This window comes from Pseudooceanicola sediminis (assembly GCF_003575965.1).
Taxonomy (GTDB): domain Bacteria; phylum Pseudomonadota; class Alphaproteobacteria; order Rhodobacterales; family Rhodobacteraceae; genus Pseudooceanicola; species Pseudooceanicola sediminis.
Genome location: NZ_QWJJ01000007.1, coordinates 130268 through 241481, shown reverse-complemented (window position 1 = coordinate 241481; position 111214 = coordinate 130268). Strand labels below are relative to the sequence as shown.

The 111214-nt window shown below is 62.8% G+C and carries 119 protein-coding genes, 1 tRNA gene and 2 pseudogenes (2 of these 122 cut by a window edge); 90 read left to right on the top strand and 32 right to left on the bottom strand.

Annotated elements, in window-relative coordinates; genetic code table 11:
- From DL237_RS10155 to DL237_RS10130, 6 genes are all read right to left on the bottom strand, one after another.
- Positions 1 to 24: the 5' portion of an aldehyde dehydrogenase family protein gene (locus tag DL237_RS10155; protein WP_119398938.1), read on the bottom strand. 1353 nt of this gene lie to the left of the window's left edge; 24 of the gene's 1377 nt are visible here — the first part of the coding sequence; its start codon is at positions 22 to 24; its stop codon lies beyond the left edge, outside the window.
- Between the two features lie 2 nt (positions 25 to 26).
- Positions 27 to 1388: a glutamine synthetase family protein gene (locus tag DL237_RS10150; RefSeq protein WP_119398937.1), complete on the bottom strand. Its 1362-nt coding sequence runs from the start codon at positions 1386 to 1388 to the stop codon at positions 27 to 29.
- A 93-nt stretch (positions 1389 to 1481) separates the two neighbouring features.
- Entirely contained in the window at positions 1482 to 2528 is a 1047-nt protein-coding gene (locus DL237_RS10145) for a TRAP transporter substrate-binding protein (protein WP_119398936.1), read from the bottom strand.
- Positions 2529 to 2585: 57 nt separating this feature from the next.
- Positions 2586 to 3911: a TRAP transporter large permease gene (locus DL237_RS10140; protein WP_119398935.1), complete on the bottom strand. Its 1326-nt coding sequence runs from the start codon at positions 3909 to 3911 to the stop codon at positions 2586 to 2588.
- 1 nt (position 3912) lies between these two features.
- Positions 3913 to 4506: a TRAP transporter small permease subunit gene (locus DL237_RS10135; protein ID WP_119398934.1), complete on the bottom strand. Its 594-nt coding sequence runs from the start codon at positions 4504 to 4506 to the stop codon at positions 3913 to 3915.
- Positions 4503 to 5300 carry an N-formylglutamate amidohydrolase gene (locus tag DL237_RS10130; RefSeq protein WP_119398933.1) on the bottom strand — a complete coding sequence of 266 codons (798 nt, stop codon included), beginning with the start codon at positions 5298 to 5300 and terminating at the stop codon, positions 4503 to 4505. The genes DL237_RS10135 and DL237_RS10130 overlap by 4 nt, the downstream gene beginning before the upstream one ends.
- A 105-nt stretch (positions 5301 to 5405) precedes the next feature.
- On the opposite strand from DL237_RS10130, the gene DL237_RS10125 reads away from it, so the two are divergent.
- The gene (locus DL237_RS10125) at positions 5406 to 6284 is read left to right on the top strand and encodes a MurR/RpiR family transcriptional regulator (protein WP_233544939.1); all 879 of its coding nucleotides are present in this window, start codon (positions 5406 to 5408) and stop codon (positions 6282 to 6284) included.
- A 36-nt stretch (positions 6285 to 6320) separates the two neighbouring features.
- On the opposite strand, the gene aroQ is transcribed toward DL237_RS10125, so the two are convergent.
- The 8 genes from aroQ to DL237_RS10085 all read right to left on the bottom strand — a co-directional run bounded on the left by aroQ (position 6321) and on the right by DL237_RS10085 (position 14715).
- The gene (gene aroQ / locus DL237_RS10120; RefSeq protein WP_119398931.1) at positions 6321 to 6761 is read right to left on the bottom strand and encodes a type II 3-dehydroquinate dehydratase; all 441 of its coding nucleotides are present in this window, start codon (positions 6759 to 6761) and stop codon (positions 6321 to 6323) included.
- 112 nt (positions 6762 to 6873) lie between these two features.
- Positions 6874 to 8655, bottom strand: a complete 1782-nt coding sequence (locus tag DL237_RS10115) for a sulfotransferase (protein WP_233544938.1) — start codon at positions 8653 to 8655, stop codon at positions 6874 to 6876.
- A 476-nt stretch (positions 8656 to 9131) separates the two neighbouring features.
- The gene (locus DL237_RS10110) at positions 9132 to 10064 is read right to left on the bottom strand and encodes an AEC family transporter (RefSeq protein WP_119398930.1); all 933 of its coding nucleotides are present in this window, start codon (positions 10062 to 10064) and stop codon (positions 9132 to 9134) included.
- Positions 10065 to 10085: 21 nt separating this feature from the next.
- Entirely contained in the window at positions 10086 to 10883 is a 798-nt protein-coding gene (locus DL237_RS10105) for an MBL fold metallo-hydrolase (protein WP_119398929.1), read from the bottom strand.
- Positions 10883 to 11689, bottom strand: coding sequence for a TatD family hydrolase (locus DL237_RS10100; protein WP_119398928.1), 807 nt, complete (start codon positions 11687 to 11689; stop codon positions 10883 to 10885). The genes DL237_RS10105 and DL237_RS10100 overlap by 1 nt, the downstream gene beginning before the upstream one ends.
- A 49-nt stretch (positions 11690 to 11738) precedes the next feature.
- Positions 11739 to 12866 (bottom strand): DNA polymerase III subunit delta', encoded by a 1128-nt coding sequence (locus DL237_RS10095; RefSeq protein WP_119398927.1) that lies wholly within the window; start codon positions 12864 to 12866, stop codon positions 11739 to 11741.
- Positions 12863 to 13504 carry a dTMP kinase gene (tmk, locus tag DL237_RS10090; protein ID WP_119398926.1) on the bottom strand — a complete coding sequence of 214 codons (642 nt, stop codon included), beginning with the start codon at positions 13502 to 13504 and terminating at the stop codon, positions 12863 to 12865. The genes DL237_RS10095 and tmk overlap by 4 nt, the downstream gene beginning before the upstream one ends.
- A gap of 2 nt (positions 13505 to 13506) precedes the next feature.
- Positions 13507 to 14715, bottom strand: coding sequence for a D-alanyl-D-alanine carboxypeptidase family protein (locus DL237_RS10085; protein WP_119398925.1), 1209 nt, complete (start codon positions 14713 to 14715; stop codon positions 13507 to 13509).
- A 334-nt stretch (positions 14716 to 15049) separates the two neighbouring features.
- Between DL237_RS10085 and DL237_RS10080 the strand changes: the two genes are divergently transcribed.
- From DL237_RS10080 to DL237_RS10070, 4 genes and pseudogenes are all read left to right on the top strand, one after another.
- Positions 15050 to 15139, top strand: a tRNA-Ser gene (locus DL237_RS10080).
- A 167-nt stretch (positions 15140 to 15306) separates the two neighbouring features.
- Positions 15307 to 15471: pseudogene (locus DL237_RS21025) on the top strand (DUF6538 domain-containing protein); the annotation flags it as partial.
- Positions 15472 to 15573: 102 nt separating this feature from the next.
- Positions 15574 to 16560, top strand: coding sequence for a site-specific integrase (locus DL237_RS10075; RefSeq protein WP_325048632.1), 987 nt, complete (start codon positions 15574 to 15576; stop codon positions 16558 to 16560).
- A 512-nt stretch (positions 16561 to 17072) separates the two neighbouring features.
- Positions 17073 to 18662, top strand: coding sequence for an Eco57I restriction-modification methylase domain-containing protein (locus tag DL237_RS10070; RefSeq protein ID WP_119398924.1), 1590 nt, complete (start codon positions 17073 to 17075; stop codon positions 18660 to 18662).
- Here the strand turns inward: DL237_RS10070 and DL237_RS10065 are convergent.
- Positions 18659 to 19810 (bottom strand): phospholipase D family protein, encoded by a 1152-nt coding sequence (locus tag DL237_RS10065; RefSeq protein ID WP_119398923.1) that lies wholly within the window; start codon positions 19808 to 19810, stop codon positions 18659 to 18661. The two genes, DL237_RS10070 and DL237_RS10065, sit on opposite strands and share 4 nt — an antisense overlap.
- Positions 19811 to 20209: 399 nt before the next feature.
- Here DL237_RS10065 and DL237_RS10060 point away from each other — a divergent pair, with 399 nt between their 5' ends.
- Positions 20210 to 20827, top strand: a complete 618-nt coding sequence (locus DL237_RS10060; protein WP_147405334.1) for a hypothetical protein — start codon at positions 20210 to 20212, stop codon at positions 20825 to 20827.
- Between the two features lie 300 nt (positions 20828 to 21127).
- Here the strand turns inward: DL237_RS10060 and DL237_RS10055 are convergent, their stop codons facing one another.
- The 4 genes from DL237_RS10055 to DL237_RS21070 form a co-directional block, all read right to left on the bottom strand.
- The gene (locus tag DL237_RS10055) at positions 21128 to 21766 is read right to left on the bottom strand and encodes an SOS response-associated peptidase (RefSeq protein ID WP_119398921.1); all 639 of its coding nucleotides are present in this window, start codon (positions 21764 to 21766) and stop codon (positions 21128 to 21130) included.
- Positions 21767 to 22413: 647 nt separating this feature from the next.
- Entirely contained in the window at positions 22414 to 23169 is a 756-nt protein-coding gene (locus DL237_RS10045) for a hypothetical protein (protein ID WP_233544937.1), read from the bottom strand.
- Positions 23166 to 23486 (bottom strand): hypothetical protein, encoded by a 321-nt coding sequence (locus tag DL237_RS10040; protein ID WP_119398919.1) that lies wholly within the window; start codon positions 23484 to 23486, stop codon positions 23166 to 23168. The genes DL237_RS10045 and DL237_RS10040 overlap by 4 nt, the downstream gene beginning before the upstream one ends.
- A 269-nt stretch (positions 23487 to 23755) precedes the next feature.
- Complete coding sequence (locus DL237_RS21070) at positions 23756 to 24043, bottom strand: helix-turn-helix transcriptional regulator (protein ID WP_407691903.1); 288 nt, start codon at positions 24041 to 24043, stop codon at positions 23756 to 23758.
- Positions 24044 to 24432: 389 nt separating this feature from the next.
- Here DL237_RS21070 and DL237_RS10030 point away from each other — a divergent pair, with 389 nt between their 5' ends.
- The 33 genes from DL237_RS10030 to DL237_RS09865 all read left to right on the top strand — a co-directional run bounded on the left by DL237_RS10030 (position 24433) and on the right by DL237_RS09865 (position 49498).
- Complete coding sequence (locus DL237_RS10030; RefSeq protein WP_119398917.1) at positions 24433 to 24900, top strand: hypothetical protein; 468 nt, start codon at positions 24433 to 24435, stop codon at positions 24898 to 24900.
- A gap of 489 nt (positions 24901 to 25389) precedes the next feature.
- Entirely contained in the window at positions 25390 to 25773 is a 384-nt protein-coding gene (locus tag DL237_RS20850) for a hypothetical protein (RefSeq protein ID WP_233544935.1), read from the top strand.
- Positions 25773 to 26432 carry a hypothetical protein gene (locus DL237_RS10015; RefSeq protein ID WP_119398914.1) on the top strand — a complete coding sequence of 220 codons (660 nt, stop codon included), beginning with the start codon at positions 25773 to 25775 and terminating at the stop codon, positions 26430 to 26432. Before DL237_RS20850 ends, DL237_RS10015 begins: the two co-directional genes overlap by 1 nt.
- Before the next feature lie 189 nt (positions 26433 to 26621).
- A complete protein-coding gene (locus tag DL237_RS10010) occupies positions 26622 to 27212 on the top strand; it encodes a hypothetical protein (protein ID WP_119398913.1) in 591 nt (196 codons plus the stop codon).
- Positions 27209 to 28093, top strand: a complete 885-nt coding sequence (locus DL237_RS10005) for a hypothetical protein (protein WP_147405333.1) — start codon at positions 27209 to 27211, stop codon at positions 28091 to 28093. Before DL237_RS10010 ends, DL237_RS10005 begins: the two co-directional genes overlap by 4 nt.
- A gap of 105 nt (positions 28094 to 28198) precedes the next feature.
- Positions 28199 to 28576, top strand: coding sequence for an HNH endonuclease signature motif containing protein (locus DL237_RS10000; protein ID WP_119398911.1), 378 nt, complete (start codon positions 28199 to 28201; stop codon positions 28574 to 28576).
- Positions 28577 to 28686: 110 nt separating this feature from the next.
- Entirely contained in the window at positions 28687 to 29133 is a 447-nt protein-coding gene (locus tag DL237_RS09995; protein WP_119398910.1) for a P27 family phage terminase small subunit, read from the top strand.
- The gene (locus DL237_RS09990) at positions 29120 to 30787 is read left to right on the top strand and encodes a terminase large subunit (protein ID WP_119398909.1); all 1668 of its coding nucleotides are present in this window, start codon (positions 29120 to 29122) and stop codon (positions 30785 to 30787) included. Before DL237_RS09995 ends, DL237_RS09990 begins: the two co-directional genes overlap by 14 nt.
- Entirely contained in the window at positions 30784 to 32067 is a 1284-nt protein-coding gene (locus DL237_RS09985; RefSeq protein WP_119398908.1) for a phage portal protein, read from the top strand. Before DL237_RS09990 ends, DL237_RS09985 begins: the two co-directional genes overlap by 4 nt.
- Positions 32064 to 32984 (top strand): S49 family peptidase, encoded by a 921-nt coding sequence (locus DL237_RS09980; protein WP_119398907.1) that lies wholly within the window; start codon positions 32064 to 32066, stop codon positions 32982 to 32984. Before DL237_RS09985 ends, DL237_RS09980 begins: the two co-directional genes overlap by 4 nt.
- A gap of 208 nt (positions 32985 to 33192) precedes the next feature.
- Entirely contained in the window at positions 33193 to 33711 is a 519-nt protein-coding gene (locus DL237_RS09975; protein ID WP_119398906.1) for a DUF4760 domain-containing protein, read from the top strand.
- Between the two features lie 274 nt (positions 33712 to 33985).
- Positions 33986 to 35329 carry a phage major capsid protein gene (locus DL237_RS09970; RefSeq protein ID WP_119398905.1) on the top strand — a complete coding sequence of 448 codons (1344 nt, stop codon included), beginning with the start codon at positions 33986 to 33988 and terminating at the stop codon, positions 35327 to 35329.
- 101 nt (positions 35330 to 35430) lie between these two features.
- Positions 35431 to 35805, top strand: coding sequence for a hypothetical protein (locus DL237_RS09965; protein ID WP_119398904.1), 375 nt, complete (start codon positions 35431 to 35433; stop codon positions 35803 to 35805).
- A 9-nt stretch (positions 35806 to 35814) separates the two neighbouring features.
- A complete protein-coding gene (locus tag DL237_RS09960; protein ID WP_119398903.1) occupies positions 35815 to 36384 on the top strand; it encodes a hypothetical protein in 570 nt (189 codons plus the stop codon).
- Position 36385: 1 nt separating this feature from the next.
- On the top strand, positions 36386 to 36772 hold the full coding sequence (locus DL237_RS09955) for a phage head completion protein (RefSeq protein WP_119398902.1): 387 nt from the start codon (positions 36386 to 36388) through the stop codon (positions 36770 to 36772).
- On the top strand, positions 36769 to 37170 hold the full coding sequence (gp17, locus tag DL237_RS09950; RefSeq protein WP_119398901.1) for a tail completion protein gp17: 402 nt from the start codon (positions 36769 to 36771) through the stop codon (positions 37168 to 37170). The genes DL237_RS09955 and gp17 overlap by 4 nt, the downstream gene beginning before the upstream one ends.
- Positions 37167 to 37619: a hypothetical protein gene (locus tag DL237_RS09945; RefSeq protein ID WP_119398900.1), complete on the top strand. Its 453-nt coding sequence runs from the start codon at positions 37167 to 37169 to the stop codon at positions 37617 to 37619. Before gp17 ends, DL237_RS09945 begins: the two co-directional genes overlap by 4 nt.
- 35 nt (positions 37620 to 37654) lie before the next feature.
- The gene (locus tag DL237_RS09940; RefSeq protein ID WP_119398899.1) at positions 37655 to 38074 is read left to right on the top strand and encodes a phage tail protein; all 420 of its coding nucleotides are present in this window, start codon (positions 37655 to 37657) and stop codon (positions 38072 to 38074) included.
- Positions 38075 to 38139: 65 nt separating this feature from the next.
- Entirely contained in the window at positions 38140 to 38559 is a 420-nt protein-coding gene (locus tag DL237_RS09935) for a hypothetical protein (RefSeq protein WP_119398898.1), read from the top strand.
- Between the two features lie 53 nt (positions 38560 to 38612).
- Positions 38613 to 38861, top strand: a complete 249-nt coding sequence (locus DL237_RS09930; RefSeq protein WP_147405332.1) for a hypothetical protein — start codon at positions 38613 to 38615, stop codon at positions 38859 to 38861.
- Between the two features lie 3 nt (positions 38862 to 38864).
- Entirely contained in the window at positions 38865 to 42152 is a 3288-nt protein-coding gene (locus DL237_RS09925) for a phage tail length tape measure family protein (RefSeq protein WP_119398896.1), read from the top strand.
- A 3-nt stretch (positions 42153 to 42155) separates the two neighbouring features.
- Positions 42156 to 43109 (top strand): hypothetical protein, encoded by a 954-nt coding sequence (locus DL237_RS09920; RefSeq protein ID WP_119398895.1) that lies wholly within the window; start codon positions 42156 to 42158, stop codon positions 43107 to 43109.
- Positions 43109 to 43726 (top strand): hypothetical protein, encoded by a 618-nt coding sequence (locus DL237_RS09915; protein ID WP_119398894.1) that lies wholly within the window; start codon positions 43109 to 43111, stop codon positions 43724 to 43726. The genes DL237_RS09920 and DL237_RS09915 overlap by 1 nt, the downstream gene beginning before the upstream one ends.
- A 100-nt stretch (positions 43727 to 43826) precedes the next feature.
- Complete coding sequence (locus DL237_RS09910; RefSeq protein WP_119398893.1) at positions 43827 to 44084, top strand: spike base protein, RCAP_Rcc01079 family; 258 nt, start codon at positions 43827 to 43829, stop codon at positions 44082 to 44084.
- Entirely contained in the window at positions 44084 to 45319 is a 1236-nt protein-coding gene (locus DL237_RS09905) for a phage head spike fiber domain-containing protein (RefSeq protein ID WP_119398892.1), read from the top strand. Before DL237_RS09910 ends, DL237_RS09905 begins: the two co-directional genes overlap by 1 nt.
- Complete coding sequence (locus tag DL237_RS09900) at positions 45316 to 45741, top strand: hypothetical protein (protein ID WP_119398891.1); 426 nt, start codon at positions 45316 to 45318, stop codon at positions 45739 to 45741. Before DL237_RS09905 ends, DL237_RS09900 begins: the two co-directional genes overlap by 4 nt.
- Before the next feature lie 53 nt (positions 45742 to 45794).
- Positions 45795 to 46106 carry a hypothetical protein gene (locus tag DL237_RS09895; protein ID WP_147405331.1) on the top strand — a complete coding sequence of 104 codons (312 nt, stop codon included), beginning with the start codon at positions 45795 to 45797 and terminating at the stop codon, positions 46104 to 46106.
- Between the two features lie 74 nt (positions 46107 to 46180).
- Positions 46181 to 46843: a glycoside hydrolase family 108 protein gene (locus DL237_RS09890; RefSeq protein ID WP_119398889.1), complete on the top strand. Its 663-nt coding sequence runs from the start codon at positions 46181 to 46183 to the stop codon at positions 46841 to 46843.
- A 30-nt stretch (positions 46844 to 46873) separates the two neighbouring features.
- Positions 46874 to 47083, top strand: a complete 210-nt coding sequence (locus DL237_RS09885) for a hypothetical protein (RefSeq protein ID WP_119398888.1) — start codon at positions 46874 to 46876, stop codon at positions 47081 to 47083.
- Positions 47080 to 47307 (top strand): hypothetical protein, encoded by a 228-nt coding sequence (locus DL237_RS09880; protein ID WP_119398887.1) that lies wholly within the window; start codon positions 47080 to 47082, stop codon positions 47305 to 47307. The genes DL237_RS09885 and DL237_RS09880 overlap by 4 nt, the downstream gene beginning before the upstream one ends.
- Positions 47304 to 47486, top strand: a complete 183-nt coding sequence (locus DL237_RS09875) for a hypothetical protein (RefSeq protein ID WP_119398886.1) — start codon at positions 47304 to 47306, stop codon at positions 47484 to 47486. Before DL237_RS09880 ends, DL237_RS09875 begins: the two co-directional genes overlap by 4 nt.
- A gap of 564 nt (positions 47487 to 48050) precedes the next feature.
- Entirely contained in the window at positions 48051 to 48374 is a 324-nt protein-coding gene (locus tag DL237_RS09870; RefSeq protein WP_158585612.1) for a hypothetical protein, read from the top strand.
- Positions 48374 to 49498 (top strand): ImmA/IrrE family metallo-endopeptidase, encoded by a 1125-nt coding sequence (locus DL237_RS09865; protein WP_119398884.1) that lies wholly within the window; start codon positions 48374 to 48376, stop codon positions 49496 to 49498. Before DL237_RS09870 ends, DL237_RS09865 begins: the two co-directional genes overlap by 1 nt.
- Here DL237_RS09865 and DL237_RS20470 read toward each other — a convergent pair.
- The 3 genes from DL237_RS20470 to DL237_RS09850 all read right to left on the bottom strand — a co-directional run bounded on the left by DL237_RS20470 (position 49477) and on the right by DL237_RS09850 (position 52918).
- Positions 49477 to 50415, bottom strand: coding sequence for an alpha-glutamyl/putrescinyl thymine pyrophosphorylase clade 3 protein (locus tag DL237_RS20470; protein WP_147405327.1), 939 nt, complete (start codon positions 50413 to 50415; stop codon positions 49477 to 49479). The genes DL237_RS09865 and DL237_RS20470 overlap by 22 nt on opposite strands.
- A gap of 10 nt (positions 50416 to 50425) precedes the next feature.
- Positions 50426 to 51466 carry a thymidylate synthase gene (locus DL237_RS09855; protein ID WP_158585611.1) on the bottom strand — a complete coding sequence of 347 codons (1041 nt, stop codon included), beginning with the start codon at positions 51464 to 51466 and terminating at the stop codon, positions 50426 to 50428.
- 750 nt (positions 51467 to 52216) lie between these two features.
- Complete coding sequence (locus tag DL237_RS09850) at positions 52217 to 52918, bottom strand: hypothetical protein (RefSeq protein ID WP_119398881.1); 702 nt, start codon at positions 52916 to 52918, stop codon at positions 52217 to 52219.
- 91 nt (positions 52919 to 53009) lie between these two features.
- Here DL237_RS09850 and DL237_RS09845 point away from each other — a divergent pair, with 91 nt between their 5' ends.
- From DL237_RS09845 to DL237_RS09825, 5 genes are read left to right on the top strand one after another with little or no spacing between them, the layout of a single operon-like run.
- Positions 53010 to 55403 carry an ATP-binding protein gene (locus DL237_RS09845; protein ID WP_119398880.1) on the top strand — a complete coding sequence of 798 codons (2394 nt, stop codon included), beginning with the start codon at positions 53010 to 53012 and terminating at the stop codon, positions 55401 to 55403.
- Positions 55400 to 57073, top strand: coding sequence for a DEAD/DEAH box helicase family protein (locus DL237_RS09840; protein ID WP_119398879.1), 1674 nt, complete (start codon positions 55400 to 55402; stop codon positions 57071 to 57073). Before DL237_RS09845 ends, DL237_RS09840 begins: the two co-directional genes overlap by 4 nt.
- Positions 57074 to 57081: 8 nt before the next feature.
- Complete coding sequence (locus DL237_RS09835) at positions 57082 to 57591, top strand: hypothetical protein (RefSeq protein ID WP_147405326.1); 510 nt, start codon at positions 57082 to 57084, stop codon at positions 57589 to 57591.
- Positions 57592 to 57646: 55 nt separating this feature from the next.
- The gene (locus DL237_RS09830) at positions 57647 to 58063 is read left to right on the top strand and encodes a very short patch repair endonuclease (protein ID WP_119398877.1); all 417 of its coding nucleotides are present in this window, start codon (positions 57647 to 57649) and stop codon (positions 58061 to 58063) included.
- Positions 58060 to 59223 carry a DNA cytosine methyltransferase gene (locus DL237_RS09825; protein WP_119398876.1) on the top strand — a complete coding sequence of 388 codons (1164 nt, stop codon included), beginning with the start codon at positions 58060 to 58062 and terminating at the stop codon, positions 59221 to 59223. Before DL237_RS09830 ends, DL237_RS09825 begins: the two co-directional genes overlap by 4 nt.
- On the opposite strand, the gene DL237_RS09820 is transcribed toward DL237_RS09825, so the two are convergent.
- The 4 genes from DL237_RS09820 to DL237_RS09805 all read right to left on the bottom strand — a co-directional run bounded on the left by DL237_RS09820 (position 59220) and on the right by DL237_RS09805 (position 62333).
- Positions 59220 to 59990: a GIY-YIG nuclease family protein gene (locus DL237_RS09820; protein ID WP_199672046.1), complete on the bottom strand. Its 771-nt coding sequence runs from the start codon at positions 59988 to 59990 to the stop codon at positions 59220 to 59222. The genes DL237_RS09825 and DL237_RS09820 overlap by 4 nt on opposite strands.
- A gap of 185 nt (positions 59991 to 60175) precedes the next feature.
- Positions 60176 to 60577 carry a hypothetical protein gene (locus DL237_RS09815; RefSeq protein ID WP_119398875.1) on the bottom strand — a complete coding sequence of 134 codons (402 nt, stop codon included), beginning with the start codon at positions 60575 to 60577 and terminating at the stop codon, positions 60176 to 60178.
- Entirely contained in the window at positions 60574 to 61884 is a 1311-nt protein-coding gene (locus tag DL237_RS09810; RefSeq protein WP_119398874.1) for a recombinase family protein, read from the bottom strand. Before DL237_RS09810 ends, DL237_RS09815 begins: the two co-directional genes overlap by 4 nt.
- On the bottom strand, positions 61881 to 62333 hold the full coding sequence (locus DL237_RS09805; RefSeq protein WP_119398873.1) for a DUF2924 domain-containing protein: 453 nt from the start codon (positions 62331 to 62333) through the stop codon (positions 61881 to 61883). The genes DL237_RS09810 and DL237_RS09805 overlap by 4 nt, the downstream gene beginning before the upstream one ends.
- 396 nt (positions 62334 to 62729) lie before the next feature.
- Between DL237_RS09805 and DL237_RS09795 the strand changes: the two genes are divergently transcribed.
- The 20 genes and pseudogenes from DL237_RS09795 to DL237_RS20460 all read left to right on the top strand — a co-directional run bounded on the left by DL237_RS09795 (position 62730) and on the right by DL237_RS20460 (position 79076).
- Positions 62730 to 64922 carry a hypothetical protein gene (locus DL237_RS09795; RefSeq protein WP_119398871.1) on the top strand — a complete coding sequence of 731 codons (2193 nt, stop codon included), beginning with the start codon at positions 62730 to 62732 and terminating at the stop codon, positions 64920 to 64922.
- A 454-nt stretch (positions 64923 to 65376) separates the two neighbouring features.
- A complete protein-coding gene (locus tag DL237_RS09790) occupies positions 65377 to 66096 on the top strand; it encodes an RNA polymerase sigma factor (RefSeq protein ID WP_119398870.1) in 720 nt (239 codons plus the stop codon).
- Positions 66097 to 66180: 84 nt separating this feature from the next.
- Positions 66181 to 66441 (top strand): hypothetical protein, encoded by a 261-nt coding sequence (locus DL237_RS09785; protein ID WP_199672044.1) that lies wholly within the window; start codon positions 66181 to 66183, stop codon positions 66439 to 66441.
- An 18-nt stretch (positions 66442 to 66459) separates the two neighbouring features.
- The gene (locus DL237_RS09780; RefSeq protein WP_199672042.1) at positions 66460 to 66813 is read left to right on the top strand and encodes a hypothetical protein; all 354 of its coding nucleotides are present in this window, start codon (positions 66460 to 66462) and stop codon (positions 66811 to 66813) included.
- Between the two features lie 44 nt (positions 66814 to 66857).
- Entirely contained in the window at positions 66858 to 67346 is a 489-nt protein-coding gene (locus DL237_RS09775; RefSeq protein WP_119398966.1) for a hypothetical protein, read from the top strand.
- Positions 67343 to 68218, top strand: coding sequence for an ATP-binding protein (locus DL237_RS09770; protein ID WP_119398869.1), 876 nt, complete (start codon positions 67343 to 67345; stop codon positions 68216 to 68218). Before DL237_RS09775 ends, DL237_RS09770 begins: the two co-directional genes overlap by 4 nt.
- A 19-nt stretch (positions 68219 to 68237) precedes the next feature.
- Positions 68238 to 68864 (top strand): hypothetical protein, encoded by a 627-nt coding sequence (locus tag DL237_RS09765; protein WP_119398868.1) that lies wholly within the window; start codon positions 68238 to 68240, stop codon positions 68862 to 68864.
- 12 nt (positions 68865 to 68876) lie between these two features.
- The gene (locus DL237_RS09760) at positions 68877 to 70559 is read left to right on the top strand and encodes a DEAD/DEAH box helicase (RefSeq protein ID WP_119398867.1); all 1683 of its coding nucleotides are present in this window, start codon (positions 68877 to 68879) and stop codon (positions 70557 to 70559) included.
- Positions 70556 to 70774, top strand: a complete 219-nt coding sequence (locus DL237_RS20465) for a hypothetical protein (protein WP_147405325.1) — start codon at positions 70556 to 70558, stop codon at positions 70772 to 70774. The genes DL237_RS09760 and DL237_RS20465 overlap by 4 nt, the downstream gene beginning before the upstream one ends.
- On the top strand, positions 70767 to 70973 hold the full coding sequence (locus tag DL237_RS09755) for a DUF6511 domain-containing protein (RefSeq protein WP_119398965.1): 207 nt from the start codon (positions 70767 to 70769) through the stop codon (positions 70971 to 70973). The genes DL237_RS20465 and DL237_RS09755 overlap by 8 nt, the downstream gene beginning before the upstream one ends.
- Positions 70970 to 71731 carry a hypothetical protein gene (locus DL237_RS09750; protein WP_119398866.1) on the top strand — a complete coding sequence of 254 codons (762 nt, stop codon included), beginning with the start codon at positions 70970 to 70972 and terminating at the stop codon, positions 71729 to 71731. The genes DL237_RS09755 and DL237_RS09750 overlap by 4 nt, the downstream gene beginning before the upstream one ends.
- 35 nt (positions 71732 to 71766) lie before the next feature.
- Complete coding sequence (locus tag DL237_RS09745) at positions 71767 to 74121, top strand: AAA family ATPase (RefSeq protein WP_233544934.1); 2355 nt, start codon at positions 71767 to 71769, stop codon at positions 74119 to 74121.
- Between the two features lie 275 nt (positions 74122 to 74396).
- Complete coding sequence (locus tag DL237_RS09740) at positions 74397 to 74915, top strand: hypothetical protein (protein WP_119398864.1); 519 nt, start codon at positions 74397 to 74399, stop codon at positions 74913 to 74915.
- The gene (locus tag DL237_RS09735; RefSeq protein WP_456107158.1) at positions 74912 to 75115 is read left to right on the top strand and encodes a hypothetical protein; all 204 of its coding nucleotides are present in this window, start codon (positions 74912 to 74914) and stop codon (positions 75113 to 75115) included. The genes DL237_RS09740 and DL237_RS09735 overlap by 4 nt, the downstream gene beginning before the upstream one ends.
- Positions 75108 to 75554 carry a DUF6362 family protein gene (locus tag DL237_RS09730; RefSeq protein WP_119398863.1) on the top strand — a complete coding sequence of 149 codons (447 nt, stop codon included), beginning with the start codon at positions 75108 to 75110 and terminating at the stop codon, positions 75552 to 75554. The genes DL237_RS09735 and DL237_RS09730 overlap by 8 nt, the downstream gene beginning before the upstream one ends.
- A 396-nt stretch (positions 75555 to 75950) precedes the next feature.
- On the top strand, positions 75951 to 77204 hold the full coding sequence (locus DL237_RS09725) for a site-specific DNA-methyltransferase (protein ID WP_119398862.1): 1254 nt from the start codon (positions 75951 to 75953) through the stop codon (positions 77202 to 77204).
- A gap of 4 nt (positions 77205 to 77208) precedes the next feature.
- Positions 77209 to 77709, top strand: a pseudogene (locus tag DL237_RS20845) (DNA cytosine methyltransferase); the annotation flags it as partial.
- Between the two features lie 205 nt (positions 77710 to 77914).
- A complete protein-coding gene (locus tag DL237_RS20840; RefSeq protein ID WP_233544946.1) occupies positions 77915 to 78397 on the top strand; it encodes a hypothetical protein in 483 nt (160 codons plus the stop codon).
- The gene (locus tag DL237_RS09715) at positions 78394 to 78612 is read left to right on the top strand and encodes a DUF7220 family protein (protein WP_119398860.1); all 219 of its coding nucleotides are present in this window, start codon (positions 78394 to 78396) and stop codon (positions 78610 to 78612) included. Before DL237_RS20840 ends, DL237_RS09715 begins: the two co-directional genes overlap by 4 nt.
- A gap of 74 nt (positions 78613 to 78686) precedes the next feature.
- A complete protein-coding gene (locus DL237_RS20460) occupies positions 78687 to 79076 on the top strand; it encodes a hypothetical protein (RefSeq protein ID WP_147405324.1) in 390 nt (129 codons plus the stop codon).
- 58 nt (positions 79077 to 79134) lie between these two features.
- Here DL237_RS20460 and DL237_RS09710 read toward each other — a convergent pair whose 3' ends face one another.
- The 3 genes from DL237_RS09710 to DL237_RS09700 form a co-directional block, all read right to left on the bottom strand.
- A complete protein-coding gene (locus tag DL237_RS09710) occupies positions 79135 to 79653 on the bottom strand; it encodes a DUF3489 domain-containing protein (protein WP_119398859.1) in 519 nt (172 codons plus the stop codon).
- A gap of 90 nt (positions 79654 to 79743) precedes the next feature.
- A complete protein-coding gene (locus DL237_RS09705; protein WP_119398858.1) occupies positions 79744 to 79932 on the bottom strand; it encodes a hypothetical protein in 189 nt (62 codons plus the stop codon).
- A gap of 5 nt (positions 79933 to 79937) precedes the next feature.
- Positions 79938 to 80207, bottom strand: coding sequence for a hypothetical protein (locus DL237_RS09700; RefSeq protein ID WP_119398857.1), 270 nt, complete (start codon positions 80205 to 80207; stop codon positions 79938 to 79940).
- Positions 80208 to 80318: 111 nt separating this feature from the next.
- Here DL237_RS09700 and DL237_RS09695 point away from each other — a divergent pair, with 111 nt between their 5' ends.
- From DL237_RS09695 to DL237_RS09585, 23 genes are all read left to right on the top strand, one after another.
- Positions 80319 to 80879, top strand: a complete 561-nt coding sequence (locus DL237_RS09695; RefSeq protein WP_119398856.1) for a hypothetical protein — start codon at positions 80319 to 80321, stop codon at positions 80877 to 80879.
- On the top strand, positions 80827 to 82821 hold the full coding sequence (locus tag DL237_RS09690) for a phage terminase large subunit family protein (RefSeq protein ID WP_119398855.1): 1995 nt from the start codon (positions 80827 to 80829) through the stop codon (positions 82819 to 82821). Before DL237_RS09695 ends, DL237_RS09690 begins: the two co-directional genes overlap by 53 nt.
- A gap of 2 nt (positions 82822 to 82823) precedes the next feature.
- A complete protein-coding gene (locus tag DL237_RS09685; RefSeq protein WP_119398854.1) occupies positions 82824 to 83033 on the top strand; it encodes a phage head-tail joining protein in 210 nt (69 codons plus the stop codon).
- Positions 83033 to 84574 (top strand): phage portal protein, encoded by a 1542-nt coding sequence (locus tag DL237_RS09680; RefSeq protein WP_119398853.1) that lies wholly within the window; start codon positions 83033 to 83035, stop codon positions 84572 to 84574. Before DL237_RS09685 ends, DL237_RS09680 begins: the two co-directional genes overlap by 1 nt.
- A gap of 5 nt (positions 84575 to 84579) precedes the next feature.
- Positions 84580 to 86601 (top strand): prohead protease/major capsid protein fusion protein, encoded by a 2022-nt coding sequence (locus tag DL237_RS09675; RefSeq protein ID WP_119398852.1) that lies wholly within the window; start codon positions 84580 to 84582, stop codon positions 86599 to 86601.
- Positions 86602 to 86676: 75 nt separating this feature from the next.
- Positions 86677 to 87012 carry a DUF2190 family protein gene (locus DL237_RS09670; protein WP_119398851.1) on the top strand — a complete coding sequence of 112 codons (336 nt, stop codon included), beginning with the start codon at positions 86677 to 86679 and terminating at the stop codon, positions 87010 to 87012.
- Positions 87012 to 87323, top strand: coding sequence for a head-tail joining protein (locus tag DL237_RS09665; RefSeq protein WP_119398850.1), 312 nt, complete (start codon positions 87012 to 87014; stop codon positions 87321 to 87323). Before DL237_RS09670 ends, DL237_RS09665 begins: the two co-directional genes overlap by 1 nt.
- The gene (locus DL237_RS09660; protein ID WP_119398849.1) at positions 87320 to 87952 is read left to right on the top strand and encodes a DUF6441 family protein; all 633 of its coding nucleotides are present in this window, start codon (positions 87320 to 87322) and stop codon (positions 87950 to 87952) included. The genes DL237_RS09665 and DL237_RS09660 overlap by 4 nt, the downstream gene beginning before the upstream one ends.
- A gap of 94 nt (positions 87953 to 88046) precedes the next feature.
- Complete coding sequence (locus tag DL237_RS09655) at positions 88047 to 88790, top strand: hypothetical protein (RefSeq protein ID WP_119398848.1); 744 nt, start codon at positions 88047 to 88049, stop codon at positions 88788 to 88790.
- A gap of 50 nt (positions 88791 to 88840) precedes the next feature.
- Complete coding sequence (locus tag DL237_RS09650; protein WP_119398847.1) at positions 88841 to 89260, top strand: acyl-CoA transferase; 420 nt, start codon at positions 88841 to 88843, stop codon at positions 89258 to 89260.
- Positions 89261 to 89284: 24 nt separating this feature from the next.
- A complete protein-coding gene (locus DL237_RS09645; RefSeq protein ID WP_119398846.1) occupies positions 89285 to 90223 on the top strand; it encodes a phage tail tube protein in 939 nt (312 codons plus the stop codon).
- Positions 90223 to 90660: a hypothetical protein gene (locus DL237_RS09640; RefSeq protein ID WP_119398845.1), complete on the top strand. Its 438-nt coding sequence runs from the start codon at positions 90223 to 90225 to the stop codon at positions 90658 to 90660. The genes DL237_RS09645 and DL237_RS09640 overlap by 1 nt, the downstream gene beginning before the upstream one ends.
- A gap of 98 nt (positions 90661 to 90758) precedes the next feature.
- Positions 90759 to 90887, top strand: a complete 129-nt coding sequence (locus tag DL237_RS20980; RefSeq protein WP_267897016.1) for a DUF7697 family protein — start codon at positions 90759 to 90761, stop codon at positions 90885 to 90887.
- Positions 90880 to 93273: a phage tail tape measure C-terminal domain-containing protein gene (locus DL237_RS09635; protein WP_119398844.1), complete on the top strand. Its 2394-nt coding sequence runs from the start codon at positions 90880 to 90882 to the stop codon at positions 93271 to 93273. The genes DL237_RS20980 and DL237_RS09635 overlap by 8 nt, the downstream gene beginning before the upstream one ends.
- Positions 93273 to 93899: a DUF2460 domain-containing protein gene (locus DL237_RS09630; protein ID WP_119398843.1), complete on the top strand. Its 627-nt coding sequence runs from the start codon at positions 93273 to 93275 to the stop codon at positions 93897 to 93899. The genes DL237_RS09635 and DL237_RS09630 overlap by 1 nt, the downstream gene beginning before the upstream one ends.
- On the top strand, positions 93896 to 94246 hold the full coding sequence (locus tag DL237_RS09625) for a hypothetical protein (protein WP_119398842.1): 351 nt from the start codon (positions 93896 to 93898) through the stop codon (positions 94244 to 94246). Before DL237_RS09630 ends, DL237_RS09625 begins: the two co-directional genes overlap by 4 nt.
- A 128-nt stretch (positions 94247 to 94374) precedes the next feature.
- Positions 94375 to 95022, top strand: a complete 648-nt coding sequence (locus tag DL237_RS09620; protein ID WP_119398841.1) for a lysozyme — start codon at positions 94375 to 94377, stop codon at positions 95020 to 95022.
- 56 nt (positions 95023 to 95078) lie between these two features.
- Positions 95079 to 95258 carry a hypothetical protein gene (locus DL237_RS09615; protein ID WP_147405323.1) on the top strand — a complete coding sequence of 60 codons (180 nt, stop codon included), beginning with the start codon at positions 95079 to 95081 and terminating at the stop codon, positions 95256 to 95258.
- A 204-nt stretch (positions 95259 to 95462) separates the two neighbouring features.
- Positions 95463 to 95705: a hypothetical protein gene (locus tag DL237_RS09605; RefSeq protein ID WP_119398838.1), complete on the top strand. Its 243-nt coding sequence runs from the start codon at positions 95463 to 95465 to the stop codon at positions 95703 to 95705.
- Positions 95702 to 96586, top strand: coding sequence for a DUF2163 domain-containing protein (locus DL237_RS09600; RefSeq protein WP_119398837.1), 885 nt, complete (start codon positions 95702 to 95704; stop codon positions 96584 to 96586). Before DL237_RS09605 ends, DL237_RS09600 begins: the two co-directional genes overlap by 4 nt.
- Positions 96583 to 97017 (top strand): NlpC/P60 family protein, encoded by a 435-nt coding sequence (locus tag DL237_RS09595; protein WP_119398836.1) that lies wholly within the window; start codon positions 96583 to 96585, stop codon positions 97015 to 97017. Before DL237_RS09600 ends, DL237_RS09595 begins: the two co-directional genes overlap by 4 nt.
- A 9-nt stretch (positions 97018 to 97026) precedes the next feature.
- Positions 97027 to 100992: a baseplate multidomain protein megatron gene (locus DL237_RS09590; protein ID WP_119398835.1), complete on the top strand. Its 3966-nt coding sequence runs from the start codon at positions 97027 to 97029 to the stop codon at positions 100990 to 100992.
- A 9-nt stretch (positions 100993 to 101001) separates the two neighbouring features.
- Entirely contained in the window at positions 101002 to 102078 is a 1077-nt protein-coding gene (locus DL237_RS09585; RefSeq protein ID WP_119398834.1) for a DUF2793 domain-containing protein, read from the top strand.
- 188 nt (positions 102079 to 102266) lie between these two features.
- On the opposite strand, the gene DL237_RS09580 is transcribed toward DL237_RS09585, so the two are convergent.
- The 3 genes from DL237_RS09580 to DL237_RS09570 all read right to left on the bottom strand — a co-directional run bounded on the left by DL237_RS09580 (position 102267) and on the right by DL237_RS09570 (position 105046).
- A complete protein-coding gene (locus tag DL237_RS09580) occupies positions 102267 to 103481 on the bottom strand; it encodes a hypothetical protein (RefSeq protein ID WP_233544933.1) in 1215 nt (404 codons plus the stop codon).
- A gap of 91 nt (positions 103482 to 103572) precedes the next feature.
- Complete coding sequence (locus DL237_RS09575) at positions 103573 to 104238, bottom strand: HEPN domain-containing protein (RefSeq protein WP_199672036.1); 666 nt, start codon at positions 104236 to 104238, stop codon at positions 103573 to 103575.
- A gap of 22 nt (positions 104239 to 104260) precedes the next feature.
- Positions 104261 to 105046: a helix-turn-helix transcriptional regulator gene (locus DL237_RS09570; RefSeq protein WP_233544943.1), complete on the bottom strand. Its 786-nt coding sequence runs from the start codon at positions 105044 to 105046 to the stop codon at positions 104261 to 104263.
- 303 nt (positions 105047 to 105349) lie between these two features.
- Here DL237_RS09570 and DL237_RS09565 point away from each other — a divergent pair, with 303 nt between their 5' ends.
- The 3 genes in view from DL237_RS09565 to DL237_RS09555 are tightly spaced (each overlapping or abutting the next) and all read left to right on the top strand, a layout consistent with a single transcriptional unit that may run on beyond the window.
- Positions 105350 to 108637 carry a TM0106 family RecB-like putative nuclease gene (locus DL237_RS09565; protein ID WP_119398832.1) on the top strand — a complete coding sequence of 1096 codons (3288 nt, stop codon included), beginning with the start codon at positions 105350 to 105352 and terminating at the stop codon, positions 108635 to 108637.
- The gene (locus DL237_RS09560; RefSeq protein ID WP_199672034.1) at positions 108634 to 111171 is read left to right on the top strand and encodes an AAA family ATPase; all 2538 of its coding nucleotides are present in this window, start codon (positions 108634 to 108636) and stop codon (positions 111169 to 111171) included. Before DL237_RS09565 ends, DL237_RS09560 begins: the two co-directional genes overlap by 4 nt.
- Positions 111171 to 111214 carry the beginning of an McrC family protein gene (locus DL237_RS09555; RefSeq protein WP_119398831.1) on the top strand. 1270 nt of this gene lie beyond the right edge of the window, so 44 of the gene's 1314 nt are visible here — the first part of the coding sequence; it begins with the start codon at positions 111171 to 111173; the stop codon falls past the right edge of the window. The genes DL237_RS09560 and DL237_RS09555 overlap by 1 nt, the downstream gene beginning before the upstream one ends.

Genomic DNA, 111214 nt, shown 5'->3' with positions numbered 1-111214 from the left:
GATGAGTTTAACGGTTTTGGGCATTCTCAGGCTCTTTCGAATCCGCGTTGCAGTTCCCAGTCGGTGACGACTGCGTCGTAGGCTTCCTGTTCCCAGTCGGCGGCGCGGGTGTAGTGGTCGACCACGTCATCGCCGAAGGTGTCGCGCAGGAAGGTGGAGTTGGTCAGGGTGTCACGGGCCGCGCGCAGGGTGGAGGGCACTTCGGGCATCGTGCCCTGTTCGTAGATGTCGCCGGTGATCGGCGCGTCAAGGGTGAGGCCGTCCTCGATCCCCTTGATGCCGGCGGCGATCTGCACGGCCATGGCGAGGTAGGGGTTCAGGTCCGAGCCGCCGATGCGGCATTCCATGCGCACGGACTTGGAATTCGCACCGCAGAGGCGGAACCCGGCAGTGCGGTTGTCGACCGACCAGACGGATTTGGTGGGGGCAAAGCTGCCTGCCTGAAAGCGTTTGTACGAGTTGATGTTGGGCGCGAGGAAGTAGGTGTAATCGGGCGCATACTTGATCAGGCCGGCGCAGTAGCTTTTCATCATCGCGGACATGCCGAGGTCGTCGGAGGCGTCGTAAAAGGCGTTCTTGCCATCGGCCCACATGGACTGGTGCACATGCGAGGAGCTGCCGACGCGGTCGCGGTGCCATTTCGGCAGGAACGACGCGGCGTGTCCCTTCATCAGCGCGATGTCCTTGATCGCGAGCTTGGCGATGGTGTGGTAATCGGCGCAGGCCAGCGCCTCGGCGTATTTGATGTTCAGCTCTTCCTGACCGGCCTCGGCCTCGCCCTTGGAATTCTCGATCGGGATGCCGGCGGCGTAGAGGGCATTGCGCACCGGGCGCATCACGACCTCGTCCCGCAGGGTCATCTGGATCGAGTAATCTTCGTTATAGGGGGCAAGGGTGTCGAGGGCGGTGAAGCCGGATTTGCGGATTTCATCAAAGGATTTCTCGAACAGGAAAAACTCAAGCTCGGTCGCCATCATCGGGGTCAGACCCATGTCGGTGAGGCGGGCGATCTGGCCTTTGAGCATGGCGCGCGGCGAATGCGGCACCGGCGCGTGATGGTGGTGGTCCAGCACATCGCAGAGCACCATCGCGGTCCCGTCGATCCAGGGCACGGGGCGCAGGGTCGAGAGGTCGGGACGCATGATGTAATCGCCATAGCCCGCTTGCCAGGAGGTCGATTTATAGCCCTCGACCGTGTACATTTCCAGGTCGGTGGCCAGCAGGTAGTTGCAGCAATGGCTTTCTTCCCAGGCGCTGTCGACGAAGTGGGCGGCATTGAAGCGTTTGCCCATCAGGCGGCCCTGCATGTCGACGATGCAGGCCAGAACCGTATCGACGGTGCCGTCCGCGACCTGTTGTTTCAAAGCGTCAAATGTCAGTTGTGCCATGGCGTCTTTCTTCCTGCCTTTCAGCATAGGGGCCTTTCAGCATAAGGGGGCGACCGAGTGGCCGCCCCGTACAGGTGTTTCGCGGCGAGCCTATCAGAAGGTGTAGGGCGGGCCAGCCTTGGATACGACGTCGTTGTAATCGCGGAAGATCTGCACGATCTTGGCCGCGGTTTCGCCTTCTTCTGCCATCTCGTCCCAGAACTTGACGGCGGCGTCTTCGACGGTCTTCCATTCGTCTGCCGGGATCGTGGTCAGCGCCAGCTTGTCGCCCTGCGCGCGCAGGCGTGCCTCGCCGCCCCAGTACCACTGGTTGCGGTAGGTGTGGCTGGCCTCGATCGCGGAGGAGACGATGGTTTTCAGATGCTCGGGCAGGTCGGCCCAGCGTTGCTGGTTGACGAAGAACGACCCGATCCATGCACCGGAGATGTTGTTGGTCAGGAAGTGGTTGGTCACATCCGCCCAGCCGACGGTGTAGTCTTCGGTGATGCCGGACCATGCCATGCCGTCAAGTTCGCCGGTCTGCACGGCGACCTGCGCGTCCTCATAAGGAATGTTCACCGGAACGACGCCGAACTGCGACAGGAAGCGGCCTGCGGTCGGGAAGGTGTACAGCTTCAGCCCGTCCATGTCGGCCAGCGAGTTGATCGGGTTGACGGTGTTGAAGTTGCAGGGGTCCTGGCCCGCGGCAGACAGCCATTTGACGCCGACCTTGGCGTATTCCTCTTCCCAGATCTCGGCCAGGCCGTACTGGTTGAACAGCACCGGCACGTCGAGCGAATGCTTGGTCGCGAGCGGGAAGTACCCGCCGAAGTTGCGCACCGGGGTGGGCGAGGCCATCGAGTCGTCGTCCGAGTGCACGCCATCGAGGGTGCCGCGTTGCAGGGCCTGAAACAACTCGCCGGTGGGGACGATCTGGTCGGCATAGTACAGTTCGATTTCCAGTTCGCCCTGCGCCGCGGCGTTGATCGCGTCGATGGCGGGTTTGGTGACTTCCTGCCCCAGGGCGGAGCCGGCGTAGGTCTGGAACCGCCATTTGATCGCCTCTTGTGCGCGGGCGATGCCGGGGGCGGCGAGGGCAGCGGGGGCGGCCATCGCGGCCCCCTTCAGAAAGGACCGTCTGTTGGTTGGTTTGGTGGTCATTGAGGTAACTCCCATGTTGCGGTTGTCGTTGCCCTGCTTGCGACAGGGTTCTCTTGGTTATTTCGCGTAGACCGTGTCTGGCAGCCATGTGGCGATGCCGGGAAACACCATGACGACGATCAGGGCCAGGATCATCACGGCGACGAAGGGAAAGATCGAGCCATAGATGTCGCGCAGGGTGATTTCCGGCGGCGCCATGGCGCGCATCAGGAACAGGTTGTAGCCGAAGGGCGGGGTCATGTAGGCGATCTGGCAGGTGATCGTATAGAGCACCCCGTACCACACCAGGTCGAAGCCGAGCGCACCGACCAGCGGCACGTAGAGCGGGGCGACGATGACCAGCATTGCCGTGTCATCGAGAAAGCTGCCCATGACGAGAAAACTGAGCTGCATGAGGATGAGGATCATCCATGGTGACAGGCCGAGCTTTTCGGTGAAGAGGTTTTCGATTGCCTTGACCGCGCCGAGGCCGTCGAACACCGCACCGAACGCCAGGGCGGCCAGGATGATCCACATGAACATGCAGGAAATGGCGAGGGTCTGGCGGGTGGCGGTTTCGAACACGCGCCAGCTCATCCGGCCTTTCAGCAGGGCGGCGGTGAAGGCGGCGAGGGCGCCGATGGCCGAAGCTTCGACCAGCGAGGTATAGCCCATGACGAAGGGCACCATCATCACCAGAAAGATACCCAGCGGCAGGGTGCCGGCCCACAGCAGGCGCAGTTTCTCGGCCATGGGAATGTCGCGATCCTCGGCGCTGAGGGCGGGGCCGAGCGCGGGGTTCAGGGCGCAGCGGATGACGATGTAGAGGATGAACATCCCCGCCATGAGAAAGCCCGGCCCGATGCCCGCCAGCCAGAGCTGGCCGACCGGCTGGCGCGCGATCATGGCATAAAGCACCAGAACGACGGAGGGCGGCACGAGGATGCCGAGGGAGGATCCGGCCTGAATGACGCCGGTGACCATCTTCTTGTCGTAGCCGCGTTTCAGCAGTTCGGGCAGCGCGATGGTTGAGCCGATGGCCATGCCCGCCACCGACAGACCGTTCATCGCCGAGACCAGCACCATCAACCCGATGGTGCCGATGGCGAGGCCGCCGCGAATGCCGCCCATCCAGACGTGGAACATGCGGTAGAGGTCGTCGGCAATCTTGCTCTCGGACAGGACGTAGCCCATGAAGACGAACATGGGCAGCGTCAGCATGGGGTACCATTTCATCAGCTTCATCAGCGCGCCGTAGCCGAGGTCGTATCCGCCCTTGTCGCCCCAGAGGCAGAGGGCCGCGACGACCGCGACAAAACCGATGGCGCCAAAGACGCGCTGGCCGGTCAGCAGCATCAGCATCATCGAGCTGAACATAAGCAGGGCGATCAGTTCATAAGACATATCAGACCGCTTCCCCGCGAATGCGCAGGATATCCTTGAAGAATTCCGACAGTACCTGCAACAGCATCAGAAACAGCCCGATGCAGGTGATCAGCTTGATCGGCCACATGACGGGCCGCCACGAGGAAGACGAGACCTCGATATAGCCCAGCACCTCGGAGGCCGCGTCGGGGCCGCCGGTGAAGAACGCGCCGATCAGCCTGCCGAAAAAGGCAAAGGGCGAGCCCATGAAATTGCCGAGCGAATAAGCCAGCGAGGCGAGGCCGCCCCAGATCAGCACCGCGAGGTAGAAGATCAGGCAGAACACCGTCAGCGCGTCGAGGCAGGCCTTCCGGTGGTCCGAAAGCTCGGCATAGAACAGGTCCATGCGGACGTTGCTGCCGAGCTGGATCGAATACGGCCCGCCGAGGATGTAATAGGCGACCATGACGAATTGCGCGGTTTCCAGTGTCCACATGGCCGGGGAATAGAAGACCTTGGAGACGGTGGACCAGAGCAGGATGCCCATCAGCCCGAACAGGCCGAACATCACCAGCCGCCCAAGGCCATAGTTGAACAGATCGACAAAGCGGATGTAGCCGCGCAGAACCTTCATGCCGCGCCACCTGTCGTCAGCTGTTTGCCGGTGCAGCGGGTGGCCAGTTGCGCCAGCGAGCGGCTGAGGGCACCACAGAGCTGTTCGGCAACCTCGGCCACGGCGGCGGCATCGGTCAGCAGGTCGTTGCGGACCTCGATCATCACGTTCAGGCGGCCGCGCGGGATGGCATGTTCGGCCAGCGTATGCGTGACGCCGTCGGTGGCGGAATAGGGGGCGTTCAGCTCGGCTTTCAAAGGGCCGCTCCAGTTTGTCATCATTGCGGTTGCGAGGCGGGCATCGCTGTCGTGCAGCAGGCCGATTTCGGTATCGCGCCGGGTGCCGTGCCAGAGGGGCGTAAACGAATGCACCGTGACCACCGCACCGCCGTGGCGTTCCAGCACGGCAGAGAGCGCGGCCTGGAAGGGGCGGTAGATCGCATCGGTACGGGCGGCGCGCTGGGCAGGGGTCAGCGCGGCATTGCCCGGAACGTCGATCGTTTCGCTGCGCACCGGCATGGCGCTGGGCACGTCGGGGGGGCGGTTGCAGTCGTAGACGAGGCGGGACACACGCCCGGCCACCAGAGGCGCATGCAGCCGTTCCGACATGGCCGTGGCCAGATCCAGCGCGCCGGGATCCCAGACCGCGTGGCTGAGCCGGTCGGCCTGCGACAGGCCCAGACCGCCGAGCGATGCCGGGATCGCCGCGCTGGCATGTTCGCACACCAGCACCACGGGGCCGGTGCCACCAGGGTTCGCCACCGCAACAGCGGGCTGTTCGCCGGGGGCGAGAATATGTGAGTCACTGGCTGTCATGGCCGCAGAAGAGAACGGCGGCGGGTGTGAAGTCAACGCATTTTTGTAGACATGACTACAGCCAGAGAATATTTTGTAGTCATTCTTACAAAGGGAGTGCAGATCGTGGCAGATGCAGGCGCAGACCAGGTCAAGGCGCTGATACATGCCGCCACGACACGCCTGACGGCCAGCGAAAAGCGTGTCGGAGAGGTGATCCTGAAGGACTATCCGATGGCGGGAATGCAGTCCGTCACCAAGCTGGCCGAACTGGCCGCCGTATCGACCCCGACCGTTATACGCATGGCCCGCAAGCTGGGGTTCGAGGGGTTCCCCGAATTGCAGACGGCGCTGCGCGGCGAGGTGGCGGACCGTATCAAGGCGCCATCGCTGAAGCGGGATGCCCGGGCGGCGGCGGGCGAGGGCACGGGGCACGTGCTGCATCGTTTCACCGAAGCGGTGATCCGCAATCTGAACGGATCGCTGGACCGGCTGGACCCGGTTGTCTTTGATCGTGTGGCCGACCTGCTGGCCGACACGGCCCGGCCTGCCTATTTCGTGGGCGGTCGGATCACCCGGTCGAACGCGAGCTATTTTCACAACCACATCCAGATCATCCGCGCCAATGTCACGCTGCTGAGCCAGACGCCGAACGTCTGGCCGCACTACCTGCTGGACATGAACGAACGGTCGGTCCTGATCGTGTTCGACATCCGCCGCTACGAAAAGGATCTGCAAAAGCTGGCCGAGCTGGCGCATGAACGGGGCGCGACCATCGTGCTGTTCACCGATCAATGGGGGTCGCCGATCGCCCAGGTGGCGGAAAACGTGTTCAACCTTCAGGTCGAGGCGCCGTCGAACTGGGACAGCACCATCGCGATCATGGCCGTGGTCGAGGCCCTGATCGCCGAGGTGCAGGCCAAACGCTGGGACGACACGCAGGGCCGCCTGCAAGAGCTGGAGTCGATGTTTTCAACCACGCGTGTCTTTCGCAACTTTACCTGATGGCGCGTCCCCGGGGCCGGCGGGCCGGCGTTGGGGTTATTTCGCCAGCAGCGTGCCGAGGCGACGCAGGGCAAGGGTATAGCCTTCGGTGCCGAAGCCCGCGATCACGCCATCGGCGCGCAACGAGACATAGGAATGGTGGCGAAAGCTTTCGCGTTTGTGCACGTTGGAGATATGCACCTCGAACACCAGCCCTTCGAACGCGTTCAGCGCATCCAGGATCGCGACCGATGTATGCGTGTAGGCGCCGGGGTTGATGACGATCCCGGCGGCGGTTTCACGCGCGGCATGGATGCAGTCGATGATGCCGCCTTCGTGGTTGGACTGGAAAAAGGCGCAGGACAACCCGAGCGGGCCGGCCATCGCGGTGCAGGCGGCGGCCACGTCATCAAGGGTTTCATGTCCGTAGATCGCTGGCTGCCGTTTGCCGAGCAGGTTCAGGTTGGGACCATTGATGATCTGGATCAGCTGCGTCATTGCGCCCTCCGCTTGCCATGAAAATGCGTGACCCGCGCGGGGTCATGCCCTGTCTAGTCGCCGCAAATGCGATTGACCACTGGCAGCGTCACGGGTGGCGTCACGGGCTGTATCATGGGCGGCGCAGGGCATCGTGGGCAAGGTCGGCGTCGAACGGCAGGCCGAGGGCGGCGCAGACGGCCTCCAGGTCGCGGAAATCGCCGTTCGCGATGGCGTCACTGTCGGCCTGAAGGACCTGCGCACCGGAATGGACGAGATCGTGCAGGCGCCCGTCATAGGCGGCGCAGAACGGTTGCCAGAATTCGGTGGTGGCCGGATGCCGCTGCATGAAGTGGGCCCGGGCGAGAGAACGCAGCACATCTTTGCGCGGCCGCCGCACGATCAGCCAGGTGGCATGGGGATAGGCGCGGGCGAACAGTGGCCAGAGCAGGGTGAGCTTGGGATCCTTGAACCCCCAGGGCTGCGTGCCGTCATGGCCCTGGTCGCGCAGGGTGGCGGCAATGCGGCGGGCGAGATCGGGGCAGGGCGGCAGCGCAGAGGTGCGTGGCAGCGGGGCGACGCCGCGCGGATCGGCACCAAGGTCGCTCAGGATGCCCTTTAGGTGCGTCTCTCGCAGGTCGCGGTTTTCGTAGAAGCCCTGGGGGTTGTCGGGGTTGCCGGGGATGGTGTGCCCCAGCCAGAGGCCCTGTGCGGCCAGCACGCGCATGACCATGGAGGTCCGTGCGCGCGGCAGGCCGCAGACGAACAGTGGCCGGAGCGATGCGGGCTGATGCAGGTTGGGCGCCGGCAGGGGGGCCGGGACGCGCCGCTGCCAGTCGTGTGTGCGGGCGGTGATCCAGTTGCGCAGCGTCTGTGGCGACAGGTCGGCCTTGGGCAGAGTCTGCGCATTGGCGAAAACCGTGGCCGCATCGGCGTTCGGCCCCCAGAACCAATGCGCGGTCCGGTTCATGATCGCCAGCAGGGGCACGCCGGAAAACCCTGCCATGTGCCAGTTCGCGCTGTCGACCGAGATCATGCCGGCCAGCGGGCGGATCATGTCGATGGTCTCGGCGGGGTTGCGGGTGATGTCGGTCAGTGGCACGGCGCAGCGCCCATCGGCGGTCAGTTGCGCGCGTTCGGCCGGGGTGATGTCGAATTGCAGGGCAAGGTAGCGGGCATTCTCGGGCAGCATGTCCAGCAGAAAGGGCAGGGCGATATGGCGTTCCTCGCGCCGGTTCTGCCCCGAGCCGCCACGCCAGCAGATGCCGAAAACGGGCCCGTCAAAGGCATGGCGGGTCGGTGTGTCCAGCGTCACGCCGGGGGAAAGGCCGTGGGTGGCGCCGTAGGTGCGGGCCAGGAAATCCGCCGCCAGATGCGCACGGGGCAGGGGCGTGGTGGCGGGCAGTCGGTCGGCGCGCAGAAAGGTCGCCTGCGGAAAATAGCGCCGGATCAGGGGGCCATACTTGGCCATGCCGGTAAAGATTGCGCGCTGGTGTGTCCCCTGGGCCTTGATGTGCGCGAGGTGGAACAGCACGTCGCCGAGGCCCTGTTCCAGGACGATCATGTCGGCATCGTCACCGGGGTCTGCGGGCAGGGGCACATGGGTGACGTTCGCGGGCAGCACGCGGGGAAAGTTGATCGCGGCGTGACGATGGGCATAGAGCGGAAAACCCTGGGCATAGCGGTGCGCCCAAAGCGCATGGAGTCCGGCAGAGGTGCGAAAATCGGCCAGTTCGCGCGGGCCATTGCCAGGAGCCTTGCGCAGGCGGCGTGCCGTGGCGGGGTCGCGCAGACGCAGCGACAACCGATAGCGCATCGGCGTCCAGAGCGTGACCGGCAGGGTCGCGTTGAGGTGGCGTGCGGCGGCCAGATCGCCCTGCTGGAACAGGGCGCAGCCCAGTTGCAGGTATTGCAACGCCTCGCGCCGGGGGCGTGGCAGGGCCGCAAGGTATGACGGCTGAAGCAGGGGGGCGATCCCCTGCCAGCAGGCCGATATCTGTCCGACGCTGAACTGTGTGCGGGCCGTGTCGATCCTGGCCGCAAGGGCCGTGTCCGGGGGGGGGCTGGTGCCGGGGAGGGTTGCGCGGAGGGGGAGGTTTCGGCGGGCGGGACGTTGGGCAGGCCGGGGGCGTGCGCGGTGCCCGTGACGCTGTCCCGGTCCGAAGTGGCGGCAGGGGGGGCGGCGCGCCTCATCGGCGGTTGGCCCGACTGGCGCGACGGGGCAAGGGGGCGGCGGGGCGGCAGGCAAGGCCGGTCTGCATATCGCGGTTCCCGTGACGGCGCAGTCATGAGCTGTGCAACTGCTTCAGGCCTACGCCCCAGGCCCCGATCGCGCAAGGCGTTGCCTAGACTTGTCGATACCTGGTCGCGCGGCGCCCGGGCAAAGGACAGCTAGGGCAGGACGCTGAGCCAGAACCACACGGTGAACAGGCACACCCCCGTCGCGATCAGCAGAGAGGAGGCGGCAGAGCGTTTGCCACGGTCATAGAGGTTGGCGAACACGTAGGTATTGATGCCCGGCGCGACCGAGGCGGTCAGGACCGCAGAGCGGAAGGCGTCACGATCAAGCCCGCCGAGGCTGCCGAAGACCCATGTCAGCGCGGGGTGCACAAGCAGGGTGATCAGGCAGATCATGCCGATCAGGCGCCAGTCGCCCTCAAGCTTGTATTGCACCAGCACGCCGCCGACGGCGAACAGCGCGCTTGGCAGGGCGGCGCGGGCGATCATGTCCAGCGCTTCGATCACCGGGCCGGGAATGGCCAGGTGGGTCAGGTTGACGACAAAGCCAAGGATCAGCGCGATGACCAGCGGATTGGACAGGATTTGCCGGACGATCCGCCGGATCAGCGCAAACACCGGCAGACCGGTGCCACCGGCGCGCACGTATTCCATCGCCACGATGCCGATGACATAGCAATAGGGCGCATGAACCGAAATGATGGCGAAGTTGGCGCCAAGGGCCCCGGGTCCGAAGGCGCGTTCGGTGATCGGCACGCCCAGCATCATCGAGTTGGAGAACAGGCAACAAAAGCCGATGACCACGCTGTCCTGCGCGTCGCGCCCCAGCAGGCGCGCGCCCACCAGCCCCAGCACGAAACAGATCGTTGCGGCGGCATAGAAGCTGAGCAGCAGGGGCGCGTGAAACTGTTCGCCGATGTCGAAGGTGCTGATGGCGCGAAACAGCAGGCAGGGAAAGGCGAAGTTCTGGGTGAAGGACAGCACGCCTTCGACCGCCGACATCCCGAGCAGGCGCATCCGGGTGGTGACGTAGCCGGCGCCGATGATCAGGAAGACCGGCAGGACGATGTTGAAAAGCGCGCTCATCCGCGACGGCCGCGACGCGGATCAGATGGCATAGGTGATCTGCATCCCGTCGAAGGCCGGGGTGATATGCGCCGGGGTTTCCGCCTCGAGCGTATCGTAGTCGAGATCGATGTGCATGTTGGTCAGCACGGCGCGTTCGGGCGCGGCACGTTCGATCCAGGCGAGCGATTGTTCAAGGTGCGAATGCGTCGGGTGCGGGGTGCGCCGCAGGGTGTCGAGGATCCAGCAGTCCAGACCCGAGCAGGCCTCCCATGCCTCATGGCTCATCTCGGCCACGTCGGGCAGGTAGGCGAGATCGCGCACCCGGAAGCCGAGCGCGTCGATCGAACCGTGATTGACGCGGAAGGGCAGCAGGGTGATCGAGCCGCCCGCGCCGTCGATGGTGAAGGCGCTGGTGATCGTCTTCATTTCGAGGATCGGCGGATAGGGCGAGCCTTCGGGTTGCACGAAGGCATAGCCAAAGCGGGAAAACAGCGCCTCTTGCGTGTCGCCGTCGGCCCAGACGGGCAGACGCTTGCGCGTGTTGAACACGATCTGGCGCAGGTCGTCGATGCCGTGGACGTGGTCGGCGTGGGAATGCGTGAAGGCGACGGCGTCAAGCTCGCCGATGCCGGCGTCGATCAGCTGGGCGCGCATGTCGGGCGAGGTGTCGACCAGCACGCGCGTTGTTCCGCCGTCGCGTTCCTGTTCGATCAGGATCGAGCAGCGGCGGCGCATGTTCTTTGGATTGGCCGGGTCGCAATCGCCCCAGTGTCCACCAAGGCGCGGCACACCGCCGGAGGAGCCGCAGCCCAGGATCGTGAAGCGCAGCGTGCCCATCATGCGGCCTCCTGCCACTGTGCCGCCTTGGCGAAGAGGCGGTCGAAGTTTTCCTGCGTGCGGGCGGCGAAATCGGCGTAGTCGAGGCCGAACACCTCGGCCCCGACGCGGGCGGTATGGGCGGTGAAGGCGGGTTCGTTGCGTTTGCCGCGGTGCGGCGGCGGCGCGAGGTAGGGGCTGTCGGTTTCCACCAGGATACGATCGATGGGGGCGGCGGCGAAGATGTCGCGCAGGTCTTTTGAGCGGGGGAAGGCCGCAATGCCCGACATCGACAGGTAAAAGCCGAGGTCGAGGGCCGCGCGGGCCAGTTCGGCGGAGGACGAAAAACAGTGCATGACGCAATCGAAGGCACCGTTTGCATGTTCCTCGGCCAGGATGCGGGCCATGTCGTCGTCGGCGTCGCGCGAATGGATGATCAGCGGCAGGCCGGTGGCATGGGCCGCGGCACAATGAATGCGCAGGCTGTCCTGCTGGGCCACGGCGGTTTCCGCAGTATAGTGGTAGTCCAGCCCGGTTTCCCCGATGCCGACGAATTTAGGGTGCTGTGCCAGCGCAACCAGCATGTCGAAGGTGAACATCGCCCCCTTGCCCACCGACATCGGATGCGTGGCAGCGGCATAGAAGACGGGGGCGTGCGCCTCGGCGATGGCGCGGACCTTGGCCTCGCCCTCGACCTTGGTGCAGATGGAAACCATCCGGGACACGCCCGCCTCGGTCGCGCGCGCGATCACCTGGTCCAGCTCACCGTCGAAATCGGGAAAGTCGAGGTGGCAATGGCTGTCGGTGATCTGCGGGGTATGGGTCATGTCGGTCCTGCTTGGCATTTCTTGCCGGACAGCACCTTACCTGTGGTGCCTAGCCTCCGGCAGCGGCCTTTTGTAGCCTGAAAACCGTATCTAGGATGAGTGCGGCAGGGTCAAGGTTGACCGCCAGCCCATGACGCAGACGCGCGCCGATCTCTTGTGCCTGTGCTGCCCAAAGTCGCGCAGCGTCGGGGCCGGGGGCCAGGCGCATCAGCACCTCGGCCTCGTCTCGGGCGGCTTGGGGGGCGGGGGGCTGGCCCGTGGCGCCGGTTTTTGCCAGACGGCCAAGCGCCTGATCGAGCAGGGCAACCATCAGCGCGCGGCGTTCCTCGGCACCGCGCATCGCGGCGGCTTCGGCCAGGGCCTGCGCGCGCGTGCGGTCGAGACGCGGCAGCGAGCCGAGGATGCCGATCCATTCAGCATAGAGGGCAAGGCCGTTCAGGTTTGCCAGGCGTACCGCCGCCCCGACCGAGCCCTCGGCAAGGGCGGCAAGTCGATCGGGCGCCTCGACCTGCACCCCGGCCTGATCCAGTGCCTGCTGCATCTGGTCCGGTTCCAGGGGTTTCAGCCGCAGCACCCGGCAGCGCGACCGGATCGTCGGCAGCAGCCCCGAGGGCTGGTGCGTGACCAGCAACAGCGTGGTGCGCGCCGGGGGTTCTTCGAGCAGCTTGAGCAGGGCATTTGCGGCAGAGGTGTTCAGCTCATCCGCGGCATCGACGATGACGACGCGGCGGCCGCCGTCGGCGGAGGAGAGCGAGAAGAACCCCTTGAGTTTGCGCGCCTCGTCGACCGTGATCTGATCCTTCAGACGCTTGGTCTTGTCGTTGTAGCCGCGCCGCAGCACGAACAGGCCCTGTTCAGAGCCGGCCGCCATGCGTCGCACCACCGGGTGATCCGGCGCAATGGCGAGGGTGTCGGCATGGACAGGGGCGCTGTCGCCGAACATGCCGCCGGTCTCGGGTAGCGGCGTGGCAAGCAGAAAACGCGCGATGGACCATGCCAGCGTCGCCTTGCCCGAGCCGCGCGGGCCGGTGATCATCCAGCCGTGGTGAAGGCGTTCGGAGTTGAAGGCCTCGAGAAACTCTTGTTGGGCGGCGTCCTGGCCGATCAGACGGGGGGTGTCGCGCGGATGCGGCGCACCGTCGACGCGGTCGGGTTCCGGAAGGGCGTCGTCGCTCATGCTGCCGTCGGCCCGGTGGTGAAGAGTTCGGGAAGGTCCGCTTGCAGCCGGGAAAACACCTCGTCCGTGGTGCCGGTGCCGTCAATGACGCGAAAACGATCAGGCGCGCCGGCGGCCAGCGCGAGGAACCCCTTGCGCATTGCCCGTTGAAGATCGGCGCCGAAGTCTTCGAAGCGTTCCTCGGCTCCCCGGCGTGACAGGGCCCGCGACAGCCCGATTTCGGGGTCCATGTCGATCAGGATCGTGATGTCCGGCTCGCGTCCGATCATCAGCGTGTGCAATTGGTCGACGGTGTCGCGCAGATCGCCGCGTGACAGGCCCTGGTAGACGCGCGTGCTGTCGGCAAAGCGGTCGCAGATCACCACCGCGCCGCGTTCCAGCGCGGGCTGGATCGTGCGTTCGAGGTGGTCGCGGCGTGCCGCGGTGAACAGCAGGATCTCGGTCTCGGCCGACCAGCGGTCAGGATCGCCCTGAAGCACCAGGGCGCGAATTTCCTCGGCCCCCGGTGAGCCGCCCGGCTCACGCGTCAGCACGACGTCACGGCCAAGCCCGCGCAGGGCATTTGCCAGCGTGCGTGCCTGGGTGGATTTGCCAGAGCCGTCGATACCCTCGAACGACAGGAACACTCCTCCGGTCATGCTCAGGAGGTCGCCTCGGGGGCGGTCTCTGGCGCGGCGGTATCCGTTGGGCCTTCGTTCATGCGGCGCATCAGATAGCGCGCGGCGCTTTGCACCTTGGCCATGAACCCGCCGTAGGAAACCGCCTCGGCGGCAACGAGGGGCACGCGCATCTCCGGCAGGCCTTCGGGTTTCATCAGCAGGTGCCCTACCTCCTGCCCGCGCGCGATCGGCGCGGCGAGGGGGCTGTCATAGACCACTTCGGAGGGGATGCCCTGCGACGACAGGAACGGCACCAGCGTCACGAGGTCCTTGGCAACGGTCAACCCGACATCTGGCTGGTCGCCCTGGAATACGGCGGCGCGGGTGATCACCTCGCCCTGCGGAATCACGGTGCTTTCCTTGAACTGGCGAAAGGCCCAGTTGACGATGGAGCGGCTTTCCTCGGCCCGCGCCTGAACGGAATCGAGGCCCGAGACGACGAAGACGATCCGGCGCCCGTCCTGTTTCGCGCTGCCGACCAGGCCGTAGCCTGCTTCGCTGGTGTGGCCGGTTTTCAGGCCGTCCGCACCGATCCCCAGCCCCAGCAGGGGATTGCGGTTGTGCACGTTCTGCGGCGCGCGCCCGTCAAAGGCATATTCAGTTTCGGAAAACAGTGGGTAGAAGTCGGGAAAGTCATTGATGATGTGGGTCGCCAGCAGCGCCAGGTCGCGCACCGACATGCGTTGCATCGGATCGGGCCAGCCATTGGAATTGGCGAAGGTCGAGCTGGTCATGCCCAGTTCCTGCGCGCGCTTGGTCATGAAACGGGCGAACCCGGCCTCGGTGCCGTCGGGCGACAGGGCCTCGGCGATCACGGCGCAGGCGTCGTTGCCCGACAGCACGATGATGCCCTGAAGCAAATCCTGCACTTTTACGTGATCGGTGGTGTCGAGGAACATCGTCGAGCCGCCGTAGTCCATCGCGTGTTGCGAGACCGGCAGCTCCTCGTCCATGCGCAGGCGGCCATCGCGGATTGCCTCGAACGCGACGTAGAGCGTCATCAGTTTCGACATTGACGCCGGCGGGATCGGTTCATCGGCCTGTTTCGCCAGCAATACGGTTTCGGTCGTGATATCAACGATATAAGCCGCGCGGGCACTGGTATCGAAGGCCTGCGCTGGCAGGCACGTCAGCGCCAGGAAAGCGGCGGCAAGAACGCCCGATCCGGGGCGCAGAGGGGACAGCTGCATGGACGATTCACTCCTGCTTGGCATTCTGGTTGCGGGCTCGCTCAGCGGGACGCGCGGCTTTTCTTAGCATAACCGGGCCGGTTCGTAACTGCATTGCCGGCAGAAAAGCCAGCCGCCCGTGCGTTTTCCATGGAGCTGAGCGTTCGTTCGCCAGCAAGCCCGTGCCAGAGGGCCGGACAGGGGAGGCAGGGCCGGTGACATCGCCCGCATGGCGCATTCGCCTTGGTCGATGCGGCGGAAAGGCGGCACCGACAGGTCCGCCGTCACGTCGTCGGGCCTAAGTGCGTCGAAGCGCTTTCAGAATCAGATTCGTGGGGTTACATGCCTCCGGGCCGGAGGAGTGGCAGAGTGGTCTAATGCACCGGTCTTGAAAACCGGCGTGCGTGAGAGCGTACCGTGGGTTCGAATCCCACCTCCTCCGCCAATTTCTCTAAATCAAAATTGCCGATTAAACCTGTATTTACATGGGCTTAAATGGTGTTCACGGCCTTCTCTTTCCGCCGGTTTTTTAACTTTGGGTCACGTTTTGGGGCACAATTTAGGTCACATGGCCTCTTGATTGCTTAGGTGCTGACGTGCCATTTCGCGGCCATGATCATCAAGCGCGGTAAAACTTTCCTCCTCCGTCGGCGTGTGCCGTCGCGCTATGCGGCGATCGAGGCGCGCACGTTCGTCAAGCTGTCGCTGCATACCGACAGCGAAATGATCGCACGTGAAAAGGCGGCGCGCGTCTGGGCTGAGCTGATCGACAGCTGGGAAGCGCGCAGGGCTGGCGCGGACGGCGATGCCGATGCGGCATGGTCAGCGGCGCGCGATCTGGCCGCCGCGCGGGGGTTCCGATTCCGGCAGGCAGAGGATGTGGCCAAGCTGCCGGTTGATCAGTTGTTGTCGCGGGTAGAGGCCGTGCCGGTGCGCGACGGCGTGCCGGATCCGCTGGAAGCGCGGGCTGTGCTTGGCGGTGCCCAGCCGCCGCAGATGACGATCAGCAGCGCCTTGGAACTGTACTGGTCTCTGGCGCGCGAAAAGACGCTGGAGAAATCACCGGATCAGATCCGGCGCTGGCGCAATCCGCATATCAAGGCGATCAACAATCTGATCGGGGTGATCGGTGATGTGCCGATCGATCAGATCAGTCATGATGACATGCAGGACTTTCGCGAATGGTGGCTGGACAGGATTGCCGATGACGGCATCAAGCCGCATTCGGCGAACAAGGATTTCACCTATATTGCAACGGTCCTGCGCACGGTTGCGTCGCGCAAGCGGCTGGGGTTTGTGCCACCGGTGGCAGGCCTTGCGTTCAAGGAAGGCAAGCCTGGAACGCGCCCACCGTATTCAACCGAGTGGATCCGCACGCGCCTTCTGCCGGGCCTCGCGGGGCTGAATGCAGACGCCCGACGGATTGTTCTATCCATGGTCAATACCGGGATGCGTCTGAGCGAGGCCGCGGCGCTGCATCCACACCACATTGATCTGACAGCTAACGTGCCGCATGTGCTGATCAGAGGCGAGGGTCGACAGTTGAAAAGCCACACGAGCGAGCGCGAAATCCCGCTGGCGGGCGTGTCTCTGGAGGCGCTGCGCGAGGGCGGCCTGTCGCGGTATCACGACAAGCCGGGCCTGTCGGCGACGATCAACAAATTCCTGTCCCAGAACGGCCTGCAGGAGACGCCCGATCATACGATCTATGGGCTGCGCCATTCGTTTGAGGATCGCTTGCTGACGGCAGGTGTCGATGAGAGGGTGCGCCGTGATTTGATGGGGCACGCTTTGGGGCGTCAGCGCTACGGCGAGGGTGGCGGCCTGCCCGCTAAGCTTGCGGCGGTCCAGCTGGTCGCGCTGTAGGTTGCCTCGCTGCTGTCCGAACCCAACAACCTGGCTCAATGACGGCCCAAAGCCGCCATTCGTGCAAGACGCAGCGCATGACCGGTTGAAGCCCTGACGCGACCTTCGTGCCTAGCGCAGCGAAGTGAATGCTGCTGGTGCGAGAGCACGAGGCCAACTTCCCGAAAGCGGACACTCGGAGCCCCGCAGCTCTCGATGATGCTGTAGGCTGTTCAACTGGTAGCGATGCGCAGGACGAGGAAACGCCTGATGAGGTACCTCTCTCATCAAGATAGCCGAACCTTGCGGCCTAAGATCGTGCTAGTCGCAACAAGCGGCGGATATTTGCGCCTCAAGAAACGTACGTGTTTTCTGTGAAATCGCACATCACGGGCCCGACATACGGCATTGAAGCGAAAATAGGCTACTAAATATGGATGGCGATAGGCAGTGGTTTGCGGTAGGAAAATTAGCGGTTTACCATTCACCAACTTTGGGAACGCAGTAAGAACATAACGGCAAGGGCAGACACCATGAATTTCATCGCGTTAGAAACAGAGCAGAAGCTTCGCGGTGGTTACTACACGCCTGGGGACCTCGCCCGTTTCCTGACACGCTGGGTGGCGCCTGTGACCGGCATGCGCATACTAGAACCTAGCTGTGGTGACGGTGCGTTTTTCCCAAGCCTGTTCGGCAAAGAAGCAGCAGTAACTGCGTTCGAGCTGGCGCCCGAGGAGGCGGCCAAGGCGGCTGCGCGCGGGCTGTCCAACTGCATCGTTAACAACCAAGACTTTCTGAGTTGGGCGTTGGAGGCAAAGCCAGGACAGTTCGATGCGGTGATCGGCAACCCGCCTTTCATTCGATACCAGTATCTTCCTTCCGACTTCCAAGCTAACGCAGAGCGAGTGTTTGATCGCCTCGGATGCAAATTTACCAAACACACGAACGCTTGGGTGCCGTTTATCCTTGCTTCGATGGAATTGCTTCGGCCCGGTGGGCGGCTTGCGATGGTTGTCCCTTCGGAGATTGTCCACGTAATGCATGCACAGTCGTTAAGGACCTATCTTGGGCAAGTGTGCCGCCGTGTCGTGATCGTGGACCCGCAGGAAATTTGGTTTGAAGGAACGTTACAAGGCGCCGTCCTGCTTATGGCCGAGAAGAAGGCGACACTGAATGCCCATGGCGAAGGTCTAGGCATTCAACGCGTTTCGGGCCGTGACTTCCTCCAAGAAGACCCGGAAGCGGTTTTCAATAAGCCTCAAGCGATCAACGGCAAGACAGTTCAAGGCAAATGGACGCGCGCGCTGGTTCCCGCCGCGACATTAGCCATACTCGACGCGGTAGAAGCTGACACTCGATTCTGCGTCTTTTCTGAGGCAGCGAAGGTCGATGTGGGCATCGTCACAGGCGCCAACAAGTTCTTCCTAGTGACTGACGAAGTAGTGAAACAAAACGGTTTGGAAAAGTGGGCACACCCCATGTTCGGGCGCAGTGATCACTGCCCGGGAGTTATCTACGACGATGCACAGCACTCCCGTAACGCGGCCACCGGCAAGCCGACCAACTTCCTTTGGTTGGATCGTTCAGTCGAGAACAGTGCCGAGGGTCGCGCCTACATCGCTTCGGGAGAGCGCGAAAGCTTGCACAATCGATACAAATGCCGAATCCGCAGCCCTTGGTACACGGTCCCTTCGGTTCACGCGACCGAGGTTGGTATGCTCAAGCGTAGCCACGACACTCCCCGTTTGATCCTCAATCGTGCAGGTGCTTACACTACCGACACGGCTTATCGCATCCGTGCTCTACGCGGCACGGCGGATGCTTTGGTCTATGGCTTCTACAACAGTCTAACCGCCCTTAGCGCTGAACTGGAAGGGCGGCACTATGGCGGGGGTGTTTTGGAGCTAGTACCGAGCGAAATTGAGAAATTGCTATTGCCTGCCCCAGAAGCGATTGTGCCCGACGTTGAGAGGCTGGACCGAATGGTGCGTGAAAATTCGGTAGCCGATACGCTCGAAGTGCAATCTGAGGCGGTTTTGGGCGCGCTTACTAAATCGGAACAGATGGACTTACTTGCCGCTTGGGCAACACTAAGAGATCGGCGACATCGGCTACCGATTTAGTCAATCTCAATGACGTAGCGCGCCCCTGCTGATGCAGGCAGATACAGTTTGAGGGTGCGACCAACCAAGCCAGGTTGCTTGATGTGACTAGTTGCTTCGTCCCAATGCAATCCAGTAGTGTAGTTGCCCTGTCCAGCCGCCCAAGCAAGCTTGTGGCTCAACCGCATATCGAAGTCACCGACATAGACACCCGCAATAACGAGTGATACCTGCGCCTCCGCCTCGTCCTTTTGTGCCGTGGGATTGTATTTCCAACTCAGCGGACCAAACACCTGATTTCGGAAATATGTTGTTTGATCAATTACATTGCCGCCGACCCTGTATTTCGCTTGCGTGAGTCGCAGCACGCCCGGAGCATGACCGGGATTAAGCTGGAGGTCCGAGCGTGGAAGGCTTGGTTTGAACCATACCATTTGTCCATAAATTTGAGGGGCACTAAGCTGACCGCTAACGGGTATGGTTGGACTGATCTTTGGTTTTTTGGTTTTAGATTTAGTTTGTGAATACTTGAACGGAAGGTTGATGCGTGGCTTGGTCGTAACACTGCCTTGATGGCCCGAACCAAAGGCAGTTTGCGTCTTTGGGCTACGCTCGTCTTCGAGAATGCCTTGTTTCATCAAATCAACGATTTGGCGAATACTATTTATTTTGAAGCAGTGCTGCGGATGATTTTTGATGAGATCGTCGAAGCAATCTATCAATGTGTCAACGAACGCCTTGTCGGTAGCGTCCGCTAGGTCCAAGTCGATATCAGACCCTACTTCGATGTTGTTGAACAAGCCTGCATGGGTCAGGTTAGCACTTCCGACAATCGCACGCGCCTGACCCACACCTACGGCAAGATAAACCTTCGGATGGAAAATCCGACTCCTGGTGGCGGTGTCAATCACATAGAGTTCCACACCCAGCTTGAATAAAGCGGCGATAGCTTGTGCGGTCGTTGAACCATTCCTAACTCCGATGAAGGCGCGGCAAGCTCCAGAGATGGGAGCGATAGCTTGCGATACCGCCGCAACGCCAGCAGAATTCGAAAACGCGGACGAGACGATAAGTCGAGTCGACCAAGCTTCTCCTGCCAGCGATATTATTAGTGGTGCGTGTTGCTGCTTGCCTGCAAGCGGTTGAAAGATTGCCCGAACCTTTGCCATCGATCTTTAACCCTAAACGAATCCGATCTGGTCAAGCCTACTGTCCTCCTAACCGGGAGTCGATCTGTCGATTGACGACTTGGTCTTTGCTTTCAGGTCTTTAGAGCCAAGCTCAGCGAACGGCCTAACTGTCCTTCTCCCTCTTGGTGCGCCATTTCGTATGCCGCGGCGAGCACGACCGACAGACTCGCGCTGGCTGCTACCCACTCGGCCGATGCATTAAGTGGTTTGAAGCCGACGACCTAATACTGCGCCACCGACGACTCCATCTGAGTCCAAATCGGTTGTGCAAGCCTCGCAGGGATATCATCACAGCTAATGCGCGTTATAAACTTGATCGCACACTCAAGTTCGTTAATCCTTTCGCTTCGAAATATTGTAATACGGGGGAGCAAGTTAGTGCCGCAATGGCTGTTGGATTTAAGTCAGCCTCAAGCCACGCTTGGGGCTGGCATTATGACTTTTTTTGGTGCGATAGCTGCAGTCCTACTAGGTTGGTGGCTGTTCAGCGGAAAAGTGCGGGACATTAAGTCTGCGCTCGACACAACCGATCGACTGTTAACCGACCATCAATCTCGCGTTCAGCTGTCACTTGCAGACATCGAGGAGAAGCTTAGTAGCCTGACCGCGAGCACGGCGCAAATCAGAGCGGATGTATCTGACAGGCAAGCACTTGATGAAGAATTGGCTAGCGAACCTGAAGGGCAAGATGAGATACCTGAGCTGAGCTTCGAGGACTTGGCATCCAACTGGCTTAGGATACGAGATCGCCTCGAAGAAATCGCATCAGACTCTCAGATTGACGGCCGGACGGCAGCAAAATACTCCCGTATCGACCGCAGAAAGTATGCGGATCTTGTTGCGTCGTTGAATAGGGACGACGAACTCGGGGAAAAGGGGCCGCAATTTCTTGAGGCTGCCCAAATCTGGGCCTCTCATCGATCAAGAAAGAAAGACCCCACTCAATCTGTCATCCAAAGAATGGTCGACTTGGCACTTCTACTCGCTCCGGCGTAGTTGCCGGTAGCATATCGAGTCAGCTTGAAGGGACGCTGGCACTGTGAGTGCCGGCTCCATCGGTTATGCCAACGGTTGGTCCGGCAAAAATACTGCACCCGCGTCCAGCGTCCGCTCTTCTTAAAGTTGGCGCAGCGCGAAATATGAGCTTGTCCGGTACACAGGCCAAATTCGCACCGTCCGGTTCCTGCGCACAGCGGTCATCGGTGCGGAGTGCAGCGAACGGCAGCTCTCCGCCCCCAACGGTCGAGCCTCAAGGCGATGCAAAATCCTGCACGACTGGCGCCGAATGTCTGCTATCTACTTCGATAGGTTTGCAAGGTCACCATCTTGCAACGGCCTCTGCAGTTCCTTAGCCTCTCCCCATGGTGCCCGCATCCAGACGTCCATCTCCTCTGACGTGATCAGGATAACCGGCATGGCTTTTGGATGCACCGCGGCGACCTCGGCGTTGGGGGTGGTCGTGAGAAATCCGTAGAGGTCGGCATTCACCTCGCCCTCTTTCAGCTTTCGGACGGACGTCCAGTTCACCCAGATCCCGGCGAAACAGGCCAGGGGGCGATCCTCTGACAGAGCAAACCACACCGGCTTGTATTTTCCATCGCTGCCTTTCCCTGGCTCCGAGAAAGCGTTGAAGGGCACCAGGCAGCGGTGCTCTGGCGCCAGCCATCTGCGCCAGTGGGGTGAGTTGGTGTTGCGGATATTGGTGACACCGGAATCAACCCGCTTGCCCTCCAGGGCGACCGCTGGTTTCGGCATGCCCCAGCGGGCGCGTGACAATATGCGGCCGTCAGGACCATTTTTGACGATGGGGGCGGCGTAGTCGGGGTAAATCTCGGGCATCGGCGCCATGTTCCCGATTGTCGGATCGGTGGTCATGGCGCGCGTGATGTAGATCATCGCCTGGGCGGCTGAGGTGTTGCTGTAGAGGTTGCACATGGAGCGAACGCTAGCCTCGGTTCCTCCTTCCGGCAAGGTTACACTTGTTCTCTATCCGTTCTAGTTTATCTTGCGGGCAAGAACGGAGTCGCCATGCCCACCAGACCGCCACCTATTGGTGCCCCGCCAGGCAGATATCGCACGCTAGGAGATGCCGCGCGCGACGGTCAGATCGTCGTGCTGCGGTGCAACCGCTGCCGGAGAACGGTCAATTTCCTGGCGATAGACTTGGTGCCGATCATCGGGGCGTATCACAACGCGCATGAGCCTGTGTTCAATTGCACGTGGTGCAAAACCGGCGAGTGGGTAACGACCCGTCTCCGCATACCGCAGCTGGAAGAGTATGGCTACTTGACGATCCGCAGACCGGGCCGTGTCATCCAGACGTGGTATGACGCCAAGCTGGGTGTCGCTGACGGGAACGGTCGGAAGTGAGGAAGGCCGCGACCGCTGCGCCTGATCCGAGTGGCTGAAGATCAGGAGAAAGGATCAGGCGAGGGAGCGCAGGCGCTGAAGGATCACATGATACTGCAGGGGGTCATGGTGTGGGTCCCCCGGAATCGGCTGGCATAGTTTCTCAAGCTTTTCGATCGCCGCTGCGATGCGTTCATCCGTGGACATAGTCGACGGGTGGCGAGGCTTGGCGGTCATGCTGTTAGCGCCGTGGTGGATGCGTGCTCGCCCCATTGATCGGCCCAGGCCTCTGCCATTCCGGGGAATGTCTTGCTACGGATCTTCCAGCGATCCGGGCCGGGTGGGGCGCGCCAGATCATTTCCCATTCCTTGCGCTCGGCCGTGCCCTTTGCCGGTGGCTCGAGGCGGTTGGTGGCCGTCAGCTCGGGCAGGTTGCGCAGGTAGAGGCCGGTTGCCTTGAGGGCCGGATCACCGAACCACCACGGTTGAACGATCTGCGGTCGCGGCAGGTCGGGCATGGCCTGCCGGGCGTGGATGTTCATCTCGGGGTTCTCGACGGCGATATGCGGGACGGGGGCGTTGTAGCAGGCGCCAAAGATCTCGACGCCGAGGTCGAACTCCTCGATCATGCTGGCATGGGTCCGCCCGTTGGGCAGTTTCCTGGGATGGGATTTGCCCGGGCCGTAGAGCCATCGCTGGCCGGACCGGCACAGGCGGGTGCAGGGCGGGTTCGACACGATCAGCAGATCCCAGCCCCACGACAGCACGTTGCGGATATCGTCCTGGATGTGGCGGTTGGTCGGTTCGTCGGCCGGCAGCAGGTCACATTGCCAGGCGTCGTGGCCTCGGGCGAGAAACGCCTCCAGCGTGACGCAGGACGTGGCACAGCCGATCAGGACGCGCAGCTGCCTTCGCGGTGGGTGCGCCCGCCGCCGCGTTGTCTCGGCTCCATGAGCTGATGAGAGGGTTTCACTGGACGCGTTGATCATGGGGCGCTGTCCGCGCCCTGGCGTGCTTTGTAGCGGGCGACGAGGGCTGCCAATTTGGCCTGGGTGCGCTGGTGATAGGGTTCGATCTGCTGCGCAACCGTCCCCTGTGCCGCCATCCCAAGGGCTGGAGAACGCTCATGTCCGGGGCCGCTCATGAGGTGGCCGGGCAGCAGCAACGCCATGCGATCAGCAGAGATCGGATGGCCCTGGATTTGCTTTGCCTGTGCCCAGTTGAATTGCAGAGCGGCCGGGATGCGCACGAAGGTTTCGGGTGCGGCGATATGGGTGTGGCAGGTGGGAGGATCTTGTCTTGGCATTCTGAACTCCTTCTGATCAGTGCAATCAGGATATGACAATTTAATTGTCATATTGAGTTTTATAAGACAAGAAATTTGTCATATGATGCGGCAGAAAGTTGTCGAGAGATGGCGATGGGGCCGCGTTACGACGTCGTGGACGTGGATCGGTAGCGCCGTTTAGGGGGAGTTCCGGTCATAATTTATATACTAGGAGGGTTTCGCATGCTGGGATTTGATCGGGTGCAGCTGCTTATCGAAGCGGCCAGAAAGACCGGGTTCACTATCGATTATTTGGAGGCGCTTACTGCTGGCCTGTCTCTCCAGGCGACTCTGAGGGTCATAGGCAATGCATCGGCTATGCCCTCATACATGAAGTCTAGTGAAAGCCCGTATGTGCGGCGCAATGCCAAGGCACCATCAAGCGATAGTCGTAACTTCCCTGTTTCCCAGTTATTGAGCTGAGCACGCTTGAGGCCTGCCTTCTGGGCGTACTCATCTTGGGTCAGTCCCTCTAGGGATCTGTGCCAGCGTATCCGCTCTGCTATATCGCTAAATGGTCTGGCGTCTGTTGTCATGCTGAGCATTTTCGCACGACAAGTTTTTTGCCGATAGTCAGGAACGTTTGTCTTGACCATTGACAGATTATTTGTCACCTGATGTGCCATCATGAGCAAGCATCCAGTCCAAGTTATTATCGACACACTAGGGTCAGAGGCCATCCAAGCGGCCTTTGGCGTCTCAGAACATTCCATACGCCATGCTAGGGTCGCGCGGAGATTTCCGGCGTCTTGGTTTCATGAAATTGAGGCGATGTGCGCATCGGCTGGCATCGACTGCCCTCGTATGATTTTCAATTTTAAGTCCGCAGGCAACCACATGCCGCAGCACTTGCGTGTCGGCTGATGGCTGGCCTGTACTCTCAAGATGCCGCGCCACTGTCTCGCTTGAAAGGAAAACTCCTTCCATGCTGATCCGTGCGCGCGCTGCCATGTTCAAATCTCTGGTGGATGCCGTCGGCGGTGTCGAAGCGGCCCGGGCCGTCATTGAGGCGAGCGTCGGGCATGACATCTCGATTGCCTCGATCTCTCGGATGCAGAACGCCAATGCCGAGCCGGTCTGGGCCTGGGTGGTGGCACTTGAGGATGCCGCGGGGCAGGCGCCCTTCAGCAAGATGCGGGCGCGCCAGCTCGGGCAGCAAAAGGCATCCTCTGCCGTGATCAGCCATCTCGATGCGCTGCGGGAAAGCTCCGAGATGGTGCTGGCCCTGGCGGGCGCCGAACGCAGCGATGATCCGCAGGTTCTCGCGCGGGCGCTGAAAGAGACGCAAGACGTGGCTGACTTGGTGAACCACTTCGTCGCGACCCTGTCCGATCAGTGTTCCGGCAGGGTCCCGCAAGGTGCCGTTCCACTCAAAGCGCGGGGGCGGGCATGATGCGCGACAGGTCCGCAAATCCCGCAGACAGGGACCAGCAGACGATCCAGCACATGAGCAGTGCAGCGAGGCTTCCCGTCTCCGACATCTATGTCCTTTGCGCGCGCCTGTCCTCGAACGGTCGCTGTGCCTGCAGCGTCAGGGGGCGGGATCGCTGCGCGGGTCTTCGCGAATTGTTGGCGCGGCACGGCAGCGTCGAGGCGGCGTTGCATGCGGAAATCCAGCGGATGGAACGGGCGGTGCGTCGTGGCTTTTGAAGCGATCCGTGCGCGCCAGGGTGCGCCGCGCGTGAGCTGCATCTGTGACGAATGCCTGCGCTCGGAAATCGTTGCGGCCCCCCATGGCAGGCGCGGGTCGGACAGCGACGACCAGGCGGCGGCAAAGGTCCAGCGTTTGGGATGGTCATTCATTGGCAAGCGGCTTCGGTGCCCTGCCTGCGAAGCAAGGAGAAAGGTGGTCAAAGTGAATACTGGAAAGAGGAAGGCCGTTGTGCCGGCACAGCCGCCGCGCGCGCCGACCAAGGCGCAGAAGCGCGAAATCATCGAGCTGCTGCACGACGTCTACGACGCCGGGAAGGAATGCTATCGGCGCAATGATACGGATGAGACGGTCGCCAGTGTCCTTGAGGTCATGCCCGGCTGGGTCACGGCGCTGCGCAAGGAGTTCTTTGGCGACGGGGGCGGCAATGAGGAAATGACGGCGCTGGCCGGTGACCTCGAGAGCTTCCTGACCTCGGCCAAGGCGGCGCAATCGGAGTGCGAGCAGAAGGCGCAGGCGCTGGCGACCGAGATCGCGCGGGTCGAACAGCTTCGCAAGCGCCTCGCCGGGATCGAGGGCGCGGTCGGTCCGCGCCTGTTGTCGAGGGTCAAGTGATGGCGTTCGCCAGCCAGCCTGACCCCTGGCCGCTCAAGCGCGGCGAGACGCTGTCAAACCACGACTGGTTTCCGTTCTACGGGCACCGGTTTCTTGGGTCCAAGTTCCTCAGCAGCTGCCTGATGAAGCAGCGCCGCGAAGACATCGGCACGGCCCTGATCCTGTGGTCACAGGCGATGATCCAGGACCCCGGCGGCACGCTGCCGGATTGCGATATGGAGCTTGCCAGCCTCGCCCGGTTTTCCACGGTCGAGGAATGGCGCGCCGTGCGTGACGGTGTGCTGCATGGCTGGGTGCCGGTGCTGGTCGAGGATGACACGGCCGCCGAGCCGTTTCTGCGCCTCGGGCACCCAGGCTTCCTGCAAGGCATCGTCAGCGAGATGTACAAGCGTAAGCGGGGGCGTGACGGCGCGCGCGAGGCGCAGCGCCTGGCCGTGCGCAAGTCGCGCATCCGCAAGAAGCTGGAAGAGATGCGGGTGCAGAAGCACATCATCTCCGATGATCGCGCCATCTTTGCCCTGGCGGAATATTTCGAGCACTCGGACCTCTACGCGACGCATGAAAACCTGCGGGCCGCGATGATCGAGGTGCTCGGCTACACCGGCGAAGTCGCCCATTTCCCCGGACGCTCGGGGCAAATGGCGGGCGGTGAAATCTAAGTGAAATCTTACTGAAATGAACTGAAATCTTACTGAAACATTTCAGTCGATTTCATCTCGATTACTGAAATTGCCCTACAGGACAACACAAGAAAAAACCAAATAGAACACCCTTGTTGCACAGCGCGAGGGGATCCGGCGGGCAAAAGGTTGGCAGGTCAGGACTGGCCTAGAAAAGAGGGAAGACCGATGGACGGTACCGAACAAGCCGAAACGAAGCGCGACCGGGTACGTCGCCTGTTGCTGACCCCGATGGCCCAGTTGGGCTTTCGGTTTCCCAAGGGGATCAGCGCCGAGGAGGGCCAGCGCAAGCTGGACCGGATCGCCGACGATCTGGCCTATATGGCGGAGGATCGGCTGCGCGAGCGGATGTTGCCGACATTGCGCACCAAGGGGCAGGGCAGCGCGCGCAATTTCTGGCCGGACCACGCGACCTTCATCGCCTACGCACAGATCGCCCAGCCGCGCCCGCTGAGCGAGATGCCCGGCATTGCCAGCTGGTTCGGCAGCGTCGCCGGGCAGCAGGCGCTGGACGGGGGACGCCTGGTGGCCGAGTTCCGGTTCTGGCAGGAGAAGAACCGCCCGCCGCAGGGCGAGGCCGAGAAACGGCGGGTGGCGGCGCAGGGCCTCGAGGATGAAAGCCGCGCCATGCGGATCCGCGAACGCCTGGGCCATAACCTGGCGGTGGACGCCATTGATCGCGGCTGGCTGGTGGAGTTCAACGCCTGCGAGGCGCGGGCGATGGCGCTGGTCGATGCGCGGCGGGGTGCCGTAGCATGATGATGGCCCCGATCCGGAAACCTCTCTGCCGTCCGGGCATTGGCCGCGACTGCGTCGCCTACATCGCGCCGGGTGGCGTCGTGCACGTGGATCGCTGGCCGGTGGGTTTTGCCACGGCGGTGCTGCGGGCCTCGGACGTGGCCTGCGCCGAGGTGCTGGCCCGCGCGACGCCGCCTGTGTCCTGCGGGCCGGAGATCCCGGTCGCCCCGGCGCGCGGCCCGATGGTGGCCTTTACGCCGGTCGAAGGGCGCAAGACCAGGGAAGGGACCTTCGAACAGTACCATGCTGGCTACCTCGGACGGGATGCCGCGCGCCGTGCCGATGCGTTTGACCTGATGACGGATCAGGCGCGGCGGGCACATCCCAAGCGGGTTGCTGCGGCGAAGGAGGCGCATGACACGCGCAGCGCCGCCGCGACCGGCCCGGTGCCCGACTTCGTGCCGCCCGCCTTCGCGCCGCCGTTCTCGATTGGACAGGTCGCGGTCGGGCGCGACTATGCGGCGCTGACCGAACGCTGCGCCTGCGCGGGGGTGAAGTGTTCCTCGCTGGAAGCGCAGCGGGCATCGGGCGGTAGGGCGGGGGATCGCGAGGCTGCGGTGTTTCGCGACTTTGAGCGGCTGCGGGTCTATCACCGCCGGATCGGCGACGGCCTGGCGAAAGAGGTGCGCCGGATCCGTCCGGGTGGGGCAAAACGATCCGCGATCCGCGCGCGCTATCTGGTCGATCAGGTGTGTCTCGGTGGGATGTCTCTGGCGGGTGTGCTGAGCGCCTGCGGCTGGTGCAATGACGCAAAGACACGCGAAGGACTGCGGTTGGCGCTGTGCGCGGCGCTGGACCGTATGCAGGGCCATGATCTGGTGACCCCGACGAAAGGGGATTGACGCCTATCTCTTCCGGTGGCATCAACTCTGTCATCATCACAAATTGCGCCCGGAGCTGAGCTATCAGCTGCCGGGCGTTTTCATTCCCGACATCGAGGTTCTGCCATGCCCCGCAAGATTTGCGTGACCGGCGGCTGTGACGACCTCGCAATCGCGGGGCGGTCGCACTGCCCTGACCATTGGGAGCAGCGGCAGGCGCGGATTGCCGAACGCAAGGCGCAGGCGCAGCGGGGCGAGGATGCGCAGGCGCACCGCCGCCTCTATGCCTCTGCCGCCTGGAAGAAGGCGGCGAAGGGGTTCCTTGCCAAGCATCCACTCTGTGCCGATTGCGCCGGTCTCGACCTGGTCGTGCCCGCCAGCGAGGTCGACCACATCGATCCGCACAAGGGTGACCGGGCGAAGTTCTGGAGCCGGGCCAATTGGCAACCGCTCTGCAAGTCCTGCCATTCGCGCAAGACGGCGCGCGAGGTGTTCCACCGCTGACGGGGGGGTACCTCAAAAATCCGGGGCACGCGACGTTGACCGGTATGTAAACAGTTGTTTTCGTGCGGCCGGATTTGAGAAAAAAAGCCCATTTGAGAGAGGGTTACGAGATGAAGGGCAGCAAGCCAAAGCTCGACAACGTGGTGCGGATGAAGGGCGACGGCGTCAGGCCGACGCCGCCCGCGCCCGACTTCATGCCGAGCGAAGAGGCGGTCGAGGCCTGGGATCGGCTGGCACCGGTGATGATTGCCAAGGGGCGGCTGGAGCCGCACTTCGAGGATCTGTTTGCGGCCTATTGCGTCTCGGTCGGCGACTTCGTGCGCTGCACCGGGGACCTCGCGATCATGGGGAACTACTACCTGACCGAGACCCGCAACGGGACGCAGGAAAAGAAACGGGCGGCATGGGGCCAGCGGCAGGACGCGCTGGCCAGCATGCAGCGGATCGGCGCGCTGTTCGGCCTGACGCCGGTGGATGAAGGTCGCCTCGGCGCGGCGGGTCAGGGCAGCTTCCTGGATGAACTGGAGAAGGCGATGAAGGGCAATGGATCCAGTTGATCACCCGGTGAGCGCATATGCCCGCGATGTCACCGAGGGACGGGTTATCGCGGGCGATCTGGTGCAGCGGGCATGCCAGCGTCACCTGAGCGATCTGGAAACCGGGCGCGACCGGGGCCTCTACTTCGATCCCGAGGGCGCGGATCGCATCCTGAACTTCGCCAGGATCCTGCGCCATACCGAGGGCGCGCTGGCCGGGCAGAGTTTCCAGCTGCAGCCCTGGCAGGTGTTCCGCATGGGGTCGGTGTTTGGCTGGAAGCGCGAGGCCACGGGCCTGCGCCGGTTCCGCAATACCTATCACCAGGTCGGCAAGAAGAACGGCAAGACGACCGACACGGCGGTGCCGATGCTGTACTCGCAGCTGATGGACGGCGAGGCCGCGCCGCAGGCCTATTGCGCGGCGACGACGCGGGACCAGGCGGGGCTGCTGTTCAAGGGCGTCAAGCGGATGATCAAGCATTCGCCGGTGCTGACGCGGGGCATGGATGTGTATCGCACCCAGATCGAAACCCCGGACACCGATGGCATGATCGCGTGCCTGTCGCGCGACGGGAACAGCTCGGATGGGATCAACCCGCACTTTCTGGCGCGCGACGAGATGCACCGCTGGACGGATCGCGAACTGGCCGAGACGATCACGGAATCCATGATCGCGCGCACGCAGCCGATTGACTGGGTGATCACCACGGCGGGGCATGACCGCGCCTCGCTCTGCGGCGAGCTGCGCGACTATGCCGAGAGCGTGCTGCGCGGCGATGTCGAGGATGACCGGTTCTTTGCCTATGTCGCCGAGCCGCCGGTGGATTGCGACCCGCTGGACCCGGTGGCCTGGGCAATGGGCAACCCGAACCTCGATGTCTCCAAGCCGCAGGCCGACATCAAGGCGGCGGCGACGCTGGCGACGATCATCGCGGCCAAGATGCCGAACTTTCGCCGCTTTCACCTCAATCTCTGGACCGAGGGCGCCGAGGCATGGATTGCCCGCGATGTCTGGGACCAGGGCGACGCGAAACAGCCGATTGACCTGGCGCGCCTGCGCGGCAAGCGGGCGTGGATCGGCCTCGATCTGTCCAACAAGGTTGACACCACGGCCATTGTCGTGGCGATCCCGGACGGAGAGGCGGTCGTGGTGATCTCCTACATCTTCCTGCCGGAGGGGCCGAAGGGCTTCATCCACCGCGCCCAGACGGAGAAGCGGGAATATGTCGGCTGGCAACAGGCGGGCTGGCTGGAGATCTGCCGGGGCGGCTCGGTCGATGAGGAAGAGATCCGGGCGCGCCTGCACTGGCTGAAGGGGTTCTTCGATGTCCAGGAGGTCGCCTATGACCCCTGGGGCATGAAGTACCTGGCCGAGCGGCTGGAAAAGGAGGGCTTTCCCATGGTCGAGCATCGGCAGGGCTTTGCCAGCATGTCGAACCCGATGAAGCGGGTCGAGGAGCTGGTGGCGCAAAAGCGGATCCGGCACGGCGGCAATCCGGTGCTGGCCTGGCAGGTCGGCAATGTGCACCGCGACGAGGATGCCTCGGAGAACGTCAAGCCGAACAAGAAGAAGAGCACGGGCCGGATCGACGGCGCGGTGGCGATGATCATGGCCGTGGGCCGGGCAGTGGCCGGGCAGGGCAAGAAGAAACAGCGGGAGATCGAAACGCTATGAGCCTGATCGATGTGATCACCAGACCCTTTCGCTCTGCGGAGGCACCGGCCCCGGCACGCGCCGAGCCGGTGATCAGCGCCGGGATCCCCAGCGGCACGGCGTCGCCGCAAGGCTGGATGCAGGAGATCGGCTTCTCGGGCAGTCGTAGCCGGGTTGCCACCTTGCCGCCTGTCTCGCCGGTGCTGGCGCAGCGCCATGCCACGGTGACCGCCTGCTGCACCATCATCGCCGGGGATCTCTCCAAGCTGCCGGTGCAGGTCTGGCAGCGCGACGCCTCGGGGCGCGAGGTGCGGGTGCGCGATCACGCGGCGAACTACCTGCTGAATGTCGAGGCCGCACCGGGCGTGACCGCGATGCTGACCCGGTTCAACCTCGCCTATGCCTTCGCGTTGCGCGGTACCGGCTACGCCTATGCGCCGCGTGACGGCGCGGGTGAGCTGACGATGATCGACGGCATTCATCCCGATCTCTGCACGGTGTTGCGCAACGGGCGGGCGCGGTTCTATGACTTCGAGGACGGCGACCGGATCCAGCGCCGGGTGCCGGGCCGGGCCATGGTGCACATGCGCTACATGGCCGAGGATGGCTGGACAGGGCGCAGCCCGATCTCGGTCGCGGCGGAGAGCTTTGGCATTGCGCTGGCCGGTCAGGAGGCGGCGGCGCGGGCGGCCTCGGGTACCTTCATGAAGGCAGTGGCCAAGGTCAGCGCCTTTGATGCGGATGACGAGACCTATCAGCGCTCGAAGGTGCGGCTGCGCGAGGCGCTGCGCAATGAGAACAGCCTTGGCGGCGTGACCCTGATCGGGCCGGATGATGACATCAAGAGCCTGGACCTGTCGGCTGCGGATCAGCAGTTGCTGGAGAACCGCAAGTTTGACCGGGAACAGATCGCGGCGATCTACCGGGTGCCGCCGAGCAAGCTGCAGATGCTGGAATACGGCGTGAAGGCGAACGGGCAGCAGCAGGCCATCGACTACAAGGCCGATTGTCTGAGCCATTGGGGCGGCTTCATCGAAACCCAGCTGGGGCTTGGCCTGCTGACCGAGGCCGAGCGCCGCGCCGGTCTGTTCCTGCGTCACAACTTCGATGCGCTGCTGCGGGCGACGACGAAGGAACGCTACGAGGCGCTGAACAAGGCGGTCGGCGGGCCATGGATGGCGATGAACGAAGCCCGCCGCGAAGAGGGTCTGGACGATGTCACGGGCGGTGACCGCGTTTATCCGCCCTCGAACATGACCCGCGACGACACCGCACCCGATCCGAAGGAGACCGAGGAATGACAATCCCAACTCTGCGCGCCATGCTTGGCGGTGGCATCATGGCCCTGAATGAGGCCGCGGCGCAGCCCTTGCTGGCGCAGCCGATGCCACAGCCGGTGGCGGGTGATCCCGTCCAGATGGCGGGGCCACAAACGCCCGAGCGGTTCGTGATCGAACGCGGCGTGGCGGTGGTGCCGGTGCGCGGCGTGCTGACCGCCAATTCGATGATGCTGGAGCGCTACATGGGCTGGGCCACATACCAGGGCCTGACAGAAACCTGCGCCGCGCTGGCCACGGATGAAGCCGTCGCGGCCATCGTTCTGGAGTTCGACACGCCGGGCGGCATGGTGCTGGGCTGCGCGGGTGCGGCGGCGGCGATTGCCGAGCTGGGCCAGATCAAGCCGGTGCATGCCCTGGTGCATCCGCTGGCCGCGAGTGCTGGCTACTGGCTGGCTAGCCAGGCGCGCGAGATCACGGTCGCGCCGGGGGCCTCGCTCGGCAGCATCGGCGCGGGTGTCATGACCGGCGCCTATGTGCAGCCGGGGCAGGGATCGGGGTTGCAGCTCTTTGAGTTCACCTCGCCCCATGCCCGCGCCAAATGGCCCGACCCTTCGACAGAAGAGGGGCGCACCGAGATCCTGCGCAGTCTGGGCGAGGCCGAAGCGCGTTTCCACGCTGCCGCTGCGGCAGGCCGTGGCATGACGCTGGAGGATCTGCGCAGCCGCGCCAGCGTGACGGAGGATGTGCGCGACGGCGGGGCGCTGTTCGACGGCGCGGAGGCTGTGAAGCGCGGGCTGGCAGATCGCGAGGAAAGCCGCATGGCGTTTTATGGGCGGATACTCGGGGCCTATGCGCCCGCACCGCGCAGCGGCACGCGCGGTATGTCGCGGAGTGCCATGGCGCGGGCGCGGGTTGCGGTGGCGCGGGCGGCAATGTGATCTTGCGCGAGAGACGGACGCATTCCGATCTTCTGAAGGCGTAGGCGGAGAGAAGGTTCCTTGCTGCTACGCCAAAGGTGATTGAGATGAATTGTGCCGAGAGCTTGCAAGCTCTTGCCCACAATCCTCTCCGATAGACATTCAGTGATCCACAGTCTAGATCTTTGGCATTAGTTGACAAAGACATCTGCTCCTTGGAGAAACCCTATTGGAACTGAATATTGAGTTAAGCGACGCGGTTCAAATCGTAGCGACGATCATTGTAGCCTATGAAGTTTATCGGGTGGCACGCGAAACAAAGATTCAACGGGTGCAATCGTCGAAACTCGAAACCTTGAATGCTCTGGCGACATACCATGAGGACGTCAGGAAATTCATGGAGTGGTTGAGGCACGGAGACAATAGGGTACGCTTGGCAACTCCTGAGAACCTTGAACCAGAAGACCTCATCATCATCACGAGATATCTTACGGTTTGCGAGCGGCTTTCCGTCGGAGTTCGCCAATGCGTCTACAATTTTGATGTTGTTAATCGAGCAGTTTCGAAGTCACTTCGAAACAACTATATAGAATTGGTGCCATATATTCAGGTTCGCCGCGAGATAGCGAAATCCGACCGAGTGTATGAGCAATTTGAATGGTTGTGTTTTGAATTAGAAAAAACGACTCTCGACAAACGGCTTCCGAATGGTTGGAGGATTTCGCGGGCTGCGCGAGATAGTTTATAGATCTTCCGTCCATTGGCATGCGACGAGAAGTTGTCGGAGGCGGGGGACAGTAGGGGCGCAGCCTCTGGCAGAACGGTTCGAGTCAGCCATTTGCGTCTCGCTGCTTGAAGGTACGTTTCGGTCCCCATCCATCTCTCAGTGAACTGGCGCATGCCAGCCGCGCACGTACAGCGTTCTGATCGACTCCAAAATTTTCTTCACCCCACACCCCGGCCGCAGCTTGCGGCCGGGGCTGCACTGCTGCGTGCGCGCAGCTCTTTGAAAGGAAACCCCCATGAAGAACCTCGATGACCTGCGCCGCGCTCGCCAAGCAGCGGCCCAGAAAATGCAGCAAATGGCAGTGACGCTCGGCGAGCTGGAAGGCGCAACCGATACTGACGACGCGGCGCTTGCCACCGCGCAGACCGAGTTCGACACCGCCGAGACCGACTTCCAGGCCGCTGACCGTGCCGTGAAGCGCATGGAGGCTGTTGAAGCGGCGCAGGCCGCAGCGGCGACCGGCGACGCCGGTCAGGGCACCGCGGGGCAGGGCGCGGGCGGTCAGGGTGGCCAGACGGCCCCGGCGCAGGCGCAGAACCCGGCGCACCAGGGGCTGGAGGTCGGCTTCATGGCGCTGGCCCTGGCGGCGAACCGGGGCGACGTGACGCGCGCGGTGGCGCAGCTGGAGCGCGATGGCCACTCGGGGATCGGTGCCGCGCTGAACAGCACCTCGGAGAGCGCGGGCGGCGTGCTGGTGCCGCGCCCGATGGCGGCGCAGATGATCGAGCTGCTGCGCCCGCGCGTCGTGGTGCGCAAGGCGGGGGCGCGCACGGTGCCGATGTCGGCGGGCGAGCTGCGCCATGCCAAGCAGACCGGCGGCGCGACGGCGAGCTACGGCGGCGAGATGGATCCGATTGAACCCAGTGAGCCGAGCTTCGACAAGATCGACCGCACGCTGAAGAAGCTGCGCGCCCTGGTGCCGGTGTCCAATACGCTGCTGAACCGGGCCACCATCGGCACGGCGACGGTGGTGCGCGACGACATGCTGAAGGTCATGGCGCTGCGCGAGGATCTGGCGTTTCTGCGCAATGACGGCTCGGGCGATCTGCCGAAAGGTCTGCGCTACTGGGCGCTGCCCGCACATTGGGACGCCGGGCCGGTGGCGGCGACCGCCAATGCCGCCGATCTGGCGATCCGGCGCGCGGTCTCGCTGGTCGAGGATGCCAATGTCTCGATGATCACGCCCGGCTGGACGATGCGCGCCGGGGCCAAGTCCTGGCTGGCCAGCCTGCGCGATGCCAACGGCAACCTGCTGTATCCGGAGATCGACGCCAAGGGCACGCTGAAGGGCTTTCCGATCTACACCACGTCGCAGATCCCGAACAACCTTGGGGTGGGTGGCAATGAGACCGAGATCACCTTTGCCGACTTCTCGGAGATGATGATCGGCGAAGGCGGCGAGATGCGGATCGCGCAGTCGACCGAGGCGGCCTTTGTCGATGCCAGCGGCGACACGCAGTCGGCCTTCCAGAACGACCTGACGCTGTTCCGCGCGATCACGGAACACGACTTCGCGCCCGAGCATGACGAGGCGATTGCGGGCTTCAATGCCGCCGACTGGTCGCTCCAAGCGGCCTGACCGCTGCAAGCGGCCTGATCCGCTGCAAGCGGCGTGACCCTACGCCCTCGCCGGTACACCCGGCGCGGGCTTTCCTTTCCCCTTTCTCAGGAGATCCCGAGATGATGACCCCCGTTCAATTCCGCCAGCACTCCGGCAAATATAACCGTGGCGAGGTGGCGGGCTTCCTGCCGCAGCGCGCCGCGCAGCTGATCGCCAGCGGCGTGGCCGTGGCCTATCGCGCCCCGACCAAGGCCGTAGCGGCCAGCGCCGATCCCGAGGCGATGGCGTTGGCACAGGCGGCGCAGGATGTGGCGCGCCGGGCGGCTGACCTCGATGCCCGTGAGGCGGCGCTGGCCGCACGCGAGTCCGCGCTGGCCAAGCCTGCCGACACTGGCAAGACCGACGCCGCCACCAAACCGGTGACCGGCAGCGAGGCTGGAAGCCCACCCGCGCAGGGCGGCAAGACCGCTGCCAAGCCCGAGCCAAAGGCGTAAGGGCGCGCCATGCAGGGGATCGGAGAGGCCCCGGCGCTGGCGGTGAGCGTGGCAGAGTATCGCCGCGCCACCGGCTTCATCGAGCCGGATGCAGAGGCGGATCTGCTGGTCGAGAGCTATCTGCGCGCCGCGCAGGATGTCGTCGAGGCCGGGACAAACCGGCCTCTGGGGCTTCGCGATGTTCGGTTCTCGGCCGAGGTCAGCCCGCGCCTGCGGCGCTGGTGGTTTCCTTGCGCCCCGGTGGCCGAGATCACGGCGCTGCGGTTTCTGCGTGGTGCGGCGGCGATCGCGATTGCGCCCGCTGATGTCGCGCCACGCATGCTGCATGACGAACCGCAGCTCCTGTTCCCGGCGGGTGTGATCCCGGCGGGCGGCAGCGGTGTGCTGGAGGTCGAGGCCAGGGTCGGCAGCGCCGTGCCCGATCCGCGCCTGGCGCAGGCCATCATCCTGATCGTGAAGGATTGGCGCGAAGCCAATATCGCCATCGATCAGACAGAATACACCCGCGCCAGCTTCGGCTGCCGGGCCCTGATGAAACAGGCGCGCTACACGCGGCCCCTGGTGACGGAGGAAGGCTGAGATGGCGCAGACACAGGGCGCGCCGCTGTCGCGCGGCAAGGAAGTCATCATCATCCGCGACCGCAAGGCGGTGTTCGAACGCCGCGCCGAGACCGGGCGCAATCCGCTGAACGAACCGATCTACCAGTGGCAGCCGATTGGCACCTCCTGGGCGGCGGTGGAAGAGGTGGGCGAGGGCGAGGTTGCGGCCAAGGGGGTCGAGGGCGCGGTTGCCGCGATCCGGGTGCTGGTGCTGGACACGCCGCAGGCGCGCAGCATCACGCTGGCTGACCGGCTGCGGATCCTCGGGCAGACCTGGGATCTGGTGGGGCGGGGGCCGCACAGCACCCGGCGCGGCATCTATGCCTTTGTCGGCGCGCGCTATGACGCCTCAGACGGTGCGCCATGAAGGCGGCTTTGACGGCGCTGCTGCTGGCCGATCCCGATCTGGGCGCGCGGGTAGGGTCGCGGATCCATTGGGGCGTGCTGCCGGCGCATGCGGCGGCACTGCCCTACCTCAACCTGACGCTGGTCAGCGCGCCGGTGGACTACACGCTCGACGGGGAGGCGGCGACCTCGACCAGCACTGTGCAGATCGATGCCTGGGCGAGCACGGCGCTGGAGGCCGAGCAGCTGCGATGGGATGTGCGCGCCTGTCTCTCGGGCTATCGCGGCACGCGGGCCGGTGTCACCTTTGCCCGGATCTTCGTGTCCGGATCGCGCGATCTCTCGGGGCGTGACCTCGGCGACCTCTCGGCGCTGTTCGGGGCCTCGATGGACGTCACCATCCGCTGGAGAGTGCCATGATCAAGATGGCGTTCAAGGGCGGGCGCGATCTGGAAGAGGCGCTGAAGGCGCTGCCCAAACACACCGCGCGCAAGAGCGTCGCTCGGCGGGTGCTGAAGCGCGCCGCGCAGCTCTTTGCGGATCGTGCCAATGCCCTGGCCCCGGAGGGGGCGCAGGGCGCGCTGGAGCAAAGCTATGGCGCGGGCACGAAGCTCAATAAAAGCCAAGCCAGACAGGCCCGCCGCGAAGGGCGCGATGACGTGTTCATGTACGCGGGCACCAATGATCCGGCGGGGCTGCAGCAGGAGTTCGGCAACGCGCGGCACGGCGCACAGCCGCATGCACGTCCCGCCTGGGACGAGACGCAGCAGCCGATCTTCGAGCAGATCCGGAACGACATGACGACGGAAGTCGCCAAATCCGTGGCGCGGGCCGAGCGCAAGGCCGCCCGCGCTGCGCGCAAACCCTGATCCAACACCACACCACATCACAGAAAGGAAACTCCATGTCCGGTGAAACCGAGCTTTGGGGCGGCAAAGTCGAACGCTCGCCCGATGGCCTGACCTATACCCCTGTCGCCAAGGTCACGGGGGTCAGCGTGCCGACGCTGACCAAAAACACCCGCCAGCGAACGACGCTGGATAGCCCGGCCAAGATCCATGAATACGGGACCGGCTTTGCCGAACCCGGCGATCTGTCGATCTCCTGCCTCTACACCTCCGAAGGCTTCACGGCGGCCAAGGCGGATGAGGCCAATCCGGGCGGCACCTATTACCGGATCACGCTGGCCAATGGCGATGCCTTTGATTGCCGGATGATCACCCCGGTGGTCGAGGTGGCGGGTCTCGATCAGCTCGACGCCGATGCAACCTTCACCATCTCCGGCAAGACCTCCGGCGAAACCGAGTTCACTGCCGCCGCGTGATGCGGCGGCGATCTCTTTGTTGCCGTGGCGGCATGACGCCCCACGCGCCCTGAAAGGATCCCGACATGACGATGCAAAACCACGTGCCCCTGAAACCGAAAACCGGCAGCGGCCCAGGCACTGGCACTGGCTGGAAACTGGCCTATTCGATCAACGCGATGATCGAATACGAGACCCTGACGGGGAAGGAATTCCAATCCGTGCAGGATTATTTTGAAGAGGTGCAGGGCGGCAAGCTCAACCCGTCGGTGCTGCGCCGCCTTGTATGGTGCGGGTTGATGACCCATCACGACGGCATCACCGAGCGCGAAGCCGGGGCGGTCATCGATGCCTGCGGCATCAACGCCTCCGTCGCCGCCGTGGGCAGTGCCGTCAGCCTGGCGTTTGCCGGGCCGGAGGACGGATCGGCGGGAAAGCCGCAGGCCGAGAAGGCCGATCCCCCCGCCAGGGCCAAAGCCGAACCGGTATCGACTGGCAAGAGCTGATCCGCCAATGGATCGCCGCCGGACAGTCCTATGCGCTGTTCGGGCGGCTGACGTTGCGGGAAGTCGATCTGATCCTGTCCGGGGTCTTGCTCGGGCAGGAGCGTGCGATGCGGCAGCGCCGGGGCGAGATCTACAGCCTCGGCCAGCTGATGATGATCGCCACCCATGCCCCGAAACAGTTCCCCAAACCCACCGCGTTCCTCGATGGCCGTCGCCATCGTGGATCGAGCGACGCCGAGCTGAGCGCCTACTTCGCGGGCCGGGTCGCGCAACGGCAGGCCGCCAAGCAGAAAGGAGCCTGATCCATGTTCAAGGGCATCATCGGCGCGCTGCGCGTCGATCTCGGCATGAACTCGGCGCAGTTCCACAAGGGGGCATCCGAGGCGACGCTGAGCATGCGCCGCATGCAAAAGGACTTCTCCGGGCTGGCGAAGGACTTCGGCAAGATTGGCGGGCGGATGTCGCTCGGGCTGACGGCGCCGCTGGTGGCGATTGCCAAGCAGTCGATGAACCTGCAGGGGGTGCAGGCCAATGCGGTGGCACAGGTCGATGCGGCGCTGGCCTCGATGGGCCAGACGGCGGGCTTCACCTCCGAGCAGTTGCAGAGCATGGCGAGCGGGCTGCAGGGCACGTCGCTGTTCGGCGATGAGGATATCCTCGGCCGCGTGACCTCCACCATGCTGACCTTCGGCAATGTCACCGGCGAGGTCTTCGTCGGGGCGCAGCAGGCGGCGCTCGACATGTCGGCGGCGCTTGGGCAGGACCTGCAAAGCTCGGCGATCATGCTGGGCAAGGCGTTGAACGATCCGGTGAAAGGCCTGTCGGCGCTGAGTCGGGTCGGCGTGTCCTTCTCGGAGCAGCAGAAGGCCACCATCAAGACGATGGTCGAGCTGGGGGATGTCTCGGGCGCGCAGGAAAAGATCCTGGAGGCGCTGCGCCAGCAATACGCCGGTCAGGCGCAGGCGCTGCGTGATCTGCCCTCGGGACAGATCCAGGCCGCGATGATGGATATCGGCGATGCCATGGAACAGGTCGGGGCGATTGTCCTGCCGGTGGCGGCGGACATCGCCGGGCGCGTTTCCGACATGGCCGTCGCGTTCCAGGGGTTGTCGCCGGAGACGAAACGCTTCGTGGTGATCGGCGGCGCGGTGGCGGCCAGCCTCGGCCCGGCGCTGCTGGCGCTCGGCGGCATGGCGGCGGCGGCCTCGGCACTCTTGCCCGTGGTGGTCGCCATTGCCTCGCCTATCGGTCTGATGGTCGGAGGCTTTGCGGCACTGGCCGCCGGTGCCGTCTATGTCGGGGTAAAGCTGAAGGGCGCGATGGAGCGCGTTGGCGGCTTTGGCACGGCGCTGGCCCTGGCCAAGGATGTCGCCTCGGAAGCCTTCGCGCGCATCGCTGACGCGGGACAGATCCTGCAGAACCGCATGGCGGAGATCTGGCAGACCATCGAGATCGGCGCGCTGAAGATGCTGGTGGCGGTGCAGACAAAATGGGCTGATTTCCTGCATGGGATCAAAGACCAGCTGCGCGATGTGCCGTTCATGGATGACGCCTACCTCGCGGTCGGCAATGCCGCGATCTCGGCAGGCGCAAAGGTCTATGCCACGCAGGCAGCGATTGACGAGCTGCAGGGCAGCATCGGCAACATGCAGGCCGAGAACGCCAAGCTGGCGGAGGGTATCAAGGCACCGCTCAAGTCGGTGGCCGCCCTGAAGGCGGCACTGGCCGAAACCTCCAAGACCGGCGAGGCGGGGGCCGGGGAGGTCGAGGCGGCCACGGTCGGCGTGACGAAGGCACTGGAAGAGAGCGGCGATGCGGTCTCCGACCTCGACAGGAACCTCAGCACCTTGGGCCGCAATGGCAAAAGCCCGATCAAGGACTTGAAGGAGGAGGTTACCGATCTCGGTCGGGCGGTGCAGGGCACCATGGCCTCCTTCGCCTCCGGTGACATTGCCGGGGCGCTCGGGGATCTCAAGTCCGGCGTGGGCAATGCCGCTTCGCAAGGCTTCGGTGATCTGCTTCAGGCCTCGCTTGGCAAGGATGGTGCGGGCATCGGCGCGATCACCGGCGGCCTGTCGTCGGCCTTCGGCGCGGTTACCTCGGAACTCGCCGGTGGCCTGTCGATGGCGGGGATCGGCAGCGCGCTCTCGGCCGCCATGCCGATCATCGGCGCGGTGACCGCCGGGATCGGGCTGATCAAGAGCTTTTCCTCCAGGAAGCTGATCGGCTCCGGCCTGCAGCTTGGCGTGCAGGGCGGCGGTCTGGCGGGCGGCACCTTCGAGACCACCCGCAAGAGCAGCTGGTGGGGTCTGAAGAAACGCACCTCGACCAGCCTCGCGGGCTTTGACGCGGCGACGCAGGCCATGCTTGACGATCAGCTGGGCGAGGTGCAGGCCTCGGTCGCCCAGGCCTTCAAGTTGGCGGGCACGGGCGTCACCACATCCATGGTGGCCGGGGTCGATGTCGCCCTGGACCAGATCGACACGAAGGGGATGTCGGAGGCCGAGGTGCAGGCCAAGGTCGAGGCGTGGTTCGCGGGCTATGCCGACACGGTCACGCAGGCCTTTGCCGGGGTTGGCTATGATGCCCTGCAGAACTTTGCCACGCTGAAGACCCTGCTGGATCCCATCGGGCACAGCTTTGTCGGCACGCTGCAGAACATGGCCCTGTCAGCGGATGCCCTGGCCGATATCGCGGGCGGCATCGACACGCTGGCAAGCCGGATCTCCAGCTTCACGCAGGGCTTTTACACCGACGCCGAGCGCTTCCGCATGGTCAGCGCCTCGGTGCATGGCCAGTTCGCCGAGCTTGGGCTGGCGGTGCCGAAGACCACGGAAGAGTTCCGCAACCTGGTCACCGGGCAGGACCTGATGACCACGGCGGGCCAGAAGACCTATGCCACCCTGCTGGCGCTCTCTGATCAGTTCCTGGAGTTCGATGCCGGGACCAGGGGCCTGTGGTCGGCCTTCGCGGATGTGAGCGCGATGCTGACGCCGCTGGGACAGGGCTTTGCAGGCACGGCGCAGGCCATGGTCTGGGCGTCCGATGAGCTGATCAACGCGGCGGGCGGCCTCTCCAGCCTGTCGGGCCAGATCGCCAGCTTCACCAACACCTTCTACTCGGAAAGCGAGCAGCTCGGCATGGCCAGCGAGGAGCTGGGGCGGCGTCTTGGCGCCCTCGGGCTGGCGGTACCGCAGACGGCGCGTCAGTTCCGCGACCTGGTGACCGGGCAGGATCTGATGACCGAGGCGGGGCGCAAGACCTATGCCGCGCTGCTGTCGCTCTCGGACCTCTTCGTCAAGGTGAAGGGCGGCGTGTCCGATCTGGCCGAGGTGGGGCTGCCGGATCTCTCCGGCGGATATGACCTCGGCAGCTACTACGCCTCGGAGTTCGACGCCCGGATCGCCTCGATTGCCGAGGCGCGCGGCTATGCGGCGGATGTGCATGCGGCAGGCGACGCCGGTGTGACGCTGGCCGCCAGCCTCGGACGGCTGAGTGAGGGCGACACCGCGCAAACCAACGCCCTGCGCCGCCTGGTCGATCTGATCGAGGGCTGGGAAACAATCGGCATGCCTGTTGAAAGGGAGTTCTGAGCCATGTTCATCTCACGCAAGTTTGCTCCGGACCTGGGGCAGGTGCGCTGTTCGATCCCCGAGGAGGATGCCCCGGCGTGGGCTGCGGGCGTGACCTATCCGCTCAACGCGCGGGTGGTGCGCGATCACCGGATCTATCAGTCGGCGATCCCGGACAACCTCGGCCTCGATCCGCTGGTCGAGGATCAGTCGGTGGTGGCGGCACGCTGGGTGTTTGATCGCTACACCAACGCCTTTGCCTGCTTCGACGGGGTGCTGAGCAATGCCACGGTGGCCTTCGAGGAACCCGACGCCGAGGTGCCCTGGCTCGATCCCAGCTTCGGGATTGATCCGGCGAGTGCACCGATCATCCTCGACATGCCGGGGCTGTCGGGGGTCGATACGCTGATCCTGTTCGGGGTGCGGGCCAGCAGCGCCCGGCTGATCTGTCTCGACATCAACGACAAGGTGCTGCTGGACCGGGACACCAACTTGTCCGGTCGGCAGGTGCGGGACTGGTGGGCCTGGTTCTCCACCCCCTTCGGGGCCTATTCCGACAAGCTGGTGGTGCTGGATATTCCGGGTACGACACGCCGCGTGATCGTGGCGCTGCGGGGCAGTCGGGTGAGTTTGGGCGAGCTGTTCCTGGGCGCCAGCCTCTCGATTGGCGCGGCGCAGGTGGGCAGCACCGAAGGACGCTCGATCAGCGGTAGCCGCTACAGCTTCAACGACTATGGCAGTCTGACGCTGGCCAAGGGGCCGACGCGGGTCGAGATGGATTATCGCGTCGTCGCCTCGAAAGCCCTCTGGGATCAGATCAAGCCCGAGCTGGACCGCAACTCCGGGTCTCTGGTGGCCGCCATCGGCTCCCCCACGCGCGCCTCCAGCGTGCAGTTCGGCATCCTCGGGCCCGTCAAGTGGGGCGAGGATCTGCCGGATGAGTACGAATATTCCTTCACCATCACAGGAGTGGCCTGATGCCCGTTCCCGAGTTTACCCCCTTTGAGGGACTGCTACCCTCCGAGGGTGACCCGGCGACCTTCTCACCGCGCGCCCAGGCGCTGTTCGAGTGGTTCACCGCCACCGGCGCGCCGCAGCTGGCAGCGATGGCCACCGAGATTGCTGCTGCCCTGGGGGAGATGTCCGCGACGCTGACGCAGACAAATGAGGCCAGCGGTGCCGCCCAGTTTGCCCGGCAGGGTGCAGATTCCTCAAAGGGGATCGCCGTTGCCGCGCGGGTGGCGGCGGAAGCGGCGCGAGACATCTCCGTCGCCGCCAGCGAAAATGCGCAGCGGGTCGCCGGGTATGTCGAGCAATGGGACGATGGTGCGAGCGGACTGGTCTATGAGGTCGGCGCCTTCATCTACCAGGCCTTCGAGGTCGGACCCGCTGCGGTCGGTACCAAGAACCAGGCAACCCCGACCGGTTATAACGGGGTGCTGGTCCCGCGCTCCGGGGTCCACATCTGGATCCCCGGCTGGGGCGGGCAGGGCAGTGCCGGCCTCTGGTACCGCACAGATCGGCCCACGATGGCCGATCTCAATGCCGCGATCATCGCCCTGACAGATCGGATCGCCGCACTGGAAGCCGCCTGACGCGCGATCCGCCCCCCACGTCACTGACCAAACCAGGAGATCTCCATGTCCGACACCTTTGCCCTCTGCATGCGGGCCTCGACCCCTCGCGGGTGCCCCCATGACTGACCAGTATCGCACCTATGCGCGCGGTCTCGAAAGCCCGGCGCAACAGCACTTCCTGATCGTGCCTGCAGACGGCGTTGATCTCCCGGACCGGCCTCGCATGCTCCGCGTGCTGACGGGGGGCGATCTCTCGATGCGCGACATTAATGGCGTTGTGGTCACACTGACCGTGCTCGCCTGTGAAACGATCTACTTCTCGCCGGTCGGCATCGAGGCCACGGGCACGACTGCCACTGTCGTGGGATGGGTCTGATGCTCTTCGCCGCGAATAACTTCGGGATGACCGCGCTGCGAAACGGGTTTGGCGCCATCAACGGCGTGGCCCCCTTGTGGTACGCCGACTTCGAGAATGGACGATATGCTCGTAACGGACAGCCGGTCACGCAGTTCAAGAACCTCTCGTTCACGCGAGCCGGGGCTGCTCGGTACGTGGCCGAGGATTTGACTGTAGGTACAGCTCCTATCAACGAGCCCAGGTTCGACTGGCGGACTGGAAAGCGCCGCCTTTTGGTCGAGAATACCGCTACCAACACTGTGCTGTACTCTAAGGACTACACCAACGATATATGGGAAAAGGCTAACGGCATGACCGTGACCCCTAATTCGGTTGTCTCCCCTGATGGCGTTACACTGGCGGATAGCCTGAATGTAACCGGGTCTTCCACCGGCATCCTGTATCAACAATCCCTGTCTGTGGTAGCTGGGACGACCCTTACGTTCAGCTACTACGTCAAGAAAGGGACTTCGATCAACTATCTGGCTGTGTACAACAACACCGACGCGTCCTTCATTGTCCATCCCGTTGTATCTGACGCATACGTAACGCAGACGTTGGCTAACGGGTGGGCACGCGTGGCGTGCACCTTTGTAGTACCCGAGGGATGCGAGAACGTGCGTGTTTACCCACACAGATCGTTCATCGGAGTTCCAGCTTCCTACGGTTCGGTGGCGGTGTGGGGTGCCCAGCTGGAAGAAAACAACGCGGCGTCCTCTTACATCGACACGACCAGTGGGGCAGTTACTCGCGCCGGTGACCACCCGCTCTCAGACATATCCGAGTTTGACCTGGACGATGGGCTTTGGCTCGTTCTGGACGGGCTCTTGTGGGGTGAATTACTCTCGGGTGACAGGTTGTTCGAGCTCGACGGAGGGTCCGAAGAGGTCAACCGTCTCATTACGGTGCTATCTGGCTCCAGCACTCAAGCACGTCAGTTCTATAGTGGGGGCTACGCTTCTGCTGTCAGCCCTTATAGCCTACCCGCAGAGTATTCGATAGCGTGCCGCTTCTCTCCGGGCAACCTGTCGCTCGTCCTCAACGGCACCCTATGGGACGCCAACGTCCCGTCAGGATACGCAGCTCCCACCACGCTGCGGATTGCAGATGCGTTCCCCGGTCAGTTATCTGTCCGGAACACGAGCGTCTTGGGGCTTGGTCTTTATCCTGCCTCCGTGCCAGTTGAAGCCATGAAGGCGAGGACTGCCCAATGACCCTCACAGCAGCTCTCGTGCGCGGCGAAAACGAAGCCACCTTCCTCGCGGGTCTCCTCTCTTCCATGCCCCAATACGTGGCCCTTCCCAGCGACGAAAACGGGTTCGAAACACCGCGGGTCGTCGGTCTTGCGCGAACGCCCGCTGTCTACCAGCCAGGCGGCGAGGCCTTCATCTGCTACGTTCACTTGCGGGAAGATGAGGTGCCCGCATGGGAAACACTTGAAGGTGTTCGGGTCCTCGGCCGCGCGCCCTACACGGGTCTCGATACGGTAGATGCGGTCTATGCCGACGTGCAGTCCCGACCTGACGATTGGCAGGCCTATACCGAGGTCGCCGCGCGGCCCGCGTATCAATCCAGCGGGGAGGATGGTTCAAGCCTCACCGTGCAGGCCACACTCATGCGCCCCGGCATTGCCTGACAGCCGTTCGGGGCAGGGGGGCAGACACTCAGCAGACACTTGGGGGCATGTGCATGTCAGATCAGCAGAGGCTGGAACGGATCGAACAGACGCTCGACAAGCTGTCTGACGTGGTGGTCCAGCAGGCCCGGATGCAGGAACAGCTGGTGACGCTGTTCAAGCGGATGGAGCGCTATGACCGGGACCAGGGCCTGCTGGCCCGCAAGCATGAGCACGATCAGGCGATCCTCACGGAGAAAGTGGTGCTGCTGGAACGTCTCAGCATCGGACGCGGGATCTTCTTTCGCGCGCTCGACAAGGCGATCTGGCTGATCGCGGGCTGTCTGGTCGCGGCGGCAGCGACGCTCCTGGACCGACCGCCCTGATACACCCCGCCCGCGCAACACCCTGACCCAAGGCCCCGGAAACTCCGGGGCCTTTTGCTTTGAAGGAGACAGAAATGCGGAAGAACTATCAGCTTATCCAATCCTGGATCGGCCTGTCGGAGGGGGGCTATGTGCATCATCCCGACGATCCTGGCGGCGCGACGGATCGCGGCATCACCCAAGGCACCTTTGATGCCTGGAACCGGATGCACGGCCAGCGTCTGCGCCCGGTGCGCGGGATCCCGAAGGCCGAGGCCGAGGCGATCATCGCGCACCAATACCTCGACAAGGTGGGGGCGGATCTGCTGCCTACTGGGCTTGATTACTGCGTTGGCGACTACGCGGTGAACTCCGGCGTGGGGCACGCGGCCAGGGAGCTGCAGCGGGTGCTGGGGGTCTCGGTCGACGGGATTGTCGGCGCGCAGACGCTGGCGGCCGCCAATGGCGCCGACGTCGAGGCGGTGATTGCCGCGCTCTGTGCCCGGCGCATGCGCTTCCTGCGTGGGCTGCGGACCTGGCGCACCTTCGGCGCGGGCTGGTCGGTGCGGGTCATCGGCAAGAACGCGGGCGCGCAAGCCGATGACTGCGGCGTACTTGATCGTGCGACCCGTCTGGCGCGCGCGGCCGTGATCATCCCGGCGCCGATGCAAAGCGCCCCGGCCAAAGCCCGCCCGGCGGATCGCTCGCCCCTTGCCGCGTTCCTGGCGCAGCTGTTCGGCGTGCGCGCCGTCGCCTGATCTCAACACCTTCAGAAAGGAGACACTCACATGGCTGGAAGCATTGGCCTGTTCATTCGCATGGCGCTTTACCTCGGCGGGGCCTTCGTGGCCGGGCAGGGATGGGCGACGTTCAATCCCGAGGCCGGGACGCTGACCATTCAGATCGAACCGCTGGTCGAGGTGCTGGCGGGGCTGTCGGTCTTTGGTGGCACCTTTGCCGCCAGTCGCATCGTGAAGAAGAAGGGCGGCACGACATGAGCGCGCTGCTGTCGCGGATCTGGCTGAAGCTGGTGGCGGGCGTGGCCCTGGTGATGGCGGCCGTGGTCGCCGCGCGCCGGGGCGGCCGCCGCTCGGCGCGGCTCGACCAGGCGCGCGAGGCAGATCACCGGGCGGATCGGGGCAGGGCGGCAGCAGCCGACGCTCTGCGCTCCGATCAGTCGCCCGAACAGATCGCACGCCAGAATGATGAGGCTTGGAAATGAGGTGCGGTGCGGTGCTGATCGTTCTGGCGCTTGCCGCCTGTGCGCCGGAGATCCCGAGCGGGGCCGGATGCCAGACCTATGGCGCCGAGCGCAGCCATATGCCCCGCCCGCTGCCCGACACGTCCCTCGGCGCTTGGGTTGCTGTCACCGATGCAGCCATGACCGGCGCTTGCCGGTAGCTTGAGCGGGGCGGAAACGCCCCGCCTAACTTGACGACACGCTCCGAATACACAGGGAGCGGGTGCGCTGATCGGCAGAGCCTTATCGTGGCTGAACGACACGACCGGCCCAGAGCTGACCTTCGCGGAGGATCATAATGCTGCGCTCCAGCTCCTCTATAGCAGTCGTATAGACACTGCGCAGCATTACCCAGAATTGGCGACGGCGCAGAAACCTCGCGCGCCTTGTACAGGGTGAAGGATACAGCCGCCGAGAAGGAAGCGCGGCACGCCCTGCAACTGAAGAGGCCCGCATAGAGCTGATAGTCCATCAGGTACATCCGGAGGCGCTCGCGCATCGAGCCCCTTTCCTTGGTCAGCATCGGCATTGAGCCACTCTGCGCATCGTTCCCAAACAGATCAGTGTGGCAGATGTTGCCAGCGGGTCCTATCCGCACGACAGTTCGCTAGTGACTTTCGCGACCACGCCCGCTACACCCGCTGCATGTATGACTGCTGGGAAGATATTGTAAGCGACGTGCCTTCCAAGGCTCCATTTTGTGCAACTTTTGGGATGCTGGATCCTTGGAACCGACTTTTTCGAGCAAGCTCATGAGGGACTTGGCAACAGAACGCAAGAAAGCCTACCGTCACCTCGGAAGTGAGGACGGTCAGGCGTTCATTGGTTTGGTGGCGGATTTCAGGGCGGCGTTCTTTGCCGGTGACGTACCTATGGGACCGCTTTCGGCGACGAAAGTAGAAGGCACCTTTGAGCTGGACTGGTTCGTATCCACTGGCTGCACACTGAAGACGGTGATAGCTGCATCCGGCGTTGGAGACGAAGCGTGGAAAGATGCTCATCGAATCCACCTGAAAGCTATCGTAATTGAAGGGGAGGTGTTTGCTTGATGTTTGAACCAAACTGGGCTTCCCCACCGGGCGACACAATCGCAAGGCTGGCTGCGGCTGGAAAAAAATCAATTCACGATTTGGCCGAACGCATCGGGTTCGAAGAAGACTTGTTTTCTGGAATAATGGAAGGGCGCGTTGTGATTTCCGAAGAAATCGCAGACGCCCTATCTTCGGAGCTTGGTGCATCACGCCAGTTCTGGATTGAACGCTATAACCAGTTTCTGGGAGATAGAGCGCGGCTTGCAGGTTCTGCGCCAACCGAAGAGTTGTCTAGGTGGGGGCAGTCGTTTCCAGTTCGAGCCCTCCGAGAACTCGGTTGGCTGCCGAAAGGCTCTCGCGGTGAGCGTCTATCCGAGGACATCCTGAACTTTTTTGGATGCGATAGCATCAGCGGTTGGAACCAGCGGTACTCCGCTGGGATAGGCCAAGTTGCATTTCGAACATCTTTTGCCTTTGAGGCCGACGAGATGGCGACTTTGGCCTGGCTGCGTATCGGAGAGATGCAAGCTGAAAACCTGACCTTGGCGAAGTTTTCCGCGAGCAATTTCAAGAAACGTCTGACTGAGTTGAAGAAGCTATGTGCGCTCAAGCGCCCGGAGTTATTCTTTCCAAAACTGCAGCAAGCTTGCGCTGAGGAAGGTGTTGGCCTGGTAAGCTCGAAGGCCCCGAAAGGTTGTAGAGCAAGCGGTGCCACTTGGACATCCCCAAACGGCAACCCGATTATCTTGCTAAGCTTTCGCTATTTAAGTGAAGACCATTTTTGGTTCACTTTTTTCCACGAGGCCGCACACGTGGTTCTGCATGGCACTGACCACATTTCGGTGGATGGCGCTGATCCGTCACCGCTAGGAGCGTCTGTATTCGAAGGCGAAGCTGACATTTTCGCTCAAGATACGCTTGTTTCGGCTGACTTGCGAGATGAGATGTTAAACGCAATGCCGACCCGTCCTCATGTACGGAGAATCGCTCGAAAAGCCGGGGTCACACCGGGAATTATTGTCGGACAGCTTCAAAAAGCTGGGGCGCTCCAGCCCCACCAATTTAATGATCTAAAGCGCCGTTACAAATGGGAAGGGAGCACTAAACTGCCGGTCCCTTCTCAACCTCGGAAATACTCGTAAACATCAGGGCTTTTTTGCCAATTGCAAAGGCTGTCTTCGATCACCTGTTTTCCCACGCCAAGAACCCCGTCCAAGGCATCAACGTGAGGCTCCAAGGCTCTACCGGTAATGTGATGGTCGCGATCACCGAAAAACAGAAGCCGTGCCCCTGCAAGAGGTCCTGTTGCCTTATCCAAGTAGACGCTGCCTGGTGTAATCGGAGCAAGCTGAAGTTTGCCGAGCATCGTAAGGAAATCGAACCTTCCGAGGCGTCCTCCACCGAAGCCAAAAACCCCCTTCATGGACTTGTAGAGAGCATCGAAAGCCGCTTCGGGTTCCTGACCGAAACTTGCATGTGTCGCGATCATTCGATCACGAAATCCGCCGAACTCAGTCTGCCACTCATAGTACGTGCGAAACGTCTTCGCTATGGCTTGATGTTTCTTGCTCTGAAATTTGCGGTGGTTAGAAAAACTACCCGAAATGTTGGCGTCCGCCAACCGGCCAGAGTTTGCGGCCAACATGTTCTCGAACCCTGCACGGTCTGCAGTATACTGTGCGAACGTCCAAACTGGTCCCACGCTAAACGAACCATAGACATTTGCAGCCAGCTTCCATTCATCTACCGCGTGTTTTCCAAAATGGGTGAGGACGAAAGTTAACCAGACCGCTTCATCGAGTTGTCCGCTTCTCTGAAAGTGAAGCGCCCCTCGTACCGGGTCGAAAATACCGGAATGCGGATCACACCTCGCCGCATTCACTCTACGCATCAACAACGTGTCTGTATATGAAATTCGACGTAGGCTGGACACGATTTGTTGCGCCCAGCAACGTCTCCGCTGGGCTGTTGCAATACTGGGGAGTGGGCCAAATTGCGCGTCAATCTGGCCAATCTTTCCGAGGAACTCGTCTATTCTGTCTTTGTGGACACCGTTCATGACCCACCTCTCAACTTACATTCTCAAATAGATCCCTAACGGGGGATTGTTTTCTTTCGAGCCTACCGAGGATGTAGATCCGATAGGTCGGTGAAGTTTCTTTCATGACCTTCACAACTCTGCGCAGCTCGGGCCTCTCGGTTCTAAGGCCATCTCCGCGCTTCTTCATTTCCTCAAATATTTTGTGGATTCTGAAAAGCTCAATGAAGTCGCGCCAGTACGGATCAAGGTCTGTTGGAGCGATGTACTCGATGTTGCCAGATCGGATTTCTTGCTCTGCCATTTTTACCTTTTCTATGCTCGGCCATGGGTCTCCTGATGGCATTTCAGGCATTGGCGAGAAATCATGGAAACCCTCCCTGTAGTACGCTTTGGCGCCAGATGTTGAAGTGTTCGCTGGGCGACCCTCAGTTGCCGCATAGTCATGGTACAAGTGTAGGCTTGTCACAGAATGGGTATACTTACCCAGCCCAAACCCAAGTTCACGAGCCGCAACCTCCTGAAGCATAGTAAAAGTGAAAATGTCGTGCGGGAGGCCGAAGAATGCGTCATTGGACCGCATATGCGTGTGCATCAACAACTGCCCATTCCTAACCGCAAATTGAATGGTGCAGGTACAAGGCTTGTCGCCGTTCTCGGGCCTAGCATCGGAGTTAGCGTAAATCTGTATTATTGCGTTGCGCGAGCCCTCTCGCTCACGCAAAGTACGGATCACCCGATCCCACTCGCTAACTTCGTCACGCTTTTCTAGTGCCCCTTTTCCGAATATTCGCGGTCCGTAGGCCCCATTTGCAGTAACTTCGTCTTTTATCAGTTTTGGATAGTTGGGGATGTAGTGTTTGATGAAATCGACGCTATCGCTGCCCGCCAAGTACCAAAACAACTCGCCAAGTGGACTAAAGGCTTTAGCTTTCGAAAACGATCTGCTTAGTCGCGCGCGCGGGTTCTTGAGCTCTAAGAGCGCACCGAAGACCTCAGTGCTTCTACCTTTGCTGGATTCGACTTCAAAATTCCCGCGCCCTGTGAGCAGCTGCTTGAAAACGGCCCTCAATAGGTCGTCTAGACTATCCTCACTCGCATGAAACACTATCGCTCAACCTCATCTGTCGATTGAGTATCTGCTTTCTACGATACGCTTTCAAGAGGAAGCCTAAATGTCCGCTTTGGTGAAACATCCAGTCTTTCGGCTGCATTGCAGCGAACTTCTGCTCTCCGCCCGGTCTGCTGGCGCTGCGCAGTAAAGAGGCAAATGATCGAATGTCGAATTTCGCTCAAGCAGCCCATCGACGCCTGTAGGGCGTGAGAACCTGAACGCGCGCGAGGTGCTGACGGATAGAGATGAATGTCCTGCAGATTATGTGAGGTGCCGTAACATAAAGGTATCAGAATTGGATCACAAATTGGGTCACAAAATGGCGCACACCTCTATTTCATGTCTTGCAAATAAAGGGTCTATCGAGGGCGCGAAATCCCACCTCCTCCGCCACTTGCCCCCGCGAAAGCGTTCTCTCGATTCGGCTGCGGCTGGATTTTTTCGTGTTTTCAAAGGGGTTTGCGGGGCAGGCTAGGCACCGCCACAGGTGTCAGGAGACCCGAAAGCGTTCTCTCGGCCCGAAATTCTCCGGACCTGTTAACTGCATTGGTTTGGTGAATTTCTTCCAAGACATTGAAAGAAAACGGGAAAAGAGTGCGGCAAGAAATGTTTCCGATCTTGGTCCCACCTATTCAAATAGGACTGGGATCGAACCGCAATCGGGGACCGAGCAACGTGCGCACGGAGCTACCTATAACATTGGTGGGGCTAGTCTTCCTGCTCGATGAGCGCTGATAACCGCGCAACGAAATAGGCGTTAACGAGTTCGATTGCCTCATGGACAGGAAATTGGAAATGCTCGTCGAGATCGTAACCAGAGATCGCAAGTGGCGGTGGTAGCGATAGAAGGCCGTAGTAGAAGATGACGTGAGCATTGCTCGTCTCCGACCAGAGCCCAAGCCCGCGGCCGTAATCGCTGAGAAGCATCTGGGTGCGGACGAGCTCTTCGTGAATAAGGCGCCGCTTTCCTCCATCGTATGAGCCGTTGCCGCGTTTGACATTGTAGGCGTTTAGGGAGCGACTTACCTCGTCGAATACCAAGATGTCGACGCGCACGGAGCGTTCACGATCTCCATACGGAAGGTGCGCTTGCAACAAGGAGTCTAGCCGCTCCGCGATCCGGACCTCCCGGAGTGTGTCATGTGAAAGCTTGAAGTCGTCCTCTGTCCAAACGCGCAACCTTGCGCAGTCCTTAAGCCGCTCAAGTAGGGCCCTTTGAAGGATGGCGCCATGTCTTTTGTAGGCTGAGCTGATAATCGAGGTCGCACGGGAGTACTTTCTACCCGCGATGGGATCTTCCCGGAAGCGGGTTGCACCTAGCCTGTCGATCGTCTCGTCTACTGTCGGCCGCAGGCGCTCGAGGTAGTCTTCGAGTTCCGAAGTCGTGGGAACTGGAGTACCTACAGTCAAATCTTCTTCCTTCGCTTGTGTTCAACCTGAGGCCTCCATATCGTACGGAGATATTGAATGAATATCCTGAGGTTAATGGGGAATCAGTGTAATGGCGAGCATCAATGTGAACGATCTGCGGCCGGCGAGCGAATTCAATCTCGAGCCTGATCCGCGCGTATTGCCGATGCTCGGCGAGATCAACATCGATCAGTGGCGCTGCGTTGCAGAACTCGTCGACAACGCAGTTGACGGCTTTTTGAAAGAAGGACGTGCTGGAAACTCGGTCGCTGGTGCAAAGGTCGATGTCCACTTGCCGCAAGCGGACTCACCTGGAGCGACACTTCGGATTATCGATAATGGTCCCGGCATGACACCAGATATGCTGGAACGCGCCGTACGCGCCGGTTGGTCAGGCAATAATCCAATCGATAGCCTTGGGCTGTTTGGCATGGGCTTCAACATCGCCACGGCTCGTCTTGGTTCGGTCACCGAAGTTTGGACTACGCGTAAGGGTGAGCGTGAGTGGCACGGACTCCTGATCGATTTCGACAAGTTGCGTCTGCAGCGTCACTTTCGGACGCCGCGTTTGTCGCGCGCAAAGGCCGATCCCGATCAACATGGTACCGAGATTACGATCAAGCAACTCAAGCCAGAGCAAAGAAAATGGCTCGCAAAAAACGCGAATCAAACGGCAATACGCAAACGGCTCTCGCAAGCTTACTCTTCGATGCTTCGGCCGAACGGAATTCCAATCAGTTTCGAGCTCTATGTGAACCACAAGCGCGTCGAGGCGCGACGTCATTGCCTGTGGAATGAAGATCGGGTTGTTCCCGGGCCCGGTGGAACAAATATTCCGGCAGTTATCAGTATCAATCATGAACTCGCAGCCAGATTGTACTGCATCAATTGCATGAGTTGGCTCGTAGATGCGGAAGTGGGCGGAACATGTCCGAATTGCGAAACCGCTAAGTCTGTAGTCGAACGTAAACGCAAGGTTACGGGGTGGCTGGGAATTCAGAGATATCTCGACCAGTCCGAGTTCGGTATCGATTTTGTTCGCAATGGGCGAAAAATTGAGATTGGGAACAAGGACCTTTTTTCCTGGAGCGATGGGGAAAATGAAGAGCGGGAGTACCCGATTGACGATCAGCGAAACCGAGGCCGCATAGTTGGTGAGATCCACATTGATCATTGCCGGGTCAGCTATGCTAAAGATCGTTTTGATCGTGCAGATCCGACATGGGATGAAATGTATAGAGTCATCCGAGGAGAGGGGCCGCTTCGTCCTGAAAAAGCTAAAGATCTTGGCTATGGCCCAAATGAATCACCGCTCTTTCGACTTTTTAAAGCTTTCCGACGGACGAGTCCTCACTCCAAGACTGCAGGCGCCTACGGACGAATTTTGATCGTCAAGGACAACGCTCGCGCCGTCGAAATGGTCAATGCCTTCCACGATGGCAATCCTGACTATCAGGACGACAGTAAATGGTGGGAGCTCGTTGAGGCCGCTGACCGTGAGTTGCTCTACGGCGCCGGCGGACGAGCAACTGGGGGCAAGGAACCGACATCTGGTGGCGATGCACAACTTCCGCCAGGCCTCCTCGGCGGCGCAACATCCGGCGGCGATACGCCTGATCCAGATCCGGCAACGCCTCCCGAGCCAGAGAAGGCCGCAGCACCGGAGCGTCGAGAAGCGCCACTCCTTAGTCGCCGGTATCAACATGACGGTACTGGCATGAAATGGAATGTCGTCGCATATGAGGTCGACTCCAAGGACCCCGATTTAGCGGGAGATGCTCCGTGGGCCATGATTATGGGTGACGTGACGACGAAGACCCATCATTTTCTTTTCAATCCTGCACACAAAACCTTTGAATCAATCACAATGACACCAAGGGACGCGCTCCTAGCGCATCTCGCTTACATGACTGCGGATCAGACTCGCAACTCTAGCCAACAGCCCGACTTTGCTCAATTATTCGCGGATTTTCGGGACGCCTATGGGGAAGAGACGGCTCTTGACCTAAAGGCATTGCCCAATACTGCCACGTCGGTTCTAGTTGATGTGGCTCGTTGTCTTGTTTCGGTTTGTCCTGAGGAGGAACGCGCTTCTCTGTTCAATGACTTAGGCGTGGATGAGCAGACTGCGGTTATGCGCGCGTTGGCAGCAAAAAAAATCAAGCCTTCCGAGGCCACGGTGAATGGTAGTTTCCTTCTTTCTGGGCCACTCGAAATTGTTCGAATTGCCGTTGAGAAACGGCCGGACCTATGCTTCGATGGCAAGCTTTGGGATTCCCCTTACGCTGACCTCGATTACGGCGACCCGCAAATCACCGCAGAAGCACGCGCTGGTGTCTTGTCGCGTTATCTTGCTCTAATTGACGACGCTGTTTGGCTCTCCAAGCAAGACAGCGGAGATCTTGCCAGCAGTTCACGGAGTGAGGTCATTCGGGCTGTAATGTCTCTGGAGCTATTGAAACCAGATGTTGAGATCTCTGCATGACGCACTTTCTTGACGACAGGCGACTCCTACGTGGCCCATGGCAAGCGTTTGAGCGCGATGTTGCAAGAATTTTGATGCATGCAGGCTTCGATGATGTGCGCGTTGTTGGTGGTTCGGGCGACAAAGGCGCAGATGTCGTTGGCGTGAAAAACGGTGAGATTTGGGTTGTGCAGTGCAAACACACCACGACCGCCCCGCCCACGAAACATGCCGTCCAAGAAGTTGTCGATGCCGGAACATACTATGGTGCCAACCGTATGCTTCTGGCGACTTCACGCGCGGTCGGTGGTGGAGTCCTAGCCGAAATCGAACGTTTCCGCCGGATAGGGATCAATGTCGAATTACTCGATCCAGCTCGTCTTGCGCACCTTGCTCAAGAAGTCCCCGAGTACCCTAAGTCGAGAAGGGATCTAAGGCCATATCAGCAAGAGGCAGTCGATAGATTTCGCGAAGGCCTCACGGACACGGGTCGCGCTCAAGTCGTGCTTGCAACGGGTTTAGGCAAGACCGTGGTAATGGCGGAAGTTGTTGCGGATCTTTATCGTGATGGCCTCATTCGCGAAAACCGGGTGCTCGTTCTCGCCGACAAACGTGAGCTCATTCGACAGCTACAATTCGGATTTTGGCATCAGCTGCCCAAGTGGGTTCCAACGCATATGCTTTCGGGCGATGAGACCCCATCTTTCTACGATGGAATCACTTTCGCGACGGTCCAAAGCATCATTGGACGTGTCGATGATTTGCCAAATTTTGGCTTGGTGCTTGTCGATGAGGCGCATCATATCGGATCCGCTAGTTTTCGGCGTGCGCTCGCTGCTCTTGAGCCACCTATGGTCGGTGGAGCAACGGCAACGCCGTGGCGCGGCGATGGTTTCGACATCGATGAGCTATTGGGCAAGCCGCTTGTTCGGCTCGGTATCTCAGACGGCCTGAGGCAGAAATACCTTTGCGAGGTCGATTATCGGCTGTTGGCAGACAACGTCGACTGGGAGTTTGTACAGGAAATCTCTTCGCACAACTATTCTCTAAACCAACTGAACAGGAAGCTTTTGATGCCAACTCGCGACGATGAGGCGGCCAGGCACATTGTCGAGGCTTTCCGCAGCGAGAAGCGGCGGGGTGGGATTGTGTTCTCTCCAACGGTTGATCACGCTGAGAGTTTCGCGGGAACACTTCGTGGTTACGGATTGCGCGCTGAATCTATTTCGTCGAGGCAGGAAGCCCGCGAGCGCGATCGACTTATGGCAATGTTCCGACGAGGGGACATCGATGTATTGTCCAGTGTTGATTTGTTTAACGAAGGCGTTGACGTGCCTGATGTTGATCTAATTGTCTTCATGCGCGCGACGCATAGCCGTCGGATCTTTGTCCAGCAGCTTGGCCGGGGGCTTCGCCTGAGCCACGGTAAAGACAAGGTAATCGTGATGGATTTCGTGACCGATCTGCGTCGAGTGGCGGAAGTGATCGAACTTGAAAAGGCCGCTGCGGGTCCTGTCGAGCGGCTGCCTCTCGGACACAATCTCATCAATTTCCGCGACGCATCGGCAGGAAATTTCATGCTCGAATGGATGAAGGATCAGGCGGATTTGATTTTGCGCGAGGGTGACGCGCAGTTAGAAGTTCCGCAGTTTGAGTTTCCAGCCGCACCCCAGCCGGGAGGCGTGCAATGAGGGTGCCCGTGAGCGTTCGAAGCGAGATCAAGGAGCACCTGTGGGCAGAAGCTGATCGGCTCAATTGGTCGGCGCTTTCGGCTACCGATAAGTCGCGTTACTACTCGGTGTGGACCGAGACGGAGAGTATTGGCGGAAGGCTGGGTCAGTACATGGACCCGCGAAAAGTTCGCGTTTATATCAAGGATACGCTCCTCAAGTCATACACTAGGGAGGCCTCAGCCAACCCCGCGCGCGTATTCCGGGTGCTCGGGATTGACGAGGGTGCAGAGGTCAGCGCGACTTTCATTAAACCGCACGGCTGCCTTCTCCCCGATGGGCGCCAGATCGCTTGGAGCAAGGCAGCTGACTGGAAGGCAACGTTGATGGCCCTGCATGAGCGTGCTTTCGAGAATAGCGAGCCTTTTGCAGCTGTGCTGACCGAATCTTCAGCAAAGTTCGGGATGGCAACCCAGCGCGCAGTCGTCGAAAGCGCGGCGGACAAAATTGGCATCAAGCGCCTGATTTGGTTGGACTAACTAGTATGAGTTCGGAAGTTCTTCTTGTCGGTCCACTCTGCGTGCCATTATAAGGATGCGCGTGGATACACTGACGCCAGAACAGCGAAGCGAGCGCATGAGCCGGGTCCGCGGCCGTGACACCAAGCCGGAGCTGCTGGTGCGCCGCCTGGTCCACGGTATGGGCTATCGCTACAGGCTTCATCGTCATGACCTGCCCGGGAAGCCTGACCTAGTCTTTCCGGCTCGAAGAAAGGTAATCTTCGTGCACGGCTGTTTTTGGCACCGACACCCAGATCCGGCGTGCCCGCTGGCGAGACTCCCGAAATCCAGGCTGGACTTTTGGGGCCCGAAGCTGGAAACAAATAGGAAACGGGACGAGCGTAATATCGTCCTGCTCGCAGAACTCGGTTGGGACGTCCTCGTGATATGGGAATGCCAAACAAAAAACCGAGAGGAATTGCAGGCAAGGATCGGGGAGTTCCTGGGATGATGAGATCGGTCGAGCTGTTCGTGGGCGCAGGCGGGCTTGGGATCGGCGTCAGCCAAGCAGGATTCCGCCCGGCTGCCGTCATGGACTGGGACCGATGGGCGTGCGACACTCTCCGCGAGAACAAAGATCGCGGTCTTGATCCAATTACGCACTGGCCGATTCATGAGGGTGATGTGCGGCAGTTCGATTTTGGGACCGTAGGCGGCTCCGTCGACCTCGTTACGGGCGGACCGCCCTGCCAACCTTTTTCGATGGGCGGACGCCACCGCGCATTTCTCGACAGCCGGGACATGTTCCCGCAGGCCATCCGTGCCGTGCGCGAGCTTCGACCTAGGGCTTTCATCTTCGAGAACGTAAAGGGGCTTACGCGCAGCAGTTTCGCGAATTACCTCGAGTACATTCGACTGCAGCTGACCTATCCCGATCTTGTTGCCAAGAGGGAAGAAGAATGGCTGGCACACCTCGCGCGCCTGGAGAACCATCACACGAAGGGAACCGAGAAGGGCCTGCACTATCGAGTGGTGATGCGGGTTCTGAATTCGGCGAACTACGGTGTCCCCCAGCGACGTGAGCGCATCTTCCTCGTCGGGTTCCGTGCCGACACCGAGATCGAGTGGCACTTTCCGAAGCCGACCCACTCGCGGGACGCGCTGCTCTGGTCGCAATGGCGCGAGGAGGTCTATTGGGACCTGCACCGCGTCTCTCGCAAGAACCGGCCGGATGGTGGTGCGGCGCAGGCGCGGGCCTTGAAGATAGCTGAGCGGCCTCTGGACGAACCGTGGCTGACCGTGCGCGACGCGATCTCCGACCTTCCGGATCCGGAACATGCGTCCGGCACGGCGCTGGACTTTCATGACCACCGGTTTCAACCCGGTGCACGCTCCTATCCGGGGCACACGGGAAGCCCACTTGACGAGCCCGGCAAGACACTGAAGGCGGGCGTGCATGGTGTTCCTGGAGGCGAGAACATGCTGCGCAGGCCTGATGGCTCGGTGCGCTATTTCACGATCCGAGAGAGCGCTCGCCTGCAGACCTTCCCCGACGACATGGTGTTCCACGGCTCGTGGACGGAGACGATGCGGCAGCTCGGAAACGCCGTCCCGTGCCAATTGGCTCGGATCGTCGCCACAGGCGTTCGAGACAAGCTCAGCGCGGCTTAGATCTGAACCCCGTGAGCGTACTGGCGATCTTCCTTGTACAGGATCACGTGGCTCACGAAATAGGTCGCCTGCCAGCCAGCGGGCAAAGCAGCTACGATCAGCTGCATTGCTCTTCGCACTGAGATGGGACCGGGTGGAATCTCCAATTGCGACGCTGGCATGTCCGGGTGAGGATTTAGCCGATAGTCATGTCCTCCGACCTTCGTTCGTGGCGGTGGTAAAGAAACCTCGTAGCGCAGGGTGTAGGGAAGCACATCCTTCAGTGCCATTAGGGCAACGTGAACCGTCGTCTGTCCCGTCGCAAGCAAACTATGCGGAGTATCAATGTCGATCGGAAAGCGCGCGTCGAAGCCCTGCTCAGGCTTGTTCGTCGTCTCGCGCTCGCGCCCTGGATCATTGGACCCGAAGCCCGATCCGTTCCACTCCGAACCGTAGTGGGCAATCAATCTGGATTCGATATCCATCGCGGTCAGAACGAGGATCCGCGCGGCCTTGAACTGGACATCTTCGGGCCGCACGTTTCGCCGTTGCTCGAACTTCCGCGCGTGCCTAGCCAGGCGGGTTCGAAGCCCAGCCTCCGCATCGGTTTTCCCGACATAGCGGACCTCTCCGTCGTGGATCAGCAGGTACACGCCTTGGGCGTCGGGAAGCGCCTGGGCGTTGTCTAGGGTGAGCGGCGCGCTACCCATGGCATCGAGCGTGGGGATGAGCTGGTTCATGACTGCACCCATCAGGTCCAACTCGAATGCGATGAATCCGTCTGCCACTCGTCACTCCGATTCCCATGCCCTCTCAGATGCTTAGCACGTGGGAAAGATCCGCGCACTCCAGCGCGGGCAGAATTTTTTGTCAGACTTGAGTTGGCTGAAAGCGCTCGCTAAAGCGCGTATAGGGCTTTTTTACGCATTCTTGGAATGTCATGGTGTTTCTGCTTGACGGACTGGCGGTGGCCCTATGACCCGTGGAACTCAAGTTTGAAGTTCATCAATTGATCCTCCCACTCGGTCGGAAATGGTTCCAGAACCCGCGCCAGCGTTATCTCCGGCCCCTGTTGCCCATCCAAGATCGCTTCGACGATATCCGGGGCGAGCAGCGTCAACCGCAAAACGCGAGTCATGTATGATGGCGCGATCCCTTCGCGTTTGGACAGTTCGTTGATCGTCGTGAAGTCCCCGGACTCCAACATCCACTTCCACCTAAAACCGCGGGCCAGAGCCTTCACCAGCGTGTTGTCCGTTCGACGCGGTTGCTTGACGCCCTCGGGCAGCTGCATCTCCTTTCGCCCACCGCGCTTCACGACACGGAAAGGCACGTGCAGCGTCACGGTGTCCGGGATCGGCGTCCTGCTGGTCATGCCGCCGCCTCAATACCGCCTGCAAACATCTCGCGCGCAAGGCCACGGAGGCCGTCGACGCGCAGCCGGACATTGAGCCCGTCCGTGCCGATGTCCACGCGCTCGATCAGAAGCGCCACGATGCGTGCCTGCTCGGCGGGGAAGAGTTCATCCCAAAGCGGATCGAGCTGCTGCAGAGCCGCGCGGGCATCGGCCTCGGTGATGTCGTCGGCATTGGCGCGTGCCGCCTTCCATGTCCCGGCCACGATCTCGGGTTGGCGGAACACTGTGCGAAGCTGATCAATGACGGCGGTTTCGATCTCACCAGCCGAGACACGGCCCACGCGACACGATCCGGCGCCGTGCTTCAGCACGGTCTGGCTGACATAGTAGCGATACAGCCGGTCGCGTTTGCGGGTGTGCGTCGGCGAAAACGCCGCGCCGTCCGGTCCATAGAGCAAGCCTTTGAGCATGGCTGGTGTTTTGGCTCTGGTCCGGGCCGCGCGTTTGCGTGGGCTTTCCTGCAGGATGGCATGGACGCGGTCCCACGTCTCGCGATCGATGATGGCGTCGTGCTCGCCGGGATAGCTTTCGCCCTTGTGGACCGCCTCGCCAATATACGCGCGGTTGTTGAGCATGCGGTAGATAAACTTCTTGTCCATCGGGTTGCCCTTGGGGGTCAGTATGCCCTTGGCAGCGGTTTCGCGGGCCAGTTCGGTGCCAGATCCGATTTTGATAAACCGCTCGAATGCCCAACGGACATGCGCTGCGCGCTCCTCGTCGATGATCAGTTTGCGACTTTCAACGCGATAACCGTAGGGCGGAACCCCGCCCATCCACATCCCCTTTTTGCGGCTCGCCGCGACCTTGTCGCGAATGCGCTCGGCCGTGACCTCGCGCTCGAACTGGGCGAAGGAAAGCAGGATGTTTAGCGTCAGCCGCCCCATTGATGTGGTGGTATTGAACGACTGCGTGACCGAAACGAAGGTCACGTCATTGCGGTCGAACACCTCGACCAGCTTGGCGAAATCGGCCAGAGAGCGGCTGAGGCGGTCGATCTTGTAGACAACGACCACATCGACAAGCCCGTCCTCAATATCCGCCATCAATTGCTGCAAGCCCGGGCGGTCTAGCGTGCCGCCAGAAATGCCACCATCGTCATACTGATCGTGGACGAGCACCCAGCCCTCGGAGCGCTGGCTAGCGATATAGGCCTCGCAGGCCTCCCGTTGCGCGTGCAGACTGTTAAATTCCTGCTCGAGCCCTTCCTCGGAGGACTTGCGCGTGTAGATCGCGCAGCGCAGTTTCCGGACAATTGGCTTGGTCATGCGCGCCTCCGGTGGTTTTTCAGGCCAAAGAACACCCAGCCGTTCCAGCGCGTACCGGTGATGGCGCAGGCAATGGCTGACAGCGATTTATAAGGGCGACCCTGCCAGTCGAAACCGTCGGCGGTGACGGTGACGAGGTGTTCAACGCCTTGCCATTCACGGATCAACCGCGTCCCGACGATGGGCGTCAGGTCAGCGCGGATGCGGCTCTTTTTGCGATCACCGCCATCAAGTTGCTCGCCAAGGGCTTCTAGCCGCTTTACCGTTTCCGGCTTCAGGCCGCCATAAGCCAGCTCCTGGATGCGGTACGCGAGGCGACTTTCGAGGTAACGGCGATTGAACGGCGGCGGTTCGCTGTCGAACAACTCCCGCCATTGCGCCTTTAGGTCAGGCGTCGATGTGGTCTTGAGCGCGGCCAGGCGCGCGGGGATCGGATCGTGGGTCGTCATACATTTCTCCGGTGAGTTGGAGTTGCATGACGCCATTCGTCGGCCGGATAGTGTAGTCCACTTTCTCCAGTATCGTCAGATACTTCCGCCCGATCACGCATCCGCAACCGAACCAGCCCGAGCGCCAGCAGGCCGCATAGCTCGGCGCGGCGTTCTGCGGGCGTCATCTGGTCGGGTGGCAGGGGGGTGGGTCGTTTCATGTCTTGGGTGGCCGTGCTTGCTGGTGTCGTTACCAACCAAAAGCCACCGAGAAGGCCTGGGCGGGACATCCGCCCTCGCCAAGCGCTGATGAGAAAGCGAACAGGTGGCGAACATCTGCTCTTGTGAACCTTACTTTCGTCAACGATTATCGGAGGTTGAAACAAGTTAAGAGATAACATGCATTGAGGTGAGTTAATGGCGCAAAAAGCAAATCCGATTGGCCCGAATATCCTCGCGTTGATCGAGGACGCGCGGATCGACCTTGCACGCGCGGTGCTTGCTATTCGGGAAGGCGAGAACGAGCCAGAGTTCAATTTGCCCGAGGAGACTCCAAATCCTTCAGATGAAGAATCGGTCAGCGAATTTCGGCAGAAAATCATTGGAATTTTGTCAGATTTTGATCTGGACGAATTGCGGCCAGCCGAACAGCGCTGTCGCAGGATCCGTGCACTTTCCGACAGCAAGGGCATTTCATCCCTCGCTACAATTGTCGACAAGCAGTTCACGGAAGAGCAGGCGCAGGAAATCGAGGCGCAGCCTGATCCGCTCTGCAGGAGCATCTGGGCGTTTCTCAACACACGTCAGACTTTCGAGGATGCGGAGAGTTTTCATTTCGCACGCCAATTCCGCGACCACGGTAAGATGTACGATGCGTTCGAGGTCGAGTTGGAAAAGGCGATCAACCTTGACGCAAACGCAATCGATGAAACCGCGCTGGCGTCGAAGATCACGGAGGTCCTCGAACTCAAGACAATCTGTACGGTTAAGGCGCTCGACCTGCCTTCTACTGAAGCGCATCCGACATCAATCATGCTGATTGTCCGTCACGGCGGCCCATTGTCGAGCGTGCACGACCATCGCGACGACGGGCGGCGGGGAACGATCTATTTCCGACCGCCAAACGAAGCGACCTTGATCTACACCCCATCAAAAAGGCAGATCGAAATTTGCGCCGACAGTCCGGTTGTTCGGCAGAAGGTGGGCGATGCCTTCGCCGAGGTTACGCTGGAACACGACATTTCTCAAAAACCGCTGACCTGGAAGCGCTACAACCTCAGCCGTTTCCGCACATCTCTGGCACTTTCAATCCCGAAGATCGAAGGTGTGGAAATCCAGGTGGCGCGGGTGCTGGAAGTGGAAATCCGTCTGGGCCACTGGAGCCGAAAACTGGCTCTCAAGGTCGCCATCGATGATGACATCCAGGAAATCGCGACAAGGTATCTCGGCCGGGGCAACATCTTCCGGAGGGCTGCCAGTTTCAGCCGCATTGGCATTGCAGTAAAGTACAACCGTGCAGGCGACGCCAAGGAACGCTCCCTCAACATCACTGTGTCAGGCGTCAAGAGCTGCAATCTGCAGAGCAACAAGGACCCCGACGAACGCAGCCTCGGATTTGCGTTGCTGCACGAATGGGGGATCCTGAGCGCCTTCCGTCAGATCGACAACGGCGATTTGCGTGCCATGTTCGCGCAACTGGTGGACCTCTACGATCTCGAGGAAGACGAGGTCACGGGTGGATACTTGCGTGAGATCGGGCTTGATCCTGATCGTCTGATTGAGGGTGGGCTGCTCGAGCGGCGTGACCGGCAGGATGTCGTGCTGATTGACAAGGACGACATTGACGGTGAGGTCGAGATCAAGCCCTCATCGACGCCAGGAATGGTCTCGGCGACAGGTCCGTTTGGAGAGGATGCGGGCGAACATCCAGCGGCCGATCTGGAACGCTATCAACTCAATCGCGAATGGCTTCAGGAAACCGTGCTGAAACTCATCCGTCCATTGCTGACAAGCAAGGGAGCGCAGGTCCTTGATCAGGATTTGGTCCTGATGGGTGACATGGGGACGGATGGCCATCGCAAACCGGTCTATTTCGCGCGGCGTTTGGGTAATCCCCAGGTCATCAACAAGCTGGATCAACTCCTGCGTGCGCGGAATGCGTCTGGGATCGGGATCGTCCTGACATCCAGCGTCGATACACTCACCTGCCTCGGGCCGAATGTCGTCGTTCCGGTGCTCACGCATCTGTCCGATGAGGGCGAAGACTTGGTGCTGTCGCGTGATGCGTTGGCGCAGACCTTCAGTTCTGGACGGAATGTTGCCGCGGGGGGCAGTTCAGTCGCAGTGCTCAAGTCAGGCAACCAATCCGCTTCATTGTGCATCCCAGGAAAAGCACCGCTTGCCATTCTTGGTGCAAATCAGATCCGGATCTTCGAAAAGCTGGTAACGGCGCATCTTGCCGGCAGTCCTGATGTCAAAACCGCTGACCTCATCGAGGATACTGGCGTCAAGAGCCCACAGCAGGCGTTCAAGAAACCGATGTGGGAGAGCATTCTTGACGTCTATATCGCCAAGGGTTCGACCCGTGGATATTGGCGACTTGTCGTATAATCTGGCCGATCTCGGCGGGCCGGTCTGTCGACGGTCAAAAATATTGCGGGCGACGGTCTAAAAAACCGCTGTCTATTGGAAAGGCTCACTCAGTCAGAGGAGCACTTCCATGCCGACTCCCGATACTTCACGCCAGCCAGCCCAGATCAGCTGGGCCGGTGGCGCAAAATCAACCCCCAACCCTTTGACCTCGGAATGGCGCTGTACGCGCTGTGACAAGCTGCTCGGCGTTTGCCGGGACGGCCGCATGCACCTGCGCTTTGCGCGAGGGCACGAGTATTTCGTGGGCTTTCCGGTCGTGGCCACGTGCCGCGGCTGCGGAACGCTGAACCAGGCGACATCACCCGCGCGCTAAGGCGCACGTCTCACCATTTCCCTGAAGTCGCAGAGACGCACGACGTCCTGACGTGGCCACGAAAAGGCGCTGGACGCCTGGCCGCAAGGCAGGCGTCCAATGTCCATCGCGTGGCACGAGATCCGTGATCACCTCATGTTTTCTTCTTCAACTCTTGGTTTTCAACACACCTTCGATGAGCTCCGGCGCAGCAGCGAACCGCTCGCGCATTTCGCTGATCCGGCTGCATTGCTGGACACGCTGCAAGTCGGCAGCCGCGGGCCAGATGAGAAGAACCGAATATTGGTTGCTCTGGTCCGGGCTGCACAGTCTGGCGACGAGGCCGCCGATTGTGCCCTGACGCTCATGCTGCTGGCGCTCTGGCCGGGGCTGGATGCCGTTCGGCGCAGATCGACCTGGCGCAGGATCGGCACCGGTGACGAGGTTGCATCTGAAATCCTGGCACGGGCCTCCGAGGCCATTCGCTGTCTGGATCTGCAGCGCGTCAACTGGATCGCTTCCACCATCCTCCGAAACATCGAGCGCGACCTGATCAGAACGCGTCAACGCGAGGACAGGCACCAGAGCCTGCGCAGCGAGGCCGATCCCGACGAAATCCCAACTGACGATCAGGCGTCAGCCAACGCCAGCTCTGCACTGCTCCACCGCGATCTCGTCCGCATCGTCGGCAAGGATTCTGATCTGGTGATCCGCGTGGCCGTCGACGGGTTCTCGCAGGCTGAGGTCGCATCGGAGTTGGGGCTGTCTGAGGCGGCAACGCGCAAACGCTATCAGCGGGCGACCCGGCGTCTGCGCGACGTCCTGCGAGAATTTCGCTGATCGGATGTCCCGATCTCAGCGGTGCGGTGGCTTTTCCCATTCAGACGCCACCGCGCGCCCCACTCAAACCGAAAGTCGACCCGCATGATCCGCAAAGCCGACCTCTTGTCCGCAGACCTCAAGCGCATCCCCGGCCTCTACCGCCGCTGGGAGCTGCCGGAAATCCTGAAGAACCAGCGTGCATACCGCATCGAGAATGCCGGGGCCCACCAGGATGGGACGCCTCTCGTGGCGGTCTATGCCGACGCCGACGCGGGCCAGCCGGACGATCAGCACAACGCCGCAACAAAGGACATTGAAGCGGCCTCGGTCCCGACTGGGACGACGCGGCAGCGGCCTGAGTAGAGGCGAAAGGAGGAGATCATGTTCATGGAAACCACACCCTTCATCACGGTTCGCGCCAGCCGACCGCTGTCCGAGATCGAATTCTGCGCCTGGGTGGCGCAGGCCGTTCCCGGCGACCGGCTGGAATACCATCGCGGCTTTCTGGTGCTCGACATCTTCCCTGTGTTTTCAGGGCTGTCGGATGCGGCACGCGCCGAGTTGAGCAGGCTTGGATCGCGGGCCTTCTGGGCCGCTGAGCAGGGTCTCGTACATCTCGTGCAGGAGCGCGTGGGGCCCGACCAGTTCGCCTACATCGCCGTTGCCCGCCCCAAACCCAAAGCTGCTGCCGTCTCGCTGTCCGAGCTGCTGCTCGCCGAGCCTGAGGCCGCGTGATGCCGGCCTTCCAATCCTTATTCACCGATCACGGAGACCATTTCATGCCATTCCCCGAGAACACCCCAACGCCGGACGATCTGCCTTCGCTCAGCGCGGCCGAGATCGCGGCGCTGCCGGTCGAGTTGCTGGCGATCCTGCAACGCGAAATCGACGAGCGTCTGAAGCGCGACAAGGCGGCCAAGGCTCGCTTCGATGCCGGACTGGCGGTCCGCTACGCCACCCGGGCCACCGAAGAACGCCAGGCCGCCGGCAAGGACACCGGCACTGTCCGCTTCGATGACGGCGATTTCACCGTGGTCGCCGATCTGCCGAAGCGGGTGGACTGGGATAAGGCACAGCTTGGTGACGTGGTCGAGCGCATCCGCGCCTCAGGTGACGATCCCGCGCAGTATGTCGACATTACGATCAAAGTGCCGGAGCGGAAATACAGCGCGTGGCCTGACGGCATTCGCGCCAGTTTCGAGCCCGCGCGCACTGTGCGGCCTGGCACGCTGAAGGTCGAGATCCTCGCGCAGGGGGCTGACCAGTGAGCCTCCCTATCATCAGCGCCGACGAGCGGCTGGCCGAGCCACGCGGCATCAAGGGCTGCATCTTCGGGAAATCCGGCATTGGGAAGACCTCGCTGCTCTGGACCCTCGATGCCGACCGCACCTTGTTCATGGATCTCGAAGCGGGTGACCTCGCCATCGAAGGCTGGGCGGGTGACAGCATCCGGCCGCGCACCTGGACGGAATGCCGGGATTTCGCGGTGTTCATCGGTGGGCCGAACCCGGCGCTGCGCGATGAGCAGCCATACAGCCCCGCGCATTATGCCGCCGTCTGCGAGCGCTTCGGCGATCCGGCAGCGCTGGACCGCTACGACACCATCTTCGTGGATTCGATCACGGTTGCCGGGCGGCTGTGCTTTGGCTGGTGCAAAGGCCAACCCGAGGCGCTGTCGGAGAAAACCGGCAAGCCGGATGTGCGCGGGGCGTACGGCTTGCATGGCCGCGAGATGATCGGCTGGCTCACCCATTTGCAGCACACGCGGGCCAAGAATGTCTGGTTGGTCGGGATCCTCGACGAGAAGCTCGACGACTTCAATCGCAAGATGTTCCAGCCGCAGATCGATGGCTCAAAGACCGGGCTCGAGCTGCCAGGCATCGTCGACGAGGTGATCACCATGGCGGAACTGAAGGCCGATGGCGGCGATCCGTATCGCGCCTTTGTCTGCCACACGATCAACCCCTGGAGTTTCCCGGCCAAGGATCGTTCGGGCCGTCTGGACCAAGTCGAAGAACCCCATCTCGGCCGCCTGATGGCCAAGATTCGGACGGCTGCAACACCGGCATCCGACCGGCTGACCTACGCCCCACCGTCCGCCGATCCGGCGGCTGACGACCAATCCCAACCACAATCCTGATCAGAAAAGGAGGTTCCCCATGGGTTCCTGGAACGATTTCAACGACGCGCAGAGCAATACCAACCTCATCCCCAAGGGCACACTGGCCAAGGTGCGCCTGACCATCCGCCCCGGCGGCTTCGACGACGCCTCGCAGGGCTGGACTGGCGGCTATGCCACGCGCGGCTCCACCGGCGCGGTGTACCTCAACGGCGAGTTCACCGTGACCGAGGGGCAATATGCCCGGCGCAAGATCTTCACGCTGATCGGGCTGTATAGCCCGAAGGGGCCAGACTGGGCCAATATGGGCCGCAGCCTGGTGCGCGGTATGCTGAACTCGGCGCGCGGGATTTCCGACAAGGACATGTCGCCGGAAGCGCAGGCAGCACGGCGCATCAGCGGTTTCGCCGATCTCGACGGCATTGAGTTCGTCGCCCGCATCGACATCGGCACCGATGCCAGTGGCGACGACAAGAACGAGATCCGCAGCGCGGTCACGCCTGACCATCGCGATTATGCGCAGGTCATGGGAACTGCACCCCTGCAGTTCAGTGGTAACGCCGGGCCGGGGGCCACTTCGCAGCAGAATGCTGCCGCCCCAACGTCCTCGTCCAATCCGCCAGCAGCCAACCCCGGTGCTCCCGGGCGGCCGAGCTGGGCCCAGTAAGGGGGATCGGTCATGCGCCTGCGTCCCCGCCAGAAAACCTTTGTCGAGCGCAGTGTTGCTGCGCTCGGCCAACACGGCAATACGCTCGGTGTGGCGCCCACCGGCGCGGGCAAAACGATCATGCTCTCGGCAGTCACCGGCGCGATGCTCGGTGATGGAGCCAAAGCTTGCGTGTTGGCGCATCGAGACGAGCTGACGGCGCAGAACCGCGCCAAGTTCCAGCGCATGGTGCCGGAGGTGTCCACCTCGGTGATCGATGCCACCGAAAAATCCTGGGGCGGCGACGTCACCTTTGCGATGGTGCCGACCCTGGCACGGGCCTCGAACCTGGCCGACATGCCGCGCCTCGACCTGCTTGTGATCGACGAGGCACATCACGCGGTGGCGGACAGCTATCGCCGCATCATCAACCGGGTGCGTGACGCCAATCCCGACGCCCGCGTTTTCGGGGTGACGGCAACACCGACCCGGGGAGACAAGAAAGGACTGCGCGAGGTCTTCGACAATGTCGCCGACCAGGTGCGTCTGGTTGAGTTGATTGCCTCGGGGCATCTCGTGCCGCCGCGCACCTTTGTCATCGATGTGGGCGTGCAGGAGGAATTGAAGTCGGTCCGCAAGACCAGTGCCGATTTCGACATGACCGAGGTGGCGGACATCATGGACCGCGCGCCGGTCACCGACGAGGTGATCCGCCACTGGCGCGAGAAGGCTGGTGACCGGCAGACCGTCGTCTTCTGTTCCACCGTCGCCCATGCCGAACACGTCACTGAGGCATTTCGCGCCGCGGGGATCACGGCCGCGCTGATCCACGGCGATCTGGCGGCCGACACCCGCAAGTCCATCCTGACCGACTATGCGGCAGGCGAGATCTGCGTGATCGTCAATGTCGCCGTGCTCACGGAAGGCTGGGATCACCCGCCCACCTCCTGCGTCGTGCTGCTGCGGCCTAGTTCCTACAAATCCACCATGATCCAGATGGTCGGTCGCGGGTTGCGCACGGTCGATCCCGAAGAACACCCCGGCATCGTCAAGACCGACTGCGTGGTGCTGGATTTCGGGACATCGAGCTTGATCCACGGCACGCTGGAACAGGATGTCGATCTGGACGGCAAGATCGCCACCGGTGACGCCCCGACCAAATCCTGCTCCGCCTGCGCGGCGGAGATACCGCTCGCCGCCACTGAATGCCCGCTCTGCGGCGAGGTCTTGCTGCAGGACGAAGGCGAGACCGGGACGAACGCAGCGCCACTCTCAGGCTTTGTCATGACCGAGATCGACCTGCTGAAGCGCTCCAGCTTCGCATGGGTCGATCTCTTCGGCGCAGATGACGCGCTAATGGCTACCGGCTTCACAGCCTGGGGCGGCATCTTCTGGATGGACGGCGTCTGGTACGCCGTCGGCGGGGCCAAGGGCGCGCGGCCACGTCTGCTGGGCGTCGGCGAACGCACCGTCTGCCTCGCGCAGGCCGATGACTGGCTGAACACCCACGAAAGCGATGAAAGCGCCTTCAAGACAAAGGCGTGGCTGCGCCAGCCACCGACCGACAAGCAGCTGAAATATCTGCCACCGAAATGCCGGCACGACTTCGGCCTCACGCGCTACCGCGCTTCGGTGCTGATGACCTTCGGCTTCAACAAACGCGCCATCCAGGCCGCCGTGAACGCGGTGGCCGGATTCGAACGGAGGGCGGCATGACCCATGGCATCTTCACTCAAAATCACAGCCGAGGAGCGGCGGCGTCTCTGGCATCCGCGTGGCACGCTCTGTGCTGTCTGCCGGCAACCCACGCGTGGTTTTGGCTGGCGCGATCCGGTTCGTTCGAAGCGGCCCCGGCCATCGGTCTGGTTCTGCTCGATGCCCTGCCAGGGCTTCTGGACGCGTTTGGCGCGGGAGCGTTTTGCCATGGTTGATCTGACCGAAGAGGAACGCGCTGCCATCACTGCCACCCTGAAACGCGTCGCGCTGCTGTTGGAAGAGATCGGCTGGCAGACCGCACTTGCCGATCTGACGGAGGCGCAGGTGCGGGCACTGATCGAGGAGGCAGTCGAGGGTTTCCGCGAGGCCATGGCCGACATTGCCAAATCAAACGCGCCGGAGATCCCGTTTTGACATTGGACTTCAATCACCGCCCGTCCACCGCCGACCGGATCAACGCGCTGGTCGACGCGGCCCTCATCGCCGAGCGCGAGGCCACGCCACCCCGGACCTATCTCGGCGCGTCCCGCCTCGGCCACGCCTGCGAACGCGCACTGCAATTCGAGTTTGCGGGCGCGCCGAAGGATGACGGTGCCGACTTCGGCGGGCAGACGTTGCGGATCTTCGCCATCGGTCATCAGCTCGAAGACCTGGCGATCCGCTGGCTGCGCGCCGCCGGGATCGATCTGGTGACCCAAAAGCGCGATGGCGGCCAGTTCGGATTCTCCGTCGCGGGCGGCCGGATCCGTGGGCATGTCGATGGGATCATCGCTGATGCCCCGGCAGCGCTTGGGTTTCGCATCCCGGCGCTCTGGGAATGTAAGACCATGAACGCGAAGAACTGGCGCGCCTGCGTCAAGGACGGGGTCACGGTTTCCAAGCCCGTCTATGCCGCCCAGATCGCGATCTACCAGGCCTACATGGAGCCTGCGGTGCCTGGGATCTCGGCCGCACCGGCGCTCTTCACTGCCATCAACAAGGACACGGCCGAACTGCATCATGAGCTCGTGCCGTTCGATGCCGATCTGGCGCAGCGCATGTCCGACCGCGCGGTGCGGATCCTGCAGGCCACCGACGCCGGTGAACTGCTGCCGCGCATCGCCTCTAAGCGCGACTTCTTTGAATGCCGGTTCTGTGCCCATGCCGAGCGGTGCTGGGGCCTCGCCAAATGACTGACGAGCCAGCCGATCCCGACGAGGACACGCAAATGCGCGATGACACAGTGCCCGATGGGCCCGAAGAGAACATCGTTCATTTCAATCCGTGGCGCGATTTCAATGACGCCGCGCCGCAGGTCGACGTGTTCGGCGACGAGCCTGATCCGGAGCAAATCGCCCAGTTCATGCAAGTCGTCTTCGGCTATTGCGACGGGCTGATCCCGGTCCGCAGTTTCATCGACAAGGGTCAGGGCATCGATGGCCGTCCGCATAACATCTGGCTCAAGGCGGACCGGGCCGCCCCCGAGAAGATGGCGACCTTCGCAACATGGGCCTCGCGCCAGGGAGCAGCGGTCTACGTGATACCCGGCACCGTGGCCGCGTCCGGCCAGGCCAAGGCAGCGGAAATCCTGCAGATGCAAAACGTCGTGGTCGATCTCGACACCGGCGACATCGCTGCCAAGCGTGCGCACCTCGAACGCCACCTCGGCGCGCCGACCATGGTGGTGGAAAGCGGCGGCGTAACGCCCGAGGGCCAGCGGAAAGCTCACGTCTGGTGGATGCTGACCGAGCCTGCGGAAGGTGAAGACATCGCCCGTGTCTGCCGTCTGCGCGGTGACATTGCCGCCAAGGTCGGCGGTGACATGCATTTCCGCTCGGCCCACCAGCCCATCCGCGTGGCGGGCTCTGTCTATTACAAGAACAGCCTGAAAACGCAGGTGCGTATTGTCGAGCTGAACGCCGCCCACGAGCGTGATCTGGACGAGTTCATCGAGGCGGTCGCCGACATGCTGCCCGCGCCGGGCGTGTCCCTGCAGCCTGAGTTCACCCATCCGGACAAGCCCGCCATGGACGATGTGCTGGTGACCCCCGTGCGAGAGGGGGCGCAGGACGACTGGTCCCGCTTCGAGGGAGCATCCGCCGCGATCGGCCATTTCATCCGTATGGTCCATGAGGGCCGGATGACAAAAGACGAGGGTTGGGAAGGCATCTGTGGCTACAACGCCGCGATGCTGCGGCCCCAGTGGCCAGTAGAGCGGCTCAAACGCGAGTCCGAGCGGCTTTGGGACCGGCATGTCGAGAAATACGGCCCGCCGCTGATCCGGCTGGACTCCGGCCCACCGGGGCCACAGGAGATGCCTGCCTTCACGCTCGGCGCGCTGCTCGACGACCAGAGCCCCATGCCGGAGGACATCATTGCTCCGCGTGTGCTGACGCCAGGCGGGCTTCTGGTGCTGGGCGGCGCGCCCAAGGTGGGCAAGAGCGACCTTCTGATTTCCTGGCTCGTCTACATGGCGGCTGGCGTGTCATTCCTCGGGTTCACTCCGCCGCGGGCGCTACGCATTTTCTACCTTCAAGCGGAGATCCAGTATCACTATCTGCGCGAACGCCTGAAGCAGATTGCCCTGCCGCCAGAGGTGCTGGCCGCCGCGCGCGACACCTTCGTTGCGACGCCAAAGCTCAAGATGCTGCTCGACAACGAGGGCAGCGTGCGGGTCGCGCGCGCCGTGCAGACAGCGTTCCCGGAGGCACCGCCTGACATTCTCTGCGTGGACCCTATCCGCAACCTGTTCGACGGCGGGCCCGATGGTGGCGGCGAGAACGACAACACCGCCATGATGTTCTTCCTCAAGGAACGCGTCGAGGTGCTGCGAGACCATGTCGACCCCGATTGCGGGGTGATCCTGGTCCACCACACCAAGAAGCTCAGCAAGCAGCAGGTCAAAGACGATCCCTTCCTCGCGCTCTCAGGCGCCAGCGCGCTGCGCGGGTTCTATACCTCCGGCCTGATCCTCCACCGGCCCGACGAACAGGCCCCGGAACGCAAGCTGGAGATCGAGCTCAGGAACGGACCTGCGCTTCCCGCCAAGCTGATCGACAAAGTCGACGGGCAATGGGTCGAGTTGAACCCCATGAACGAGCGACTGGTTCGCAAGGAGGTCGGGGCCAAACATGACGCCGAGCGCAACCGCAAGCGCGATGTGATCCTCGACCTGCTTTTCGAGGAGGCCACCAGCGGGCAACTCTACACGACCATGCAGTTCGCCGAGGCCTTCGAGAACCAGAGTGGGCTTGGCAGCAAATACACCATCCGCGAACGGTTGAGTGTTCTGGCCACGAAGGGCCATGTTAAATTCCTGCGAGATGGCAGCGCCTTTGGCTATCCGAAGGTTCGATCCCGGTTCGGTTACCTCTGCGTCGATGGGATGCGGTTTCGCCCCGAAGAGCGTGTCGATCCGGAGACCGGAGAGGTCTTCGAAGACGCCGATCCCGTCCTTCCCAGCCACTACAAATGCCCCAATTCCGGGGTCTGCATGGACGTCGAAAACCCGGCCGTTTGGGTCTATCCGGAGACGGCTGCGGACGACGATTTGGGCTCACTAACTCCTAGGAGTGAGGCCTAACTCCTATGTCCTCCCTAACTCCTGTATCAATGAAATCAATGGCTTACTCCACAAGAGGAGTTAGTGGGCTAACTCCTCCCCAACTCCTCCGAACTCCTATTTTCTCGTTCTTTATCAGCACGTTACCCGCAAAAGAGGAGTTAGTGTGGAAAGCCCCCATACTACGTATGGGGGGCAACGAGCAGGTTTGGCCCCATCCCATACGTCGTGGGGTATCCGCGCACGGGCCGATCTGCCCCGCACCTTTCACCTTTCGAGCAGCAATGGAGATGACAATGTCGAACAGGCAAATTGAAACCGTGTGTCAACACCAGACGATAGCTTTGTCGGCGACCATCCTGGCCCTGGATCTTGGGACCACAACGGGCTGGGCGCTACGGTCCGCGGACGGCATTATCACCAGCGGGACGGCTTCGTTCAAACCCGGGCGCTATGACGGTGGTGGGATGCGATACCTGCGCTTCACCAATTGGTTGGGCGAGTTGCAGCGGTTGTCTGGTCCCATTGCCGCTATCTGGTTCGAGGAAGTTCGCCGCCACGCCGGGACCGATGCGGCGCATGTCTATGGGGGGCTGATGGCCACGCTGACCGCATGGGCCGAGATGCGCGGCGTGCCTTACCAAGGCGTGCCCGTCGGAACCATCAAGCGCCACGCCACTGGCAAGGGCAACGCCAACAAGGCGGCCATGATCGCAGCCGCTGAGGCGCGTGGCTTCAGCCCGGCCGATGACAACGAGGCCGACGCCATCGCGATCCTGCACTGGGCGATCGAGACCGAAGGAGGCATGGCATGAACCGCATGAGCTTCGCCCCTCGCGGCTTCGGGGGCACTCGCCGCAGCCCCGATCAAGTCAAAAAGGACGGCTGGAAGGAACAGGGCGTTCTGGCAGTCTCCGTGGATGACAATCGCCTCACCTGGCCAGAGCGCGAGTTGGTCCGCCAGCTGGGCGAACGCCTTTATGGCAAGCGGGAACCGGAGGTAGGCAATGACTGAGTGGACCACAGCGCGCGTGGAGGACCGGCTGGAGAGCGCGGCCGATGTCTTCCGTACCTTGCCCGGCGTCATGCCGCAGGGCTTCTTCAATGCCTGGCCCGAGTATTTTCACAGCTTCGCGGACAAGGTCGGTCAGGAACCGCAAATGCGCAGGCCCCGGCCGGGACCGCGCCAGATCTCCGAGGCCGAGGAGGCATTGCTCTGGCTGCGCTGGCTGGAGCGGGACGATGCCCGGATCGTCTGGTTGCGGGCCGAGCGCACGCCGTGGAAGCCGATCTGCTGGGAGATGGGGATCAGCCGCCCCGCGGCCAACCGCCATTGGCAATACGGCCTCGCGCTGATCACCTGGCGGCTCAATGGGCGCGTGCCGCCTTCGAAGCGGTCACGGCGTTTCGTGGTTGAGAACGCGAACAACCTGTCAAGGAAAATCGTCCTGTGACAGAATTTTCAGTGAGACATCGCAAAGGGTTACAGTTTCCGGCTGAGAGGCTAGAAATTGGATATACTCGGGAGAGGCGCGCGCAGGCAGCGGCCGCGCAGCTGGCTTCCGGGGTCCACCAAGGTGGCCAGCTGGGGCCCAAGCCGCTAACCCGCTGACTTCGCGGGTCCTTCCCGGCCCGAAACGTATACGGGCGGGCGAAGCGCGCAATATCGCTAGCGACAGGGCCGGTTTTTTGGGAAGCCACCCCTAGCAGGCATCCACCTGCGATCTGCTGAAAACCACAATAAAACAAACCTTTGGCACCGGATACGCCCGATGGCCGCTGGACCCCTCGTGGGGTCTAGGCTGGGTGCCGGTATCCGGAGTCCACCCGATTGAGGCGAACCGACCCGCATGACCCTGAGCTTTGCCCCGGATGCAATCGAGATGTGGCCGCTGCACAGGCTCCAGCCCTATGCGAAGAACGCAAAGGCGCATGGCGCGGATCAGGTCGCGAAGATTGCCGCCAGCATGGCGGAGTTCGGCTGGACGGTGCCTTGCCTCGTCGCCGACGACGGAGAGCTGATCGCGGGCCACGGTCGGGTATGGGCCGCGACGCAGCTGGGGCTGACCGAGGCCCCCGTGATCGTGCTGGGCCATTTGACCGAGGCGCAACGACGGGCTTACCGGATCGCGGACAATAAGCTGACGGAACTCGGGACCTGGGATGAAGCACTGCTCTCGGCCGAGCTGAACGACCTGCTGGCCGAGGATTTTGACCTGTCGCTCATTGGCTTCGACGATGCTGAGCTCGAAGCGCTGTTGGCCGGTGAGGTCGATCCCGAGACCGCATCCCGTGAGAGAGAGGACGATGTTCCGGAGGCACCCGAGACCCCGATCAGCCGTCCCGGCGATCTCTGGGTGCTGGGAAAGCATCGGTTGCTCTGCGGGGACGCGACGGTGGCCACGGACGTCGAACGTCTGCTCGGCGATGTGACACCGCTGCTGATGGTGACCGATCCACCCTACGGAGTCGAATACGATCCCGGCTGGCGCAACAAAGCTGGCGCCGCAGCCACCAAGCGCACCGGCAGGGTGCTGAATGACGACCGCGCGGATTGGCGCGAGGCCTGGGCGCTGTTCCCGGGCGATGTGGCCTATGTCTGGCACGGCGCGCTGCATGCGACGACGGTCGCCGAGAGCCTCGAGGCCTCCGGCTTCAACATCCGCTCGCAAATCATCTGGGCCAAGGATCGCCTGGTGCTGAGCCGCGGCGATTATCACTGGCAGCACGAACCCTGCCTCTATGCCGTGAAAAAAACCGGCAAGGGCCATTGGGCGGGCGACCGCAAGCAGACGACGCTCTGGCAGATCGCCAACAAAGATCAGGATGCGGAAACCGTGCACGGGACCCAGAAACCCGTCGAATGCATGCGCCGGCCGATCCTCAACAATTCAAGCCCCGGTCAGGCGGTCTACGAGCCCTTTATGGGGTCCGGCACCACGCTGATCGCGGCGGAAACCACGGGCCGTGTGTGCCTCGGGGTCGAACTGAACCCGGCCTACGTCGATGTCGCCGTGCAACGCTGGCAGCAGTTCACGGGCCAGACCGCCGTGCTGGACGAAACCGGTGAGAGCTTCGCCGATCTGACGGCCAACCCACGCTGAGGCGATGCATGACCTGGCTTTACCTTCCTCCGGACACGGTTCCGGAGCCGGAGACCTGTTCGGCCTCTCGCTCTGCTCCGGCGCAGGCGGGCTCGACCTCGGGCTCACCATTGCCATGCCCGGCTATCGAACTGTGGGCCATGTCGAACGGGAAACCTACGCCGCGGCCATTCTCGTGGCGCGGATGGAAGAGGCGGCCCTGGATCCGGCACCTGTCTGGGACGATGTTGCCAGCTTTGACGGCCGCCCGTGGCGCGGCGCGGTGGACATCGTCACTGCGGGATATCCGTGCCAGCCGTTCTCCGTCGCGGGCAAGCGCCGGGGCGCGGACGACCCGCGGCACCTCTGGCCGCATGTCGCGCGCATCATCGGAGAGGTCGAGCCACCCTTCGTCTTCCTCGAAAATGTCGCCCATCATGTCCGCCTCGGATTTCCCGAAGTCGCCAGCGGACTGGTCGGCATGGGCTACCGCCTTGCGGCAGGCCTCTTCACGGCGGCGGAAGTCGGTGCACCCCACAAGCGCGAGCGGCTCTTCATCGTCGCGCACCGCGAGCACGATCAACTTGCCAACCCCGCGCGCTTGCTCCGGGACCCGCTCGAGCGGTGGGAACCGGACGGAGATGCTGCGGCTCTGGCCAACGCCACGGGCGAGCGCCAACGAGAACCGGCAGACGAAACCGACGCCATCACAATCGGCGGGCAAACACGGGATGAACCTGGCGACATCGGCCGCGATGTGGCCAACGCCGCAGACCGACAACTTTCGCAGCCGGGGCGGTGCCCGGAGACACGAGAAGGGTCTCGATGGCATGGCGCGGGACTGGCCAACGCCGATGGCGACGGACGGCAACAAGCCGAGCGCGGGCAATCGCAAATCGGCCGACCTGACCAGCGCCAGCCAGATGTGGATGACGCCAACGGCGCGGGATCACAAGGACGGGGCGACGACATTGGCGAACACGCCGGTCAACGGCCTGCTTGGCCGCCAGGTCCTGGTGACGCCGACGGCTGGGAGCGATACCTCCGAGCCGCGCCGGACGCTGAACCCAGCATTCGTCGAGGCGCTGATGGGCTGGCCCACCGGGTGGACCGCCTTCGGCTCTGCGGCAACGGCGTGGTCCCACTGGTTGCCGCGCATGCGCTCCGAACTCTCGCGGCTCAATTGCTGGCCGATGAATGAGGTGGCGACATGAAGCAATCGCGGCTCATGTCGCTGATCGAGTCCGTCGCCAACGTGGTCATCGGCTACGGCGTTGCGGTCATCACGCAGATCCTGATCTTTCCGATCTTTGGGCTGCATACGACATTGGCGCAGAACCTGAAGATGGGCGCAATCTTCACGGTGGTGAGCATCGCGCGTTCATTCGCGCTGCGGCGGATTTTCGAACGATTGCGCGAGAAAGCGTAACTTCGACTTGCATAGATCTTACTACTTGTCACGCTGAAGGTGTATGATGTCCCCAAATCAGCCGGGACCAGAACATGCCAGAATTAGAAGTCAAAGGGCTCGATCGAAGCGAATGGGGCAGTTCGATCGTCCGCGTGCATCAGTCGTATCGGAGTGGGGTTGGGCGATACGGCGTCGCTCGAATAATAAACACTGCCGACCGATCTAAGTCATGCGATGCAGTTTTGCTCGGCCACGACGATCACACCTCTATCTACATGGCCTTCGATTCAAGGCAATCACTTGGAGTCAAGAAGAACGAGCCGCTGAATTTTGAAATCAAAGAGCTCGGGGCGTTTGGCAAGGTGTGCTGGTATCTTCGGACGCCGGATCCCCGAATCTACATTCCAGCTTGGCTTGCGGTTTGGTCGGTAGGCCTTGGAGCAATTGGGATCGTGCTTGGACTCATTTCGCTGTTCAAATGACGCAGTAGCCCGCCGCCCCAGCAAGGACGGCGGTCCTCAGTGTGTTGGGCCGTGTGCGTCAGTCGCGGATAGTGTAAACGCGGCCCCGATCCTCGACCTTGTCCGAGGTCACTTCGAGCCCGAGCTTCTTCTTGAGCGTGCCGGACATCGCGCCGCGCACGGTGTGTGACTGCCATCCAGTCGCGGCCATGATCTCCGCGATGGTCGCGCCGTCTGGCGCGCGCAACATGGCGATGAGAGTGGCCTGCTTGGTGCCCCCGCGCGGCGTGCGGGTCTTGGGGGCTGCGTCTTTGGTCGGTTTGACCTCCGCGCCACCAGTCTCAATTCCAATGGCGGCGAGGCCTGTGTCGGTGGCGACCAGCGTGACGCCATGCCCGTCGCCGGTCTCGCGCCAGACGGCTTCGCCTTTGCACATATCGGCCTCCACCTCTTCGATGAGGCCTTTTGCGAGCATAGCGCCGACCACCTTGGCGGCGGCCCCGCCGCGCAGGCTGTCGGGAAGCGGCAAGGCGATATGGCCGTCGCGTTGGGACGCGGCGCTGAGAATGATGGCTTGGGTGTCGGTAAGTTTGGTCATGTTTGCCTCCGGGTTTGGGCCGCGCGGAGTGCGTGGCTTCTACCGAGGCGAGCCCGCCGCTTGGGCGGGCCGGGACCGGCGCGCGATGGCTCAGTTGTCGCGCGCGATCAGGGCAAGGAGGACGGCCGCCATGCCCCCGAGATATTCGCTGCGGCGAAACACGATCTCGTCGATCTCGCTCGCGGCGTTGATGGTCGGGTCGACCTGAAGGTCGCTGCCCATGTGCGGCATAAGACGGGTGGCCTCGCGGTTATAGCGCTCTGCAAGGGTGCTGCTCATCGGGGTCACTCCGCGTATTCGCCTTCGCCAAAGGCGCTGTCCGTGATGCGCTCCAGGAGGCAGGCGTAGTGCTCGAGGCTGCCGACGGTGGCCCAGCCGATCTCGTCGGGGTGGCAGTTGAAGTGTTCATCGCTGAGGCCTTGCAACCGGGCGAGCATCTCGTCGATCTCGGCCTTCTTGCCGATGAAGGCATTCAAAGCCGCCTCCTTGTTGCGGCGTGCCTTCTCGGCGCGAAGCTGGTGGCGGGGCGTTGTCTGTGGGTTAAGGCGGGTCATCGTGGCGGCTCCGTGGTGAGTTGCATCGTTTTCGTAGGACCACGTTCGCTCTGGTGCGGAGGCATATCAACTACATAAGCACATGATTTTGAATGATAATCGGAGCATTTCATGGAGGGTCTGAGCGAGCGCCAATACGCCGCCCGCGTCGGTCTCTCAAGCGGAGCTATCCAGAAGGCCAAGGCAACGGGACGCGTGGTTCTGCATTCCGATGGCAGTATCGACGCGGAGGCGAGCGATGCGCTGCGAGCGCAGGCAACCGACCCGTCGAAAACCCGCAAAGCGCCTAACGCGAAGCTCAAACCCGTCCCGGAGGCGGCGGTCTCAGCTGTCGGCGAAACGCTGCGCGAACAGGGAATGTCTGCCCCGCCGATGGGCAACGGGACCACCTTCCTGCAGGCCAAGACGGCCAACGAGGTTCTGAAGGCGCAGGAACGCCGCCTGCGGCTGCAAAAACTGAAAGGCGAGTTGATCGACCGCGCCCGCGCGCTGTCCCTGGTGTTTCGGTTGGCGCGGCAGGAACGGGATGTCTGGGTCAACTGGCCCGCACGCGCGGCGGCTTTGATGGCGGCTGATCTGGGCGTCGAGCCCGCCGCGATGCAGAAGGTTCTGGAGAAACATGTCCGTGCCCAGCTCGACGATCTTGCCGAGGTCCAAGCCGATCTCCGGTGAGGACGACTTCGATGGCGCGGCCGAAATCCTGCGTGCCTGGAGTGAAGGCCTCACGCCGGATCCGGACCTGACGGTTTCGCAATGGGCGGATCGGCACCGGATGCTCTCAGGGCGGGCATCGGCCGAGCCGGGGCGGTATCGCACCGCCCGCACGCCCTACATGGGCGAGATCATGGACCGGCTGTCGCCCGGCGATCCGACACAGCGGATTGTCTTCATGAAGGCCGCTCAGGTCGGGGCGACCGAAGCGGGTAACAACTGGATCGGCTTCGCGATCCACCAGGCACCAGGGCCGATGCTCGCCGTCCAGCCCACTGTGGAACTGGCGAAACGGAACTCGCGGCAGCGGATTGATCCGCTGATCGACGAAAGCCCGGAGCTGCGGGAGCGGGTCAAACCGGCGCGCTCGCGGGATGCGGGCAACACAATGCTGTCGAAGGAATTCGCCGGCGGCATCCTGATCATGACCGGGGCGAACTCGGCGGTTGGGCTGCGCTCGACCCCGGCGCGCTACATCTTCCTCGACGAGGTCGATGCCTATCCGGCCTCGGCCGACGAGGAAGGCGATCCTGTCACGCTGGCCGAGGCGCGGTCGCTGACTTTTGCCCATCGGCGCAAGGTGTTCCTGGTCTCAACGCCGACCATTCGGGGGATGAGCCGGATCGAACGGGACTATGAGGCCAGCGATCAACGCCGGTTCTTCGTGCCCTGTCCGCATTGCGGCGAGATGCAGTGGCTGAAATTCGAACGGCTGCGCTGGCAGAAGGGACAGCCGGAAACGGCGGAGTATCACTGCGAGGGCTGCGACACGCCCGTCGCGGAACATCACAAGACGGCAATGCTGGAGGCTGGCGAATGGCGGGCGACCGCGACGGCAGTGGATCCCAATTCCGTCGGCTACCACCTCTCGGCGCTCTATTCGCCCATCGGCTGGCTCAGCTGGGAGCGGATCGTGCGGGCATGGGACGCGGCCCAAGGGTCCGATGAGGCGATCAAGGCGTTCCGCAACACGATCCTCGGCGAGACATGGGTCGAGACAGGGGAAGCGCCGGACTGGCAGCGGCTTTACGACCGGCGTGAGCGCTGGACACCCGGGATGGTGCCTGCGGGCGGGTTGTTCCTCACCGCTGGGGCCGACGTGCAGAAGGACCGGATCGAGGTCGATGTCTGGGCCTGGGGCCGAGGTCTGGAAAGCTGGCTGGTCGATCACATCGTGATTGAGGGCGGGCCCGACCGGCATGAGGCCTGGGCCGACCTGACAGACCTGCTCGGTCGGACGTGGCCGCATGAAGGTGGCGCGCATCTGAAGATCGCGCGGCTTTCCATCGACACGGGCTATGAGGCCCCGGCGGTCTATGGCTGGTCGCGGGCTCAGGGGTTCGCGCAGGTGTCGCCGGTCAAGGGCGTGGAGGGGTTCAATCGGGCAAGCCCGGTGTCGGGGCCCACTTATGTGGATGCGACCGAGGGCGGCAAACGTCTGCGTCGGGGTGCGCGCCTCTGGACCGTGGCGGTGTCGACCTTCAAGGCCGAGACCTATCGCTTCCTGCGGCTCGAACGGCCGACCGAGGAGGACATGGCCAATGGTGCGGCGTTCTCACCGGGAACGGTCCACCTGCCGCATTGGGTCGAGAACGAATGGCTGAAGCAGTTCGTGGCCGAGCAGCTGGTGACGGTGCGCACGAAACGTGGCTTCGCCAAGCTCGAATGGCAGAAGCTCCGCGAGCGGAACGAGGCGCTGGATTGCCGGGTCTATGCCCGCGCCGCCGCCTGGATCGCGGGCGCGGACCGCTGGTCTGAGGAGAAATGGCGCGATCTCGAGGATCAGCTCGGGTCCGCGCCTTACGGTGACACCGATCCCGCCGGACAGATCAACCGGCCGGGGCAGGTCCCGCAGGGCAAGCGCCGCTCCGACTGGCTCGGGCGACGGGAAGGATGGTTTTGAACATGACCGACTGGACGGAAACCGAGCTCTCGGCGCTGCGCCGGGCCTATGCCAGCGGCACGACCCGGGTCAGCTATGACGGCAAATCGGTGGATTACGGCTCGGCCGAGGACCTTCTCGCGCGCATCCGCACCATCGAACGCGCCGTTGCGGGCACCACACGGCCGCTGCCCATGGCCGGGCTGGCAGGCTTTTCGCGCGGGGATCGCTGATGTCGGCAAACTGGTTCGACAGGGCCATTGCCTCCGTCGCCCCTCGGGCCGCCGCCAGGCGCGTGTTGGCCCGTCAGGCCTTCGAGACCCTGACGCGCGGCTATGACGGGGCCGCGAAAGGGCGACGGACGGACGGCTGGCGCGCGCCGGGATCCTCGGCCGACACCGAGATCGGGGTGGCCGGGGCGCTCTTGCGCGACCGGATGCGGGATCTGGTGCGCAACAACCCGCATGCGGCAAAAGCCGTCGCGGTGCTGGTCAACAATATCATCGGCGCGGGGATCATGCCGCGCGCCGCGAGTGGTAACGAGGCTTTGGACCGCAAGGTCGACGCGCTCTTCGAACGCTGGACGGCGGACTGCGACGCGGACGATCAGCTCGACTTCTATGGGCTCCAGACCCTGATCTGCCGCGAGATGATCGAGGCGGGCGAAGTCCTGGTGCGCCGCCGCCTGCGTCGGGCGAGCGATGGCCTGTCGGTGCCCCTGCAACTGCAGGTGCTGGAGGCCGACTTCCTCGACGCCTCGAAATCCGGCGCGCTCGGCGCGGGACGCCTTGTGCAGGGGATCGAGTTCGACCCGGTCGGCAAGCGCCGGGCCTACTGGCTGCATGCCGAGCATCCGGGCGACGTCTACGGGTCACTGCAGAACGGGTTGCAGAGCCGCCCGGTCCCGGCAACCGAGATCGCCCATATCTATGAAAAGCAGCGCACGCAGGCGCGTGGCGTTCCCTGGGGCGCGCCGGTGATCCGGTCGTTGCGCGATCTCGACGACTACGAGGTGGCCGAACTGGTCCGCAAGAAGACCGAGGCCTGCGTCACCGCCATCGTCTTCGGCGACGACGAGGCGCAGCAGGGCATCGCGCCAGCCGTGGTCGATGCCGACGGCAACAGGGTGGAGCAGTTCGAGCCGGGCTTGATCGCCTATGCGCGCGGCGGCAAGGACATCCGCTTCAACCAGCCCTCAGCCACCGGCGGTTATGGCGAATACAAGCGAGCCAGCCTGCACACCATCTCGGCCGGGTTCCGGGTGCCCTATGAGCTGCTGACCGGCGATCTCAGCCAGGTCAACTATTCCTCGATCCGGGCTGGGCTCGTCGAGTTCCGCCGCCAGATCGACGCCGTGCAATGGCAGCTCTTCATCCCGATGTTCTGCGCGCCCGTCTGGCGGTGGTTCACGGAAGCCGCATGGGCGGCGGGCCAGATCCCGTCGCCGACCGTGCCGGTCGAATGGTCGCCGCCGAAGTTCGAGGCGGTCGATCCACAGAAGGACGCGATGGCCAACCTGCTGTCGATCCGCTCCGGCACCATGACGCTGGCGGAAGTGATCGCCCGGCAGGGCCGTAACCCGGATGCCGTGCTGGCCGAGATCGCCGCGACGAACGCCAAGCTCGACGCGCTGGGGCTGGTGCTCGACAGCGACCCGCGCCGCGTCACCAAGACGGGCAGCGCGCAGAGCAACGATCCGGCCGCCGATCCGACAAACGACCTCTCCGCCGACGCGGATGCCACAGACCCGGCGCAGGCCGACCAACAGGACTGACCTTCATGGACACGATGATCGAACTGCCGGCCCTGCGCCGGTCGGCGGAGCTTGCGCCGAATAGCGTCGACAATGACGCGCGCACCGTCGAAGTGATCTGGTCGGCAGGCGCTCGCGTTCGTCGCGCCAGTTTCTTCGGTGAACCCTATGACGAGGAACTGAGCCTCGATCCCGCCCATGTCCGGCTCGACCGGTTGAACGCGGGCGCGCCGTTCCTGAAGGTGCACGAAATCGACACGCTCGACGCCGTCATCGGCTCGGTCGTGCCGGGTTCAGCCCGGATCGAGAACGGCCGCGGCATCGCCTTGGTGCGGATCAGCGAGCGTGCCGATGTCGAGCCGATCTGGCGCGACATCCAGGCCGGGCACATCCGCGCGGTCTCGATCGGCTACCAGGTCCACCGCTTCGAGGTCTCCAAGCCCGATGGCGGGCGCGAGCTTTGGCGGGCGGTCGATTGGACCCCGTTCGAGATCTCGGCCGTGCCGGTCGGCGCCGATCCCGCCGCGGGCTTCCGCGCCAAGGGCGAACATCACGACTGCGTCCTCCATCGCCGGGACGCCGAAACCAGCGAAGGAGCATCCCCGATGACCGACAAGACGACCCCGGCCGCCCCGGCCGACGACACAACCGATACGGCAGCGACCGAGGAGATCACCATGCCCGACGACAAGACCGGCGCGGCCGAGGCGCAAACGCGCAGCCAGCCCAATGCCCTCAAGCCCGAAGCCCCCGACACCGAGGCCATCGCGACCCGCGCCCGCGAGGCCGAGCGCGACCGCGTCTCCACCATCTACGATCTGGCCGGGCGGCTGAACCTCGAGCGTGGCTTCGCCGAGGATCTGGTCAAGCGCGGCGTCAGCGTGGACGAATCCCGCCGCCTGATCCTCGACCAGGTCGCCGCGAAGTCCGACGAGACCCGGACCTTCCCCCATGTCTCCGTGCCTCTCGGCGGCCGGGACGAGCGCATCACCCGGCGCGATGCCGTGGCGAACGCGCTCTTGCACCGCTACAGCCCGACGCTGTTCCCGCTCGAGGATGCCGCGCGCCAGTATCGCGGCATGACGCTCTTGGAACTCGCCCGCGAGAGCCTCGGCAATGCCGGGGTCAACACGCGCGGCCTGTCGCGCGACGAGGTGGCGACGCGCGCGCTACATTCGACCTCTGACTTCCCCGAGATCCTCTCGGCCGTCACCAACAAGACGCTGCGGCAGGCCTATGACGCCTATCCCCGGACCTTCGCGCTCTTCTGCCGCCAGGTGCTTGCCACCGACTTCAAATCCATGCACCGCGTCCAGCTCGGCGAAGCGCCGCAGTTGCTGGAGGTCGGCGAAAGTGGCGAGTTCAAGCGCGGCACGCTGGGCGAGAGCAAGGAGAGCTACAAGGTCAAGACCTATGGCCGGGTGGTCGCGATCACCCGGCAGGTGCTGATCAACGACGATCTCGACGCCTTCACGCGCATCCCGGCGATGTACGGCAACTCCATCGCCCAGCTGGAAAGCGACGTGGTCTGGGGTATCATCACCGCCAACCCGGCGATGGCCGATGGTAACGCGCTGTTCCACACCACGCACAAGAACCTCGCGGGCACCGGCGCGGCGCTGGCCGTCGATGCGGTGGGCGCGGCCCGTGCGGCGATGGCGCTGCAGACCGGGCTCGACAAGAAGACGGTGCTGAACATCCGCCCCGCCTTTCTGATCGTGCCCGCCGCGCTGGAACTGAAGGCCGAACAGCTCGTGGCTCAGAACCTCGTGCCTGCTGCTACCTCCAGCGTGGTGCCGCAGTCGATCCGGACGCTCTCGCCGATCAGCGAGCCGCGCCTTGATGCGGCCAGCGCCACCGCCTGGTATCTGGCGGCCAGCCCGAACCAGATCGACACCATCGAGTACGCCTATCTCGAGGGCCAGCAGGGCGCCTACATCGAGACGCGCAACGGCTTCGACGTCGACGGCGTCGAGATCAAGTGCCGCCTCGACTTCGGCGCCAAGGCCATCGACTGGCGCGGCCTATACAAGAACCCGGGTGCGTGACGCCCGCTTCCTGAACCCTGACTCGCGGGCGGTCCTCACGGGCCGCCCTTCGTCTCTCCACGAGGATCACCCCCCATGAAAAACTTCGTTCAGCCCGGCAACACCGTTACCCTGACCGCACCCTATGCCGTCGCCTCCGGCGATGGCCTGCTCGTCGGTTCCATCTTCGGCGTTGCGGCAGGCACCGCCGCCCTCGGCGAGCCCGTCGAGACCGTGCTCACCGGCGTCTTCTACCTCACCAAGATCGGCTCGCAGGCCTGGACCGCGGGTGCCAGGATCTACTGGGACGACACCAACAAGCGCACCACCAACGTGGCGACCTCGAACACCCTGATCGGTGTCGCCACCGACGCTGTCGCAGGCGGGGCTGGTGACACCATCGGCCGCGTGCGCCTGAACGCCTCGTTCTGATGACTGCATTTGCCGCCATCGTAGATGCGCTCTTCGCCGATCCGAACATCGGACGCGAAGCTGTCTACATCACTGATGCCGGCGCGCCCGTTCTGGTGCGCGTGGTTGCTCGGCAGGCCGATGCGATCACCGACTTCGGCGACGCACGGCTCTGGTCGGAAACGACCCGTATTGACCTGCGCCTTGCCGATGTTGCGAACCCGCGCCCCGGTGATCGGATCGAAATCGACGGTGACGCGTTCCTTATCCAGGGGGAGCCCGTCCGTGACCGCGAGCGCCTGGTCTGGACCGTGGACCTGCGCCCGGCATGAAGCTGAGGCTCGACATCATGCCGGACCTCGTCGCCGCCATGGCGGCCGAGGTGAAGGCGGGCGAGAAGGCCGTCACCGCTGCGATGCGCGAGGCCGGAACCGGGTTGAAGTCTTCGTGGCGGACCCAGATCACTGGCGCAGGGCTTGGGCGACGGCTCGCCAACTCGATCCGCAACCAGACGTTCCCGCGCGCAGGCGAAAGCCTTGATGCCGCCGCTCTGGTCTGGTCGAAAGCTCCAATCATCGTGGGTGCACACGACACTGCTCCACTGATCCGCTCGAAAGATGGGTTCTATCTTGCGATCCCGACCGAAGCTGCGGGCCGAGGTCTGCGCGGTCGACGTATCACCCCGGGCGAATGGGAGCGGCGGCGCGGATTGCGCCTGCGCTTCGTATATCGTCGCCGAGGTCCGAGCCTGCTGGTCGCCGACCGAGCCCGCATCAACAAACGCGGTCAAGCGGTGGCCTCGCGCTCGAAAACCGGCCGCAACCAGGTCACCGCGCCGATCTTCCTGCTGGTCCCGCAGGTCAAGCTACCGAAGCGGCTGGACCTCGACCGTGATGCCGAACGGGCGCTCGATAGTGTGCCGGGGTTGATCGTTGCAAACTGGGTGGAGGAAAAATACTGAATTCGAAGGGGCTTCCGTTCAAGGCTCACTCTGTTACTGACATTTGAAGTGATAGATCAACCCCGTCCAAGTTGCAGATTCGGATACGCCCTAGATGAGCCTAGCTGCCATAGAAAATGCTATCAGCAACCTCTCAAATTACATGAGATTATACACCGAGGCCCATGGTCGTTTCGCGAGCCTTTTTGACGTGGACCGCGAGGAGGCGATCCATAACATGGAGCGGGCATTCGAGGCAAAACTGGAGGCGTTCCACACCCTCTATGATGTCTCAAAAGTTCACTTTCCATATTTCGATCACGGCGACACATGTGCGCTGATCGCGTTACGGAATGCCATACACCATCGAGACCACCCTCTATTCCAAGGCCTCTTGTCTGACTTGTGGTTGCGTGGCGATCCAAACCAATGGAACGGCGCGACGTACTTACTGGCTCGGCATCGAATGACTAGTGAAGGCATGTTGCCGATGACTGCCTATTTCAAGCTAGATGATTTCCGGTTGCGACTAGATCCAGCGGCGGAGTCGCCGTACCTGGACAGGTTTTTGAAGGGTGAGAAAGCGCTTCAGAGATTTTGTCTCATTCGTGATGAATTGGGGTTAGATGCTATCCGGCAGGTTTCGGAGGCAGAGCGATATCCTGACAAACAAGTATATGTTGACATGATGCCGGTGTTTGTTTCCGCAGTTGCTCGAGTGTTTAAAGCTTTGGACGAAGCCGGTGCCAACTTCAACGGCTTCGACGCAGAAACCTACAAGACGCCATTCACATCGGAACTTGAAGTAGACCTGAAATCGATCGATTACCACCCTCTTAAGTTGAATGGCGTTTTTTAACCTTCAGCGGTCAGAACAAAGCTGCAGGACACTCGGTACTAGAAAGCCCCATGGCCACTCCTCGCGAAACCATCCTCACCGTGCTACACGCGCGGCTCTCGGCGCTGCCTGCCACCGCCCTTCGCAGCGAGGTGCTCCCCGAACGCGTACCGGCGGAGGGACTGCTGATCCTGCGCGATGGCGAGCCCGGCGAACCCGAGGTGACGCTTTCGCCGCTTGCCTACCACTATCAGCACCGCGCGGAGATCGAGGCGGTTGTGCAGGGCGCCGACCGTGACGCTGCCTTCGACACGTTGACCGCCAGCATCGGCTCGGCGCTCGCCACCGACCGCACGTTGGGCGGCCTTTGCGACTGGGTGGAGGCAGAAGCGCCGCGCCCGGCGGATCTGCCGATCGAGGGCGCGGCCAGCCTGAAGGCCGCCGTGATCCCGGTGGTGCTGCACTATTCCACGGCCGACCCGCTCGGCTGACCCCGACAACCCGAGGAGAACACAATGGCACGAGCCCAAGGGGCGCGGGCGCAGATGGCGCTTGCGTTCGAGACGACTTACGGAACGCCCCCGGTGGGCGGTTTCACGAAATTGCCCTTCGCAAGCACCTCGCTGGGCGCGGAGCAACCACTGCTGAACTCCGAGCTTCTCGGCTACGGCCGCGATCCACTGGCGCCGATCAAGGATGCGGTGACGGCCGACGGCGATGTTGTGGTGCCGCTTGACACCGAGGCCTTCGGGTTCTGGCTGAAGGCAGCTTTTGGTGACCCGACCACGACCGGCACAGGGCCCTGGACCCATGAGTTTCAGTCGGGGTCCTGGACGCTGCCCAACATGTCCATAGAGACTGGCATGCCGGAGGTGCCCCGCTATGCGATGTATTCCGGCTGCGTGCTCGATCAGATCAACTGGCAGATGCAGCGCTCTGGTCTGCTGACCGCAACGGCCCGGCTGGTGGCGCAGGGCGAGACTGTCGGCACGGCAACAAGTGCAGGCACGCCAGCCGCCCTCGAATTGCAGCGCTTCGGCCATTTCAACGGGGCGATCACGCGGAATGGCTCCTCCCTGGGCAATGTCGTCTCGGCCGACATCACCTATGCCAACAACCTCGACCGCATTGAGACCATTCGTTCGGATGGTCGTATCGACGGCGCAGACCCCTCCATCGCTGCGCTGACCGGCACCATCGAAGTGCGGTTCGCCGATCAGACGCTAGTGACACAAGCGATCAACGGCGATCCCTGCGAGCTAGAGTTCGCCTATCTGCTGCCCTCTGGCGAGAGCTTCACCTTCACCGTGCACGCCGTCTACCTGCCGCGCCCGCGCATCGAGATTTCCGGGCCGCAGGGTGTGCAGGCGACCTTCGACTGGCAGGCCGCGCGCGACAGCGTCGTCGGCCGGATGTGCACCGCCACTCTCGTAAATGATGTGGAGACCTACTGATGCTGACGCTCGACCTGACGAATGCACCACGCTGGCATGATCTTGCCCCCGGCGTGCGGGCGCAACTGCGACCGCTGACTACCGCGCTGATGGTGGCCACCCGCAGCGATCCCGCCGTCGAGACGGTGCCCGAGGAGGCCTCCGACGAGGAACGCGCCGTCGCCTTCGCCAAGGCGCTGGCGCGCCGGGCGGTTCTCGCTTGGGATGGCATCGGGGACGCTGACGGGAAACCAATCGAGCCTAGCCCCGAGGCCATCGACGCGCTCTTGGACATCTGGCCGATCTTCGAGGCATTCCAACTGACCTACGTGTCCAAGGGCCTGCTGCTGGAACAGGAAAAAAACGTCTCCGCGTCCTTGCCGAGTGGTCCTTCGGCGGGGGCGACCGATACTGCCAAGCCTGCGCGGAAGCGTGCGAAGACTGCCCGACGCGGCTAAACCAGCCGCTGACTTATGAGGGCTGGCAGGTCTGGGACCTGGTCGACCGTCTCGGCGGCCAACTCCGTGTCCTGCCGGGCGCGGTCGTCGGCTGGGACATGTCGGCCGCGCTGGCGCTCGGTGACGCGCTCGGCGTGCCACAGCTCATTATGGCCGAACTGCTGCCCGTCATCGAAGCGGTGATGGTCGCGAAACTCAACGAACAGATGGATCATTCCCATGGCTGAGAAACGCGTCTCCGTCCGCCTCGCGGCCGTGGGCGGACGGCAGGTGCGCGCCGAACTGGAAGGTGTCGGCGAAGCTGGATCGCGCGGCTTCGGACGGCTGAGCCGCGAGATGGAAGCGGCCAATACCCGGCTTGCGGCCTTCTCGCGACGGGTGCGGATTGCCGCAGCTGCAGCGGTCGCCGCAGCCGCTGCCGCGGGCGTCGCCATGGTCCGCTCCGGCCTTCAGACGGTCGATGCACAGGCAAAGTTGGCACAATCGCTGGGAACTACCGTGGCCTCGATCCAGACGCTGGAGCGCGCGGGCGAGCTGGCGGGCGTCTCCATATCGGGCATCGAACAGGCGACAAAGGATCTGACGCGCCGCCTCAGTCAGGCGGCCGCCGGGACCGGACCCGCAGCGGATGCGCTTGATCGGCTGGGGCTCTCCGCGACCGACTTGATTGCCCTGCCGCTCGACCAGCGGGTTGGTGCCATCAACGCGGCCATCGAGGAATTTGTGCCCGCCGCCGAACGCGCGGCCATCGCCGGTCAGCTTTTCGGCGAGGAAGGCTCCATCGCCATGTCGCGCATCGACACCGCGACACTGCGCCAGGCGACCGAAGATGTTCTCGCCTTCGGTGTCGTCGTCTCCGAGCAGGATGCCGACCAGATCGAGCGAACCAATGACGCGATCTCCCGGCTGGGGCTGATCTGGCGCGGGCTTTCAAACCAGCTGGCCGTTGCCGCAGCCCCCGCGCTGGAAGCCGTCGCCGATGCCATGGCCGCGATCGCGAGCCGCGCCGGTCCGCTCGGCATCGCGATCCGCGGGCTCTTCGACAAGATCGGTCGCCTGACCACTTATGCTGCCACCTTCGCAGCGTTCCTCGCGGGACGCTGGGTGACTGGCATGGCCGCCGCAGCGCTGTCGGTGCGCGGGCTTGCCACGGCGCTGGTCCTGTTGCGTGGCGCCCTGATCCGCACCGGCATCGGCGCGCTCATCGTTGGCGCAGGCGAGCTTGTCTACCAGTTCACCCGCCTCGTGTCGGGAGCTGGCGGATTTGGTGAGGCAATGTCGCTTCTGAAGGACCTCGCCGTCGAGGTCTGGGAACGCATCAAGATGGGAGCTGCGGCGGCGGGCGCTGCCGCCACGGCGATGTTCTTCGATCTGAAGGCCGATGCCGCCTCTGGCATGCAGAGCGCCATAGAGAGCGTCGTGGCTTTCGGCAACACGGCTGCGAACACGTTTGAGGGAGCCTATGAGGCGATCAAGGCGATCTGGGGCCTGCTGCCAGCCGCCATCGGCGATCTCGCGTTTCAGGCGGCCAACAGCCTGATCGACGGTGTTGAGGCGATGCTGAACGGCGTGGTCTCGCGCATCAACGGCTTCATCGGCGGCATCAACCAGGGGCTGGAAGCGCTCGGCTCCGAGCGGCGCATCTCGCTTGTGCCCGACCTTGACCTCGGCGAGATCGAGAACCGCTTCGAGGGCGCGGCCAGTGCTGCAACGACAGCGGCACAGGCGGCGTTCGACCGGGCCTTCGAGGACAATCCGCTGACCGCGCCCGATCTCGGCCTGACGGACGCGGCCAACCGCGCGCTCAAGTCCGCGAACCTCTATCGCGGTGCGGCGCGCGATCTGGCCGAGGGCGCTCGCGCTCCACTCGAAAGCTGGCAGGCGCTGCGCGAAGCGGTGCGCGGCACGGATGAGGACGGCGCCGATGCGCTGGCCGAGGCCACGGCCGCGGCGGAACGGTTCGAAACCGCGCTCGACGGCGCCGGATTGGCTGCGACCGATGCCGGTGCCGCCGCTGGCGAAGGTGCCGAGAGTGCCCTGACCGGATGGCAGGCGGTGACGGCAGCGCTCTCGGACTATGCCAGCCGGGCGCGGGAGATCGGCGGCGATATCGGCCAGAGCCTCGTCAGCGCGTTCCAGTCGGCCGAGAACGCGGTCGGCCAGTTCGTGAAGACTGGCAAGCTGAACTTCCGCGACCTGGTTACCTCGCTGCTGGCTGATCTCGCCCAGCTCGCGGCGCGGCGCTTCATCCTCGGGCCGATCGCAAACGCGCTCTCCGGCGTCTTCTCCGGGGCGGGCGGCATCTTCGCCAACGTCCTGCATGCGGGAGGGATGGTGGGGTCCGCGGGACCGTCGCGCATGGTCCCGGCCATGGCCTTCGCCGCTGCGCCCCGGATGCATGACGGCGGCATGACCGGACTCCGCCACGACGAGGTGCCCGCGATCCTGCAGCGCGGCGAGCGGGTGCTGTCGCGGCGGGAGGCGCAGAGCTACGGCGCAGGCGGCGTCAACGTCACCGTCATGGCGCGCGACGCCGAGAGCTTCAGGCAGTCCCGCACACAAGTCGCCGCGGACATCGCCCGTGCCGTTTCGCTCGGGCGGAGGGGCATGTGATGGCGTTTCACGAGGTCAGGTTTCCCGACAACGTCAGCCGGGGCGCGCGAGGCGGGCCCGAGCGGCGAACCCAGATCGTCGAGCTCGCTTCAGGCGACGAAGAACGAAATGCCAGCTGGGCCAATTCACGTCGTCGCTATGACGTTGCCTATGGGATCCGTCGCGCCGATGATCTGGCGGCGGTGGTCGCCTTCTTCGAGGCGCGCAATGGCCGCCTGCATGGTTTCCGCTTCAAGGATTGGGGTGACCACAAGTCCTGCCTTCCGTCGGGCACGCTAGCGCCGACCGACCAGGCGATCGGCACCGGCGACGGCGCGACGACCGCCTTCCAGCTGGCCAAGCACTACGCTTCGGGCGCGCAATCTTGGAAGCGCGCCATTGCCAAACCAGTGACCGGAACTGTGCGCATTGCGCTGGCAGGCGTGGAGCAGCCCTCCGGCTGGTCCATCGACACAACCACCGGTCTTATCACCTTTGCCAACGCGCCAGGCGCAGGGGTTGCGATCACCGCAGGCTTCGCCTTCGACGTGCCGGTCCGCTTCGACACCGACGCGCTCGACGTGACTCTCGACCTCGAGCGGCTCGGCTCCATCACTTCCATCCCGCTTCTGGAGATCCGGCGATGAATGAAGAGACCGGATTTCTGGCTGCTGTTCTCCGAGAACTTGGCGCCTCCACGGCCGTCATCCTCGCCATTTGGGGCGCGCTCGGAGGCGCGACAAACGCGCTGACCACGAGAATGCGATTGCGCGAGGCGCTGCGGCACATCCTGCTCGGCGGCCTGATCGCAGCCGGGATGGGGAGCCTGTCTATGGCGCTCGTAACCTCTTGGCTCAACCTGCCAATCGAAGCCATCCCGGCAGGCGGGGCGGCAGGGTCGGCCGCCTATCTTGTCGGCGTCTTCGGACCAGCATTCATCGAAGTCGCCCTGGCGCGCCTTCGCGCAGGAAAAGGAGGCGACAGCGATGAATGAGCTTCTTCGCTTGGCGCGCGCCCTTCGCTGCGACCCAGCGGACGCTCGATTGGCCTTTGCCCACCGCGCGCGTGTCGGCCTTTTCGTCGCCGCGCTCATCCTCGTCCTCTCGCTTCTGAGGTAATCCCATGCGAATGACTGACCGGGGTTTTCTGGCCCTTGTCCGGCACGAAGGTATCGTGCCCGGACCCTATCTCGATGTGAAACAGGTCTGGACCTTCGGCATCGGCCACACGGCCGCGGCCGGGCCGCCCGATCCGGTCACCATGCCGCGCGGCATGCCCGCCGATCTCGACGCCGGAATCCGAGAAGCGTTCCGGGTCTTCCGCGCCGATCTGGTTGCTTACGAGGACGCTGTCCTGCGCTCTGTGAAGCTGCCGCTTGAGCCGCACGAGTTCGATGCGCTGGTCAGCTTCCACTACAACACAGGTGGCATCGCCAAGGCTGCGCTTACCCGGCACCTCAATGCCGGAAATCGCGTTGCAGCCGCCGGCGCGTTTCTGAACTGGCGGCGACCGGCCTCGATCATCCCGCGCCGGGAGACCGAGCGCGACCTGTTCCGGCATGGGAGCTATCCCGATGGCAAGATCCCGGTCTGGTCGGTCGATCGCACCGGCCGCGTGGATTTCTCGCGGCCGATCCGCCGCCTGACCGAGGATGAGGCTCTGGACCTGCTGCGGCCAGCCAGGCCCGCAAAACCTGCAACGCCCAACGCGCCGACCGGCTGGCTCCCCCGACTTGTCGCCTTTTTCTCCAACCTGATCCGGATGGCCTGATCCCCATGCGTTACGTTCGCCCCAACTCGCTCACCTGGTGGGCGGGATGCCTCGCCATGCTCACCGGCATCGCGTCTCTCGCGCTGCCCGCCACCGGGCCGCTCGCCGAACTGGCACGTCTCGTCGCGCTGCTTGCCGGCTCGGGCGACGCCTCGCCAGCGGGGCTGATGTTCCTCGGTCTTGGCCTGATCGGCCTGCGCGACCGGATCGAGCGCGGGTTCCGCGGCGATGCTTGAATTCTTCGCAGGCTTGGTCGCGGGCGGCTGCGTCGGCGTCTTCGTCGTCGCCCTCTGCGTGGCCGCCGCGCGCGGGGAGCGGGACGATGGCTGATCTCCTCATCTGGCTAGTCGCGGCTCTGTGCGCGGTCGGAGGTGTCGTCCTCGGCCGGGTCTGGGGGCGCGCGGAAGGGGAGCGCGTGGGCAAACGGGAGGCGGAACGCGATGCGATGGAAGACAAAGGCGAGCGCGTCGAGCGCGGGCAAGCTGCGGTTCGTGACGGTCGCGGTGCTGGCGATCCTGCTGACCGGCTGCGCCGCAACGATGGGCGCTGGTGATGCGGGCTGCGCCTCCTATGCCGAGGCGCGGCTGGCCCGGCCGCCAGCCTCTACCGTCGCCGACGTGCCCCCTGAATGGGCGACCTGGATCGCCGATCTCGACGACCGCATGACAGGAACCTGCCGATGAAATCCCTCTCGCCCGCGCTGCAGGCCCATCTCGACGAGGGCACGACCACGCTCGCGTGGTGCTGGCGGATCAGCCGCGCCGACGACGTCACTTTCGGCTTCACCGATCACGACCGGACGCTCAGCTTCGACGGCACGGAGTTCGAGCCGGAAAGCGGGCTGACCGCGTCCGAGGTGCGCTCGGGCTCGGACCTGTCCGTCGATGCGCAGGACGCCGAGGGCGTGCTGACCTCGGAGCGGATCACCGAGACCGACATTCTCGACGGCCGCTGGGATAACGCCGAGGTCGAGGTCTGGCGCGTGAACTGGGCCGACACGAACCAGCGGGTGCTGATGCGTCGAGGCGCCATCGGCCAGATCCGGCGCGGGCGGCTCGCCTTCGTCGCGGAGGTCCGGTCGCTCGCCCATGTGCTCGGCCAGACGGTCGGGTGGACCTTCCAGGCGACCTGCGATGCCGCACTTGGCGATGCGCGCTGCGGTGTCGATCTCGAGGATCCGGCCTACAAGGGCGCGGGCGCCGTGATAGACCAGCTGTGGGATCGGGCCTTCACCGTCTCGGGGCTCAGCGGCTTCGAAGCCGGCTGGTTCACCTTCGGCACGATGGACTGGACGAGTGGCGCGAACGCGGGTCGGCGCACCGAGGTGCTCGGCCATGACGTTGCCGACGGCATCGCCTTGCTCACGCTGCTCGAGGCGCCGGTGCGCGCGATCGCCGAGGGCGACGCGTTCACCATCCGCGCGGGCTGCGACAAGCGGATCGAGACCTGCGGCGCGAAGTTCGCCAACACCGTCAATTTCCGCGGCTTTCCGCACATCCCCGGTCAGGACACGATCCTGCGCTACGCGACCAAGGACGGTGGCCACGACGGAGGCGTGTTGTGACGCCGGCCGACCCAGATAGGGTCATCGCCGCGGCGTGCGCGTGGCTCGGCACGCCCTACCACGACCAGGCCAGCCTCAAGGGCGTGGGCTGCGACTGCCTCGGGCTCGCGCGGGGCGTCTGGCGCGAGGTCGTCGGGCCCGAACCGTTCCCGATCCCACCCTACAGCCGGCACTGGGGCGAGACTGGCCCGCGCGAGGTGCTGGCCGAGGGCGCACGACGCATGATGATCGAGGTACCACTAGTAAAGGCCGGTCCCGGCGCGCTGGTCCTGTTCCGGATGACGCCCCGCGCCATCGCCAAGCATGTCGGGATCCTGACCGGCCCCGATTCCTTCCTCCACGCCTATGAGCGGCTCGGCGTGATCGAGGAACCGCTCACCAACGCCTGGCGGCGGCGCATCGCCTTCGCTTTCCTGTTCCCGCAACGCTGAGACCCGATCATGGCCACCCTTGTTCTTGGTGCCGCTGGCGCTGCCATTGGCGGCAGCATTGGCGGCGCAATCCTTGGTGTCAGCGCTGCCACCATCGGTGGCTTCATCGGCTCCACCATTGGCTCGGTCGTCGACAGCTGGATCATCTCGTCACTTGCGCCGACTCAGCGGATCGAAGGCGCGCGGATAGACAATCTGCGCATCACCTCGGCCACGGAAGGTGCGGTCATCCCGCGCCTCTATGGCCGCATGCGGATCGGCGGCAACATCATCTGGGCGACGGATTTCCGCGAGGAGACCAAGACCACCACGCAGGGCGGTGGCAAGGGCGGCGGGGGCGGCAAGGTCAAGACGACCGAGTATCTGTACTACGCCAGCTTCGCCGTCGCGCTCTGCGAGGGCCCGATCACCGGCATCGGCCGCATCTGGGCCGATGGCAAGCCGATGGACCTCTCCAGCGTCACCTGGCGCTGGTATCCGGGCGACGACGCGCAGGCGGCCGATCCGTTCATTTCGGCCAAGATGGGCGGGGCGAACACGCCCGCCTATCGCGGCACCGCCTATGTCGTTTTCGAGGAACTGCCGTTGTCGAGCTACGGCAACCGCCTGCCGCAGCTCTCCTTCGAGGTGTTCCGGCCGCTCGCCGACCCCGACACCGCCGAGGGGCTGACCCGCGCCGTCACCCTGATCCCGGCCTCGGGCGAGTTCACCTATGCCACGCAGGCGATCCGCAAATCCTCTGGCGGCGCGACGGTTTCCGAAAACCTGAACGCGTTGCCCGACATCACCGACATTTTGGTCGCGCTTGACCGCCTGCAGGCCATGGCCCCGGCCGTCGAAAGCGTCAGCCTGGTCGTGGCGTGGTTTGGGGACGACCTGCGCGCGAGCTCCTGCAAGCTGCGCCCCGGCGTCGAGGTCACGGCGAAATCCACGACGCCGATCGGCTGGTCGGTCAATGGCGTGAACCGCGCAAGCGCCTTCCTCGTCAGCCGCGACGATCAGGATCGACCCGTCTACGGCGGCACGCCTGCCGACTTCGCGGTGGTGCAGGCGATCCAGGAGATGAAGGCGCGCGGGCTGCGCGTCACCTTCTACCCGTTCATCCTGATGGACGTGCCGCCCGGCAACACGCTGCCGAACCCGTATTCCGACAACGCCGCAGAGACCGGTCAGCCCGCGTTCCCCTGGCGGGGGCGGATCACCTGTTCTCCGGCGGCGGGTTTCGCCGGGACCGTGGACAAGACCCCGACAGCCGCAAGCCAGGTTGCGGCGCTGTTCGGCGGGGCCACGCCCGCCAGCTTCAATGTCTCGGGCGACAGCGTCAGTTGGACCGGACCATCCGGTGACTGGGGCCTCCGCCGCATGGTGCTTCACTACGCCCATCTCTGCGCGGCGGCGGGCGGGGTCGATGCGTTCCTGATCGGCACCGAGATGCCGGGGCTGACGACGGTCCGCTCGGGCGCATCCGCCTATCCAGCCGTGGATGCGTACCGGGATCTTGTCGCCGATGTGCGCACAATCCTAGGGTCGGGTGTGAGCCTAGGCTATGCCGCCGATTGGTCGGAATATTTCGGGCACCAGCCCGGCGACGGCTCGGGCGACGTGTTTTTCCACCTCGATCCGCTCTGGGCCGATCCGGAGATCGGTTTCATAGGGATCGACAACTACATGCCGCTGTCGGACTGGCGCGACGGGTTCGAGCATCTCGACGCGGCCGAGGGCTGGCCCGCGATCTACGACCGGGCCTATCTGCAGGCGAACATTGCGGGCGGGGAAGGTTTCGACTGGTTCTATGCAAGTGCAGCCGACCGCTCCGCGCAGGTCCGTACCCCGATCACCGATGGCGCCGCCAGCAAGCCGTGGGTGTTCCGCTACAAGGATCTACGCGCCTGGTGGGCGAACCCGCACTACAACCGCCCGGGTGGGGTGGAGAGCGGCACGCCGACGGCATGGGTGCCGCAGTCGAAGCCGATCTGGTTCACCGAGCTCGGATGCCCGGCCATCGACCGCGGCACCAACCAGCCCAACGTCTTCTACGATCCGAAGTCGTCGGAGAGCTTCGTGCCGTACTTCTCGCGCGGCTGGCGGGACGATGCGATCCAGCGCGCCTATCTCGAGGCGACATATCTCTGGTGGGGCGAGGCCGCCAACAACCCGGTATCCTCCGTGTACAGCGGCCGGATGGTGCATGTGCCCGAATGCGCCGTCTGGACCTGGGACGCGCGGCCTTACCCATTCTTCCCAGCGCTCACCGATGTCTGGACGGACGGGGCGAACTGGCGGCTCGGACACTGGCTGACCGGACGGCTCGGGGCGGTGTCGCTTGCGGCGCTGGTCCGGCACCTCTGCCTGCGGGCTGGGATGCCCGAGTCGAGGATCGACGTCTACGGCCTCTGGGGCGCGGTCGAGGGCTATGCCATTGGCGCGCTGGAGAGCCCGCGCGCGTCCATCACCACGCTGTCGCGGCATTTCGGCTTCGACGCGGTCGAGACCGAGGGCGTGATCCGTTTTGTCATGCGCGGTCAGGCGGCAGTGGCCAGCGTTACGCATGACGATCTGGTCGCCGCGCGCGAGGGCGACGTGCTGGAAATGACCCGTGGGCAGGAAACTGAATTGCCGCAGGCCCTCAAATGGCAGGTGGCGCGTGCCGATGAGGACTATGACGCCGCCCTTGTCGAGGCGCGCCGCATCACGGTCGATACGACGCGGATCGCCTCGGAGAGCTTTCCGATGGCGGTCCCGCCAGAGGAGGCCGAGCGTCGGTGCCGTCGCGCGCTGATGGAAGCCTGGACCGGGAGGGAGACGGTCGCGTTTCGTTTGCCACCCTCGCGGCTAGCATTGGATCCGGCCGATGTCGTCACATTGGACCATGACGGTCGGAACATCCCGCTGCGGCTGGTCTCCATCGCGGATGCCGAGGCACGTGGGATCGAGGCCGTTCGCCAGGATCGTGAGGCCCACGACCTTCCGCCCGGATCGCCACGCCCGTCCTCGCTCTCGAAAACCGTTGTGTTCGGCGCACCCGAGCTGGCGCTGCTGGACCTGCCGCAACTGACAGAGGATCAACCCGCGCATCGGCCTTTCGCCGCGGCGCACGCCGTTCCCTGGCCGGGCGAAATGGCGGTGTTCCGCAGTCCCTCTACCGATGGCTTCGAGCTGCTGACGTCATTTGGCGGACGGGCCCGGATCGGGACACTTGTTTCGGATTTCTACGCGGGTCCGACCTCGCGCTTCGATCTCGGCAATGCGCTGGTGGTCGACTTGCTGACCGGCACGCTGGAGAGTGTCACCGACCTGGCGCTGTTCGGCGGGGCGAACGCGTTGGCGATAGAGAGTGCATCGGGCGTCTGGGAAATCGTGCAGGCGGGCGCGGCCGAGCTGATCGCTCCGGGCCGGTATCGCCTGACGCGCCTGCTGCGAGGACAGCGTGGCACCGAGGCCGCGATGGCCAATCCGGCTCCGGCAAGCGCGCGGGTTGTCGTGCTGGACACTGCGCTCGCTTCGCTGCCGATCGCCGAAGCCGATCTCGGCATCCCGTGGAACTGGCGCATCGGCCCGGCGAGCCGCCCGGTCAGCGACGAGACCTATGTGGCGGAAGCCTTCCCGCCCGCAGGCGTCGGGCTTCGGCCGTTCTCGGTCACCCACGTCGAGCAGCCGTGGCGCAAGGCGCGCAGTCCCGGCGATCTGACGATCCGCTGGACACGCCGGTCCCGGGCTATCTCGGCCGACAGCTGGGGCGGGCTCGAGGTGCCGCTGGCCGAGGAGTTCGAAGCCTACGAGGTCGAGATTCTCGACGGCGCCACCGTGAAGCGGGTGCTGAGCACCGCCACCACCAGCACGGTTTACACCGCCGCAGACCAAACCGCCGATGGGGGCGCGCCGCTCGGCCCCGGCGACACGCTCGACATCCGCATCTTCCAGCTCTCCGCTCTCGTCGGGCGGGGCTCACCCAAAACCGTCACGCTGATCTTCTGAGGCTAACCCATGTCTGACGCCACCACCCATCTCTTGCTGCCTTACATCCTGGCGGCGCAGGCCCAGAAGCACGTCAGCCACAACGAGGCGCTGCGGATACTCGACGGGCTCGTCCAGCTTTCCGTGCTCGACCGCGATCTGACAGCGCCGCCCGGCAGTCCCATCGACGGCGACCGCTACCTCGTCGCGCCGGGCGCAACGGGCGACTGGGCGGGTTGGGACCTGAATGTCGCGCTCTGGACCGATGGGGCCTGGCTGCGCCTGCCGCCACGCACCGGCTGGCGCGCATGGGTCGAGGACGAGGGGCTGCTGCTCGTCTACGACGGTGCAGGCTGGATCGGGACCACACCGGCGGCGCTGCAGAACCTTTCGCTGCTCGGGGTCGGCACGATGGCGGATGCCTCGAACCCGTTTTCGGCCAAGCTGAACGCGGCTCTCTGGACGGCGAAGACCGTGGTCGAGGGCGGCACCGGCGATCTCTTCTACACCATGAACAAGGAGGCTGCGGGCGACGACCTCGGGCTGACACTGCAGACCGGCTTTTCTACCCGTGCGCTGGTGGGGCTCTTTGGATCCGACAAGTTCCGTCTCGCGGTCTCGGCCGACGGCAGCACGTTCTTCGACGGGCTCAGCGTCGACAACGCCACTGGGATCGTCGATCAGCCCCGGCTGCCGCGCTTCAAGGCTTACACCAACTACGACAACTATGTCGGCGTCGGGACCTGGACGAAAATCGGTCTGAACAACACGGACTACAACGATCAGGGTGCGTTCAACTCCGCGAACAGCTACTTCGTAGCGCCGGTCGACGGCACCTACCTCTTCGGCGCGACGCTTCTCTACAAGGTTAATGCCAGCACCTCGGCCCGCATGCGCGGTCGGCTCGTGCTGAATGGCACGACCGAGATCCGGGGCTCGATGGGGGAGATTTCCGGAGCACACGTTTCGGAAGCGACAGCGCTTTGGCTGCAGACCATCGTGACGCTCAATGAGGGCGACACCGTCGAGCTGCAAGGATACTTCCGCGCCGCGGACGGCTACTTCGCGGCGGAACACACGTCGTTCTGGGGTGCGAAGGTCGGATGAGAGGGGCGACGACACGCGCCAACTCCAGACAACGCGCGTCAATGCGCTCGTTCACGCCTGCCGCCGGCGCCCGGGCGGGCGGTTGCGCGAAGGCACCTTTCTCCGTGTCGATCGCGGTTAGGCGCTGGCGAAATCATTCGGTAAGAGAGGCATTCGGTGCGCAAGGTCTGACCCGATGACCGCCCGCGCTAATAGTACCAGCCGTTGCGCTCTGGGGGATCCCCGAGCGGGTCCTGCAGTTCGTCGATCTCCGGAAACAGATCGCCAGTTCCCGCGAAAGACCGCGCCGCCTCTATTCCGGTCTGGCGGTCGATTTCGCCGAGACGTTGGCCGACCCAGATCAGCATCCGACCAAGATCGTTGTCCTCCGATGGCTTGGCATCGTCAGGCAGGCTCGCCAGCCAGTCTCGAATCTCGCGCGCTTCCCGACGCAATTTTACTATGCGATCGAGATGGACCAGCCGCTTTTCCTCGCGCTCTTTTCTGGCGTGAGCCAGTTTCCGTCGGCGCTGCAACTCCTGCCATCTCCGCTCGCGTTCCTCGCTTTCTTCGCGGCGCACACGAACGGTTTCGAGAACCAGCTCGATACCGGCCACGATGTCCGGCACCATGCGTTCCACACGTTGCGTCTTGCCGTCACCCCAGGTTTTCCGGAGCCCGTCGGCCCATGCATCGATCGAGAATACCAGCTGTGCGGTCCATTCTGTCACGTATTCCGGCCAGGGCGGCCGGCTGCCGAAGGAAATGCCGTCCCAGTCGTTTCGCCGCCAGGAGCGCGCCTCCTTTTCTTTCCGTCGCTCTTCGCGAGCGACCTCTTCAGGCGTCGGGACGTATTTCATCCGTTTCGTGCGCTCGAGCAGGGTGAATTTCACCCTGTCCGAGTTTCTTTGCACAGACATCTTGTCTCCTTCAGCCGTTAGGATGAGGCCGACTTCCTCAAGGCCACGGGCCAGCGCGTCGAGGATGACGATGGATCGCTCGGCCGAGGGCGCACTGATGATAACGCCGCAGTGACCGGGTTCGGTCGCTCTGAGGACACCTTCCTTGTTGGGTTTCCTGGTGCGGAGGAACTTCGCCGTTTTCGCCACCGTCTTGTGCGGGCATTCGACCGGTACAAGAGGCGTATCCGCCACCTGCCTGATCGTGGCGACGCGGTTCTCGCGCTCGGCTTTCCTCTTCCGCGCAAATTCGGCAACGCTCTCAGGCAGGTTCGATGTCCCGCCACGTATTGTCACCTGATCGAGCGTGCGGTCCTTGAGTTCAAGGAACGGTGGCACGGTTGGTTTCTCGCCCGCGGCTACCTTTGCCCAGTATCCGCGGGGCGGAACGGGGATGTGATGCCGGGCGCAAAGCTTTGCCAGCCCGCGATCAGATATATCGAATTCCCCGGCTAGCGCGGTCATGGGCTTACTCCAAACCAGATCATAAAGATCCCGGCGGGTCATCTGATTTGGTTTCCGCATCGATCGTCACTTTCCAAATCGTTTCTGCAATCTATGACACGACCGGATAAAACGGCCTGCCCCAGTTTTCATTTGGGTTGTCCATCATGATGTCGATGTACACCGGCATCAGAAACCCGAGGATTTCAGCGCCGTCTCGAACCTGCGCCCGGTTCACACCGCTGTTCCAGGTCGACCCTCCATGAACGAGCTGATTGCGCAGTACGTACAGTCGGTCGAAGACGAAGCTCAGGACGCGTGCAGTGTCACCGGCCTGGAAGGATTGCGCGAAGGAGCGGGCTGAGGTCTTAAAGCGTTCCTCCCAATCCTCAAACCCGTCAATCCCATTGTGGTATTGCCAGAAGGGGTTAAAGACGTACCGGTTTTCCATGAGCATCCGAACAGGGCCTGAAAACCTCTGCCAGAGTGCCTTGTAGATGCGTTGGTCTTGATCAAGGGCGACGAGCCGACCGAAGTATTCGACGAAAGCTGCGCGCTCTCCCGGGGCGACCGCCTGAAACTCCTGCTCGTCGGCGTATGCCGCGTTGAATGCGATCCAAAGGAAAATGAAACGCGCATCATCATCCTCGCCGCAAGCTTCTGCACGGCCGATCCAACTGATGGCGCGATGAGCGCGCAGTCCCATGGTTTCGGGGAAGCCTTCGCGAATGGCGCGTTGTTTTGCTTTCAAGGCTGCATGATCAAGACCGTTCTTCATATTTAATTCCCGTTCGATATCGTCATGGCAGAGCGTCGAAATCCGACCTCTGGTGGCGCGCAATCAATTCGCGCAAGCCCGCAGGCGCCAACACCTCCACCTTGTCGCCCCATTGATAAAGGTGCCATGCCATTTCCAGCCAACCCGCTGCCTTGAACCTGACGATCAGGCTGCCATCGTCCTGAGGTTCGACAACTTGCGTCGGGTGGAAACGGAATTCGGCGGCACGCTCTGCGGCTTCCGGTGAAAAGCGCCACACGACTTCGCCGTATTGTTCGGGGTCTTGATAGACACCAAACGCCTGAGCGGCATAGGTCTCCAGGGAGAAACCTGAGGCCAGTTGGAAGCTTTCGTTCAGAACTTCCGCCTCATAAATCCGATCCATGCGGAAGTTCAGGATGTCTTCTCCACGCGAGGGTTGGCGCGCGACGAGATAGCTGCGGTGCCCCAGCAACATGCCATGTGGCTCGATCACACGCGGCGCAGCGCCCTGCGCGCCATAGCAGACGCGCAGCCTGAAGGGACCGCGCAGCGCTTCGATGACAGCATCTGTCACGGCAGGCTTCAGCGTAACGGTAGGGCCCGGGCGCGTGACCTGGCCTAATCCAGCCAGCACTGCCTCTGCATCGACCTCCGACCGAAGCGCGTCCCTCGGATTCAAACGCGCCAGCAGCCCGTCGCGGAGATCCTCCAGAGCGCGTGAATGTCGTATACGCCCTTCATCGCGCGCGGTACGCGCCGCAATCTCCAGCGCTTCGATCGCCGTTTCCTGTCGGGGCTGCAGTTGGTCTGGCAAGGGTGCGTCCATCCGCCAGTATCGCCGTCTTTCTGCGTCGTCTGTGGTCGAAACATTCACGAAAGTTGCTTCGAGAGCCTCGGTCATGCGTTGAGCGGTGCGATGCGATACATCGAACTCGGCGCAGATGTCCTCAAGGCTTACGCCACCTCGGCGGGACGCCGCCATCTGGGCAAGGCGAAGCAAATCCTGCGCTTTTGCAAAAGACATTTGATCTCCATGCCAGAAATTGACACCCTCAAACGGTATTGATGACCTTGCGGTCTGTCGAGGTGATTCCCTTGGAGATTGATTTGCATAGGTAATGGAGTAGCCATGAGGGATCTCGACGGTCGCATATTTTTGTCCGCCACGGATCTCATGCGCTTCACAGGCTGCGCACATGCGACCACCCTTGATCTGGCACATATGCGCGGAACGGGCCCGGAGCCGGGCGACGACACCGAGGACGCGGCACTGTTGCAAAAACAGGGCGATGCGCACGAGGCGGCGCATCTTGCACGCCTCAAGGAGGCCGGACGCACAGTTATGGAAATCGAGCGTGGCAAGCTTAGTGAAAACGCCGAGGCCACGCGCGCGGCACTCGCCGCTGGTCCGGATGTCGTGTTTCAGGGCGCGTTTCTGTCGGGGAACTGGGGCGGCTGGTCCGACTTCCTGGAACGTGTCGAGACACCCTCGGCGCTTGGGTCGTTCAGCTATGAGGTGGCGGACACCAAGCTGAAACGTCGTGCCGATCCCAAACATGTGCTTCAGCTGGTGCTGTATTCCGATCTGCTGGCGGAAATTCAGGGGGTGGTGCCCGAGTTTGCGCATGTCGAATTGGGCGACGGCACGCGCGCGACGCTGCGTCTGGCGGATTACGCGGCCTATGCTCGAATGGCCCGCGAACGGTTGGAAGCTTTCATCGCTGATCCGCAGCCGACACGCCCGGTGCCATGTGCCGATTGCGGTCTGTGCCGCTGGGCTGATCATTGCAACAGCGTCTGGCAGGCCGAAGACAGCTTGTTCAATGTCGCAAATATAAGTCGTGGTCAGGTGAAAAAACTCGAAGCTGCGGGTGTTCACACATTGGAGGCTCTCTCGACGTTGGATCACCCAGTGCGCGGAATGGCCGAAAACACCCAGGCCCGTTTGGTCACGCAGGCCCGCCTGCAGCAGGCCCGTAAAACTGGGGAGCCAGATTTCGAACTACGGGCGCCCGAGCCTAGCAAGGGCTTTGACCTGTTGCCGGAACCGCAGCCGGGCGACTTGTTCTACGACATTGAAGGCGATCCACACTACGAGGGCGGCCTCGAATACCTGCACGGCATCTGGTTCGACGGGGCGTTCAAGGCGTTCTGGGCCCATGACCACGACGCAGAAGCGCGGGCATTGTCCGACTTGCTGGCGTTTTTTCGCGCGCGGATTTCGCAGTACCCCACTGCGCGCATCTATCACTACGCGCCCTACGAGATCACAGCGCTCAAACGCCTGACCACGAAATACGGGATCGGAGAGGCTTTCCTTGACCGGCTGCTCCGGGAACGCCGCTTCGTCGATCTGTTTGCCGTGGTCCGCGGCGGGCTGATCGGATCGGAACCGAACTATTCCATCAAATCGATGGAGGCTTTTTACGACCGCAAGCGCGACGGTGAGGTCAAGACGGCGGGTGGCTCGGTCGTGGCATATGAGCGCTGGCGCGAAACGCAGGACCAGCAGATTCTGGACGAGATCGAGGATTACAACCGCGTCGATTGTATCTCGACCGAGGAATTGCGCGACTGGCTGGTAGGCATCCGACCCTCCGGCCCTTGGCCGACCCTTGCCCCGGACGCCGGAGAAAAAGAGATCGAAGAGGATGCCGATACGCAAGCATTGCGAAACATGCTGGCAGGGTCCGGCTTGCCCGAGGCGCGGCAGGATATGCTGTTTAACCTAGGCGTCTTTCACAGCCGCGAGGTTAAGCCCGCGCAATGGGCCGTGTTCGATAGTGCTGCGAAGGACGAAGATGATCTGCTCGACGATCTCGATGCGCTTGGAGGGCTCGAAGCAGCAGGTCCTGTCGAACCCGTCAAGCGTTCCTTCGCGCGCCGATACACCTATCCCGAACAGGAAACGAAACTGCGGAGCGGCAAGAAAGCGACGGTTCCGGTGTTTGACAGCCCTCCTACTACTGTCGGGATCGAGTCCATGGATCGCCGCGCTCGTCAGATCACGGTCAAGGCAGGTCCAGGCAAAGCCGACCTCTTGGCGGATCAACTGACGCTGCATCCGGACTGGCCGATCCAGACGGGTGTCATTGCCGGTGCTTTGCGCGATGTGATCGCCGATCAGTGCGGCGCGCGCCGGTACACGGCGGTGGACGACCTGCTGTCGCGCGCTGCACCGCGTCTGGGCTCTGGCCCACGAGGCGATCTTTTGGGCGGGGCAGACCCTGTAGAGGGCACTATTGCCGTGGTGAATGACATGGATGAAACTGTCCTGCCGATTCAGGGGCCACCTGGTACCGGCAAGACCTATGTGAGTGCACGCGCGATCCTGTCTTTGGTGCGCAAGGGCCATCGCGTCGGCGTCGCATCCAACAGCCACGAGGCTATCAGGAATGTGCTGATGGGCTGTCTTTCAGCGTTGGAAGACGAAGACCTGCCGATCAATCTCGAACTCGTGCACAAGGTTTCTGGCAGCGAGGATGGTTATCCGGAAGATTGCGATGTTCATCGTACGACCGACAACGCAGAGGCCGCCAACGGCGGGCATGTCGTGGGCGGCACCGCGTGGTTCTTCTCGCGCGACGAAAATGTTCAGGCCTTTGATTGGCTGTTCGTGGACGAGGCAGGCCAGGTCGGACTTGCCAACATGGCCGCCATGGGGCGTGCCGCGCGAAACATCGTACTTGTGGGCGACCCGCGGCAGTTGCCGCAGGTCATCCAAGGGGCACATCTCGAGCCTGCGAACCTGTCATGCCTGGATTGGATGCTCGGTGAGCATGCGACGGTTCCAGCCGAGCGGGGCATCTTCCTTCCCACATCCCGGCGCATGCATCCGGAGGTCTGTCGGTTTGTCTCGGAACAGGTGTATGAAGGCCGACTGAGCAGCCATCCTGATACGGCTAACCAATGCGTGACAGGCACGGCGCTTCCCGAAGCCGGAGCTTTCTGGGTGCCGGTTCCGCATGAGGGCAATGCACAGATCGCACAGGAAGAAGTCGCCGCTATTGGCAAAACCGTCACTGACCTCCTTGACAGCAGCTGGAAGGAGAAGGACGGCAGCACGCGGCCGATGCGCGAGACGGACATCATTGTCGTCGCTCCGTACAACGCTCAGGTAAACGCGCTCCGCGATGCGCTTCCTTCAAGCGTCCGCGTTGGAACCGTGGACAAGTTTCAGGGGCAAGAGGCGCCAGTTTGCCTGGTGTCCATGACTGCATCTTCCGCCGAAGAAACCTCGCGCGGGATGGAGTTTCTGTTTTCGCTGAACCGCATCAATGTCGCGGTGTCACGCGCCAAGGGCCTCGCATTGGTATTTGGAGCGCCGCGATTGCGTGAGGCTAAGTGCAATACTGTTGAGCAAATGCAGCTGGTGAATACACTGTGTGCTCTCGAAACGTTCTGGGGAACTATATGAACAGTGAAGATGCTCTGAATTTCGTGCAATCGCTAGCAGATGCAGGCCGTCTAACACGTTTAAGCTCCACTGCGCGCGCGACCAAGGCTATTGTATTCAAAACTCAGTCTGACAGGGTTTTCGCAGTCGAAATCAATGACACAAAATCTCGTGGCTATGCCCACCAGGTCAAGATCGTTTGCGAGAGTAGGCCTGCAGGGGCGGAATTGCCCTGGGCGCAAGTGACCTCATTTTTGGCGTCAGAACCAACAGATCGTCAATTTCAGAGTTCCGCCTACAAATTCAAAGGATCCCGAATATATCCGGGGCAGCAAATGAGTGTGTTTGTTGAAACTCAGCAAGAATTGGAGAAGTTTCTCAAATGGTATTCCGAGGTTCAGGCAATACGCAGTGTTGAGGGCGGTTTAAGTCGACGTGAGATCGAAGCCGCGATGGATGCTTATGACAGTTTCCGTAAGGATGGAGCTCATCGCGAAATCTTTAGTGCATTTGGGGAACCGCGTGATTATTGGGTACGTTCCACCCGTGAGCGCGAAAATCGCGTCTATCCAACTAAGTCGCTGATTGGTTTCATTCTGAACAAGACAGAGCTAAACGGCGGTTGGGGACAGAAGTCGGATGCTGCTGCGCGTCTTCACAACGCCGGTTTCATTATCATTGACCAAAACGATCAGCCGATCGAGCGACCTGAACGCTACGAGCACCTGATGGAAGGCGCTGATCGGATCAGACTCTGCGCCCTGAACTATTTCATCGAACCTGCCCGGGAAAATGCAGCCAGGGAGGTCTCCATCCGCGCGGGCGACCTTGCAGCGGCAATTGGGCTGAAGGACGCCTTCCCGAACATCTGCCAGGCCTTGGGCGGTGAAAAGTTGCAGAATCTTGCGCAGGTTCCGCCGCCCACAAGTACCGAGCCAAACCCAAGCAGCTCGACCATATTTACATATACGCTCAATTCCCAACCGGAGGCGGACACCGTGACCGACACAAACAATGCAGCTTCGCCTTCCGCCGTAAACTTGATCCTCTATGGCCCGCCGGGCACGGGCAAGACGTATCAGACTGCATGGGAAGCGGTGCGGCTCTGTGTCGGAGCCGAGTCCGCTGCGGTGCTCAAAGATGATAGAGACGCATTAACTGCTGAGTATCGGCGTCTCGCGAATGAGGGGCGAATAGAGTTCCTGACCTTTCATCAATCCTTGTCATACGAAGAATTCGTCGAGGGCATGCGGCCGAGTACCGGCGACGATGACCTTGAAGGTCCTGATGAAACAGCGGGCGGAACGGGCTTTCGGCTGAAATGCCATGAGGGTATTTTCAAACGGATCAGTGAACGTGCAAGGCTTGATCAGGGCGAAAGCGCTGGAACGCAACGCCTAGACCGTTCTGCGCGCGTTTTTAAGGTAGCTCTTGGCAGACGACATGTCGAAGATGAAAGGATCCGATATGGCCTCGATAACGATCTGATCCATCTTGGGTGGGGCGAAGACATCGATTGGTCTGATGAGCGGTTTGACGAATTCAACGAGATTTTCGCTGAATGGAGGTCGAAGAAGAACCCAGAAGCCAGTGGTCATGACGGAAACATCGTCTGCACCTTCTCTTTTAGGGCTGATATGCAAGTGGGCGACTATGTCGTGATTTCGGATGGTCGTGACCGTATCCAGGCATTCGGCCAGGTTTCTGGTGAGTATTACTTCGATCCTGATGCGACCTATCACCTCCACCGGCGCAAAATGGAGTGGCTCTGGCGCAGCGATGAGGGAACCGATCGCAGCAGATTTTACCCCAATGGGTTCAGGCGACATTCGGTCTACAAGCTGAACCAGTCGTTAATCGATTGGGATGCGCTTGAAGAGATCACTTTCGGCGAAGACACATCTCTCCGAGGCAAAGTGGGCCGGGACTATGTTCTGATCATCGACGAGATCAACCGCGCGAACATTTCCAAGGTTTTCGGCGAACTCATCACTTTGCTTGAACAGGACAAACGATTGGGCGCGCAGAATGAAGTTCGTGTTCAACTGCCATATTCCAAGAAGCGATTTGGGGTGCCGCCCAATCTACACATCGTGGGTACGATGAACACAGCGGATCGCTCCATCGCACTGCTCGACACAGCGTTGCGCCGCCGTTTCACGTTTCAGGAGTTGATGCCCGACCCGACAGTTCTTTCTGAGGATGTCGGCGGCATCAACCTTCGCGCTCTTCTGTCAACGATCAATGAGCGCATCGAATATCTGTTTGATCGCGAACATCAGATAGGACATGCCTATTTTACCAGCTGCCACAGTCGGGCGGACGTAGAAGACGTAATGCGCCACAAGGTAATCCCTTTGTTGGCTGAGTACTTCTACGAGGATTGGGCCAAGGTCGCCGCGGTGTTGGGTGACGGACCGGGAATGGCCAAAGAACACTTCCTTGAATCTGCCGGCCTTAAGCCACCGAAGGGGATGCCCGAAGATGACATCAACGGTGACAAATTTCGTTGGAACGTGAAGGCAGACTTCGACTTTTCGGAGTTTGAGGCTTGATGCAATCCTATACCGTTCGCGAATGGGAGAAGCTCGCCTATGG

Excerpts from the sequence above, each read along its gene's own strand:
- DL237_RS10150 (WP_119398937.1), bottom strand. The coding sequence starts at position 1,388 with ATGGCACAACTGACATTTGACGCTTTGAAACAACAGGTCGCGGACGGC.
- DL237_RS10145 (WP_119398936.1), bottom strand. The coding sequence starts at position 2,528 with ATGACCACCAAACCAACCAACAGACGGTCCTTTCTGAAGGGGGCCGCG.
- DL237_RS10140 (WP_119398935.1), bottom strand. The coding sequence starts at position 3,911 with ATGTCTTATGAACTGATCGCCCTGCTTATGTTCAGCTCGATGATGCTG.
- DL237_RS10135 (WP_119398934.1), bottom strand. The coding sequence starts at position 4,506 with ATGAAGGTTCTGCGCGGCTACATCCGCTTTGTCGATCTGTTCAACTAT.
- DL237_RS10130 (WP_119398933.1), bottom strand. The coding sequence starts at position 5,300 with ATGACAGCCAGTGACTCACATATTCTCGCCCCCGGCGAACAGCCCGCT.
- aroQ (WP_119398931.1), bottom strand. The coding sequence starts at position 6,761 with ATGACGCAGCTGATCCAGATCATCAATGGTCCCAACCTGAACCTGCTC.
- DL237_RS10110 (WP_119398930.1), bottom strand. The coding sequence starts at position 10,064 with ATGAGCGCGCTTTTCAACATCGTCCTGCCGGTCTTCCTGATCATCGGC.
- DL237_RS10105 (WP_119398929.1), bottom strand. The coding sequence starts at position 10,883 with ATGGGCACGCTGCGCTTCACGATCCTGGGCTGCGGCTCCTCCGGCGGT.
- DL237_RS10100 (WP_119398928.1), bottom strand. The coding sequence starts at position 11,689 with ATGACCCATACCCCGCAGATCACCGACAGCCATTGCCACCTCGACTTT.
- DL237_RS10095 (WP_119398927.1), bottom strand. The coding sequence starts at position 12,866 with ATGAGCGACGACGCCCTTCCGGAACCCGACCGCGTCGACGGTGCGCCG.
- tmk (WP_119398926.1), bottom strand. The coding sequence starts at position 13,504 with ATGACCGGAGGAGTGTTCCTGTCGTTCGAGGGTATCGACGGCTCTGGC.
- DL237_RS10085 (WP_119398925.1), bottom strand. The coding sequence starts at position 14,715 with ATGCAGCTGTCCCCTCTGCGCCCCGGATCGGGCGTTCTTGCCGCCGCT.
- DL237_RS10070 (WP_119398924.1), top strand. The coding sequence starts at position 17,073 with ATGAATTTCATCGCGTTAGAAACAGAGCAGAAGCTTCGCGGTGGTTAC.
- DL237_RS10065 (WP_119398923.1), bottom strand. The coding sequence starts at position 19,810 with ATGGCAAAGGTTCGGGCAATCTTTCAACCGCTTGCAGGCAAGCAGCAA.
- DL237_RS10055 (WP_119398921.1), bottom strand. The coding sequence starts at position 21,766 with ATGTGCAACCTCTACAGCAACACCTCAGCCGCCCAGGCGATGATCTAC.
- DL237_RS10045 (WP_233544937.1), bottom strand. The coding sequence starts at position 23,169 with ATGATCAACGCGTCCAGTGAAACCCTCTCATCAGCTCATGGAGCCGAG.
- DL237_RS10040 (WP_119398919.1), bottom strand. The coding sequence starts at position 23,486 with ATGCCAAGACAAGATCCTCCCACCTGCCACACCCATATCGCCGCACCC.
- DL237_RS21070 (WP_407691903.1), bottom strand. The coding sequence starts at position 24,043 with ATGACAACAGACGCCAGACCATTTAGCGATATAGCAGAGCGGATACGC.
- DL237_RS10030 (WP_119398917.1), top strand. The coding sequence starts at position 24,433 with ATGCTGATCCGTGCGCGCGCTGCCATGTTCAAATCTCTGGTGGATGCC.
- DL237_RS10015 (WP_119398914.1), top strand. The coding sequence starts at position 25,773 with ATGGCGTTCGCCAGCCAGCCTGACCCCTGGCCGCTCAAGCGCGGCGAG.
- DL237_RS10010 (WP_119398913.1), top strand. The coding sequence starts at position 26,622 with ATGGACGGTACCGAACAAGCCGAAACGAAGCGCGACCGGGTACGTCGC.
- DL237_RS10005 (WP_147405333.1), top strand. The coding sequence starts at position 27,209 with ATGATGATGGCCCCGATCCGGAAACCTCTCTGCCGTCCGGGCATTGGC.
- DL237_RS10000 (WP_119398911.1), top strand. The coding sequence starts at position 28,199 with ATGCCCCGCAAGATTTGCGTGACCGGCGGCTGTGACGACCTCGCAATC.
- DL237_RS09995 (WP_119398910.1), top strand. The coding sequence starts at position 28,687 with ATGAAGGGCAGCAAGCCAAAGCTCGACAACGTGGTGCGGATGAAGGGC.
- DL237_RS09990 (WP_119398909.1), top strand. The coding sequence starts at position 29,120 with ATGGATCCAGTTGATCACCCGGTGAGCGCATATGCCCGCGATGTCACC.
- DL237_RS09985 (WP_119398908.1), top strand. The coding sequence starts at position 30,784 with ATGAGCCTGATCGATGTGATCACCAGACCCTTTCGCTCTGCGGAGGCA.
- DL237_RS09980 (WP_119398907.1), top strand. The coding sequence starts at position 32,064 with ATGACAATCCCAACTCTGCGCGCCATGCTTGGCGGTGGCATCATGGCC.
- DL237_RS09970 (WP_119398905.1), top strand. The coding sequence starts at position 33,986 with ATGAAGAACCTCGATGACCTGCGCCGCGCTCGCCAAGCAGCGGCCCAG.
- DL237_RS09965 (WP_119398904.1), top strand. The coding sequence starts at position 35,431 with ATGATGACCCCCGTTCAATTCCGCCAGCACTCCGGCAAATATAACCGT.
- DL237_RS09960 (WP_119398903.1), top strand. The coding sequence starts at position 35,815 with ATGCAGGGGATCGGAGAGGCCCCGGCGCTGGCGGTGAGCGTGGCAGAG.
- DL237_RS09955 (WP_119398902.1), top strand. The coding sequence starts at position 36,386 with ATGGCGCAGACACAGGGCGCGCCGCTGTCGCGCGGCAAGGAAGTCATC.
- gp17 (WP_119398901.1), top strand. The coding sequence starts at position 36,769 with ATGAAGGCGGCTTTGACGGCGCTGCTGCTGGCCGATCCCGATCTGGGC.
- DL237_RS09945 (WP_119398900.1), top strand. The coding sequence starts at position 37,167 with ATGATCAAGATGGCGTTCAAGGGCGGGCGCGATCTGGAAGAGGCGCTG.
- DL237_RS09940 (WP_119398899.1), top strand. The coding sequence starts at position 37,655 with ATGTCCGGTGAAACCGAGCTTTGGGGCGGCAAAGTCGAACGCTCGCCC.
- DL237_RS09935 (WP_119398898.1), top strand. The coding sequence starts at position 38,140 with ATGACGATGCAAAACCACGTGCCCCTGAAACCGAAAACCGGCAGCGGC.
- DL237_RS09925 (WP_119398896.1), top strand. The coding sequence starts at position 38,865 with ATGTTCAAGGGCATCATCGGCGCGCTGCGCGTCGATCTCGGCATGAAC.
- DL237_RS09920 (WP_119398895.1), top strand. The coding sequence starts at position 42,156 with ATGTTCATCTCACGCAAGTTTGCTCCGGACCTGGGGCAGGTGCGCTGT.
- DL237_RS09915 (WP_119398894.1), top strand. The coding sequence starts at position 43,109 with ATGCCCGTTCCCGAGTTTACCCCCTTTGAGGGACTGCTACCCTCCGAG.
- DL237_RS09910 (WP_119398893.1), top strand. The coding sequence starts at position 43,827 with ATGACTGACCAGTATCGCACCTATGCGCGCGGTCTCGAAAGCCCGGCG.
- DL237_RS09905 (WP_119398892.1), top strand. The coding sequence starts at position 44,084 with ATGCTCTTCGCCGCGAATAACTTCGGGATGACCGCGCTGCGAAACGGG.
- DL237_RS09900 (WP_119398891.1), top strand. The coding sequence starts at position 45,316 with ATGACCCTCACAGCAGCTCTCGTGCGCGGCGAAAACGAAGCCACCTTC.
- DL237_RS09895 (WP_147405331.1), top strand. The coding sequence starts at position 45,795 with ATGTCAGATCAGCAGAGGCTGGAACGGATCGAACAGACGCTCGACAAG.
- DL237_RS09890 (WP_119398889.1), top strand. The coding sequence starts at position 46,181 with ATGCGGAAGAACTATCAGCTTATCCAATCCTGGATCGGCCTGTCGGAG.
- DL237_RS09885 (WP_119398888.1), top strand. The coding sequence starts at position 46,874 with ATGGCTGGAAGCATTGGCCTGTTCATTCGCATGGCGCTTTACCTCGGC.
- DL237_RS09880 (WP_119398887.1), top strand. The coding sequence starts at position 47,080 with ATGAGCGCGCTGCTGTCGCGGATCTGGCTGAAGCTGGTGGCGGGCGTG.
- DL237_RS09875 (WP_119398886.1), top strand. The coding sequence starts at position 47,304 with ATGAGGTGCGGTGCGGTGCTGATCGTTCTGGCGCTTGCCGCCTGTGCG.
- DL237_RS09865 (WP_119398884.1), top strand. The coding sequence starts at position 48,374 with ATGTTTGAACCAAACTGGGCTTCCCCACCGGGCGACACAATCGCAAGG.
- DL237_RS20470 (WP_147405327.1), bottom strand. The coding sequence starts at position 50,415 with ATGAACGGTGTCCACAAAGACAGAATAGACGAGTTCCTCGGAAAGATT.
- DL237_RS09845 (WP_119398880.1), top strand. The coding sequence starts at position 53,010 with ATGGCGAGCATCAATGTGAACGATCTGCGGCCGGCGAGCGAATTCAAT.
- DL237_RS09840 (WP_119398879.1), top strand. The coding sequence starts at position 55,400 with ATGACGCACTTTCTTGACGACAGGCGACTCCTACGTGGCCCATGGCAA.
- DL237_RS09830 (WP_119398877.1), top strand. The coding sequence starts at position 57,647 with ATGCGCGTGGATACACTGACGCCAGAACAGCGAAGCGAGCGCATGAGC.
- DL237_RS09825 (WP_119398876.1), top strand. The coding sequence starts at position 58,060 with ATGATGAGATCGGTCGAGCTGTTCGTGGGCGCAGGCGGGCTTGGGATC.
- DL237_RS09815 (WP_119398875.1), bottom strand. The coding sequence starts at position 60,577 with ATGACCAGCAGGACGCCGATCCCGGACACCGTGACGCTGCACGTGCCT.
- DL237_RS09810 (WP_119398874.1), bottom strand. The coding sequence starts at position 61,884 with ATGACCAAGCCAATTGTCCGGAAACTGCGCTGCGCGATCTACACGCGC.
- DL237_RS09805 (WP_119398873.1), bottom strand. The coding sequence starts at position 62,333 with ATGACGACCCACGATCCGATCCCCGCGCGCCTGGCCGCGCTCAAGACC.
- DL237_RS09795 (WP_119398871.1), top strand. The coding sequence starts at position 62,730 with ATGGCGCAAAAAGCAAATCCGATTGGCCCGAATATCCTCGCGTTGATC.
- DL237_RS09790 (WP_119398870.1), top strand. The coding sequence starts at position 65,377 with ATGTCCATCGCGTGGCACGAGATCCGTGATCACCTCATGTTTTCTTCT.
- DL237_RS09785 (WP_199672044.1), top strand. The coding sequence starts at position 66,181 with ATGATCCGCAAAGCCGACCTCTTGTCCGCAGACCTCAAGCGCATCCCC.
- DL237_RS09780 (WP_199672042.1), top strand. The coding sequence starts at position 66,460 with ATGTTCATGGAAACCACACCCTTCATCACGGTTCGCGCCAGCCGACCG.
- DL237_RS09775 (WP_119398966.1), top strand. The coding sequence starts at position 66,858 with ATGCCATTCCCCGAGAACACCCCAACGCCGGACGATCTGCCTTCGCTC.
- DL237_RS09765 (WP_119398868.1), top strand. The coding sequence starts at position 68,238 with ATGGGTTCCTGGAACGATTTCAACGACGCGCAGAGCAATACCAACCTC.
- DL237_RS09760 (WP_119398867.1), top strand. The coding sequence starts at position 68,877 with ATGCGCCTGCGTCCCCGCCAGAAAACCTTTGTCGAGCGCAGTGTTGCT.
- DL237_RS20465 (WP_147405325.1), top strand. The coding sequence starts at position 70,556 with ATGACCCATGGCATCTTCACTCAAAATCACAGCCGAGGAGCGGCGGCG.
- DL237_RS09755 (WP_119398965.1), top strand. The coding sequence starts at position 70,767 with ATGGTTGATCTGACCGAAGAGGAACGCGCTGCCATCACTGCCACCCTG.
- DL237_RS09745 (WP_233544934.1), top strand. The coding sequence starts at position 71,767 with ATGCGCGATGACACAGTGCCCGATGGGCCCGAAGAGAACATCGTTCAT.
- DL237_RS09740 (WP_119398864.1), top strand. The coding sequence starts at position 74,397 with ATGTCGAACAGGCAAATTGAAACCGTGTGTCAACACCAGACGATAGCT.
- DL237_RS09735 (WP_456107158.1), top strand. The coding sequence starts at position 74,912 with ATGAACCGCATGAGCTTCGCCCCTCGCGGCTTCGGGGGCACTCGCCGC.
- DL237_RS09730 (WP_119398863.1), top strand. The coding sequence starts at position 75,108 with ATGACTGAGTGGACCACAGCGCGCGTGGAGGACCGGCTGGAGAGCGCG.
- DL237_RS09725 (WP_119398862.1), top strand. The coding sequence starts at position 75,951 with ATGACCCTGAGCTTTGCCCCGGATGCAATCGAGATGTGGCCGCTGCAC.
- DL237_RS20840 (WP_233544946.1), top strand. The coding sequence starts at position 77,915 with ATGAACCTGGCGACATCGGCCGCGATGTGGCCAACGCCGCAGACCGAC.
- DL237_RS09715 (WP_119398860.1), top strand. The coding sequence starts at position 78,394 with ATGAAGCAATCGCGGCTCATGTCGCTGATCGAGTCCGTCGCCAACGTG.
- DL237_RS20460 (WP_147405324.1), top strand. The coding sequence starts at position 78,687 with ATGCCAGAATTAGAAGTCAAAGGGCTCGATCGAAGCGAATGGGGCAGT.
- DL237_RS09710 (WP_119398859.1), bottom strand. The coding sequence starts at position 79,653 with ATGACCAAACTTACCGACACCCAAGCCATCATTCTCAGCGCCGCGTCC.
- DL237_RS09705 (WP_119398858.1), bottom strand. The coding sequence starts at position 79,932 with ATGAGCAGCACCCTTGCAGAGCGCTATAACCGCGAGGCCACCCGTCTT.
- DL237_RS09700 (WP_119398857.1), bottom strand. The coding sequence starts at position 80,207 with ATGACCCGCCTTAACCCACAGACAACGCCCCGCCACCAGCTTCGCGCC.
- DL237_RS09695 (WP_119398856.1), top strand. The coding sequence starts at position 80,319 with ATGGAGGGTCTGAGCGAGCGCCAATACGCCGCCCGCGTCGGTCTCTCA.
- DL237_RS09690 (WP_119398855.1), top strand. The coding sequence starts at position 80,827 with ATGTCCGTGCCCAGCTCGACGATCTTGCCGAGGTCCAAGCCGATCTCC.
- DL237_RS09685 (WP_119398854.1), top strand. The coding sequence starts at position 82,824 with ATGACCGACTGGACGGAAACCGAGCTCTCGGCGCTGCGCCGGGCCTAT.
- DL237_RS09680 (WP_119398853.1), top strand. The coding sequence starts at position 83,033 with ATGTCGGCAAACTGGTTCGACAGGGCCATTGCCTCCGTCGCCCCTCGG.
- DL237_RS09675 (WP_119398852.1), top strand. The coding sequence starts at position 84,580 with ATGGACACGATGATCGAACTGCCGGCCCTGCGCCGGTCGGCGGAGCTT.
- DL237_RS09670 (WP_119398851.1), top strand. The coding sequence starts at position 86,677 with ATGAAAAACTTCGTTCAGCCCGGCAACACCGTTACCCTGACCGCACCC.
- DL237_RS09665 (WP_119398850.1), top strand. The coding sequence starts at position 87,012 with ATGACTGCATTTGCCGCCATCGTAGATGCGCTCTTCGCCGATCCGAAC.
- DL237_RS09660 (WP_119398849.1), top strand. The coding sequence starts at position 87,320 with ATGAAGCTGAGGCTCGACATCATGCCGGACCTCGTCGCCGCCATGGCG.
- DL237_RS09655 (WP_119398848.1), top strand. The coding sequence starts at position 88,047 with ATGAGCCTAGCTGCCATAGAAAATGCTATCAGCAACCTCTCAAATTAC.
- DL237_RS09650 (WP_119398847.1), top strand. The coding sequence starts at position 88,841 with ATGGCCACTCCTCGCGAAACCATCCTCACCGTGCTACACGCGCGGCTC.
- DL237_RS09645 (WP_119398846.1), top strand. The coding sequence starts at position 89,285 with ATGGCACGAGCCCAAGGGGCGCGGGCGCAGATGGCGCTTGCGTTCGAG.
- DL237_RS09640 (WP_119398845.1), top strand. The coding sequence starts at position 90,223 with ATGCTGACGCTCGACCTGACGAATGCACCACGCTGGCATGATCTTGCC.
- DL237_RS20980 (WP_267897016.1), top strand. The coding sequence starts at position 90,759 with ATGTCGGCCGCGCTGGCGCTCGGTGACGCGCTCGGCGTGCCACAGCTC.
- DL237_RS09635 (WP_119398844.1), top strand. The coding sequence starts at position 90,880 with ATGGCTGAGAAACGCGTCTCCGTCCGCCTCGCGGCCGTGGGCGGACGG.
- DL237_RS09630 (WP_119398843.1), top strand. The coding sequence starts at position 93,273 with ATGGCGTTTCACGAGGTCAGGTTTCCCGACAACGTCAGCCGGGGCGCG.
- DL237_RS09625 (WP_119398842.1), top strand. The coding sequence starts at position 93,896 with ATGAATGAAGAGACCGGATTTCTGGCTGCTGTTCTCCGAGAACTTGGC.
- DL237_RS09620 (WP_119398841.1), top strand. The coding sequence starts at position 94,375 with ATGCGAATGACTGACCGGGGTTTTCTGGCCCTTGTCCGGCACGAAGGT.
- DL237_RS09615 (WP_147405323.1), top strand. The coding sequence starts at position 95,079 with ATGCTCACCGGCATCGCGTCTCTCGCGCTGCCCGCCACCGGGCCGCTC.
- DL237_RS09605 (WP_119398838.1), top strand. The coding sequence starts at position 95,463 with ATGCGATGGAAGACAAAGGCGAGCGCGTCGAGCGCGGGCAAGCTGCGG.
- DL237_RS09600 (WP_119398837.1), top strand. The coding sequence starts at position 95,702 with ATGAAATCCCTCTCGCCCGCGCTGCAGGCCCATCTCGACGAGGGCACG.
- DL237_RS09590 (WP_119398835.1), top strand. The coding sequence starts at position 97,027 with ATGGCCACCCTTGTTCTTGGTGCCGCTGGCGCTGCCATTGGCGGCAGC.
- DL237_RS09585 (WP_119398834.1), top strand. The coding sequence starts at position 101,002 with ATGTCTGACGCCACCACCCATCTCTTGCTGCCTTACATCCTGGCGGCG.
- DL237_RS09580 (WP_233544933.1), bottom strand. The coding sequence starts at position 103,481 with ATGACCGCGCTAGCCGGGGAATTCGATATATCTGATCGCGGGCTGGCA.
- DL237_RS09575 (WP_199672036.1), bottom strand. The coding sequence starts at position 104,238 with ATGAAGAACGGTCTTGATCATGCAGCCTTGAAAGCAAAACAACGCGCC.
- DL237_RS09570 (WP_233544943.1), bottom strand. The coding sequence starts at position 105,046 with ATGGACGCACCCTTGCCAGACCAACTGCAGCCCCGACAGGAAACGGCG.
- DL237_RS09565 (WP_119398832.1), top strand. The coding sequence starts at position 105,350 with ATGAGGGATCTCGACGGTCGCATATTTTTGTCCGCCACGGATCTCATG.
- DL237_RS09560 (WP_199672034.1), top strand. The coding sequence starts at position 108,634 with ATGAACAGTGAAGATGCTCTGAATTTCGTGCAATCGCTAGCAGATGCA.